The organism is Ectopseudomonas khazarica (genome assembly GCF_004521985.1).
GTDB lineage: Bacteria > Pseudomonadota > Gammaproteobacteria > Pseudomonadales > Pseudomonadaceae > Aquipseudomonas > Aquipseudomonas khazarica.
The window spans coordinates 111,459-221,671 of sequence record NZ_SBHZ01000005.1 but is presented as its reverse complement, the minus strand read 5'-3'; the positions used below and the strand labels follow the sequence as shown (position 1 = coordinate 221,671).

108 protein-coding genes and 1 pseudogene (2 of these 109 cut by a window edge) are annotated in these 110,213 nt (G+C 65.7%); 62 read left to right on the top strand and 47 right to left on the bottom strand.

Annotation, left to right across the window (positions count from 1 at the left end):
• On the bottom strand, positions 1-2,157 hold the 5' portion of the coding sequence (rapA, locus tag EPK82_RS08340) for an RNA polymerase-associated protein RapA (protein WP_037048911.1). The gene continues 687 nt to the left of window position 1, outside the view; 2,157 of the gene's 2,844 nt are visible here — the first part of the coding sequence; its start codon is at positions 2,155-2,157; its stop codon lies off the left edge, out of view.
• 324 nt (positions 2,158-2,481) lie between these two features.
• On the opposite strand from rapA, the gene EPK82_RS08335 reads away from it, so the two are divergent.
• From EPK82_RS08335 to EPK82_RS24750, 3 genes are read left to right on the top strand one after another with little or no spacing between them, the layout of a single operon-like run.
• Entirely contained in the window at positions 2,482-2,775 is a 294-nt protein-coding gene (locus EPK82_RS08335; protein ID WP_037048908.1) for a hypothetical protein, read from the top strand.
• 34 nt (positions 2,776-2,809) lie between these two features.
• Positions 2,810-3,409: an alpha-ketoglutarate-dependent dioxygenase AlkB family protein gene (locus EPK82_RS08330; RefSeq protein WP_037048905.1), complete on the top strand. Its 600-nt coding sequence runs from the start codon at positions 2,810-2,812 to the stop codon at positions 3,407-3,409.
• Positions 3,406-3,567: a hypothetical protein gene (locus EPK82_RS24750; protein ID WP_167494330.1), complete on the top strand. Its 162-nt coding sequence runs from the start codon at positions 3,406-3,408 to the stop codon at positions 3,565-3,567. Before EPK82_RS08330 ends, EPK82_RS24750 begins: the two co-directional genes overlap by 4 nt.
• A gap of 13 nt (positions 3,568-3,580) precedes the next feature.
• Here EPK82_RS24750 and EPK82_RS08325 read toward each other — a convergent pair whose 3' ends face one another.
• Genes EPK82_RS08325 through EPK82_RS08310 form a run of 4 tightly spaced genes read right to left on the bottom strand, consistent with a single transcriptional unit; the run spans position 3,581 to position 7,187 of the window.
• Positions 3,581-4,666, bottom strand: a complete 1,086-nt coding sequence (locus EPK82_RS08325; protein ID WP_037048902.1) for an ABC transporter permease — start codon at positions 4,664-4,666, stop codon at positions 3,581-3,583.
• Complete coding sequence (locus EPK82_RS08320) at positions 4,663-5,601, bottom strand: ABC transporter ATP-binding protein (protein WP_208651105.1); 939 nt, start codon at positions 5,599-5,601, stop codon at positions 4,663-4,665. The genes EPK82_RS08325 and EPK82_RS08320 overlap by 4 nt, the downstream gene beginning before the upstream one ends.
• Positions 5,594-6,556, bottom strand: coding sequence for an HlyD family secretion protein (locus EPK82_RS08315; RefSeq protein WP_134676299.1), 963 nt, complete (start codon positions 6,554-6,556; stop codon positions 5,594-5,596). Before EPK82_RS08315 ends, EPK82_RS08320 begins: the two co-directional genes overlap by 8 nt.
• Complete coding sequence (locus EPK82_RS08310; RefSeq protein ID WP_037048895.1) at positions 6,546-7,187, bottom strand: TetR/AcrR family transcriptional regulator; 642 nt, start codon at positions 7,185-7,187, stop codon at positions 6,546-6,548. Before EPK82_RS08310 ends, EPK82_RS08315 begins: the two co-directional genes overlap by 11 nt.
• Before the next feature lie 262 nt (positions 7,188-7,449).
• Between EPK82_RS08310 and ccoM the strand changes: the two genes are divergently transcribed.
• The 4 genes from ccoM (at position 7,450) to EPK82_RS08295 (ending at position 10,814) form a co-directional block, all read left to right on the top strand.
• Positions 7,450-7,566 carry a cytochrome c oxidase subunit CcoM gene (gene ccoM, locus EPK82_RS25115; protein ID WP_017361612.1) on the top strand — a complete coding sequence of 39 codons (117 nt, stop codon included), beginning with the start codon at positions 7,450-7,452 and terminating at the stop codon, positions 7,564-7,566.
• Positions 7,567-7,773: 207 nt separating this feature from the next.
• On the top strand, positions 7,774-9,762 hold the full coding sequence (locus tag EPK82_RS08305; protein WP_134676298.1) for an FUSC family protein: 1,989 nt from the start codon (positions 7,774-7,776) through the stop codon (positions 9,760-9,762).
• Positions 9,749-9,952, top strand: a complete 204-nt coding sequence (locus tag EPK82_RS08300; RefSeq protein ID WP_037048889.1) for a DUF1656 domain-containing protein — start codon at positions 9,749-9,751, stop codon at positions 9,950-9,952. The genes EPK82_RS08305 and EPK82_RS08300 overlap by 14 nt, the downstream gene beginning before the upstream one ends.
• Positions 9,953-9,962: 10 nt before the next feature.
• Complete coding sequence (locus tag EPK82_RS08295) at positions 9,963-10,814, top strand: efflux RND transporter periplasmic adaptor subunit (RefSeq protein ID WP_047587558.1); 852 nt, start codon at positions 9,963-9,965, stop codon at positions 10,812-10,814.
• 242 nt (positions 10,815-11,056) lie between these two features.
• On the opposite strand, the gene codA is transcribed toward EPK82_RS08295, so the two are convergent.
• The 5 genes from codA to EPK82_RS08270 form a co-directional block, all read right to left on the bottom strand.
• Entirely contained in the window at positions 11,057-12,292 is a 1,236-nt protein-coding gene (gene codA, locus EPK82_RS08290; RefSeq protein WP_134676297.1) for a cytosine deaminase, read from the bottom strand.
• Positions 12,293-12,304: 12 nt separating this feature from the next.
• Complete coding sequence (locus EPK82_RS08285; RefSeq protein WP_134676296.1) at positions 12,305-13,528, bottom strand: PucR family transcriptional regulator; 1,224 nt, start codon at positions 13,526-13,528, stop codon at positions 12,305-12,307.
• Positions 13,525-14,796 carry a cytosine permease gene (gene codB, locus EPK82_RS08280; protein ID WP_134676295.1) on the bottom strand — a complete coding sequence of 424 codons (1,272 nt, stop codon included), beginning with the start codon at positions 14,794-14,796 and terminating at the stop codon, positions 13,525-13,527. The genes EPK82_RS08285 and codB overlap by 4 nt, the downstream gene beginning before the upstream one ends.
• A gap of 207 nt (positions 14,797-15,003) precedes the next feature.
• Positions 15,004-15,474 (bottom strand): MaoC family dehydratase, encoded by a 471-nt coding sequence (locus EPK82_RS08275; protein WP_037048873.1) that lies wholly within the window; start codon positions 15,472-15,474, stop codon positions 15,004-15,006.
• Entirely contained in the window at positions 15,471-16,421 is a 951-nt protein-coding gene (locus EPK82_RS08270; RefSeq protein ID WP_134676294.1) for an alpha/beta hydrolase, read from the bottom strand. The genes EPK82_RS08275 and EPK82_RS08270 overlap by 4 nt, the downstream gene beginning before the upstream one ends.
• Before the next feature lie 217 nt (positions 16,422-16,638).
• Here EPK82_RS08270 and fadD2 point away from each other — a divergent pair, with 217 nt between their 5' ends.
• The 3 genes from fadD2 to EPK82_RS08255 all read left to right on the top strand — a co-directional run bounded on the left by fadD2 (position 16,639) and on the right by EPK82_RS08255 (position 22,419).
• Positions 16,639-18,327, top strand: coding sequence for a long-chain-fatty-acid--CoA ligase FadD2 (gene fadD2 / locus EPK82_RS08265; RefSeq protein WP_037048861.1), 1,689 nt, complete (start codon positions 16,639-16,641; stop codon positions 18,325-18,327).
• Between the two features lie 404 nt (positions 18,328-18,731).
• A complete protein-coding gene (gene fadD1 / locus EPK82_RS08260) occupies positions 18,732-20,420 on the top strand; it encodes a long-chain-fatty-acid--CoA ligase FadD1 (RefSeq protein ID WP_134676293.1) in 1,689 nt (562 codons plus the stop codon).
• Between the two features lie 313 nt (positions 20,421-20,733).
• Positions 20,734-22,419 (top strand): methyl-accepting chemotaxis protein, encoded by a 1,686-nt coding sequence (locus tag EPK82_RS08255; protein ID WP_134676292.1) that lies wholly within the window; start codon positions 20,734-20,736, stop codon positions 22,417-22,419.
• Between the two features lie 12 nt (positions 22,420-22,431).
• On the opposite strand, the gene EPK82_RS08250 is transcribed toward EPK82_RS08255, so the two are convergent.
• A complete protein-coding gene (locus EPK82_RS08250; RefSeq protein WP_134676291.1) occupies positions 22,432-23,604 on the bottom strand; it encodes a cyanate transporter in 1,173 nt (390 codons plus the stop codon).
• The gene (locus EPK82_RS08245; protein WP_134676290.1) at positions 23,601-24,503 is read right to left on the bottom strand and encodes a DMT family transporter; all 903 of its coding nucleotides are present in this window, start codon (positions 24,501-24,503) and stop codon (positions 23,601-23,603) included. Before EPK82_RS08245 ends, EPK82_RS08250 begins: the two co-directional genes overlap by 4 nt.
• 85 nt (positions 24,504-24,588) lie before the next feature.
• On the opposite strand from EPK82_RS08245, the gene EPK82_RS08240 reads away from it, so the two are divergent.
• The gene (locus EPK82_RS08240) at positions 24,589-25,101 is read left to right on the top strand and encodes a MarR family winged helix-turn-helix transcriptional regulator (protein ID WP_134676289.1); all 513 of its coding nucleotides are present in this window, start codon (positions 24,589-24,591) and stop codon (positions 25,099-25,101) included.
• Between the two features lie 465 nt (positions 25,102-25,566).
• Complete coding sequence (locus EPK82_RS08235; RefSeq protein WP_134676288.1) at positions 25,567-26,238, top strand: hypothetical protein; 672 nt, start codon at positions 25,567-25,569, stop codon at positions 26,236-26,238.
• 38 nt (positions 26,239-26,276) lie between these two features.
• On the opposite strand, the gene EPK82_RS08230 is transcribed toward EPK82_RS08235, so the two are convergent.
• Positions 26,277-27,170 (bottom strand): LysR family transcriptional regulator, encoded by an 894-nt coding sequence (locus tag EPK82_RS08230; RefSeq protein WP_134676287.1) that lies wholly within the window; start codon positions 27,168-27,170, stop codon positions 26,277-26,279.
• 95 nt (positions 27,171-27,265) lie between these two features.
• On the opposite strand from EPK82_RS08230, the gene EPK82_RS08225 reads away from it, so the two are divergent.
• On the top strand, positions 27,266-28,432 hold the full coding sequence (locus tag EPK82_RS08225) for an MFS transporter (RefSeq protein ID WP_134676286.1): 1,167 nt from the start codon (positions 27,266-27,268) through the stop codon (positions 28,430-28,432).
• A 163-nt stretch (positions 28,433-28,595) separates the two neighbouring features.
• On the opposite strand, the gene EPK82_RS08220 is transcribed toward EPK82_RS08225, so the two are convergent.
• Entirely contained in the window at positions 28,596-29,225 is a 630-nt protein-coding gene (locus EPK82_RS08220) for a LysE family translocator (protein ID WP_134676285.1), read from the bottom strand.
• Between the two features lie 143 nt (positions 29,226-29,368).
• On the opposite strand from EPK82_RS08220, the gene EPK82_RS08215 reads away from it, so the two are divergent.
• Positions 29,369-29,857, top strand: a complete 489-nt coding sequence (locus EPK82_RS08215) for an Lrp/AsnC family transcriptional regulator (protein WP_134676284.1) — start codon at positions 29,369-29,371, stop codon at positions 29,855-29,857.
• Between the two features lie 103 nt (positions 29,858-29,960).
• On the opposite strand, the gene EPK82_RS08210 is transcribed toward EPK82_RS08215, so the two are convergent.
• Both EPK82_RS08210 and EPK82_RS08205 read right to left on the bottom strand, forming a co-directional pair.
• Positions 29,961-30,251, bottom strand: coding sequence for an addiction module antidote protein (locus EPK82_RS08210; protein ID WP_037048838.1), 291 nt, complete (start codon positions 30,249-30,251; stop codon positions 29,961-29,963).
• On the bottom strand, positions 30,244-30,546 hold the full coding sequence (locus EPK82_RS08205; protein ID WP_134676283.1) for a type II toxin-antitoxin system RelE/ParE family toxin: 303 nt from the start codon (positions 30,544-30,546) through the stop codon (positions 30,244-30,246). The genes EPK82_RS08210 and EPK82_RS08205 overlap by 8 nt, the downstream gene beginning before the upstream one ends.
• Before the next feature lie 215 nt (positions 30,547-30,761).
• Between EPK82_RS08205 and hrpA the strand changes: the two genes are divergently transcribed.
• From hrpA to cyoE, 8 genes are all read left to right on the top strand, one after another.
• On the top strand, positions 30,762-34,805 hold the full coding sequence (gene hrpA, locus EPK82_RS08200) for an ATP-dependent RNA helicase HrpA (RefSeq protein WP_134676282.1): 4,044 nt from the start codon (positions 30,762-30,764) through the stop codon (positions 34,803-34,805).
• Between the two features lie 77 nt (positions 34,806-34,882).
• Positions 34,883-35,146, top strand: a complete 264-nt coding sequence (locus EPK82_RS08195) for a hypothetical protein (protein ID WP_134676281.1) — start codon at positions 34,883-34,885, stop codon at positions 35,144-35,146.
• Positions 35,143-35,718 (top strand): DUF6436 domain-containing protein, encoded by a 576-nt coding sequence (locus tag EPK82_RS08190; protein WP_037048830.1) that lies wholly within the window; start codon positions 35,143-35,145, stop codon positions 35,716-35,718. The genes EPK82_RS08195 and EPK82_RS08190 overlap by 4 nt, the downstream gene beginning before the upstream one ends.
• A 1,074-nt stretch (positions 35,719-36,792) precedes the next feature.
• On the top strand, positions 36,793-37,710 hold the full coding sequence (gene cyoA, locus EPK82_RS08185; protein WP_037048826.1) for a ubiquinol oxidase subunit II: 918 nt from the start codon (positions 36,793-36,795) through the stop codon (positions 37,708-37,710).
• Between the two features lie 2 nt (positions 37,711-37,712).
• A complete protein-coding gene (gene cyoB / locus EPK82_RS08180) occupies positions 37,713-39,701 on the top strand; it encodes a cytochrome o ubiquinol oxidase subunit I (protein WP_037048823.1) in 1,989 nt (662 codons plus the stop codon).
• 2 nt (positions 39,702-39,703) lie between these two features.
• The gene (gene cyoC / locus EPK82_RS08175; protein WP_037048821.1) at positions 39,704-40,330 is read left to right on the top strand and encodes a cytochrome o ubiquinol oxidase subunit III; all 627 of its coding nucleotides are present in this window, start codon (positions 39,704-39,706) and stop codon (positions 40,328-40,330) included.
• Positions 40,331-40,666: a cytochrome o ubiquinol oxidase subunit IV gene (gene cyoD, locus EPK82_RS08170; protein ID WP_134676280.1), complete on the top strand. Its 336-nt coding sequence runs from the start codon at positions 40,331-40,333 to the stop codon at positions 40,664-40,666.
• Positions 40,666-41,622 (top strand): heme o synthase, encoded by a 957-nt coding sequence (gene cyoE, locus EPK82_RS08165; RefSeq protein WP_047585551.1) that lies wholly within the window; start codon positions 40,666-40,668, stop codon positions 41,620-41,622. The genes cyoD and cyoE overlap by 1 nt, the downstream gene beginning before the upstream one ends.
• Before the next feature lie 373 nt (positions 41,623-41,995).
• Here cyoE and EPK82_RS08160 read toward each other — a convergent pair whose 3' ends face one another.
• From EPK82_RS08160 to EPK82_RS08140, 5 genes are all read right to left on the bottom strand, one after another.
• Positions 41,996-42,550, bottom strand: coding sequence for a nucleotidyltransferase family protein (locus tag EPK82_RS08160; protein WP_134676279.1), 555 nt, complete (start codon positions 42,548-42,550; stop codon positions 41,996-41,998).
• Between the two features lie 91 nt (positions 42,551-42,641).
• Entirely contained in the window at positions 42,642-43,331 is a 690-nt protein-coding gene (arsH, locus tag EPK82_RS08155; protein WP_134676278.1) for an arsenical resistance protein ArsH, read from the bottom strand.
• A 10-nt stretch (positions 43,332-43,341) separates the two neighbouring features.
• Complete coding sequence (locus tag EPK82_RS08150; protein ID WP_134676277.1) at positions 43,342-43,812, bottom strand: arsenate reductase ArsC; 471 nt, start codon at positions 43,810-43,812, stop codon at positions 43,342-43,344.
• A gap of 17 nt (positions 43,813-43,829) precedes the next feature.
• Complete coding sequence (locus EPK82_RS08145) at positions 43,830-45,113, bottom strand: arsenic transporter (protein WP_134676276.1); 1,284 nt, start codon at positions 45,111-45,113, stop codon at positions 43,830-43,832.
• A 9-nt stretch (positions 45,114-45,122) separates the two neighbouring features.
• Positions 45,123-45,479, bottom strand: a complete 357-nt coding sequence (locus EPK82_RS08140; RefSeq protein ID WP_134676275.1) for a metalloregulator ArsR/SmtB family transcription factor — start codon at positions 45,477-45,479, stop codon at positions 45,123-45,125.
• 155 nt (positions 45,480-45,634) lie between these two features.
• Here EPK82_RS08140 and EPK82_RS24995 point away from each other — a divergent pair.
• Positions 45,635-47,073: pseudogene (locus EPK82_RS24995) on the top strand (alpha/beta hydrolase).
• A 42-nt stretch (positions 47,074-47,115) separates the two neighbouring features.
• Here EPK82_RS24995 and EPK82_RS08130 read toward each other — a convergent pair.
• The 3 genes from EPK82_RS08130 to EPK82_RS08120 all read right to left on the bottom strand — a co-directional run bounded on the left by EPK82_RS08130 (position 47,116) and on the right by EPK82_RS08120 (position 49,837).
• Positions 47,116-48,762, bottom strand: coding sequence for a methyl-accepting chemotaxis protein (locus EPK82_RS08130; RefSeq protein ID WP_037048785.1), 1,647 nt, complete (start codon positions 48,760-48,762; stop codon positions 47,116-47,118).
• A gap of 284 nt (positions 48,763-49,046) precedes the next feature.
• Positions 49,047-49,301, bottom strand: coding sequence for a glutaredoxin 3 (gene grxC / locus EPK82_RS08125; RefSeq protein WP_037048783.1), 255 nt, complete (start codon positions 49,299-49,301; stop codon positions 49,047-49,049).
• 17 nt (positions 49,302-49,318) lie between these two features.
• Positions 49,319-49,837, bottom strand: coding sequence for a carboxymuconolactone decarboxylase family protein (locus tag EPK82_RS08120; RefSeq protein ID WP_037048781.1), 519 nt, complete (start codon positions 49,835-49,837; stop codon positions 49,319-49,321).
• 96 nt (positions 49,838-49,933) lie between these two features.
• Between EPK82_RS08120 and EPK82_RS08115 the strand changes: the two genes are divergently transcribed.
• Entirely contained in the window at positions 49,934-50,791 is an 858-nt protein-coding gene (locus EPK82_RS08115) for an AraC family transcriptional regulator (RefSeq protein ID WP_244229885.1), read from the top strand.
• Here the strand turns inward: EPK82_RS08115 and EPK82_RS08110 are convergent.
• On the bottom strand, positions 50,785-52,119 hold the full coding sequence (locus tag EPK82_RS08110; RefSeq protein ID WP_134676355.1) for an aminotransferase-like domain-containing protein: 1,335 nt from the start codon (positions 52,117-52,119) through the stop codon (positions 50,785-50,787). The genes EPK82_RS08115 and EPK82_RS08110 overlap by 7 nt on opposite strands.
• 86 nt (positions 52,120-52,205) lie before the next feature.
• Between EPK82_RS08110 and EPK82_RS08105 the strand changes: the two genes are divergently transcribed.
• The 5 genes from EPK82_RS08105 to EPK82_RS08085 all read left to right on the top strand — a co-directional run bounded on the left by EPK82_RS08105 (position 52,206) and on the right by EPK82_RS08085 (position 56,375).
• Entirely contained in the window at positions 52,206-52,814 is a 609-nt protein-coding gene (locus tag EPK82_RS08105) for a DJ-1/PfpI family protein (protein WP_134676274.1), read from the top strand.
• A gap of 86 nt (positions 52,815-52,900) precedes the next feature.
• Positions 52,901-53,431, top strand: a complete 531-nt coding sequence (locus EPK82_RS08100; RefSeq protein ID WP_134676273.1) for a DUF3087 domain-containing protein — start codon at positions 52,901-52,903, stop codon at positions 53,429-53,431.
• Positions 53,432-53,755: 324 nt separating this feature from the next.
• The gene (locus EPK82_RS08095) at positions 53,756-54,103 is read left to right on the top strand and encodes a hypothetical protein (RefSeq protein WP_047585030.1); all 348 of its coding nucleotides are present in this window, start codon (positions 53,756-53,758) and stop codon (positions 54,101-54,103) included.
• A 60-nt stretch (positions 54,104-54,163) separates the two neighbouring features.
• Positions 54,164-54,907, top strand: a complete 744-nt coding sequence (locus EPK82_RS08090; protein WP_134676272.1) for an SDR family NAD(P)-dependent oxidoreductase — start codon at positions 54,164-54,166, stop codon at positions 54,905-54,907.
• A gap of 157 nt (positions 54,908-55,064) precedes the next feature.
• Positions 55,065-56,375 carry a CitMHS family transporter gene (locus tag EPK82_RS08085; RefSeq protein WP_134676271.1) on the top strand — a complete coding sequence of 437 codons (1,311 nt, stop codon included), beginning with the start codon at positions 55,065-55,067 and terminating at the stop codon, positions 56,373-56,375.
• A gap of 68 nt (positions 56,376-56,443) precedes the next feature.
• Here EPK82_RS08085 and EPK82_RS08080 read toward each other — a convergent pair whose 3' ends face one another.
• Together EPK82_RS08080 and EPK82_RS08075 are read right to left on the bottom strand one after the other, a co-directional pair.
• Positions 56,444-56,575, bottom strand: a complete 132-nt coding sequence (locus tag EPK82_RS08080; protein WP_394346195.1) for a hypothetical protein — start codon at positions 56,573-56,575, stop codon at positions 56,444-56,446.
• A gap of 15 nt (positions 56,576-56,590) precedes the next feature.
• Positions 56,591-57,328, bottom strand: coding sequence for a GntR family transcriptional regulator (locus tag EPK82_RS08075; RefSeq protein WP_134676270.1), 738 nt, complete (start codon positions 57,326-57,328; stop codon positions 56,591-56,593).
• 179 nt (positions 57,329-57,507) lie between these two features.
• Between EPK82_RS08075 and EPK82_RS08070 the strand changes: the two genes are divergently transcribed.
• Together EPK82_RS08070 and EPK82_RS08065 are read left to right on the top strand one after the other, a co-directional pair.
• On the top strand, positions 57,508-58,329 hold the full coding sequence (locus tag EPK82_RS08070) for an amidohydrolase family protein (RefSeq protein WP_208651103.1): 822 nt from the start codon (positions 57,508-57,510) through the stop codon (positions 58,327-58,329).
• Positions 58,330-58,361: 32 nt separating this feature from the next.
• A complete protein-coding gene (locus tag EPK82_RS08065; protein ID WP_047585022.1) occupies positions 58,362-59,663 on the top strand; it encodes an SLC13 family permease in 1,302 nt (433 codons plus the stop codon).
• Positions 59,664-59,711: 48 nt separating this feature from the next.
• On the opposite strand, the gene EPK82_RS08060 is transcribed toward EPK82_RS08065, so the two are convergent.
• From EPK82_RS08060 to EPK82_RS08050, 3 genes are all read right to left on the bottom strand, one after another.
• Complete coding sequence (locus tag EPK82_RS08060; protein ID WP_037048753.1) at positions 59,712-60,269, bottom strand: COG3904 family protein; 558 nt, start codon at positions 60,267-60,269, stop codon at positions 59,712-59,714.
• 63 nt (positions 60,270-60,332) lie between these two features.
• Positions 60,333-61,532 (bottom strand): MFS transporter, encoded by a 1,200-nt coding sequence (locus EPK82_RS08055; protein WP_134676268.1) that lies wholly within the window; start codon positions 61,530-61,532, stop codon positions 60,333-60,335.
• Between the two features lie 224 nt (positions 61,533-61,756).
• Positions 61,757-62,458 (bottom strand): glutathione S-transferase N-terminal domain-containing protein, encoded by a 702-nt coding sequence (locus tag EPK82_RS08050; RefSeq protein ID WP_134676267.1) that lies wholly within the window; start codon positions 62,456-62,458, stop codon positions 61,757-61,759.
• A 173-nt stretch (positions 62,459-62,631) separates the two neighbouring features.
• Here EPK82_RS08050 and EPK82_RS08045 point away from each other — a divergent pair, with 173 nt between their 5' ends.
• On the top strand, positions 62,632-63,069 hold the full coding sequence (locus EPK82_RS08045) for an HIT family protein (protein ID WP_134676266.1): 438 nt from the start codon (positions 62,632-62,634) through the stop codon (positions 63,067-63,069).
• Between the two features lie 57 nt (positions 63,070-63,126).
• Here the strand turns inward: EPK82_RS08045 and EPK82_RS08040 are convergent, their stop codons facing one another.
• Entirely contained in the window at positions 63,127-63,393 is a 267-nt protein-coding gene (locus EPK82_RS08040; RefSeq protein ID WP_134676265.1) for a DUF2790 domain-containing protein, read from the bottom strand.
• Positions 63,394-63,577: 184 nt separating this feature from the next.
• On the opposite strand from EPK82_RS08040, the gene EPK82_RS08035 reads away from it, so the two are divergent.
• On the top strand, positions 63,578-64,003 hold the full coding sequence (locus tag EPK82_RS08035) for a hypothetical protein (protein WP_037048744.1): 426 nt from the start codon (positions 63,578-63,580) through the stop codon (positions 64,001-64,003).
• Between the two features lie 24 nt (positions 64,004-64,027).
• On the opposite strand, the gene EPK82_RS08030 is transcribed toward EPK82_RS08035, so the two are convergent.
• A complete protein-coding gene (locus EPK82_RS08030; protein ID WP_134676264.1) occupies positions 64,028-64,933 on the bottom strand; it encodes a LysR family transcriptional regulator in 906 nt (301 codons plus the stop codon).
• A 120-nt stretch (positions 64,934-65,053) separates the two neighbouring features.
• Here EPK82_RS08030 and EPK82_RS08025 point away from each other — a divergent pair, with 120 nt between their 5' ends.
• Positions 65,054-65,812 carry an SDR family NAD(P)-dependent oxidoreductase gene (locus EPK82_RS08025; protein ID WP_134676263.1) on the top strand — a complete coding sequence of 253 codons (759 nt, stop codon included), beginning with the start codon at positions 65,054-65,056 and terminating at the stop codon, positions 65,810-65,812.
• Positions 65,813-65,893: 81 nt separating this feature from the next.
• Entirely contained in the window at positions 65,894-67,177 is a 1,284-nt protein-coding gene (locus EPK82_RS08020; protein ID WP_134676262.1) for an FAD-dependent oxidoreductase, read from the top strand.
• A 35-nt stretch (positions 67,178-67,212) separates the two neighbouring features.
• On the opposite strand, the gene EPK82_RS08015 is transcribed toward EPK82_RS08020, so the two are convergent.
• The 4 genes from EPK82_RS08015 to EPK82_RS08000 all read right to left on the bottom strand — a co-directional run bounded on the left by EPK82_RS08015 (position 67,213) and on the right by EPK82_RS08000 (position 70,457).
• Positions 67,213-67,638, bottom strand: a complete 426-nt coding sequence (locus EPK82_RS08015) for a hypothetical protein (RefSeq protein WP_134676261.1) — start codon at positions 67,636-67,638, stop codon at positions 67,213-67,215.
• A gap of 41 nt (positions 67,639-67,679) precedes the next feature.
• Positions 67,680-68,084, bottom strand: coding sequence for a hypothetical protein (locus tag EPK82_RS08010; protein ID WP_134676260.1), 405 nt, complete (start codon positions 68,082-68,084; stop codon positions 67,680-67,682).
• Complete coding sequence (locus EPK82_RS08005) at positions 68,081-69,556, bottom strand: hypothetical protein (protein WP_244229883.1); 1,476 nt, start codon at positions 69,554-69,556, stop codon at positions 68,081-68,083. The genes EPK82_RS08010 and EPK82_RS08005 overlap by 4 nt, the downstream gene beginning before the upstream one ends.
• Before the next feature lie 148 nt (positions 69,557-69,704).
• Positions 69,705-70,457 (bottom strand): tetratricopeptide repeat protein, encoded by a 753-nt coding sequence (locus EPK82_RS08000; RefSeq protein WP_134676259.1) that lies wholly within the window; start codon positions 70,455-70,457, stop codon positions 69,705-69,707.
• A gap of 141 nt (positions 70,458-70,598) precedes the next feature.
• On the opposite strand from EPK82_RS08000, the gene pnuC reads away from it, so the two are divergent.
• Together pnuC and EPK82_RS07990 are read left to right on the top strand one after the other, a co-directional pair.
• A complete protein-coding gene (pnuC, locus tag EPK82_RS07995; RefSeq protein WP_134676258.1) occupies positions 70,599-71,171 on the top strand; it encodes a nicotinamide riboside transporter PnuC in 573 nt (190 codons plus the stop codon).
• A gap of 1 nt (position 71,172) precedes the next feature.
• Complete coding sequence (locus EPK82_RS07990) at positions 71,173-72,204, top strand: AAA family ATPase (RefSeq protein ID WP_134676257.1); 1,032 nt, start codon at positions 71,173-71,175, stop codon at positions 72,202-72,204.
• Here EPK82_RS07990 and EPK82_RS07985 read toward each other — a convergent pair.
• Positions 72,201-72,980 (bottom strand): substrate-binding periplasmic protein, encoded by a 780-nt coding sequence (locus EPK82_RS07985; protein ID WP_134676256.1) that lies wholly within the window; start codon positions 72,978-72,980, stop codon positions 72,201-72,203. The two genes, EPK82_RS07990 and EPK82_RS07985, sit on opposite strands and share 4 nt — an antisense overlap.
• An 8-nt stretch (positions 72,981-72,988) precedes the next feature.
• Positions 72,989-74,599 (bottom strand): FMN-binding glutamate synthase family protein, encoded by a 1,611-nt coding sequence (locus tag EPK82_RS07980; protein WP_134676255.1) that lies wholly within the window; start codon positions 74,597-74,599, stop codon positions 72,989-72,991.
• Positions 74,600-74,840: 241 nt separating this feature from the next.
• On the opposite strand from EPK82_RS07980, the gene EPK82_RS07975 reads away from it, so the two are divergent.
• From EPK82_RS07975 to EPK82_RS07945, 7 genes are all read left to right on the top strand, one after another.
• Positions 74,841-75,962, top strand: a complete 1,122-nt coding sequence (locus tag EPK82_RS07975) for a beta-ketoacyl-ACP synthase III (RefSeq protein WP_134676354.1) — start codon at positions 74,841-74,843, stop codon at positions 75,960-75,962.
• 71 nt (positions 75,963-76,033) lie between these two features.
• Positions 76,034-76,636 (top strand): RNA polymerase sigma factor, encoded by a 603-nt coding sequence (locus EPK82_RS07970; RefSeq protein WP_037048720.1) that lies wholly within the window; start codon positions 76,034-76,036, stop codon positions 76,634-76,636.
• Positions 76,630-76,863 (top strand): anti-sigma factor family protein, encoded by a 234-nt coding sequence (locus tag EPK82_RS07965; protein WP_037048717.1) that lies wholly within the window; start codon positions 76,630-76,632, stop codon positions 76,861-76,863. The genes EPK82_RS07970 and EPK82_RS07965 overlap by 7 nt, the downstream gene beginning before the upstream one ends.
• Before the next feature lie 246 nt (positions 76,864-77,109).
• Positions 77,110-77,403 carry an HvfA family oxazolone/thioamide-modified RiPP metallophore gene (locus tag EPK82_RS07960; protein ID WP_037048714.1) on the top strand — a complete coding sequence of 98 codons (294 nt, stop codon included), beginning with the start codon at positions 77,110-77,112 and terminating at the stop codon, positions 77,401-77,403.
• Between the two features lie 16 nt (positions 77,404-77,419).
• On the top strand, positions 77,420-78,262 hold the full coding sequence (locus EPK82_RS07955) for an HvfB family MNIO-type RiPP peptide maturase (RefSeq protein WP_134676254.1): 843 nt from the start codon (positions 77,420-77,422) through the stop codon (positions 78,260-78,262).
• Complete coding sequence (locus EPK82_RS07950; protein ID WP_134676253.1) at positions 78,259-78,969, top strand: HvfC family RiPP maturation protein; 711 nt, start codon at positions 78,259-78,261, stop codon at positions 78,967-78,969. Before EPK82_RS07955 ends, EPK82_RS07950 begins: the two co-directional genes overlap by 4 nt.
• A 5-nt stretch (positions 78,970-78,974) precedes the next feature.
• Positions 78,975-79,583 carry an HvfX family Cu-binding RiPP maturation protein gene (locus EPK82_RS07945; RefSeq protein WP_037048706.1) on the top strand — a complete coding sequence of 203 codons (609 nt, stop codon included), beginning with the start codon at positions 78,975-78,977 and terminating at the stop codon, positions 79,581-79,583.
• On the opposite strand, the gene gliR is transcribed toward EPK82_RS07945, so the two are convergent.
• The gene (gene gliR / locus EPK82_RS07940) at positions 79,580-80,614 is read right to left on the bottom strand and encodes an AraC family transcriptional regulator GliR (protein ID WP_134676252.1); all 1,035 of its coding nucleotides are present in this window, start codon (positions 80,612-80,614) and stop codon (positions 79,580-79,582) included. The two genes, EPK82_RS07945 and gliR, sit on opposite strands and share 4 nt — an antisense overlap.
• 137 nt (positions 80,615-80,751) lie before the next feature.
• Between gliR and EPK82_RS07935 the strand changes: the two genes are divergently transcribed.
• From EPK82_RS07935 to EPK82_RS07925, 3 genes are all read left to right on the top strand, one after another.
• Positions 80,752-82,347 (top strand): FAD-binding oxidoreductase, encoded by a 1,596-nt coding sequence (locus EPK82_RS07935; RefSeq protein ID WP_037048702.1) that lies wholly within the window; start codon positions 80,752-80,754, stop codon positions 82,345-82,347.
• Between the two features lie 2 nt (positions 82,348-82,349).
• Positions 82,350-83,927 (top strand): glycerol-3-phosphate dehydrogenase/oxidase, encoded by a 1,578-nt coding sequence (locus EPK82_RS07930; protein WP_134676251.1) that lies wholly within the window; start codon positions 82,350-82,352, stop codon positions 83,925-83,927.
• 77 nt (positions 83,928-84,004) lie between these two features.
• Positions 84,005-85,588, top strand: a complete 1,584-nt coding sequence (locus tag EPK82_RS07925) for an FGGY-family carbohydrate kinase (protein WP_394346194.1) — start codon at positions 84,005-84,007, stop codon at positions 85,586-85,588.
• Between the two features lie 37 nt (positions 85,589-85,625).
• Here EPK82_RS07925 and EPK82_RS07920 read toward each other — a convergent pair whose 3' ends face one another.
• A complete protein-coding gene (locus EPK82_RS07920) occupies positions 85,626-86,324 on the bottom strand; it encodes a pirin family protein (protein ID WP_134676249.1) in 699 nt (232 codons plus the stop codon).
• 175 nt (positions 86,325-86,499) lie between these two features.
• Between EPK82_RS07920 and yegS the strand changes: the two genes are divergently transcribed.
• The 3 genes from yegS (at position 86,500) to EPK82_RS07905 (ending at position 89,424) form a co-directional block, all read left to right on the top strand.
• Positions 86,500-87,414: a lipid kinase YegS gene (gene yegS, locus EPK82_RS07915; RefSeq protein ID WP_134676248.1), complete on the top strand. Its 915-nt coding sequence runs from the start codon at positions 86,500-86,502 to the stop codon at positions 87,412-87,414.
• A gap of 98 nt (positions 87,415-87,512) precedes the next feature.
• Positions 87,513-88,445: a chemotaxis protein CheV gene (locus tag EPK82_RS07910; RefSeq protein ID WP_134676247.1), complete on the top strand. Its 933-nt coding sequence runs from the start codon at positions 87,513-87,515 to the stop codon at positions 88,443-88,445.
• Positions 88,446-88,617: 172 nt separating this feature from the next.
• Positions 88,618-89,424: an MOSC domain-containing protein gene (locus tag EPK82_RS07905; protein WP_134676246.1), complete on the top strand. Its 807-nt coding sequence runs from the start codon at positions 88,618-88,620 to the stop codon at positions 89,422-89,424.
• A gap of 74 nt (positions 89,425-89,498) precedes the next feature.
• Here EPK82_RS07905 and EPK82_RS07900 read toward each other — a convergent pair whose 3' ends face one another.
• On the bottom strand, positions 89,499-91,427 hold the full coding sequence (locus tag EPK82_RS07900) for a transglycosylase SLT domain-containing protein (RefSeq protein WP_134676245.1): 1,929 nt from the start codon (positions 91,425-91,427) through the stop codon (positions 89,499-89,501).
• 234 nt (positions 91,428-91,661) lie between these two features.
• Here EPK82_RS07900 and EPK82_RS07895 point away from each other — a divergent pair, with 234 nt between their 5' ends.
• Both EPK82_RS07895 and EPK82_RS07890 read left to right on the top strand, forming a co-directional pair.
• Positions 91,662-93,587 carry an ATP-binding cassette domain-containing protein gene (locus tag EPK82_RS07895; RefSeq protein ID WP_037048676.1) on the top strand — a complete coding sequence of 642 codons (1,926 nt, stop codon included), beginning with the start codon at positions 91,662-91,664 and terminating at the stop codon, positions 93,585-93,587.
• Positions 93,588-93,604: 17 nt separating this feature from the next.
• Positions 93,605-94,291 (top strand): DUF6901 family protein, encoded by a 687-nt coding sequence (locus tag EPK82_RS07890; RefSeq protein WP_037048674.1) that lies wholly within the window; start codon positions 93,605-93,607, stop codon positions 94,289-94,291.
• 60 nt (positions 94,292-94,351) lie between these two features.
• Here EPK82_RS07890 and EPK82_RS07885 read toward each other — a convergent pair whose 3' ends face one another.
• On the bottom strand, positions 94,352-94,801 hold the full coding sequence (locus EPK82_RS07885) for a universal stress protein (protein ID WP_037048672.1): 450 nt from the start codon (positions 94,799-94,801) through the stop codon (positions 94,352-94,354).
• A gap of 144 nt (positions 94,802-94,945) precedes the next feature.
• The gene (locus tag EPK82_RS07880) at positions 94,946-95,767 is read right to left on the bottom strand and encodes a hypothetical protein (protein WP_134676244.1); all 822 of its coding nucleotides are present in this window, start codon (positions 95,765-95,767) and stop codon (positions 94,946-94,948) included.
• 467 nt (positions 95,768-96,234) lie between these two features.
• Here EPK82_RS07880 and fadB point away from each other — a divergent pair, with 467 nt between their 5' ends.
• The 6 genes from fadB (at position 96,235) to EPK82_RS07845 (ending at position 103,671) form a co-directional block, all read left to right on the top strand.
• Entirely contained in the window at positions 96,235-98,382 is a 2,148-nt protein-coding gene (gene fadB, locus EPK82_RS07870; protein ID WP_134676243.1) for a fatty acid oxidation complex subunit alpha FadB, read from the top strand.
• Between the two features lie 30 nt (positions 98,383-98,412).
• The gene (gene fadA / locus EPK82_RS07865) at positions 98,413-99,588 is read left to right on the top strand and encodes an acetyl-CoA C-acyltransferase FadA (protein ID WP_037048660.1); all 1,176 of its coding nucleotides are present in this window, start codon (positions 98,413-98,415) and stop codon (positions 99,586-99,588) included.
• Positions 99,589-99,664: 76 nt separating this feature from the next.
• On the top strand, positions 99,665-99,907 hold the full coding sequence (locus EPK82_RS07860; protein WP_037048657.1) for a DUF1653 domain-containing protein: 243 nt from the start codon (positions 99,665-99,667) through the stop codon (positions 99,905-99,907).
• 242 nt (positions 99,908-100,149) lie between these two features.
• On the top strand, positions 100,150-102,756 hold the full coding sequence (gene topA, locus EPK82_RS07855; protein ID WP_037048654.1) for a type I DNA topoisomerase: 2,607 nt from the start codon (positions 100,150-100,152) through the stop codon (positions 102,754-102,756).
• 79 nt (positions 102,757-102,835) lie between these two features.
• Positions 102,836-103,354: a DUF6586 family protein gene (locus EPK82_RS07850; RefSeq protein ID WP_037048653.1), complete on the top strand. Its 519-nt coding sequence runs from the start codon at positions 102,836-102,838 to the stop codon at positions 103,352-103,354.
• Between the two features lie 80 nt (positions 103,355-103,434).
• Complete coding sequence (locus EPK82_RS07845) at positions 103,435-103,671, top strand: hypothetical protein (RefSeq protein ID WP_037048652.1); 237 nt, start codon at positions 103,435-103,437, stop codon at positions 103,669-103,671.
• Between the two features lie 64 nt (positions 103,672-103,735).
• Here the strand turns inward: EPK82_RS07845 and sulA are convergent, their stop codons facing one another.
• Together sulA and lexA are read right to left on the bottom strand one after the other, a co-directional pair.
• Positions 103,736-104,197 carry an SOS-induced cell division inhibitor SulA gene (gene sulA, locus EPK82_RS07840; protein ID WP_134676242.1) on the bottom strand — a complete coding sequence of 154 codons (462 nt, stop codon included), beginning with the start codon at positions 104,195-104,197 and terminating at the stop codon, positions 103,736-103,738.
• Positions 104,198-104,206: 9 nt separating this feature from the next.
• Positions 104,207-104,821 carry a transcriptional repressor LexA gene (gene lexA / locus EPK82_RS07835; RefSeq protein ID WP_037048649.1) on the bottom strand — a complete coding sequence of 205 codons (615 nt, stop codon included), beginning with the start codon at positions 104,819-104,821 and terminating at the stop codon, positions 104,207-104,209.
• Between the two features lie 227 nt (positions 104,822-105,048).
• Between lexA and EPK82_RS07830 the strand changes: the two genes are divergently transcribed.
• Genes EPK82_RS07830 through EPK82_RS07815 form a run of 4 tightly spaced genes read left to right on the top strand, consistent with a single transcriptional unit; the run spans position 105,049 to position 108,091 of the window.
• Positions 105,049-105,756, top strand: a complete 708-nt coding sequence (locus EPK82_RS07830) for a TetR/AcrR family transcriptional regulator (RefSeq protein WP_134676241.1) — start codon at positions 105,049-105,051, stop codon at positions 105,754-105,756.
• A 49-nt stretch (positions 105,757-105,805) separates the two neighbouring features.
• Positions 105,806-106,333 carry a L,D-transpeptidase gene (locus EPK82_RS07825; protein ID WP_134676240.1) on the top strand — a complete coding sequence of 176 codons (528 nt, stop codon included), beginning with the start codon at positions 105,806-105,808 and terminating at the stop codon, positions 106,331-106,333.
• Positions 106,334-106,344: 11 nt separating this feature from the next.
• The gene (gene nagZ, locus EPK82_RS07820) at positions 106,345-107,343 is read left to right on the top strand and encodes a beta-N-acetylhexosaminidase (RefSeq protein ID WP_134676239.1); all 999 of its coding nucleotides are present in this window, start codon (positions 106,345-106,347) and stop codon (positions 107,341-107,343) included.
• Positions 107,344-107,353: 10 nt separating this feature from the next.
• Positions 107,354-108,091 (top strand): S-methyl-5'-thioinosine phosphorylase, encoded by a 738-nt coding sequence (locus EPK82_RS07815; RefSeq protein ID WP_134676238.1) that lies wholly within the window; start codon positions 107,354-107,356, stop codon positions 108,089-108,091.
• A gap of 61 nt (positions 108,092-108,152) precedes the next feature.
• Here EPK82_RS07815 and EPK82_RS07810 read toward each other — a convergent pair whose 3' ends face one another.
• Positions 108,153-108,674: a CsiV family protein gene (locus EPK82_RS07810; RefSeq protein ID WP_037048640.1), complete on the bottom strand. Its 522-nt coding sequence runs from the start codon at positions 108,672-108,674 to the stop codon at positions 108,153-108,155.
• Positions 108,675-108,685: 11 nt separating this feature from the next.
• On the bottom strand, positions 108,686-110,213 hold the end of the coding sequence (mfd, locus tag EPK82_RS07805; RefSeq protein WP_037048627.1) for a transcription-repair coupling factor. Its footprint extends 1,910 nt past the window's final position; 1,528 of the gene's 3,438 nt are visible here — the last part of the coding sequence; its start codon lies beyond the right edge, outside the window — the gene reads right to left on this strand; it ends in the stop codon at positions 108,686-108,688.

Here is a 110,213-nt window from a genome sequence, read left to right as displayed (position 1 = left end):
CAGGGCGTTGTCGGAGTGGTCTTCGCTGTCGATGCCGAAGGCGTTGAACAGCTCTTCCATGTAGATCGGCAGGGTGAACTGGTCGTCCTGTTCGAGGATCGCCTCTACCAGCGCCTCGCCTTCGCCGGCGCCGCCGGAGTTCAGTTCCAGCAGGCGGTCACGGCCGCTGTGCAGCTCACCTTCGAGGCGGATGCGCTCTGCGGTGGCCTCGTCGACCAGTTGCTGCCACTCGCCGTCGTCGGCGTTCTCCAGCATCGGCAGCAGGCGCGGGCCGAACTGATGCTGCAGGGCGTTGCCGGTCGGGCAGGTGGCGAGGAAGGCGTTGAGCGCCTGGTGATACCACTGGAACAGGCGCTCCTGCGGGCTGTTCTCCAGGTACGGCACGTGCACCTGGATGCGGTGCTTCTGGCCGATACGGTCGAGACGGCCGATGCGTTGCTCGAGCAGGTCCGGGTGGGCCGGCAGGTCGAACAGCACCAGGTGATGGGCGAACTGGAAGTTGCGGCCTTCGGAGCCGATCTCGGAACAGATCAGCACCTGCGCGCCGAACTCCTCATCAGCGAAGTAGGCGGCGGCGCGGTCACGCTCGAGGATGCTCATGCCCTCGTGGAACACCGTGGCCGGGATGCCGGAGCGCACGCGCAGGGCGTCTTCCAGGTCCAGCGCGGTCTCGGCGTGGGCGCAGATCACCAGCACCTTGAATTTCTTGAGCATCTTCAGGTTGTCGATCAGCCACTCGACGCGCGGGTCGATGCGCCACCAGCGCTGCTCGTCGTCGATCTCGTCCTGGGCCTGGTAGCTGACTTCGGGGTACAGCTCGGCATGCTCGCCCAGCGGCAGCTCGAGGTACTCGTCCGGGCTCGGCAGCGGGTAGGCGTGCAGCTCGCGCTCGGGGAACCCCTGTACCGCGGCGCGGGTGTTGCGGAACAGCAGGCGGCCGGTGCCGTGGCGGTCGAGCAGCTCGCGCACCAGGCGCGCACGGGCTTCGTCGTCGCCGCCGTCGATGGCATCGAGCAGCTCACGGCCTTCGTCGCCGAGGAAGCCGCCGATGGCATCGCGTGCCTGGGCGCTGAGGCTGTCCTGATCGAGCAGCTCCTGCACCGCTTCGGCAACCGGGCGGTACTGGCTGCTTTCGGCGCGGAAGGCCTCCAGGTCATGGAAGCGGTTGGGATCGAGCAGGCGCAGGCGGGCGAAGTGACTGTCCTGGCCGAGCTGTTCCGGGGTGGCGGTGAGCAGCAGCACGCCGGGAATGACCTCGGCCAGCTGCTCGACCAGGGCGTATTCGGGGCTGACGCGCTCCGGGTGCCAGACCAGGTGATGCGCCTCGTCGACCACCAGCAGGTCCCAGCCGGCGGCGAACAGCGCGTCCTGGGCCTTCTCGTCGTCCTTCAGCCACTCCAGGGCGACCAGCGCCAGCTGGCAATCCTCGAAGGGGTTGCTGGCATCGCTTTCCATGAAGCGCTCGGCGTCGAACAGGGCCACGTCGAGGTTGAAACGGCGGCGCATCTCCACCAGCCACTGGTGCTGCAGGTTTTCCGGCACCAGGATCAGCACGCGCCCTGCACGCCCGGAGAGCAGCTGGCGATGAATCACCAGGCCGGCCTCGATGGTCTTCCCCAGGCCCACTTCGTCGGCCAGCAGCACGCGCGGGGCGATACGGTCGGCCACTTCGCGGGCGATGTGCAGCTGGTGCGCGATCGGCTGGGCGCGGGCGCCACCGAGCCCCCAGAGGGACGACTGCAGCAGGCGGCTGTTGTGTTCCAGGCTGTGGTAGCGCAGGGCGAACCAGGACAGCGGATCGATCTGGCCGGCGAACAGGCGGTCGCTGGCCAGGCGGAACTGGATGAAGTTCGACAGCTGGGTTTCCGGCATGGTGACCGGCTGATGCTGGGCGTTGAGGCCGTGATAGACCAGCAGGCCGTCGATGTCCTCGACCTCCTGCACGGTCAGCTTCCAGCCCTCGAAATGGGTGATCTCGTCACCCGGTGCGAAGCGCACGCGGGTCAGCGGGGCATTGCGCGTGGCGTACTGGCGGGTTTCGCCGGTGGCCGGGTAGAGCACGGTGAGCAGGCGGCCTTCCTCGGTAAGGATGGTTCCCAGACCCAGTTCCGCTTCGCTGTCACTGATCCAGCGTTGCCCCGGTTGATATTGCGCCATGCCTGTCTGTCTCCCGCGTGAAAAAGCCGGCTATGGTAACGGATGCCGCGCCACGGCCAAAGCGCTCGTGGCACTATCGCGGTGCCCGTCAGTCGAAAGTGTAGTGAGCACCGGCTAACAGGCCGTCGAAAAACGCAGGCGAGGCAGCCAGCGTAAGGCAAGAACAGGCGAGAAGCGGAGTTTGCCCGCTGTAAATGAGCACTTTGATCGGACTCGCGCACGAGCCTGTTTTTAACGCAGCAATGGCAGCGTTGGTAGCTTTTCAACGGCCTGCTAAAGTCGCGGATGACGGGGCCGACAGCCTTACAAAGGAGGTGCTGTTGCATGCTGCCACCGATCCCCCACAGCCTGGTGCCGGTCACTGCCTCGCAGGACGTGATCAAGCCCAAGCCCGAGATTCCACCGGTGACCCCGGCCGAGGAGAGCGCCAAGGAGAGTGCGCTGAGCCTGGACAAGCGGCACCCGCAGGAAGCCGAGGAACTGCTGCGCGAAGAGCAGCGCCGCCGCCAGCGGCGAGGCTACACCCCGGAGCAACTGGCCGAGGCCGAGCCGGAGGAGATGCAGGAGGCGCTGGGTGATCTGCCACGGCAGGGGCTGTGGGTGGATGTGGAAGTCTGAGACACTCCTTTCAATTCTTGCCGTGTAGATCTTCATGCTGTTCGCCGACCCGTTACCCGCCATCGCCGATGCCGAGCTGGACTACCTGCCTGGCTGGGTGGACGCGGCGCTGGCCGAGCGCTGGCTGCAGGCGCTGGTCGAGCAGACGCCCTGGCAGCAGCCGGAGCTGTTCATCCATGGGCGTTACCACCGCACGCCGCGCCTGACCGCCTGGTATGGCGAGCCCGAGGCGCGTTATCGCTATTCCGGGAAGGTGCACGAGCCGCTGCCGTGGACGGCGCTGCTCGACGACATCCGCCAGCGGCTCATGGCCGAGGTGGGGCAGGCGCTCAACGCCGTGCTGCTCAACTACTACCGCGACGGCCAGGACTCCATGGGCTGGCACAGCGACGCCGAGCCCGAACTGGGGCGCGAGCCGCTGATCGCCTCGCTCAACCTGGGCGGCAGCCGGCGTTTCGACCTGCGCCGCGTGGGCGCCACGCGCATCGAGCATTCGCTGACCCTGGAGCATGGCTCGCTACTGGTCATGCGCGGGCCGACCCAGCATCATTGGCAACATCAAGTGGCGAAGACGCGCCAAGCCTGCGCGCCGCGCCTGAATCTGACCTTTCGCCTGATCCGGTTTCCGCTATGAGCAATGACGAAAAACTGATCGACTTCGCCGCCGAGCGCGACAAGCGTATCCACGACCTCAATGACAAGCGCCTCAACGACATGCGTCAGGTCTTCGAGCAGGTCCTGCCACTGGGCAAGGGCAAGAAGAAGTCGAAGAGCAAGCCGAAGAAACGCTGAGCCACCAGCCTGCTCAGTCCAGGCGCTTGCGCACGCGGGATACCGCGATCACCAGCATCGCCAGGGTGAAGACGCTCAGTGCCAGCACCTCCACCCAGAGTTCGGCCAGGGTCGCGTTGCGCAGCATGATGCCGCGCGCCAGGCGCAGGAAATGCGTCAGCGGCAGCACCTCGGCCAGCCACTGCGCGGCCTTGGGCATCCCGGCGAAGGGAAACATGAAGCCGGACAGCAATATCTGCGGCAGGAAGGTGAAGAAGGCCATCTGCATCGCCTGGAACTGACTGCGCGCCAGCGTCGAGATGAAGACGCCAAGGGTCAGGCTGGCGAAGATGAACAGCAGTGACGCCGCGTACAGCGCCAGCAGCGAGCCGCGCACCGGCACGGCGAAGAGCTGCCAGCCGACCAGCAGGACGACCGTCACCTGCACCAGGCCGATGCCGACGAACGGCAGCACCTTGCCCAGCGTCAGCTCCCAGGGCGAGACCGGCGTGGTGATGAGCATCTCCATGTTGCCGCGTTCGCGCTCGCGCACCAGGGCGATGGCGGTGAACAGCACCATGGTCATGGTCAGGATCACGCCGATCAGGCCGGGCACGGTGTTCAGGGGCGCCAGGCGTTCGGGGTTGTAGAAGTTCACCACCGTCATCGACGGCGTGGCGTGCCAGCCGGGAAGCGGGTAGCTCGCCAGTTGCCGCGCCGAGGCCTGGACCACCTGGTCGGAGCCGTCGACCACCAGTTGCAGGGGTGTGCGCTCGGGGTTGGGGCGGGCCAGGCGTGTCTCGAAATCGGCGGGGATAACCAGCGCGGCGCTGATCTCGCCCCGCCGCAGCAGCGTCTGCAGTTGCTGCTCGCTCGACAGCCGGTAGCGCAGGTCGAGCACCTGGCTGGCGCCGATCTCGGCCACCACTTCGCGCGAATGGGCCGTATTGGCCTGATCGAGCACGGCGCTGGGCAGGCCGCGCACGTCGAGATTGATGGCATAGCCGAACAGCACCAACTGCATGACGGGGATGCCGACGATCATGGCGAAGGTCAGGCGGTCGCGGCGCAGTTGGCGCAGTTCCTTGAGCACGATGGCGGCCAGTCGACGCAGGTTCATGGCTGCGCTCCCTGGATGTCGGGGCGGCGCGTCACGGCGACGAAGACATCCTCCAGATTCGCTTCGGTCGCGCGGACCCCTGCCTGCACGCCAGCCTCGGCCAGACGCCGTTCGACCTGCTCGCGGGCATCGTCGGTGGCGCTGAGCAGGCGCAGCGAGGCGCCGATCTGCGCGCTGGCGTAGATCGCCGGCAGGCCTTGCAGCGCCCGTTGCGCCTGGCGCGGCTGGACGCATTCCACCAGCAGCGGTTGTCCGGGCAGGCGCGCCATCAGCTCGGCGGGGCTGCCGTCGGCGACCAGTCGCCCGCTGTCGAGTATGCCCAGGCGCGTGCAGCGTTCGGCCTCGTCCATGTAATGGGTCGAGACCAGCAGGGCCGTACCGGCTTCGGCCAGCTCGAACAGCGAGTCCCAGAATTCCCGGCGTGACTGCGGGTCGACGGCGCTGGTCGGTTCGTCGAGCAGCAGCAGGTCGGGCTCGTGCAGCACGGCGCCGGCCAGGGCCAGGCGCTGTTTCTGGCCGCCGCTGAGGGTGCCGGACAGGCGGTCACGCAGGTCGCCCAGCCAGTAGCGCTCGAGCAGCTCCGCGACCCGCCTGCGTGCCTGCGCCCGCCCCAGGCCCTGGATGCTGGCGAGAAAATCGAGGTTCTCGGCCACCGTCAGGTCCTCGTACAGCGAGAATTTCTGCGTCATGTAGCCGATGCGTCGCTTGAGCGCTTCGGCATCCTGCGGAATCCGGTAGCCCAGCACCTCGATCTCTCCCGCGCTGGGCAGCAGCAGGCCGCAGAGCATGCGGATGGTGGTCGACTTGCCGCAGCCGTTGGGACCGAGGAAGCCGAATACCTCGGCGCGTTCGACGCGCAGGTCGAGGCCGTCGACGGCAGTCAGATCGCCGAAGCGCTTGCTCAGGCCGCTGGCGCGGATCACCGTCTCACTCATCGTCGCTACGCTCCGCCTGCAGCGGCAGGCCGGCTGGCAGATCGCGGGCCTCGTCACCCAGCAGCACGGCTTCGGCGCGGTAGGTCAGGCGGCTGGCGTCATCACCGTTGAGGGCGTAGTAGGGGGTGAAGCTGGCTTCGCTGGCGATGCTGCGGATGCGTGCCTGCAGGGGGCGTTCATGACCTTCGACCCGGACCCGCAGGGTAGCGCCGACGTCCAGCGTCGGGCGTACCGAGGCGGGTACGAACAGGCGCGCATAGGGCGCCTCGCCGACCAGCAGGCTGACCAGTTCCGCGTTCATCGGTGGCTGATCGCCGGGGTGGAACGGCAGGGCGTCGACGCGGCCGGCGCGCGGCGCGTGCAGGCTCAGGTGTTCGCGGTCCAGGCGCAGTCGCTCCAGCTGCGCGGTGGCGGCTTCGACGGCGGCGCTGGCCTGTTCGACCTGCTCCGGGCGGGTGCCGTTGGTCAGTTCGCGCAGGCGGGCGGCGCTGGCCTCACTGGCGGCCACCAGGCGGTCGCGGGTGGCGCGGGCGCGGTCACGCTCGGCCACGGCGACCTGGCCACGGGCATACAGGGCGCTGATGCGGCGTTCGTCGCGCACGGCTTCGTCACGTTCGGCCCTGGCCTGCTGGAGGCTGGCGCTGGCGGCCTGGATCTGTTCGATACGTGCGCCGTTGCTCAGCTCTTCCAGACGGGCGTTGGCCTGGTTCAGCTCGGCCTCGGCCTGACGGACGCGGGCGTCCAGCCGGCGAGGGTCGAGCTCCAGCAGTAACTGGCCGGACACGACCTGTTCGCCTTCGCTGACCTTCCACTCCAGCACGCGCTCCGAGACCTCGGCAGGCAGGCCGATGCGGTCCCACTCCAGGGTGCCCAGCAGCGGTTGCTGCGCCGGTTCGTTGCAGGCGGCCAGTGGCAGCACGAGCAGCAGGCAGAGCAGTCGTCGATCAATGGCCATCGGGCACCTCCAGTCCATGGGCGAACAGCGCCAGGGTGTGCTCGACCATCCTCTGGTCGGCGATCTCGGCGCTGGCGAAGATGCCGCGCCAGAGCGGAGCGGCGGCGTAGGGCAGCATGGTGGCGCCGATCAGCGAGACCACAAGCAGGCGAGGGTCGATGGCGTCGTGCAGCTCGCCGCGTTGCTGCGCCGCAGCGAAGCGCTGGGCCAGGCGCAGCGGCAGCAAGGGAGCGATGCGCTGGGTCAGCAGGCTGCGCAGGGCGCCCCCTTCGGTGAGCACTTCCCGCGCCCACAGCTGCGGGAGCCAGGGATGTTTCGCCACGATGGCCGCCAGTTCGGTGACCAGCGTGCGGACCTGTTCCAGCGGGGTATCGCCGGCTTGCTCCAGGCATCCGGCGAGGCGCTCGAACTCGGGCATCAGGCGCTCGTCGATCACTGCTTGGGTCAGCTTGGGCTTGTTGCCGAAGTAGTAGTGGATGAGTGCCGGTGTCACCTGCGCGGCCTCGGCGATGCCGCGCAGGCTGCTGGCCTGGATGCCCTGCTGGGCGAAGCGTTGGCAGGCGGCGTCGAGCAGGCGTTCACGCTGCTGCGCTTCACCGCTGGGACGACCTGGAGTGCGTGGGCGGGGCATGGCTGGAAGGTCCTGGAAAATTATTAATTAAACATTCAATTAATTTTTGTGCAAGCGCAAGCAGCGATGTCGACGAGCGGGGCGCCGGCCCTCTGCAAGGGGCACTGGCGCGCTGCGTCGGGGTGGTTTCGTTGACCTGGATCAGTTTCCCGGGCAACCGTCGGGCGAGGGGGTGGCGAGCATTGATCCAGATCAATGGTGCCGGGGCTGGCGCTGATAACGTGAAGCCATCCCAGACAGACAGGCACAACAGGAGGCAGCCATGTTCGTCGATACAGTGGTTCTCGCCGGAGTCGGCACCGTTCTTCTGATGGTCGCGTTCTTCGGGGGTGTTGGTTACTTCATCTGGAAGGATGCTCACAAGCGCAAGCAGAGCTGATCCTTCCGGTCAACTGGGCACGCAAGGCAATTCGGGCGACTTCGGTCGCCCATTTTTTTGCCTGTCGTTCCGGTTGACGGTCTCCTGGCAGGGAAAGTTGGGCAGGGGGCTGGACGAAATTAGATAGCTAGCTAATAATTGGCTTTGTTTGGCTGCTCGCTCGAGCCGTCGTCTATCTTCAAATCGTCACGTTCCGAATCCCTGTCCATGCGAGATTCCCTGCAGGCTTTCCTGGCGCCCAGTGCCCAGGCTGTTCAGTTCGCCGTCAAGACGCTGCTTGGCGGCGGGCTGGCGCTATGGCTCGCGCTGCGGCTCGGCCTCGAACAGCCGCAATGGGCGCTGATGACGGCCTTCATCGTCGCCCAGCCGCTGTCCGGCATGGTGGTGCAGAAGGGCCTGGCGCGGTTGCTCGGCACCATGGTCGGCACCTTCATGGCCGTGGTGATGATGGCCCTGTTCGCCCAGACACCCTGGCTGTTCCTGCTTGCCTTCGCCCTGTGGCTGGCGCTCTGTACCGCCGTTTCGACCATGCTGCGCAGCGCCTGGGCCTATTCCTTCGTCCTGGCCGGCTACACGGTGGCGATCATCGGCCTGCCGGCCATCGGCAAGCCCCATGTGATCTTCGACGAAGCCATCGCCCGCTCCACCGAGATCTGCCTGGGGCTGGTCTGCGCCACGCTGAGCAGCGCCCTGCTCTGGCCGCAGCGGGTCGAGCGGCAACTGGTGCAGCAGGCGCGCGACACCTGGCTGGCCGGCGTCAAGGCCGTGTGCCAGGCGCTGGCGGGGGAGGAGGGCGACTCGCGCCAGGGCCTGCTGGAAGTGCTGGCGCGTATCGTCGCCGTGGACGCCCAGCGCGAACATGCCTGGTTCGAGGGCGAGCGGGGGCGCCAGCGGGCCATCGCCCTGCGCGTGCTCAGTCGCGACCTGCTCGGCATGCTGCGCCTGGCCCGTGGCGTGGCACGGCAATGGCGACAGCTCGGTGCCGACGAGGCGCAGCGGGTCGCGCCCTGGCTGCAGGAGGTGCAGACGCAGTTGCAGGCACAGCCTGGGGAACTCTCCGAACTGCTCGCTCGCCTGCGCGAGGCGGCGCTGGACGAGGCCCTGAGCGCCACTCAGCAGCTGTGCCTGGAGCGCCTGGCCGTTCTCCTGCTGCGCGTCGCTGAGGCTCGTCGCGCGCTGCAGGCGGTGGAGCAGGGTCAGGCACCGGAGGATGCGCCGCGAGCGCTGTCCTGGCACTACGACTGGCAGACGGCGCTGGTCTATGGCGCGCGCAGCGGCCTGACCTTTCTGGCGCTGGCCGCATTCTGGATGGCCACCGGCTGGACCCACGCGATCGGTGCGATGCTGCTCGGCGCGGTGGTCTGCAGCCTGTTCGCCCGGCTGGAGGCGGCCCCGGCAATCGGCATGATGTTCCTGCGCGGCATTTTCTATGCGCTGCCGGTGGCCTTCTTCGTCGGGCAGATCCTGATGCCGCAGATCGACGGTTTCCCCATGCTCGCCCTGGTGCTCGGCGTGCCACTGTTCTTCGGCGTGCTGGGCATGGCCAAGCCAGCGCTGGCGGCGACCTCGACCTCGTTCTGCCTGCACCTGATCGTGCTCTGCCTGCCGCCGGCCGGTGTCGGCTATGACGTGGCCTACTTCCTCAACGAGGCCCCCGGCATGCTGCTGGGCGTGGGCTGTGCGGTGCTGGCTTTCAAGCTGATCGGCCTGCGTGACCCGGTGTGGCATGGCCGGCGCCTGATGCAGGCCATCCTGCTCGACCTCGGCCGCCTGACCCGGCGTGATCTGGGGCGTGCGGAGAACTGGTTCGGCGGGCGCATGGCCGATCGCCTGTTGCAGCTGGCGCGGCACTACCCGGCACGACCGGACCGTGCGCGCAGCCGCTGGGACGATGGTGTCGCCGGGCTCGATCTGGGGGACGAGCTGCTGCACCTGCGCGCCTGCCTGGCGCATGTCGACGCCGACCTGACGCAGGCGCAACAGCGTTTCCTGCAGCAGCTGGACGAGGTGCTGGAGTGGGGCCCGACGCCGGGCCGCCGGGATGCGCTGGATGCACCCGCGACCGAGCTGCGCCAGGCGCTGGCTGCCCTGGCGCCGAGTATCGAACGGCGCCTGGCCGATGCCGCCCTGTCGCAATTGCAGAACGGCTGGCGCCAGTGGTGTCACCTGAGAGGAGAAGCCCATGGGCTTGCATGAGTGGTCGCTGGGCGGCGTGTTGCTGAGCCCCATGGCGATCTACGCGGTATTGGCGCTGCTGCTGACCGGCGCGTTGCGCCTCGGCTTGCAGCGCATCGGGCTGACGCGCTGGATCTGGCACGAGGCCCTGTTCGACTGTGCCCTATATGTCTGCGTCCTGGCGGCCGTGATGGCCGTCCTGGCGCATTGAGGAGAGAAGCATGCATTCGACCATTCGTGTCGGTATCACCCTGGCCATGGTGGCGGCGGCGATCTTCGCCGGCTCGTGGATCTGGCAGCACTACATGTATTCGCCCTGGACGCGTGACGCCCGGGTGCGCGCGGATGTGGTGACCATCGCCCCGGACGTGTCCGGCTGGGTGCTCGAGCTCAAGGTGCGCGACAACCAGCAGGTCAAGGCCGGCGACCTGCTGATGACCATCGACCGCGATCGCTACCAGGCTGCAGTGGAGAAGGCCCAGGCCGTGGTGGACATCCGCCGCCAGCAGCTCAGCCTGCGTGAGCACGAGGCGTTGCGCCGCTCGCGTCTGGGCGCCAAGGCGATCAGCGCCGAACTGCTGGACAACGCCAAGATCAGCGCCGAGATGGCGCGTGGCGAGTACCGCGAGGCGCAGGCCGACCTGCGTATCGCCGAGCTGAACCTGGCGCGCAGCGAAGTGCGTGCACCGCGCGATGGCCAGGTGACCAACCTGGTCCTGGCGCAGGGCAACTACGTCAAGGCCGGGCAGGCGGTGATGGCTCTGGTCGACACCCAGTCGTTCTACGTGCAGGCCTATTTCGAGGAAACCAAGCTGCCGCGCATCCAGGTCGGCGCGCCGGTGGAGGTCTGGCTGATGGGCGGCACGGACGAGATTCGCGGCGAGGTGGAGAGCATCAGCCGTGGCATCACCGACCGCAACGCCAGCCCGGATGGGCAACTGCTGGCGGATGTCGAACCGACCTTCAACTGGGTGCGCCTGGCGCAGCGCATTCCGGTGCGCATCAGGCTGACCAGCCTGCCCGAAGACATCGCCCTGAGTGCCGGCATGACCGCCAGCGTACGGCTGGAGTAGGGCACTCTCGCAATTGTAGGAGCGGCTTCAGCCGCGAGCTCTTCATGGGGGCTCGCGGCTGAAGCCCCTCCCACGGTACCGCTGCTGCGTGCCTGGGTCCGTAGGGTGGACAACGCGAAGCTTGTCCACCGTCTGGGCGTGGTCGTTGTCGCCTGGGGATCGCTTCGTTCGACGGCCGGCTACGGGGTGATGCACTGGTGGATGGATGGAGCGTCATCCACCCTACGCGCCAAGGAACGTGATCAACTGCGTTCGATGCTGGCCGGGGTACGCCGCATCAGCACCTTGCCGTGGCGCACCGACACCAGGGCGTGGCCCTGGCTGCGCACCATCTCGTAGTCGTCCGGCGCCGAGAGAATCAGCAGGTTGGCCGGGCGGCCGATTTCCAGGCCATAGCGTTCGCCCAGGTTCAGCGCGCGCGCCGAGTTGTCGGTGATCAGGTCCAGGCTGCGCTTGAGGTCGTCGTAGCCGAGCATGTGGCAGATGTGCAGGCCAGCCTCGAGGATGCGCAGGATGTTGCCGTTGCCCAGCGGGTACCAGGGGTCGACGATGGAGTCCTGGCCGAAGCAGACGTTCATCCCGGCGCGGTCGATCTCGGCCACGCGGGTCAGGCCGCGGCGTTTCGGGTAGGTGTCGAAGCGGCCCTGCAGGTGGATGCTCTCGGTGGGGCAGGAGACGAAGCTGATGCCGCTCATCTTCAGCAGGCGGAACAGCTTGGAGCAGTAGGCATTGTCGTAGGAACCCATGGCCGTGGTGTGGCTGGCGGTGACGCGCGCGCCCATGCCACGCACGCGGGCTTCCTCGGCCAGCACCTCGAGAAAGCGCGACTGCGGGTCGTCGGTTTCGTCGCAGTGCACGTCCACCAGGCAGCCGCTGCGTTCGGCCAGCTCCATGAGGAACTTGATCGACGACACGCCCTGGTCGCGGGTGTTCTCGAAGTGCGGGATGCCACCGACCACGTCGGCGCCCAGTTCGATGGCCTGCTCCATCAGGGCGCGACCGTTCGCGTAGGACTCGATGCCTTCCTGGGGGAAGGCGACGATCTGCAGGTCGATCAGGTGGCGGGTTTCCTCGCGCACTTCGAGCATGGCCTTGAGCGCCGCCAGGGTCGGGTCGGTGACGTCGACGTGGGTGCGTACGTGCTGGATGCCGTGGTCGACCAGCATGTCGATGGTCTTCTTGGCGCGGGTCTTGGTGTCTTCATGGGTCACCAGCGCCTTGCGCTCGGCCCAGCGCTCGATGCCTTCGAACAGCGTGCCGCTCATGTTCCAGGCCGGCTCGCCGGCGGTCAGCGTGGCGTCGAGGTGGATGTGCGGTTCGACGAATGGCGGCACCACCAGGTTGCCGGCCGCGTCGAGGTCGTCCGCCGCCGGGGTGGCACTGGCGGTCTGGATGTCGATGGCGGCGATCTCGGCGCCGTTCAGGGTGATGCGGTACAGGCCGTCGCGGCCACGCAGGCGGGCGTTGTGGATGATCATGCTGGGTTCCTCTCAGGCAGGCGACGACAGGCGCCGGATCAGCAGCGCGACGCTGATGTTCAGGCGGTCGTGCGGGGTATCGAAGGAGCAGCCGGTCAGCGCTTCGATGCGCTGTAGACGGTAGCTCAGGGTATTGCGGTGAACGTTCAGGCGCTGCGCGGCCAGGGCCAGGTTGCCGTTCTCGGCGAACCAGGCCTCCAGCGTCGGCATCAGCACCGGCTGGTGGCGCGAGTCGTCGCCGATCAGCGGGCCGAGCACGCGCTCGACGAAGCGGTCGAGCAGGCTGCGATCACGGATCGCGCCCAGCAGCTCCAGCACGCCCAGCTCGTTGAAACTGCACAGCCCCAGGCGCTCCGGGAAACGCTGCGCCACGGCCAGTGCCTGGCGCGCTTCACCCAGGCCCTGGGCGAAGCGCGGGGCGTCGCAGCCGGCGCTGCCGAGGCCGAGAAACAGCCGCAGCGGGCCGAGTTGCGGGCGCAGTTCGTCGAGCAGTGCGGTCATCACCTGGCGGTTGCGCGCTTCATCCTGTGGCGTGGGGCAGGGCAGCAGGGCGATCCAGTGCCGGCCCTGGCTGACCAGTGGCAGCGCCTCGCCACGCTCGCTAAGGCTCTGCTCCAGGCGCCGTTGCAGCAGTTGCTGGCGGCTCTGCAACTGGCGCTCGGCGTCTTCGCCGGCCAGGTCGCCGAACAGCTGCTCGCTGCCGTCGAGGCGCAGCAGCGCCACCTGACGCGGCACGTGCAGCGCCAGACCGAGGCTGTCGCCGCGCTGCAGGAGCAGGTCCAGCGACTGGTAGTCGCCATCGAGCACCTGCTCCAGCACGTGCTGGCGCGAGCGGCCCAGTTGTTGCGCATGGACCAGCGCGGTGCCGATGGCCTGGGTGACCACCACCATCTTCAGGGCGTAGGGTTGCTCGATCAGCGGCAGGCCCAGGCGCTCGGCCTCTGCGATCACGCTGGGCGGGATCGCCTGGATGTATTCGGCGCCGGTGAGGATGACCATGCCGGCGACGATGCGCTCATGGCCCTCGCGCACCAGACGCAGCAGGTTGGCTTCGTCGCGCGGATGGTTGATGCCGGTGACGAAGATCAGTTCGCCGCCCATCACCCAGTCGGCAATGCCCTCGTTCTCGGCCACGTAGGGCCAGCGCACGGCATTGTCGCGTCCGGCCTGGCCGGCACGCAGGCGCATGCTGGCCAGGTCTGGCAGGGCGAGTACGTCGGCGACGGTCAGGCTCACGCGCCGGCGACCTGCTGACGGCCCGCCAGTGCCTTGTTCAGCTCGAACAGTGCGACATAGGCCAGCGCCGCCACCGCGATGCCGACCAGTGGCGCGACCCAGGGCGAGAAGTAGGCGCTCAGCGCACCGATCAGGTAGGCGCCGAGGCCGACCCAGTTGAAGGCCGGCAGGCGGGCGTCGGCCAGTTTCGGGTAGCGTGCGCGGTGAGCGTAGAAGTAGTCGGCCATGATCACGCCGCCAATCGGCGGGATGATCGAGCCGAGCAGGATCAGGAAGGGGATCAGCAGTTCGTACATGCCGCCGATGGCCAGCAGCGTGCCGATGCCGGCACCGGCCAGGGTCACGGTCTTGCGCTTGCCGGTGCGCAGCAGGTTGCAGCCGGCGGCGGCGAAGTTGTAGATGGTGTTGTCCTGGGTGGTCCACAGGTTGAGGAACAGCATGATCACGGCGGCCATGGACAGACCCTGCAGCACCAGCACCTCGACCACGTCCGGTTGCTGGTAGACGATGGCACCGTAGGCACCGGCGACGATCATCAGGCCATTGCCGATGAAGAAGCCGAGCAGGCTGGCCAGCACCGCGACGCGGCCGCTCCGGGCGAAACGGGTCCAGTTGGTCGCCTGGGTGGCGCCGCTGACGAAGGTGCCGAACACCAGGGTGATGGCCACGCTCAGGCTCATGCTCTCGGACGGCTCCACCGCCAGCAGCCCGGCGAGGCCGCCGATGTCACGGGTGGCGATCCACAGCGACGCCACCAGCAGTACCAGCATGGCCGGCACGGCGACGCGCGAGAGCAGGTCCAGGCCCTTGTAGCCGACGAAGGCGGTGAGGCAGAAACCGAAGCCGAACAACACCATCAGCGGGATGGTCAGGCCCTCCGGCAGGCCGAGGATCTTCACCAGGACGATGGCGACGGTCGCCGTGCCCCAGGCGTACCAGCCGATCTGGGTGAAACCCAGGAGCATGTCGGACAGCTTGCTGCCCACTTCGCCGAAGCAGAAACGCCCCATCAGCACCGAGTTCAAGCCGCTGCGGCAGGCGATGAAACCCAGTGCGGCCGCGTACAGGCCCAGCAGCAGGTTGCCGACCACCGCGGCCCAGAGCAGGGTGGTGAAATCGAAGGCCATGCCGATCTTGCCGCCAGCGAACATGGTGGCGGTGAAGAAGGTGAAACCGAACAGCAGGATGGCGGTGGAGAACAGCCCCTTGCGGGCGCCGCTGGGGACCTCGCTCAGAGGGTAGTCGCTATCGGGGGTGGCGTTGCTCATGGACCTGGCTCCGGTAGGGGGGTAGGCCTTGGCGATAGCAGGGGACGTGCCAGAGTCAGCGGGCATGGCCGCTTGGCAAGGTAGTCAAAGGGGTTTGTGCAAAGTGCACAAGGAATTGCACTTCTGGAGTGTCAGATCGCTCAAGGCTTGTGAGTGTAGAACAAAAGTGGTGCGCGGCGCTGCTGCCGCGCACCAGTGTGCAGCGGATCAGGCGACGGTCACCTGCGGCATCGGCGGCATGGTCACGGTCTGCTCGGCGCTCGGGGCGAGCACTTCGGCTTCGCCGTCGACCACTTGCTTGCCGTCCTGGTTGAACACGCGGGTGGCGATGCGCACGCGGTTCTTCGGCAGCTTCTCCAGCACTTCCAGCTTCACGGTCAGGGTGTCGCCGAGTTTCACCGGACGGGTGAACTTCAGCTGCTGGCCGAGGTAGATGGTGCCCGGGCCTGGCAGGTTGCAGGCGATGGCGGCGCTGATCAGCGCGCCGGTGAACATGCCATGGGCGATGCGCTCCTTGAACATCGTCTCGGCGGCGAAGGCGGCGTCCAGGTGTACCGGATTGTTGTCGCCGGACACGGCGGCGAACAGCTGCACGTCACGTTCTTCCACCTGCTTTTCGAAGCTGGCCTGCTGGCCGATTTCGAGCGCCTCGTAGGGGATGTTGGTTACCTGGGTCATGAACACTCCTGAGTGGGCTTGCGACCGTGGCTCAATGCCTGTTGCAGCCAGTCGATCAGATGGGCGGTGACCTCGTCGCGGTTGCTCTCGTTGAGCAGCTCGTGGCGGGCCTCGGGGTAAAGTTTCAGTTGTACGTCGCGCACGCCGGCCTCACGCAGGGCGCCAGCCAGGTCACCCAGGCGCTTGCCGTCGCTGACCGGATCACGCGAGCCGCCGATGACCAGCAGCGGCAGGTCGGCATCGATCTGCGCCAGGTTGGCGGGGGGCGTGATGTGCTGCAGGCCGTCGAGCAGGTCGCACCACAACTGCGTGGTGCAGACGAACCCGCACAGCGGATCGGTCACGTATTTGTCCACTTCCGCCGGGTCGCGGCTGAGCCAGTCGAAGGCGGTGCGGTTGGGCTTGAACGCCTTGTTGAACGAGCCGAAGGAGAGAAAATCGATGACCTTGCTGCGGCCTTTCGCGCCCAGGCGCCAGCGTTCGAAACCGGCGATCAGGCGTGCCGCCTTGTACAGCGCCACGGGCTGGTAGTTGGAGCCGGAAAGTACGGCGCCCTGCAGGCTGCAGCTGTGGCCCATGAGGTAGGCGATGCCGATGTAGCTACCCATGCTGTGGCCGAAGAGGAAGATCGGCGTGTGCGGATGCTGCTGGCGAATGTGGTGATTGAGGGTGGAGAGGTCGCCGACGACCTTGCTCCAGCCGTCCTCGTCGGCGTAATGCCCCAGGGTGCCGCGTTCGGCCGTGCGGCCGTGGCCGCGCTGGTCCAGGGCGTAGAGGGCGAAGCCCGCCGCCACCAGGGCTTCGGCCAGCCGTTCGTAGCGCAGGCTGTGCTCGGCCATGCCATGGGCAAGCATGACCATCGCACGGGGTGGCTCATCGCCGTACCAGTGGTTGACGTGCAGCGGCAGGCCGTCGCTGGCGTTGAGGGTGAAGGCGTCGTGGCGCATGGCGAATCCTTGTGCCGAAGGTTGGCGGCATTGTGCACCTTGCTCGTCATCAGGCAAAGCGTCGCGGTTTATTCGCGAATGCCAAAGATCGGTTACGAATCGCTACATTTATTGCGAAATTCAGCCCATCAATGACGCCTTCGAGCTATATGCGGTTCAGCTCTAAGCTGCTACTTTCCGGCCAGTCAGATCACTTCAGGGGAAGAGGACAAGAACAATGCAACCTGATTTCTGGAACGACAAACGCGCCCCTGGCGTGCCCAACGATATCGACCTGTCCAGCTACAAGTCGGTGATCGAAGTCTTCGAGCGCTCCTGCAAGCGTTTCGCTGACCGCCCTGCCTTCAGCAACCTCGGTGTCACGCTGACCTACGCCGAGCTGGACCGTCTCTCCGCTGCCTTCGCCGCCTACCTGCAGAAGCACACTGACCTCAAGCCGGGCGACCGCATCGCCGTGCAGATGCCCAACGTGCTGCAGTACCCGATCGCCGTGTTCGGTGCCATGCGCGCCGGCCTCATCGTGGTCAACACCAATCCGCTGTACACCGCGCGCGAGATGCGCCACCAGTTCAAGGATGCCGGCGTGCGTGCGCTGGTGTACCTGAACATGTTCGGCAAGCTGGTCCAGGAAGTGCTGCCGGACACCGAGATCGAGTACCTGATCGAAGCGCGGATGGGTGACCTGCTGCCGAGCCTCAAGGGCTGGCTGGTCAACACCGTGGTGAAGAAGGTCAAGAAGATGGTGCCCGACTACCACCTGCCGCAGGCCATCGCCTTCAAGCAGGTGCTCCGGCAGGGGCATGGCCAGGCGCTGGCGCCGGTCACCGCCAGCCACGAGGATGTCGCCGTGCTGCAGTACACCGGTGGCACCACCGGCGTAGCCAAGGGCGCGATGCTCACGCACGGCAACCTGGTGGCGAACATGCTGCAGGTCGATGCCTGCCTGTCGCAACTCGGCCCGGACGGCACGCCACTGATGAAGCAGGGCCAGGAGATCATGATCGCGCCGCTGCCGCTGTACCACATCTATGCCTTCACCGCGAACTGCATGTGCATGATGGTCAACGGCAACCATAACGTGCTGATCACCAACCCGCGCGACATCCCCGGTTTCGTCAAGGAACTGGGCAAATGGAAGTTCTCCGCCCTGTTGGGCCTGAATACCCTGTTCGTCGCGCTGATGGATCATCCCGAGTTCAAGAACCTCGATTTCTCCCACCTCAAGGTCACCAACTCCGGCGGTACCGCACTGGTCAAGGCCACCGCCGAGCGCTGGCAGCAGATGACCGGTTGCACCGTGGTGGAGGGCTACGGCCTGACCGAGACCTCGCCGGTCGCCAGTACCAACCCCTATGGCGACAAGGCGCGCCTGGGCACCGTTGGCATTCCGGTGCCGGGTACCGCGTTCAAGGTGATCGACGACGAGGGCAACGAGCAGCCCCTGGGCGATCGTGGCGAGCTGTGCATCCAGGGGCCGCAGGTGATGAAGGGCTACTGGCAGCGCGAGGAGGCCACGGCCGAGGTGCTGGATGCCGACGGCTGGTTCAAGACCGGCGATATCGCGGTGATCGACCCGGATGGCTTCGTGCGCATCGTCGACCGCAAGAAGGACATGATCATCGTCTCCGGCTTCAACGTGTATCCCAACGAGATCGAGGACGTGGTCATGGCGCACCCGAAGGTCGCCAGCTGCGCGGCCATCGGCGTGCCGGACGAGAAGTCCGGGGAAGTGGTCAAGCTGTTCGTGGTGCCGCGCGATGGCGGGGTGACCGTGGAAGAGCTCAAGGCCTACTGCAAGGAAAACTTCACCGGCTACAAGGTGCCCAAGCACATCGTGTTCAAGGACGCCCTGCCGATGACGCCGGTGGGCAAGATCCTGCGTCGCGAGCTGCGCGACATCGCCTGAGCCGAAACCTCTCCCCCGGCCCGGGGGAGAGGTTTTCCCGCGCCTGTCCGCCAGCACGGCGGAGCATTTGTTGTGATTTGGTAACCACCGGCAGGGTGGCATGCCTCGTTTCGTCGAGCCCAGCACTGTGCCTGACGCCTGTTCAGGTTAGGCTCTGCGCGCTGCATAAGCCGAGCTAGAGGCCTTTGTTCGATTCTCAGAGCGAAAGCCGGGTTGTGACTGGATGGTGTTTTCTGGTCATTTTTCTGACTCCGTAGGCCATGCTTGGTGCTGGTGAGCCTCCGGTAAAGCTGCTACTCTCGGCGCGCTTCCGGGCCCCTGGCCAGCGGGAAAGCGAGCTAAACACACAACAAACAACCGCCTGCGCGCGGTGAAGATCAGCTGTTGCTTAGGAGTGGGCTTCCATGACCGAAAACTTCTGGAAGGACAAGTATCCCGTTGGGGTCGCTGCCGAAATCAATCCCGACCAGTACCCGAACATCCTCGCGGTATTGAAAGAGTCCTGCCAACGCTTCGCCGACAAGCCTGCTTTCAGCAACCTGGGCAAGACGCTCACCTACGGCGAGGTCTACCAGCTCTCCGGTGATTTCGCGGCCTATCTGCAGCAGCATACCGACCTCAAGCCGGGCGATCGCATCGCCGTGCAGCTGCCCAACGTGCTGCAGTACCCCGTCGTGGTTTTCGGCGCCATGCGTGCCGGCCTGGTGGTGGTCAACACCAACCCGCTGTACACCGCGCGGGAAATGGAACATCAGTTCAACGACTCCGGCGCCAAGGCGCTGATCTGCCTGGCCAACATGGCGCACCTGGCCGAACAGGTGGTGCCGAAGACCGGGGTGAAGACCGTCCTGGTCACCGAAGTGGGCGACATGCTGCCGACGTTCAAGCGTCTGCTGGTCAACTTCGTGATCAAGCACGTGAAGAAAATGGTGCCGGCCTACAACCTGCCGCACGCCATCAAGCTCAATGACGCCCTGGCCAAGGGCCGTGGCCAGAGCTTCAACGAAGCCAAGCCGAGCAACGGCGATATCGCCGTGCTGCAGTACACCGGCGGTACCACCGGTGTGGCCAAGGGCGCGATGCTCACGCACCGCAACCTGGTCGCCAACATGCTGCAGGTCAAGGAGCTGATGGGCGCCAACCTCGATGAGGGGTGTGAGGTGCTGATCGCGCCGCTGCCGCTGTACCACATCTACGCCTTTACCTTCCATTGCATGGCGATGATGCTGATCGGTGGCCACAACGTCCTGCTGACCAACCCGCGCGACCTGCCGTCGGTGGTCAAGGACCTGGCCAAGTACCGCTTCACCGGGTTCGTCGGCCTCAACACCCTGTTCGTTGCCCTGTGCAACAACGAAGACTTCCGCAAGCTGGACTTCTCCAGCCTGAAGGCGACCTTCTCCGGCGGCATGGCCCTGCAACTGGCCACCGCCGAGCGCTGGAAGGAAGTCACCGGTTGCGCCATCTGCGAAGGCTTCGGCATGACCGAGACCAGCCCGGTGGCCACGGTCAACCCGTTCAGCGCCATCCAGCTGGGCACCATCGGCATTCCGCTGCCTTCGACCCAGTGCAAGACCATCAACGACGAAGGCCAGGACCTGGCCATCGGCGAGATCGGCGAGCTGTGCGTGAAAGGGCCGCAGGTGATGAAGGGCTACTGGCAGCGCCAGGAAGCGACCGACGAGATCCTCGATGCCGACGGCTGGCTGAAGACCGGTGACATCGGCCTGATCCAGGAAGACGGCTACCTGCGTATCGTCGACCGCAAGAAGGACATGATTCTGGTGTCCGGCTTCAACGTCTATCCGAACGAGCTGGAAGACGTCCTGGCGACCCTGCCGGGCGTGCTGCAGTGCGCGGCCATCGGCGTGCCGGACGAGAAGTCCGGCGAGGCGATCAAGGTGTTCGTGGTGGTCAAGCCGGGCGAGAGCCTGACCAAGGAACAGGTGATGGAGCACATGCGCGCCAACCTGACCGGCTACAAGGTGCCCAAGGCCGTGGAGTTCCGCGACGTGCTGCCCACCACCAACGTCGGCAAGATCCTGCGCCGCGAGCTGCGTGACGAAGAGCTGAAGAAACTGGGCAAGAAGTGACGCGACCGCGTTGAACGAAAAACCCGCCACGGCGGGTTTTTTATTGCCCGTCATTCCTGGCAGGCAATCCTGCCGGCCGTGCACGCGGCGGTGCTGGCCGCCCCGAGGGGATCGCAGGCACCAGCGAGGTGCGCTGCTGCCGGCATGACCATTGATCCTGATCAGGCACTCCGTGACCAGATACGGGATAGTCATTCCATTATGAGACGAGGCTGGTCATACCAGTTTTTGCTTTTCTCTGTTTTTTTGACGCCGTCATATTGGCAATATGCCGGCTCTATAACATCAAAGCGCCGGTAAAGGTGTACTGCCCATGATCTTCTCTCTGCGTCTGCGTTCCAAAGTGCTGCTGCTGGCGTTTGGTCCTATCTGCCTGTTGACCCTGCTGCTCAGCTCCATCGCGTTCGTCGTCCTCGGCAATCTGGCCGACCAGCAGGAGGCGCAGACCCGGGCCAAGCTGGTGGCGGACCGCAAGGCGGAGATCAAGCAGTACGTGGAACTGGCGGTCAACGCGATCGATCCGCTGTACCAGGCCTCCGCCGATGGCGACATGAACGCGCGCGCCCAGGCCGTCGAGGTACTCAAGCGCCTGTCCTACGGGGCGGATGGCTATTTCTGGGGCTACGACAGCAACGTCCATCGCGTGCTGCAGGGCAATACCAACGACCGCATCGGCGAGGACTTCAGCGGCTACCGCGACCCCAATGGCGTCTATGCCATTCGTGAGCTGGTGCGAGCCGGCATGGATAGCAGCCACTACGTCGACTACAGCTTCGTGCTGGGCGACGGCAAGGTGCTGGTGGCCAAGGTCGGTTACTCGCACTACCTGCCCAAGTGGAAGATGGTCTTCGGCACCTCGGTCAATCTCGACGGGGTCGAGCGGGATGTCCAGGCGGCGCGGGCGCAGTTCCAGCACAGCGTCGACCGCCTGCTGATGGTCATGGCCGGCTCCGCGATCGGCCTGCTGCTGGTGCTGGCCCTGCTGTCCCTGCCGCTGGCGGCGTCGATCACCAAGCCGGTGCAGCTAATCAAGAGCAAGCTCGATGACATGGCGGCCGGGGAGGGCGACCTGACCCAGCGCCTGCCGGTCACCAGCCAGGATGAGCTGGGCGAGCTGGCGAGTTCGTTCAACGCCTTCGTCGCCAAGATTCATGCGCTGGTGCAGCAGGTATCGGTGACCACCGATCAGCTCTTCGGTCTGGTCGGTGGCGTGTCCAGTCAGGCGCAGCGCTCCGAACAGGCGATGGCCGGGCAGCGTCAGGAGACCGATCAGGTCGCCACCGCCATCAACGAGATGTCCGCTGCGGCCCACGAGGTGGCGCAGAGTGCCCAGCGTGCTGCCGAGGCGGCGCGCGAGACCGATCAGCAGGGCCAGGATGCCAAGCGCGTGGTGGATGGCAGCATCGCCCACATCCACGACCTGGTCGGCGAGGTGCGCAGCAGCAGCGAGTCGCTGGACAGCCTGCGTCGTGACGTACAGGGCATCGTCAGCGTGCTGGAGGTGATTCGTGCGATCGCCGACCAGACCAACCTGCTGGCGCTCAATGCGGCCATCGAGGCTGCGCGAGCCGGTGAGGCGGGGCGAGGCTTCGCCGTGGTGGCCGATGAGGTCCGCGCCCTGGCCAGCCGTACCCAGCAGAGCACTGGGGAGATCCAGGGCATGATCGACCGTCTGCAGAATGCCACGGGCGAGGCCGTGGCGGCGATGCAGCGCGCCAGTCAGATGGGGGAGAGCACCCGCGAGCAGGCCAGCCATGCCGGCGAGGCGCTGGACAGCATCGCGGTGTTGATCGGCACCATCAACTCGATGAACGCGCAGATCGCCAGTGCCGCCGAGGAGCAGACCGCCGTGGCCGAGGAGATCAACCGCAGCGTGCATCAGATTGCCGTCGCGGTGGACGAGGTCGCCAGCGATGCGGAGCAGGGCGCGCAGGCCGCTCGTGATCTCGACGGCCTGGGCGGGCGCCTGCAGGGCCTGGTCGGCCAGTTCCGCGTCTGAGCGCCGGGCGCTTCAGTCCGTCAGCGCGTCCAGCGGACGCTGTTGCCGAGGCGGGCTGAAGCGCACGGCCATGACCATCAGCACCAGGGTGGCCAGCGCCATCAGCTGCCAGCTCAGGCTCAGGTCCGTGCTGTAGTGCCGTAGCAGACCCGCCAGCAGCGGTGCGCACGCCGCGATCAGATAGCCGCCGCCCTGGACGAAAGCCAGCAGATCCGCCGTCTGCCGCGGATCGTCCAGGTGATCCTGGGCCACCACCAGCGACAGCGGGAACAGACCGCCGATACCGACACCGAGGAGCAGGGCGACAGGCACCACCAGGGTTTCCGGCGCCAGCTGCAGGCCGATCAGGCCGGCCAGCAGCGACAGCAGCACCGTCGCCAGCAGCGGCCGGCGGTCAGGAAAGCGCGGCAGCAGGCTGGATAGCAGCAGACCGGCGACGACCTCGCACAGGGTCAGCGCGGCCAGCAGCAGGCCACTGGCCTGGGCGCTCCAGCCCAGGGCGGTGTAGTAGGGCGGCAGCCAGGCCAGCACCAGGGTGTAGCCGGCGGTGCCGATGCCGAAGAAGCTCATCAGCAGCCAGGCCCGGGGCCAGCGCCAGGTCACCAGCGGCGGGGCGCTGGCGACGGCGCTTGCGCCAGCGGAGGGCGCGGCGCGACGCCACACCGCTGCCGCCAGCAGGGCGGGCAGCGTCCAGCCTGCCAGGGCCCAGGCCCAGCCCAGCGACTGGGCCAGCCAGGGGGTGAAGGCCGCACCGAACGCAGCGCCGGCCATGATCGCGCAGCTGTAGAAGCCGATCAGGCGGCCACTGTCGGCGGCGAAGCGCGACTTGATCAGACCGGGTAGCAGGGCCTGGACGAAGGCGATGCCCGCGCCAGCCAGCACCGCACTGACGAGCAGCGTAGAGGCTTCGGGCAACAGACCACGCAGCAGCGAGGCGAAGGCGATCAGCAGCACACCGAGCAGAATCCCGCCGTTGTCGCCGAGGCGCCTGCGCAGAGGGCCGCAGGCCAGCGCCCCGAGCCCCATGATGACCACGGGCACGCTGGTCAGCAGGCTGGCGGCGACGTGATCCAGTCCGGTATCGCGCTGGATGCGGTCGAGCAGCGGGCCGATGGCGGCCAGCGCCGGCCGCAGGTTGAGGCCGAGCAGGACGATGGCGAGCAGTAACAGAGCCTGGCGTTTCATGCTTGGGCCTCCTTGGTACCGCGCGAGGCGACCAGCAGCACGCCGCCGACGATGCACACGGCGGCCAGCAGCATCGACAGGCTGCCGTTCTCACCGAACAGGCCGATGGCCATGGCCGCGCCGATGATCGCCGCCACCGAGCCTATCTGGCTGAGGAACACTGCGCCGGCGAGCTTCTGCAGCACGAAGAACAGCGCGTAGACCATGGCGAACAGGGCCATCTGTCCGGCCAGCAGAGCGATCGCGGTGGCATCGTGCAGACGGGGTTGCAGATCGAACCCCAGCCCGCTCAGGGGGAGCAGCAGCAAGGCGCCGCCGAGCAGCATGCCGGGCGCCAGAGACAGCGGGCTGGCGCCTTGTGGCCAGTAGCGGGAGCGGTAGATGTTGCCCAGGGCAAGGAACACCGGCACGCAGAGCGCCGCCAGCACCCACAGGTAGGGGCTGTCGCCGCTGTGCAGCTTGCCCAGCGCCAGCAGCACGCTGCCGAGCAGGCCGACGCAGATGCCCAGCAGGCGAATCCGGCTGGGGCCCTCCATGCGCAGGGCCAGGGCCAGCAGGTAGGTAACCAGGGGCGGAAAGGCCAGGCACATGGCCGCGAAGCCGGCGCCGACGTGCGGGATCGAGCTGAACATCAGGCCATTGGGCAGGGTGATGCTGAGCAGCCCGGAGGCCAGGTAGTAGCGCAGCGAGGTGACGCCCAGGCCGGGACGCTCACCGCGCAGCCAGCTCAGCGCCAGCAGCAGCAGGCCACTGCCGAGCAGGCTCCACAGCAGGTAGGCGAGAGGTGGCCAGCCCTGCGTGCCGGCGATCTTCACCAGATTGGTGGTCAGTCCCATCAGCGCGCCGATGGTGAACAGCAGTGACAGGGCCAGAAATGATCTGGAGCGTGAACCTGGCATGGGGATGCCTCCTTGGCGTGAATACGTTACGATGGCGACATTCTTTTTGAAAAGTATCTTGATGGCAAGATAAATCGAGGGCGACATGCAAGACCGCGCACAACTGGCTGCCGAGCAGTGGCAGCAGCAACGACCCGATCTCGATGCTTTCTCCATGGCCGTCATTGGCCGCCTGGGGGAGTTGAGCCTGCTGATCAGCCGCGATCACCTGCTGCCGTTCTTCGCCGAGCATGGCCTGCAGGCCGGTGAGTTCGACCTGCTCGCTACCCTGCGCCGTTCGGGTGAACCCTATGCGTTGATGCCGACTGCGCTGTACGAGAGCGCGATGATTTCCTCGGGGGGCATGACCAGCCGCATCGACCGCCTGGAAAAGGCCGGTCTGATCGAGCGGCGCAAGCATCCCAGCGACCGCCGCGGTGTCCTGGTGGCGCTGACGGCGGCGGGCTTCGAGCTGATCGACGGCATCATCACGGCGCACGTGGCCAACCTGCAGCGCGTGCTTGCAGGGTTGACCGCCGACGAGCAGCGAACGTTGCATGCGTTGCATGGCAAGTTGCTGGCGGGGGTGAAGGTGCGCGAGGAGGAGGCGCAGGGCTAGGTGGTGCGGCTGCGCTCCTGCCTGGGCCCGCGCCCATGATATTCCGCGTCGCCATGCACCGGGCAATTGCCCATGGGGACGCTGCCGCCGTTTCCTGGCGTTCCATCAGCCGAGCCGCTGATCCAGGCTCGTGACGGCATGGATAGAACCCCTGTGCGACGCAGGCGTCTCACCCCTCCTGAATATTGGCCCTATTCCAGGCTCAGGCCTGTCGTCCCCCATTTGGAGTATGTCGCCTGCTTGGGGCGCAATTATTGTCCAGGCATCGGTCGGTGACCTCTGGTCCATCCAGGAACCCTGCTGCGTTGCTGGTCACCGTACTGCGGCAATGGCCTGCGTGCTGCAGCGCGTAGGCCGCCACAAGAACAAGAACCGAGGGTAAGGACTGTGCGAAAGCCATCGCTGCTATTGCTGCTATGCTTGATCTGTCCGCTGGTCTGGGGGGACGCCCGCAGCGCGGGGACCTTGAGCGAGATCCTCAGTCGCAGCCAACTGATGTGCGCGAGTGCGATGCTCTACTTCAATCCGGCGGAGCGCAGACCCGACCCGCGAGGCCTGAGCGCCACCTACGAGCATCTGAACCTGATGGAGACCTACTGGGTGCAGCTCGGCCAGCCAGAAGCCTTTGCGCAGCCGCTGCGGGCCATCAAGGCGGTTTTCGACACCCTCGATCATCTGCCGGCAGCCGAGCGCGAACGCTACCCGGAGCTGATTCAGCAGCTGCTCGACCATCAGCAGCAACTGCATCAGGCTGTCTCAGTCGTCTATGCCGGTGCGGAGCCTGATCCGGCTGCCGCCGAGCTGCAGGTGCAGAGTCAGGCGCTGGCCGCGCTTCTGCTGGACTACCAGATTCGGCTGTATCCACTGCCACGAAAGAGCGGCCTGACACTCACGCCCGAGCGGGCACGGGACCTCGATCAGGCGATCGTCCGGCGTTTCGAGACGTTGCTTGCGCGTCACGTCGATCAGGCCGAGCTGTTGACGAAGATAAGGGCCAGCTACCTGTTCGTGCGTCCGCTATTGCAGCAGGCGGCCAACGGCCGCATCGCTGGCAGCGGCGGAGCCGAGTTCTATCTCAATCGTGCCTCCGTCGATCTGGACGAGCTGGCGGCAGCGCTGCTGCCCCGTGCTCCCTGAGTCGTCGTCGGTTCGCTGGTTCGCTACGCTTGCGTCGTTCACATGCTGTGCTGCTCAACCAGGAAATCCACGAATACCCGCACCCGCGCCGGCATGGCGGTGCCACCGACGAACACTGCGTGAATCGGCTCCCGGTCGCCGGGGTTGAAGGCCTGCAGCAGTGGCACGAGATCGCCGCGTTGCAGGTCCTCGGTCACGCTGAACTCGCCGATGCGCGTGATGCCCGCACCCTCGCGGGCGAGTTGCGCCAGCGCCTCGCCGCTGCTGCATGCGATGTTGCCGCAGACCTTCAGGGAAAACCCCTGGCCTTCGCGGATGAAGGGCCAGTTCGGCTCGGCGCGGCGGAAGTTGAAGCGCAGGCAGTTGTGCTGCAGCAGGTCTTCCGGTTGCTGCGGTGTGCCATGGCGTTCCAGGTAAGCGGGGGAGGCCACCACCACCTGGCCGGTTTCACCGATGCGGCGGGCAGTCAGCGGGCTGTCGGGCAGGTGGCCGAAGCGCACTGCCACGTCGGCCTGGCCGCCGAGAATGTCGACCACCTCGTCGCCCAGCGACAGGTCGACGGTGATGTTCGGATAGCGGGCAATGAAGGCCGCGACCAGCGGCACGATGGTCATCCGGCCATGGCCGAGGGCTGCACTCACACGCAGGCGGCCCCGTGGTACGCCCTGATCGGCAATGGCCTCTTCGACTTCCGCCAGGTCGGCGAGGATGCGCCGCGCGCCGCGCACGTAGGCTTCACCCTCGGCGGTGAAGGTGAGCGCGCGGGTGGTGCGCAGCAGCAGGCGGGTGCCGAGCCGTTGTTCGGTGCGCGCGATGATCCGGCTGACGGCCGAAGGTGTCAGCCCCAGTGCGCGAGCGGCGGCCGACAGGCTGCCTTGCTCCGCGACGGTGACGAACACGAGCATTTCGCCTGACCTGCCGTTGAAATCCATTTGTGCTCCGTAAGCAAAGGTGTTTGCCAGAAATGCCATCTACCGCGTTCAAGGTTTGGATCCTAGCATTCGCGGCATAGATGAGGAGCCTTTGCATGCGTATCAATCCACCCCTTGTTGCACTCGCCATCGGTGCCTTCGGCATCGGCGTCACCGAGTTCTCGCCCATGGGCATGTTGCCGGGTATCGCCGCCGATCTCGGCGTTTCCATTCCCGCCGCCGGGCTGCTGGTCAGCGCCTATGCGCTGGGCGTGCTGCTCGGCGCGCCGCTGATGACCCTGACCACCGGCAGGATTCCCCGGCGCTACCTGCTGATCGGCCTGATGGCCATCTTCACCCTGGGCAACCTGATGTCGGCCCTGGCCACCGACTACTACACCCTGCTGACTGCCCGGGTGGTGACCTCGCTGAACCACGGCGCCTTCTTCGGCGTCGGCTCCATCGTCGCCGCCAGCGTGGTGGCGCCGGACAAGCGCGCCGGCGCGGTGGCGGCGATGTTCATGGGCCTGACCCTGGCGACCATCGGCGGCGTGCCGTTGGCCGCCTGGTTTGGCGAAGTGTTCGGCTGGCGCACCGCGTTCTGGGGCATTACCGGCCTGGGCGTGCTGGCGATGCTGGCGCTGTGGTTCGCCCTGCCCAACGTGCCGCTGCCGAAGAGCGATGGCGTGCTGGCCGAAATCCGCGTGCTGGGCCGAGGCCCGGTGCTGGCCGCGCTGGCGCTGACGGTGGTCGGTTCGAGTGCCATGTTCACCGTATTCACCTATATCGCACCGATCCTCAGCAGCGAAACCCATGCCTCGACCGCCTTCATCACCGCCATGCTGGTGCTGTACGGCGTGGGCCTGACGCTGGGCAACATGTGGGGTGGCAAGGCGGCGGACCGTTCGGTCGACCGCACCCTGATCGTCTCGTTGAGTGCACTGATCCTGGTGCTGCTGGCGTTCACCGTGCTGATGCGCTGGCCGCTGCCGGCTGCCGTGGCCATCCTGATCTGGGGTATCGCCAGCTTCGCCATCGTGCCGCCGCTGCAGATGCGCGTGATGGAAGCGGCCAAGGATGCGCCCAACCTGGCTTCTGCGGTGAATATCGGTGCCTTCAACCTGGGTAACGCGATTGGCGCGGCGCTGGGCGGCGCGGTGATCAAGGTCGGGCTGGGCTACCCGGCGATTTCCCTGGCCGGCGCGGCGATGGCGGGGATTGGGCTGCTGATGGTGCTGGGGTTTGCCTGGCGCTCCAGGGCGGGAGCGGCTGCGGTGGCCTGAAAAGAGCGGCGATAGAAAAGGGGGCAGACTGAACCGGTCTGCCCCCTTTTCGTTGCACAGGAGCGGTGGACAAGCTTCGCGTTTTCCACCCTACCCGAGGGTGCCGTAGGGTGGATGACGCTGTTTTCATCCGCCGTTTGCCGATCTGAAGGCCAGGCGTTCATCAGAGCCGCGTCGCCATGGCCAGGCGCAGGCCGAACCCCATCAGCAAGGTGGTGAAAGTCCAGCGCTGCACCACCTCCAGCAATGGATAGCGGCGCATCCAATGCCCGAGCGCCGCGCCCAGCATGGCGTACAGCAGATCGAAAAGCAGGCCGGTCAGCACCAGCACGCTACCCAGCACGAGGAACTGGCCGGCCACATCGGCACCGGCATCGACGAACTGTGGCAGAAGCACCGAGCAGAACAGCAGCGCCTTGGGGTTGCTGATGTTGGTCAGCAGCCCGCGGCAGGCGGAAGCGCCATAGGCCCTGGTGGAGGATGCAGGCAACGGCGCGCAGGCCTCAGCGATCAGCGAGGGGGCACGAGCGATCTTCACGGCCAGCCAGATCAGGTACAGCGCACCTGCCAGCCTGACCGCGTCGAATGCCCAGGAGACGGTTTTCAACAGTACGGCCAGGCCGATCGCCGCCAGCAGGACATGCGCTGCCCTCGCCAGGGCGAGGCCGAGAGCCGTCGCCACGGCGTGCCAGCGGCCCTGCATGCTGGACGTCTGCAACACCAGCACCATGTCCGGACCGGGAACCACGTACACCACGACCAATGCACCGATGAACAACTCGAGGTTCGTCATATTCACACTCAACCCTGCGATGACCCAGGCGAAAAGCATACAGTCAGGGCGATTTCGTGGAGTTGCTAATTTGGCCTCTGGCGTCTTGATAATTGGCATATCATGCCAGTGATGTGTGTATAGAATTAATAGTATGCCAACTTATGAAACTGGATAATCTGGACAGACGAATACTGGCGGCCCTGCAGCGCGATGCCAGGCTGACCAATGTGCAGCTCGCCGAGGAAGTGGGGTTGTCGCCGTCGCCCTGTCTCCGACGGGTACGCCTGCTCGAGGAAGCCGGCATCATCCGGGGGTATCACGCCGATCTGGACCGCGACGGCATCGGCTTGGGGCTGACCGTATTTGTCGGCGTCAAGGTCGAGCGCCACCAGGACGAGACGTCCACGGCCTTTCGCCAGGCCGTCAGCGCGTTGCACGAGGTGGTGTCCTGCCATCTGGTGTCGGGGGAGTCGGACTTCCTGCTGCAGGTGGTCGTCCAGGACCTCAGGGCCTATGAGCGCTTCCTGCTGGAATCCCTGCTGAAGTTGCCAGGCGTCAGCGACATTCGCAGCAACTTCGCCATCGCGACGGTCAAGGATCAGACCGCATTGCCGCTCGGGCATCTGCCGCAGGCCAGCGGCGGGGCCTGACTGCAGGTCACGTCGTCAGCACGGCGCTTCGGCACCAATGGCGGCGGCAGCTGCCACGTGGCACGTGCCCTTGTGCGGGAAGGGGGACAAATTTGTTCTCCGGCTACCGCGCGTGCGGGCGCGCAGACATTTCAATCCCCAGCGCCTTCATCACCGCAAGCATGGTTTTCAGTGTCGGATTGCCGTGCTCGCTGAATGAGCGATAAAGCTGCTCGCGGGACAGGCCGGTTTCTCTGGCCAGCTCGGTCATGCCTTTGGCGCGTGCCACCACGCCCAGCGCCTTGGCGATATAGCCGGCATCGCCGGTTTCCAGGGCGTCGCTCATGAACTCGGCAATGGCTGCGGGGCTGGTGAGGTATTCGGCGGGGTCGAAGTCGCTAAAGGTTTCAGTCATCTCGTTTTCTCCACGTCTGCAGGATCTGTTGGGCGGCCTCGATGTTGCGGCGTTGGCTGCCCTTGTCGCCTGCGCAGAGCAAAATCACCAGCGTGTCGCCTTGCTGGTGGAAATACACCCTGTAGCCGGGACCATAGTGAATCCGCAGTTCGCTGACGCCGTGGCCGACCGGCGCCACGTCGCCTGGCAGGCCTTCCATCAGCCGGTTTATCCGGGCCACGATGCGTGCCTTGCCGGTGTCGTCCTTGAGCTTCTTCAGCCAATTTCTGAAGGTGGCGGATTCGATTTTTCGCATGGATCGAATGTAGTTTATAAAGCACGAAATGCCAAGGTGGAGGCTCTGGCCGCGTCGGGTCGTGCTGGCTGTAGGTTGTGGCGCCGTTTCAGCATGGGTCGATCGACTGTTCGTTGGCCCTACGGCGCCCCGATCCGCCCGCGTTAATCCTGCTCTCTGCGTCCAGGTGCGGAATCTGCGACAATCCCGCCTTTGCCCTGATTGCCCCGATCCAGATGACTGACATCGCCACCCTGCAGAACAATCTCGACCACGTCATGATCGCCGAGCGTCATCGCTTGCGCCGGCAGCTGCATGAGCTGCAGAAGCAGCCCGACGAGGCCAAGCTAGCGCAGTGGCTGGAGCGTTTTCAGGCGTCCAGCGACAAGGTCGCAGCGCGGCGCAGCAGCATCCCGGCGATGCGTTACGACGATGCGCTGCCGATTGCGGCCAAGCGCGACGAGATCAAGGCCGCGCTGGAAAAGAGTCAGGTGGTGGTGATCGCCGGCGAGACGGGGTCGGGCAAGACCACCCAGTTGCCGAAGATCTGCCTTGAGATCGGTCGGGGTGTGCATGGTCTGATCGGTCATACCCAGCCGCGTCGGCTGGCGGCGCGTAGTGTCTCTACTCGCGTGGCGGAAGAAATCGGCACGCCGCTGGGCGAGCTGGTCGGCTATCAGGTGCGCTTCGAGGATCAGAGCAAGGACGGCACGCTGATAAAGCTGATGACCGACGGCATCCTGCTCGCCGAAACCCAGCACGACCGCTTTCTGGAAAAGTACGACACCCTCATCGTCGACGAGGCGCACGAACGCAGCCTCAATATCGACTTCCTGCTCGGCTACCTGAAGACCCTGCTGCCGCGTCGCCCGGATCTCAAGCTGATCATCACCTCGGCGACCATCGATCTGGAGCGCTTCTCCAAACATTTCAACGATGCCCCGATCATCGAGGTGTCCGGTCGCACCTACCCGGTGGAAACCTGGTATCGGCCGCTGGCGGCCGAGGTGGACGAGGAGGGCGAGAGCCTGCTCGATGACCTCACCGTCGACCAGGGCATCCTCGCCGCGCTGGACGAGATCGCCGCGCACGAACAGAGCGTCGGCAAGCGCCCGGGTGACGTGCTGGTATTCCTGCCCGGCGAACGTGAGATTCGCGAGGCCGCCGAGGTGCTGCGCAAGGCCAATCTGCGTTTTACCGAGGTGCTGCCTTTGTATGCGCGGCTGACGCCGGCCGAGCAGCAGAAGATCTTCGCGCCCATGCCGGGGCGCAAGGTGGTGCTGGCCACCAACGTCGCGGAAACCTCGCTGACGGTGCCGGGCATCCGCTACGTGATCGACTCCGGTACGGCGCGCATCAGCCGCTACAGCTACCGCGCCAAGGTCCAGCGCCTGCCCATCGAGGCGGTGTCACAGGCCAGTGCCAACCAGCGCAAGGGGCGCTGCGGCCGGGTCGAACCGGGCATCTGCATCCGCCTGTACAGCGAGGAGGATTTCCTCGGCCGTCCCGAGTTCACCGACCCGGAGATCCTGCGTACCAACCTGGCGGCGGTGATCCTGCAGATGCTGCACCTGCGCCTGGGCAGCATCGAGGACTTCCCCTTCATCGAGCCGCCAGACGGCAAGGCCATCAGCGATGGCTTCAACCTGCTGCAGGAGCTGTCGGCGGTCAACCGCGAAAGCCAGCTGACCCCCATCGGCCGGCAACTGGCTCGCCTGCCCATCGACCCACGCCTGGGGCGCATGGTGCTGGAAGGCGCCAAACAGGGCAGCCTGGAGGAAATCCTCATTGTCGCTGCCGCGCTGTCGGTGCAGGACCCGCGTGAGCGGCCGATGGATCGCCAGCAGGCGGCCGATCAGGCGCACGCGCAATGGAAGGACGTGGATTCCGACTTCGCCGCGCTGATCAACCTGTGGCGCGGCTTCGAGGAAAAACGCCAGGAGCTGGGCAGCAACCCTCTACGCACCTGGTGCAAGAAGAACTTCCTCAATTACATGCGCCTGCGCGAATGGCGCGATGCGCACCGGCAACTGGTGCTGATCGCCCGTGATCTGCAGTTGAGCGGCAAAGGCGCACGCAAGGCGGATAACGCGTCCACCAAGGTGGATGGCTCCGGCCATCCACCCTACGAAAAGGCTCAAAGCCCGACGCCGACCAGGGACACCCGCGTCAATGCCATCGCCCGCCAGCAGGCCGAGGCCAGCGAGGCGGCGGTGCGGGCGAAGAACTACGCCGCCGTGCACAAGGCGATTCTCGCCGGCCTGCTCAGTCAGATCGGCCAGAAGACCGAAGAGGGCGACTACCTCGGTGCGCGTCAGCGGCGTTTCTGGATCCATCCGTCCAGCGTGATCGGGCGCAAGAAGCCCACCTGGGTGATGGCGGCCGAACTGGTGGAAACCACCAAGCTGTTCGCGCGCATGGTGGCGAAGATCGAGCCGGACTGGATCGAGCCGCTGGCGGCGCATCTGGTGAAGAAGAACCACCTGGAGCCGCACTGGGAGAAGAAGCGCGGCCAGGTGGTGGCTTACGAGCAGGTCACCCTCTACGGGCTGATCATCGTCGGTCGCCGGCCCGTGCACTACGGCCCGATCGATCCGTCGGTGGCACGCGAGATGTTCATTCGCGAGGGCCTGGTGCGTGGCGAGATCAACAGCCGCGTACGTTGCCTGACCGCCAACCGCCAGTTGCTCGAACGCCTCGACGAGCTGGAGGCGAAGTCGCGCCGCCGTGACATCCTCGCTGACGAGGAGACCCTGTTCGGTTACTACGAGGCGCGCATCCCGCAGGATATCTACCAGGCCGCCAGTTTCGAGAGCTGGTACAAGAAGGGCAGCGCCAGCGATGCGCAACTCCTGATCATGCGCGAGGAGGACGCCCTGGCCCGCGATGCCAGGGAGGTGACCGCCGCGCAGTACCCGGACACCTTGCACATCGGTGAGCTGCAGCTGCCGCTGTCCTATCACTTCGAGCCCAATCACCCGCGTGACGGCGTGACCCTGCGCGTGCCGGCGCCGCTGCTGCCGCAATTGCAGCCCGAGCGCCTGGGTTGGCTGGTGCCGGGCCTGCTGGAGGCCAAGTGCGTGGCGCTGGTGCGTGGCCTGCCCAAGGCGCTGCGCAAGAACTTCGTGCCGGTGCCGGACTTCGTCGGTGCGGCGCTGGACAAGCTGCACTTCGGCCAGGGTTCGCTGCCGCACGCGCTCGGCGCCGAGCTGCTGCGCATGACCGGCGCTCGGGTCTCCGACGAGGCCTGGGCGGAAGCGGCCGACAGTCTGGAGAGTCACCTGAAGATGAACATCGAGGTGGTCGACGCCCGTGGCAAGTTCCTCGGCGAGGGCCGTGACCTGGCCGAGCTGACCGCGCGTTTCGCCGAGGCCAGCCAGGCCGCGCTGGCCATCCCGCAGCAGGACAAGGCGCCGAAAACGGTGGAGGCCAAGGCCTTCGCCGAAGTCGCCGAGAAGGCTCAGCAGAAGATTGCCGGGCTTTCCATGACGGTTTATCCGGCGCTGGTGGAAGAGGCCGGGGTGGTCAAGGAAGGACGCTTCCCGACTCAGGCCGAGGCCGACTATCAGCATCGCCGTGCCCTGCAGCGTCTGTTGCTGCAACAGCTGAGCGAGCAGGCCAAGTTCCTGCGCGGCAAGCTGCCGGGGCTGACCGAGCTGGGCCTGCTGTATCGCGAGCTGGGGCGGGTCGAGGCGCTGGTCGAGGACATTCTGCTGGCCAGTCTGGATGCCTGCATTCTCGACGGCGAAACCAGCCTGCCGCGCGACGGTGCTGCGCTGGCGCAACTGGCCGAGCGCAAGCGTGGCGACTGGACGGTGCATGCCGAACGCATCGCCCGCCTGGCGCTGGAGATCCTCAAGCTGCACCACGGTCTGCTCAAGCGCTTCAAGGGCAAGATCGACCTGGCCCAGGCCATGGCGCTCAACGATATCAAGCAGCAACTGGGCAACCTGGTCTACGCCGGGTTCGTGCGTGAGACGCCGGGCGATTGGCTCAAGGAAGTACCGCGTTACCTCAAGGCCATCGAGCAGCGCCTGGACAAGGTCGGCGCGCAGGTGCAGCGCGACCGTGTGTGGACCGGTGAGCTGAGCAGCTACTGGGAGCAGTACCAGGCGCGCACCGCCAAGCACCTCCAGGAAGGCAAGCGCGACCCGCAGCTGGTGCTGTACCGCTGGATGCTGGAGGAGTACCGCGTGTCGCTGTTCGCCCAGCAGTTGGGGACGAAGATGGCGGTTTCGGACAAGCGCCTGAACAAGCAGTGGATGCTGGTCGAGGGTTGAAGGTCGGTGCCGTTCGGCGATGTCCGCATCGCCGAGCGGACAGGATGCATCCACTGTGAATTGGCAAAGAGAGAAGCATGAGCGTGAATGATGAAAACGTCGGGCTGGGGCGCCGTGGTTGTCTCGGCCTGTTCCTGGCGGGTCTGCTGTTCGTCGTGCTGGTGTTCGTCGGTCTCATCTACATCATGACGCGTCCGCAGGATGGCGAGGTCGAAGCCGCCGAGCGCGAGGCGATCGAAGCCTGCTGGAAGAGCGCCGATGCCACGGAGCGCAGCTTCACCGTGGAAAGCTGCCAGGAAATGGAAAAGCAGTTCCTGCGCAAGTTCGGCCATCAGCCATGAGCCTGCTGCAACGTCTGAGTTTCAAGCACTTCGTGGTGGGATTCTGCGTGTTGGCGCTGGGGCTCGTGGTGCTGATCTGGTGGCTCAGCGGCGCCGCCTACCTGCGTCCCTATGCGGAGCAGACGGTGATCTTCAGCCAGGACGGCCTGAAGCTTCCCGCCTCGCTGGCAGGCCCGGGGCCCATTCGCGTGGTGCACTTCTGGGACCCTGACTGCCCCTGCAACGCGGAGACCGATGCACACCTGCGCTACCTGATCGGTCTGCACCGCAATGCCGATGTCGAGTTCTACAGCGTGCAGAAACCCGGCAGCAAGGGTGAGATCGCGCCCTTCCTGCGTGGGCGGATGAAACCCTTGCCCGGCATCGAGGGCATGGAGTCGTTGCCGGCCAGCCCGGCCCTGGCGATCTGGGACCGCGATGGCAACCTGGCCTATGCCGGTCCCTACAGCGAGGGGCTGGTGTGCAATTCCAGCAACAGCTTCGTCGAGCCGGTGCTCGATGCGCTGACCCAGGGGCGCCATGTGTCGCTGGCCAGCGGTCTGGCCGTGGGCTGCTACTGCGCCTGGAAATAGTGGCGATGGCAGGCTGCGGGGGCCGGGAGTAGGGCGGTGGCTTGTGAACGGGCATCCTGAGGCTTGGGTGGCGTTCGGCTCCGGCCGTGAGGCTGGTCGCGGCTGAAGCCCCTCCCACAAAAGCCCCTCCCACAGGAGTCCCTCCTGCCAACTGCCGTTGCGTAGCCCGGATGCAATCCGGGGCGGGCATGGGGGGCGTCCTGCTTTGCATGTGGGCTGGGCAGATAGAGCTATCGCGGCTGAAGCCGCTCCTACAGGTGTGTGGTGGCGGCTGGGGCATTCGGCTACGTGTTCACCCAGTGCTGGGTGGCTGAGACATCTTCACAGAAGAGCCCTGGCTGGTTGCCATTGCGTAGCCCGGATGCAATCCGGGGCGGGCATGGGGCGTCCTGCTTTGCATGCGGGTTCGGCAGATAGAGCTATCGCGGCTGAAGCCGCTCCTACAGGTGTGTGGTGGCTGCTGGGGCATGCTCATGCGGTGGTTCGCGCCTGAAGCGGCGGCTGCAGGTGGTCAGCGGTCTCGTGGGAGCGGCTTTAGCCGCGATGCTGTTGGCCGACCGTGGTGGCCCCGGATTGCATCCGGGCTACGCGCCAGTCGTCCCCGTCCCTCGATGCGAGCCCTTTCCAGGCCTGCTTTCTGCAGGGCTGACGCACCTCGCGTGCGCATTCGAAAACTCCGAAATTTCCTCGATGTCAAGCGCTGTGGCGCCGTCGGCTGACGGCATCTTGCATGTCAATGATTCCTGTCAATTTGCTGACAAACAGCTCTAAAACGCGGGTGTGATCATTTGTCGCACCCCTGCGCGTCTTTGCTGCGTTCTCGCAGCAAGGTGTTTCAAAACATTGCGTATTTGTTGCGAAACATGTCGGCAAGAGGCTGTCAGTTTGCTCATGAGTAGGTTGCTAATGAATTGTGCGGGCGCGCCCCAGCCCTCAAGATCGCCCGTCCCACGGTTTTACCGTTTCGCTTGCACGGATGCTCAAGCTCAGAGTTTCCGCTGCCGGCCTTTTGCTCGATGGGCCGCACGGCGACTGAAGCCGAATGTGGGACATCACTCAGTTGAAGGTCGTGACATGAAAGAAGAGAAATACCATCGTTGTGTGCGCTGGTTGCTGATGGCGATCGCCTGCTCAGCGCTCGGTGGATGTGACTGGGCACTGTTCAACTCGAAAGGGCAGATCGGTGTCGAGCAGGGCAACCTGATCCTGATCTCCATCGGACTCATGCTGATCGTGGTCGTACCCGTGATCATCATGACCTTCCTGTTTGGCTGGCGTTATCGCGAGTCGAACGAGAAGGCCACCTACATGCCCGACTGGGCACATTCGCACAAGATCGAACTGGTCGTCTGGGGTGTTCCACTGATCATCGTCGCGGTACTGGCGGTCATCATCTGGAAAACCTCGCACTCGCTCGACCCCTACCGCCCGATCGAATCGGACAAGCCGGCACTCAACATCGAGGTGGTCTCGCTCGACTGGAAGTGGCTGTTCATCTACCCGGATCAGGGCGTTGCCGTGGTCAACGAGCTGGTGATCCCGGAGAAGACCCCGGTGACCTTCCACATCACCTCCGACACGGTGATGAACGCGCTGTCGATCCCGCAGCTCGGCGGGATGATCTATGCCATGGGCGGCCAGCGCACGCAGCTCAACCTGATCGCCAACGAACAGGGCGAGTTCTTCGGCCAGTCCGGCAACTTCAGTGGCGAGGGCTTCTCGGCCATGCGCTTCACCACCCACTCGGTCAGCGATGAAGGCTTCGCGCAGTGGGTCGACAAGGTCAGGCAGTCGCCCGAGGTCATGGACTTCGCGGCGTTCAAGCAGGTGGGCGAGCCCGGCGAGATGGTCAACCACCGCTACCCGATCTACCCGATCCGCTACTTCGGCCAGGTCGAGCCGAACCTGTTCAACAAGGTGATCGGCCAGTACGTGACCCTGAAGGATTCCCACAGCACGGCCATGCGCGAAGCAGCGGAGGTGCAGGAGTGAATATGTTTGGAAAACTGACTCTGGATGCGGTGCCGTATCACGAGCCGATCATCATGATCACCCTCGCCATCGTCGCGCTGGGTGGTCTGGCAGTGTTCGCCGCGGTGACCTACTTCAAGAAGTGGGGTTACCTGTGGAGCGAGTGGCTCACCTCGGTGGACCACAAGAAAATCGGCGTGATGTACATCCTCGTTGCGCTGGTCATGCTGGTGCGTGGCTTTGCCGACGCGATCATGATGCGTACCCACCTGGCCATGGCCCACGGTGACGGGCAGGGCTACCTGCCGCCCGAGCACTACGACCAGATCTTCACCGCGCACGGCATCATCATGCTGATCTTCGTGGCCATGCCACTGGTCACCGGCCTGATGAACATCGTCGTGCCGCTGCAGATCGGCGCACGTGACGTGGCCTTCCCCTACCTGAACTCGCTGAGCTTCTGGCTGTTCGTCGGTGGCGCGCTGCTGATCAACCTGTCGCTGGGCCTGGGCGAGTTCGCCAAGACCGGCTGGGTGGCTTATCCACCGTTGTCAGGCATCCAGTACAGTCCGGGCGTGGGCATGGACTATTACATCTGGAGCATGCAGCTATCGGGACTGGGGACGACCCTGACCGGGGTCAACTTCATCGCCACCATCCTCAAGATGCGTGCCCCGGGCATGAGCCTGATGAAGATGCCGATCTTCACCTGGACCATCCTGATCACCTGCATCCTGATCTGCGGCGCCTTCCCTCCGCTGACCGCGACCCTGGCGATGCTGTCGCTCGACCGCTACCTGGATTTCCACTTCTTCACCAATGAACTGGGTGGCAACCCGATGATGTACGCCAACCTGTTCTGGATCTGGGGTCACCCGGAGGTGTACATCCTCATCCTGCCGGCGTTCGGCGTGTTCTCCGAAGTGGTGGCGACCTTCTCGCGCAAGACCCTGTTCGGCTATGCCTCGATGGTCTGGGCGACTGCGGCGATCGGCGTGCTGTCGTTCGTGGTGTGGCTGCACCACTTCTTCACCATGGGCTCCGGTGCCAGCGTCAACGCCTTCTTCGGCATCATGACCTCGATCATCGCCATCCCCACCGGGGTGAAGATCTTCACCTGGCTGTTCACCATCTTCCGTGGCCGTCTGCAACTCAACGCCATGACCTGGATGACCCTGGGCTTCCTGGTGACCTTCTCCATCGGCGGCATGACCGGCGTTCTGATGGCGGTGCCGGCGGCGGACTTCGTGCTGCACAACAGCCTGTTCCTGATCGCCCACTTCCACAACGTGATCATCGGTGGCGCGGTGTTCGGCTACCTGGCCGGCATCATCTACTGGTTCCCGAAGGCCTTCGGCTTCAAGCTGCTCGATCGCTTCGGTCGCTACTCCTTCTGGTGCTGGCTGATCGGTTTCTACTTCGCCTTCATGCCGCTGTACGTGCTCGGCTTCATGGGCATGACCCGTCGCCTGAACCACTTCGACAACCCGGCCTGGGTGCCGTGGGTGCAGGTGGCCGTGGTCGGTGCGGTGCTGATCGGCATCGGTATCGTCTTCACCGTGGTGCAGTTCGTCACCAGCTACATCAAGCGCAAGGACAACGTCGACGTCACGGGCGATCCGTGGGATGGCCGTACCCTGGAATGGGCAACGTCCTCGCCACCGCCGTTCTACAACTTCGCGGTCATCCCGACGGCGGACAAGATCGACGCCTTCTATGAGGCGAAGAAGAACGGCGTCGAGCTGATGCCTGCGCCCGAGCACTACGAGCCGATCCACATGCCGAAGAACACCGGCAACGGCCTGGTCGTATCGGCGTTCGTCATCGCCTTCGGCTTCGCCATGATCTGGCACATCTGGTGGCTCGCCATCGTCGGTCTGGTCGGTGCCGTGGTCAGCTTCATCGTGCGTTCCTACGACGAGGACATCGACTACTACGTGCAGCCCGAAGAGATCGCGCGGATCGAGCAGGCGCACCATCAAACCAAAGCCAACGCAGTGGTACAGGCATAACCATGACCGCATACGAACCCCACTATCCACATGACGCTCATGGCCACGGCCATGAGCACCACCACGACAGCAGTGGCATCAAGCTGTTCGGCTTCTGGGTCTACCTGATGACCGACCTGCTGATCTTCGCCACGGTGTTCGCCACCTTCGCGGTGCTGAGCAACGCCTTCGCCGGTGGTCCCACCGCCAAGGAGATGCTCCGTCCGGGCCTGCACCTGGTGCTGGTGGAAACCTTCGCGCTGCTGTTCTCCAGCATCACCTACGGCATGGCCATGCTCGCCACCTACCGGGGCGACAAGGCCGCGGTGCTGCGCTGGCTGGGCATCACCTTCCTGTTCGGGGTGAGCTTCATCAGCATCGAGCTGTACGAGTTCCGTCACCTGATCCATGAAGGGGCCGGGCCGCAGACCAGCGCCTACTGGTCGGCCTTCTTCACCCTGGTCGGCACCCACGGTCTGCACGTCAGTGCCGGCCTGCTGTGGATGCTGGTGCTGATGCTGCAGGTCGGCAGCCGTGGCCTGACCGACACCAACAAGACGCGGGTCGGACTGCTCAGCCTGTTCTGGCACTTCCTCGACGTGGTGTGGATCTGCGTCTTCACCGTCGTCTACCTGATGGGAGTGCTGTAAATGGCTCATCAAGACAATCACGCGGCACACTCCGTGGGTTTCAAGGATTACCTGAGCGGTTTCATCCTCTCGGTGATCCTTACCGTGATCCCCTTCGCCCTGGTCATGCATCCTGAAGTGCTGGGCCTGAGCCGTGGTGCGACCCTGATCACCGTGGTGATCTTCGGCCTGGTGCAGGTTCTCGTCCACCTCGTGTACTTCCTGCACATGAAGACCGACGCGGAAGGCCGCTGGAACGTCGTATCGATGATCTTCACCGTGTTGATCATCGCGTTCGTCGTGGGCCTGTCGGTCTGGATCATGTGGAGCATGCACTATCACATGATGATCAACTGATGCTGGCGCTCCTGAAGCAGTACCTCAACCTCGCCAAGCCAGGCATCGTCTTCGGCAATCTGATTTCCGTGACGGGTGGGTTCTTCCTGGCTTCGCGTGGCGATGCCGACCTGACGCTGTTCCTCGCGACAGCGCTGGGGGTTGCGCTGGTGATCGCCTCAGGCTGCGTGTTCAACAACTACATCGACAGGGACATCGACCAGAAGATGGAGCGGACCCGCAACCGGGTCCTGGCGCAGGGGCTGGTGTCCCCTGCGCACGCCATCGTCTATGCCTGCGTGCTCGGCGTCGCCGGTGTGGCCGTGCTGTATGCCGCCAGCAACACCCTCGCGGTGATGCTGGTGCTGATGGGCTTCGTGGTCTACGTCGGCCTCTACAGCCTGTGGCTCAAGCGCGGCTCGGTGTACGGCACCCTGGTCGGCAGTCTGTCGGGGGCGGCTCCGCCCGTGGTGGGCTACTGCGCGGTCAGCAACGAGTTCGATGCTGGCGCGGCCATCCTGTTGTTGATCTTCAGCCTGTGGCAGATGCCGCATTCCTATGCCATCGCCATCTTCCGTTTCAATGACTACCAGGCCGCGAACATTCCGGTGCTGCCCGTCATCAAGGGGATCTCGGCTGCCAAGCGGCAGATCGTGCTGTACATCGCCGCCTTCGTGGTCGCGACCCTGATGCTGACGCTCAGCGGTTACGCCGGCTACAGCTACTTCGTGGTCGCCGCGCTGAGCGGTGCCTACTGGCTGTGGATGGGCGTATCGGGATACAAGGCCGTCGACGATACGGTGTGGGCGCGCAAGCTGTTCACCTTCTCCATCGTCACCATCACCATGCTCAGCGTGATGATGTCGGTGGACTTCATCTCCGCGCCGGAGCAGGTGCTGGTGACTTCCATCAACCACCTGTGCAGCCAGTTCGCCGCCAGCGCGCAGGGCATCTGCGCGGTGGTCGCCGGTATCTGATCGGGACGGGTAGGGCGGCATCTTCAGCTGCGGCCAGCCTGCAGGGTGGATGTCGCTCTTTGCATCCACCAACCGGTGGATCGATGCAGCGCGATCCACCCTACGGCGGCATCTTCAGCTGCGGCCACCCTGTAGGGTGGATGTCGCTCGTTGCATCCACCAGCCGGTGGATCGGTGAAGCGCGATCCACCCTACGGCAGTACCTTCGGCTTCGGCCAGCCTGTAGGGTGGATGTCGCTCTTTACATCCACCAGCCGGTGGATCAATGCAGCGTGATCCACCCTACGGCAGTACCTTCAGCTGCGGCCAGCCTGTAGGGTGGATGTCGCTCTTTACATCCACCAGCCGGTGGATCGGTGCAGCGTGATCCACCCTACGGCAGTACCTTCAGCTGCGGCCAGGTGGCCAGCCAGTTCTTGCTGCGCAGTCGCGCCTGGTAGATCGGCTGTTTCTCGTCCTTGAACCTTCCGGCCGGTCGCACGATGAGGCCGAACAGGTCCTCCAGGCCGAGTGGTGCGGCGACTTCAACCTCACCCTGCCCATCCAGTCGCACGGCCACCGCCGTCGCCGTCTCCGGCCAATAGCGCATCGCGTCGCTAGCCGAGGCGTACGGCGCGTCGCCATTGCGCAGGTGCATGCGCGCCTGATTCTTCACTGACCACTGCAGTCGTTCGTCCCTGTGGCGCAGGAGCCGCTCCAGTTCGATATCGCGCGCAGCGGAGGCCTGGCTGCGTTCGAACCAGATCACGTCGATGTCCGCTGGCAGCGGCGCGTCGCTGCGCTGGTGCAGGTGATCCCAGACCGCGCTGCGCACGAAGCCGGCGGCCACCCAGCAGTCCGGCAGGTCGAGTTCGCGTACCAGCTGGAGGATGCGCAGGCGCTGCGGGTCGGCGCAGATGATCGCCTGGAGTCGGGTGGTCAGGTTCATGCGCGCAGCCTAGCAGCGCGGCCTGTCGCTGCTCCACACCCTGGAGCCGGCTTCCGCCGCGATGGTCGCCGCAAGGTGCCTGCCATGCGCGTCAGATCTCGCGCTGGTTGACCCGCTGCATCAAGGCTTCGGCCGACTCCTTGCGCTCGGAGTAGCGGTCCACCAGTTCCGGGTGCTCGCGCAGCAGCAGGGTGAAGCGCATCAGCTCTTCCATCACGTCGACCAGGCGGTCGTAGTAGGGGGAGGGCTTCATGCGGTCGTCGTCGCCGAATTCGAGAAAGGCCTTGGGCACCGACGACTGGTTGGGGATGGTGAACATGCGCATCCAGCGGCCGAGCACGCGCAGCTGATTGACCACGTTGAACGACTGCGAGCCGCCGCAGACCTGCATCACCGCCAGGGTCTTGCCCTGGGTCGGGCGTAGGGCGCCGAGGGCCAGCGGCACCCAGTCGATCTGCGCCTTGAACACCGCCGACATGGCGCCATGGCGCTCCGGTGAACACCACACCTGGCTTTCCGACCACTGCATCAGATCGCGCAGCTCCTGCACCTTGGGGTGTTCCACCGGTGCGTCGTCGGGCAGTGGCAGGCCGGATGGGTCGAAGATGCGGGTCTCGGCGCCGAGGTGGCGCAGCAGGTGTGCGGCTTCCTGTACCAGCAGACGGCTGAACGAGCGCGGCCGGGTGGAACCGTACAGCAGCAGGATGCGCGGCGCCGGGGCTGAGTCGCTGCCTTGGGCCGGCAGCAGGTCGAGGTCGAGGTTGGGCAGGTCGTCGCTCATGCGTGCGTCTTCACTCTTGGCCAATGCGGTTGATCGCCTGTTGCAGCTCGTCGCGGCTCATGTCCGCCAGGGGCAGGGCGAGGAAGGCGCGGCAGCGCCGTTCGATATGCGCCAGGGTGGCCTGGAACGCGGCGTCGATGCTGGCCTCGTCGCCTTCCACGTGGGACGGATCTTCCAGCCCCCAGTGGGCCTTCAGCGCCGGGCCGAAGTACACCGGGCAGGCTTCGCCGGCGGCCTTGTCGCACACAGTGATGACGATGTCCGGTGGGCTGTCGACGAAGGCATCGTTGCCCTTGCTGCTCAGGCCCTCGGTGGCGATGCCGGCCGCGCGCAGGGTCAGCAGGGTGCGCGGCAGCACCTCGCCGCGCGGGAAGCTGCCGGAGCTCACCGCCAGCTGTCCGGCGGGCGCCAGGTGGTTGAACTGCGCCTCGGAAAGGATGCTGCGGCAGCTGTTGGCCGTGCACATGAAGAGGATTTTCATCGGAAGGCTCCGCGAGGTCAGAGGCTCAGGCGCACGGCCAGAGCGGCAAGGGTGAGCAGCAGGATCGGCAGGGTGAGGACAATGCCCACCCGGAAGTAGTAGCCCCAGGTCACGCGGATGCCCTTGCGCGCCAGGACGTGCAGCCAGAGCAGGGTGGCCAGGCTGCCGATGGGGGTGATCTTCGGGCCCAGGTCGCAGCCGATCACGTTGGCGTAGATCATCGCCTCGCGCACGGCCCCGCTGGCCTGGATGGCGTCGATGGCCAGGGCGCCGATCAGCACGCTGGGCATGTTGTTCATGATCGAGGAGAGCAGCGCGCTGAGCAGCCCGGTGCCCAGTGCCGCGCCCCACACGCCGTACTGCGCGAAGCGCTCGAGCAGCCCGGTGAGGCTGGCGGTCAGGCCGGCGTTGCTCAATCCGTAGACCACCAGGTACATGCCCAGGGAGAAGATCACCACCTGCCAGGGGGCCTCGCGCAGGACCTTGCCGGTGGCGATATGGCGGCCGCGCGCGGCGATGGCGAACAGCACCGCCGCGCACACGGCGGCGATGGCGCTGATGGGCACGCCCAGCGGTTCCAGGGCGAACAGACCGAGCAACAGCACCAGCAGGACGATCCAGCCGACGAAGAAGGTGCGTGGGTCGCGAATCGCCTCGCGGGGTGCCGGCAGGCTGGCCACCGCGTACTGCGCCGGGATGTCGCGGCGGAAGAACAGCCAGAGCATGCCCAGGGTGGCCGCCACGCTGACCAGGTTGACCGGCACCATCACCGCCGCATAGCGGGCGAAGCCCAGGTCGAAGTAGTCCGCCGAGACGATGTTGACCAGGTTCGACACCACCAGCGGCAGGCTGGCGGTGTCGGCGATGAAGCCGGCGGCCATGACGAACGCCAGGGTCGAGGCCGGCGAGAAGCGCAGGGCCAGCAGCATGGAGATGACGATGGGGGTGAGGATCAGCGCCGCGCCGTCGTTGGCGAACAATGCCGAGACGCCGGCGCCGAGGAGGATACTGAAGGCGAACAGGCGCGTGCCGCTGCCATTGGCCCAGCGCGCCACGTGCAACGCGGCCCAGGCGAAGAAGCCGGCCTCATCCAGCAGCAGGCTGATGATGATCACGGCAATGAAGGTGGCCGTGGCGTTCCAGACGATCTGCCACACGGTCGGGATGTCGCCCGGGCTGACCACCCCGGCGAGCAGCGCCAGCAGCGCGCCCAGCGAGGCGCTCCAGCCGACGCCGAGGCCGCGTGGTTGCCAGATGACCAGAATCAGGGTGAAGACGAAGATGGCGGCGGCGATCAGCATGCAGGTATCTCAGCAGCAGGTGGCAAGGCGGGCAGGGCGCTCGCCCATGTTGGCGAGGCGCGTGCAGTCCTGCTCCAGCCAGCTGCGGTTGGCTGTCAGGGTGGCGGCGAGCACCTCACCTATCCACTGGGGCAGGTCCGGGGCGAGGCGGTAGTACACCCACTGGCCCTGGCGGCGGTCCTGCAGCAGCCCGCAGCTGCGCAGCTGTGCCAGGTGGCGGGAGATCTTCGGCTGGCTGTCGCCCAGTGCACAGACCAGTTCGCAGACGCACAGCTCGCCCTGCTCGACGATCAGCAGCACGGCGCGCGCGCGGGTTTCGTCGGCCAGGGCCTTGAACAGTTCGGTTGGAGAGAGCGGGCCAGGCATGCGTGGTGTCTCGCATATATGGTTTTGCGAATATACGTAATTCCATATGTCGTGGGCAACCACGGTGGTGGCCGAGGCCGGCTTTGCTCTAAAGTCCGATGGGCCGGTCGCCGGGACGGATTTTTCCGGTTGGATACTTTCGAGGGAGGCGCCTCATGCGTTTACCGCGCATGCGTAACGTTATGGCCTGGACGCTGGTGGTGGTGCTGTTGATCGTGGTCGCTCTGCTCGGCGTGCGCATTGCCGGGTTGTCGTCATTGCCCGAGTTGCAACCCTGGCACCGTCTGGTGCCGCAGGAGCTGGATGTGGACCAGCTGGACGCCGCCGACTGGCAGGCCTATCTGGCCGCCGAGGCGGCGCTGTTCGAGCGCCTCGAGCGCGAGCTGGTCGAGCCGGTCACCCAGGCCGGGAACGCCCGCTACAGTCGTTATGCCAGTGACAGCCCGGTGTATCCCGGCAACCTGCCGCACGACTGGAACCGCTCCTTCATCCTGCAGCCGCAGGGCGAGGTGCGCGGTGTGGTGGTGCTGTTGCACGGTCTGACCGATTCGCCCTACAGCCTGCGCCATATCGCGCAGCACCTGAGCGAGCAGGGCCTGCTCGCCGTGGTGCCGCGCATGCCGGGCCACGGCAGCGTGCCGGCGGCGCTGACCGATGCCCGCTGGGAGCAGTGGCTGGCCGCCACACGGCTGGCGGTGCGCGAGGCGCGCCGTCAGGTGCCGGACGCGCCGCTGTACCTGCTCGGCTACTCCAATGGCGGTGCGCTGGCGCTGCGCTACAGCCTGGCGGCGCTGGAGGACGAGCGCCTGGCCATGCCCCGGCAACTGGTGCTGATCTCGCCGATGATCGGCGTCACCAGCTATGCCCGTTATGCCGGGCTGGCGGCCTTACCGGCGGTGCTGCCGGCGTTCGCCAAGTCGGCATGGATGAACGTGCTGCCGGAGTTCAACCCGTTCAAGTACAACTCCTTTCCGGTGCAGGCGGCGCGGCAGACCTATGAGCTGACCAGCGAGGTGCAGCACGCCTTCGACGCCGCCGAGACCTCCGGCCGCCTGCAGCGTCTGCCGCCGGTGCTGGCGTTCCAGTCGCTGGCCGACAGCACGGTGAGTACCCCGGCGGTGGTGCGTCAGCTGTTCGAGCGCCTGCCGGACAACGGCAGTGAGCTGGTGGTGTTCGATATCAACCGTTCGCGTGCGGCCAGTTCGTTGCTGCGTGCGGACATGAGCGACCTGCTCGAGGCGCTGCTGCCCTCGGCCAGGCGCAACTACGACCTGACGGTGGTCGGCGTGGCCGCCGATCAGGGGCGCGAGGTCGAGGCGCGGCGCGTGGCCAGCAGGTCGAGCACCAGGCGCTGGTGGGCGAGTACCCGAGCCAGCTGTTCTCGCTGTCGCACGTGGCCCTGCCATTCCCGCCTGGCGACCCGCTGTACGGCAGCGACCCGGTCGCGGGCGAGTCCTATGGTGTTTCGCTCGGTACCCTGGCGCCGCGCGGTGAGCACGGCGTGCTGGTGGTGGGGCTGGACAGCCTGCAGCGGGCGACATCCAACCCCTTCTACGACTACCTGCAGCAGCGCATCGAGCAGCGCCTGCGTTAGGCCGGGAGGTGGACAGCGCCGGCTGCCCACCCGGCCGCAGGGTTACAGGCGGAAGCGACCGACCAGGCCGTCCAGCTGCGTGGACAGCGCCTGCAGGTCGCTGCTGGCCTGGCTCAGCTGGTCGGCGATATGGGTCGTGCCGACGGTCAGCTCGTTGATGTCGACGATGTTGCGGTTGATGTCTTCCACCACGCTGGACTGTTCCTCGGTGGCCGTGGCCACCTGGATGTTCTGATCGCTGATCTGGCCGATATGGCTGTTGATCTGCTCCAGCGCCGCCGAGGCCTTGCTCGCGTACTCGACCACCAGGGCGCTCTGGCGTCGGCCCTTGGCCATGGCCTCGACCGCCGAGCGTGATTCGTTCTGCAGGCGGTCGATGACCTGCTGGATCTCCTCGGTGGAGGCACCCGAACGGCTGGCCAGGGTGCGCACCTCGTCGGCCACCACGGCGAAGCCTCGGCCCTGTTCGCCGGCGCGGGCGGCCTCGATGGCGGCGTTGAGGGCGAGCAGGTTGGTCTGTTCGGAAATGCTGCGGATGGTGTTGAGCGTGGTGCTGATGGCCTCGGTCTGCGCGGCCAGCGCTTCGATCACCTGGGCGGCCTGTTCCAGCTCGCCGTTGAGGGCGTCGACCTGCTGCTGCGCCTGGCCGACCACGGCACCGCCGTCGCTGGCATGCTGGGTGGCCTCGCGGGCGACTTCCGCCGCGTTCTCGGCGTTGCGGGCGATCTCGTTGACGGTCGAGCCCAGCTCGTTGATGGCGGTGGCCACCTGCACCGTGCGGTCGCTCTGCGCAGTGCAGTTGCTCTGGGTCAGGCTGGCGCGTTCGGCCACGTCGCGGGCCATGCTCGACAGCTGGCGCGAGTTGTCGGCGAGCTCGCGCATGGCGCCGTGGACCTTGTCGATGAACTGGTTGAAGCTGCGTGCGATCTCGCTCAGCTCGTCCTGGCCGGGCAGGTCGATGCGGGTGTTCAGGGCCAGGTTGTCGGCGGCCTGGCCGAGGCTGTTCTGCAGCACCGCCACGCGGCGGCGCAGCTGGATGACGATCAGCCAGGAGATGATCATCGAGACCAGCAGGCCGATGGCGATGATGGCGATCTGGCGAGTCAGGCCGCTGTCGTAGCTGCGGGCGCTGTGCTGGTTCTGCTGCTCGGCCTGCTGCAGCAGTACGTCGAGCAACTGGTTGGCGCCCTGGCGCATCACGCCGTAGGTCTTGGCGTACTGGTCGCGATAGATCTGCTGGGCCTTGGCCATGTCGCCGGCATCGAAGGCGGCGAGCATCGGGTTCAGCTCGTTGCTGACCATGCTCTCGAACTGGTCGAGCAGCTGCTGCGCCTGGGCCTTGCGCTCCGGGTTGACCTGTGCGGCCACCGCCTGACGCATGGCTTCGCGCATTTCCGGAATGTCTTCGTTGCGCGCATCCTGGACGCGTGACTTCACCCCGCGCTCGTCACGCAGCGGCGTGTCCTGCAGCAGCATCATGTCGAGGCCGACGCGCATGCGCGGGATGCGTGAGGCCACTTCGGCCATGGCACGCATCGGGGCGGCGGTGTTCAGGTAGAGCACTTCCGTATCGCGGTGCATGCTGGACATGCTGTTGAGACTGGTCAGCGCCACCAGCAGCAGGGCGATGCAGGGGATGGCCACCGCCACGATCAGGCGGGTTTTCAGTGAGAGGGCGTCGAGACGCATGGGAAGGCTCCGGTCCGAGAACATATGCAGCGCAGCAGCCGGTCACCATGACCGGCCAGTATTGCCGTTGTTGTATCGGCCGCGACGCCACAGAACATGAGGGCGGTTCGGGAGGTTTTGTTTGCCCGTTCGTGGCGGGCGACGGCAGGCGAGATCGGAACCTGCGCGGTGGCACGCGAGGGTGCACTTGCCGAGCCGGCGTGAGCGTGCGCCTGTGCAGCGGGGCAAGGCCGCGAGACGGAGATGCAGAATGCGCCGCAAGAGGGCTTGCGGCGCATTCCGGGTCAGGCCTGCAGCAGGGCATCCAGTTGGCCGGCGCGGTCCAGCGAGGCCAGGTCGTCGAAGCCGCCGACGTGGCGCTGGCCGATGAAGATCTGCGGCACGCTGCGCCGCTTGCTGCGTTGCAGCATCTCGGCCAGGCGCCCCGGGGAGCGGCCCACGTCGATCTCGTCGTAGCTCACCCCCTTGCGCTTCAGCAGCGCCTTGGCGTTGAGGCAGTAGGGGCAGTGATCGCTGGTATAGAGCGTTACGTTCTGCATGGTGCACCTCGGGGTGATCAGACCGCGACCGGAGGGAAGTCGACGTCGGTTTCGGCCAGGTTGTTGAGGTAGTTGGTCAGCGTCATCAGCGCGACGTTGGCCACCACTTCGACGATGGCCGCGTCGGCCAGTCCGGCCTGGCGTGCGGCCTGCAGCTGTGCGTCAGTGAGGCGGCCACGGTGGTCGATGACCTGCCGGGTGAGGCGCGCCACCGCATCCAGCTCGCCGTCGCGGGCACTGCGGATATCCGCGTCGCTGAGGCCGGCCTTGCTGCCGAACAGGGTGTGCGCCGCCAGGCAGTATTCGCAGCCGTTGACCTGCGAGCTGGCCAGCGCCACCACTTCGCGCGCCCTGGCATCGAGCGTGCCCTTGCCCAGGGCCTGCGACAGGGCGAGGTAGCCGCTCAGGGCGGCGGGCGCATGGGCCAGGGTGGCGAAGGTGTTGGGCACGAAGCCGAGCCCCTTGCGGATGCCTTCCAGTTGCGCCTGGGCGCTGGCGGCGGTCTGTTCGAACGGCAGTGCGGTGATGCGAGTCATGGTGATTCTCCAGTCTTGGTTGGGGGAGCCTGTGTTTCAAGCCTGGAGCCATGCTAGTGGAGCGTTCTGGCTTTTCGGATTCAGATCGTCGATCTTATGCGACAGATCGTCCAGAAGTGCGAGGTGCCCGTGGATCGCCTGTCCAGCCTGCTGCATCACTTCAACCTGCATGCCAGTACCTTTCACCGCGGGGGGTTCTGCGGCACCAACAGCTATGGCGCCAACGAGGCGCATGGCCACATCCATCTGCTGCGGGCGGGGCGCCTGAGCTTTCGCGACAGCGACGGCCATGAGCTGCGTCTCGAGGAGCCGAGCCTGATGCTGCTGGCGCGGCCTCGCCTGCATCGGATGAGTGCCAGCGAGGCCGATGGCGCCGAGCTGGTCTGCGCGACCCTGGCCTTCGATGGTGGTTTCGACAACCCGCTGGCGCGGGCGCTGCCCGGCGCCATCGTCAAACCCCTGCGCGAGCTGCCGAGCCTGAACGGTTGCCTGGACTGGCTGTTCGCCGAGGCGGCAGGCGACGACTGCGGGCGCGAGCTGGTGCTCAACCGTCTGTTCGAACTGATGGTGATCCAGCTGCTGCGTCATCTGATGAACAGCCGCGAGCTGGCGTCCGGGATGATGGCGGGGCTGGCCGAGCCGCGCCTGGCACGCGCGCTCAATCAACTGCACGAGCGGCCGCAGCATGGCTGGTCGGTGGCCGAACTGGCGACGCTGGCGGGTATGTCGCGGGCCAGCTTCGCCGCGCACTTCCATCAGGTGGTCGGCGCCACTCCGGCGGATTATCTGGTCGGCTGGCGCGTCAGCCTGGCGCAGAAACGCCTGCGCGAAGGCCGGCCCATGGCATTGATCGCCGACGAGGTCGGTTATGAAAGCCCCTCGGCGCTGGCCCGTGCCTTTCGCCGCAAGGTCGGTCTCAGCCCCAGCGAGTGGCTGCGCCAGGGCGTTCAGTAGGCGAAGTGAGCGATGGCCTGCCTGACCTTGTCCAGAGCCGTCTGCAACTGCTCCAGGGGCAGCGAACCGAGGGCCAGGCGCAGGGCGTGCGGTACCTGCTCCGAGGTGCTGAACTGCTCGGCGCTCGATACCGCGACGCGCGCCTGCAGCAGGCGCGCAACCACCTGATCGGCGCGCACATCCTCCGCTAGCGGCAGCCAGAGAAAGTAGCCTGCCTCATGCCCCACCAGGGGCACGCCGGCCAGCATGCGTCGAGCCAGTGCCTGGCGGCGTTGGGCGTCTCGGCGTTTCTCGCTTTCCAGGCGGGCCAGCGTGCCGTCTTCGATCCAGGCGCAGACCAGTGCACTCATCACGCCGGGCGTGTTCCAGGTGGTCGCACGGATGTTGCGCTCCAGCGCGGCGACCCAGGTTTCGGGCGCGCTCAGGTAGCCCACCCGCAGGCCCGTGGCGATGTTCTTCGAGAAACCGGACACATGCACCGTGCGTTCGGGCGCCAGCGCGGCCAGTGGCGGTGGCGCCGAGGTGGCCAGGAAGGCGTAGGCGGCGTCCTCGATGATCAGCAGGTCATGCTGCCGGGCAATCTTCACCAGGCGCTCGCGCTGCGCCAGGTCGAGCACCCAGCCCAGCGGGTTGTGCAGGGTCGGCATGCTGTAGATCGCCCGTACCCGACGCTTCTCGCAGAGCCGCGCCAGCGCCTCCAGGTCGGGGCCGCTGGCGCTGCAGGGAATGGCCAGCAGCTCCAGGCCGCGCGCTTCGGCCGCCGTCTTGAAACCGGGGTAGGTGAGGGCGTCCACCGCGACCACGTCGCCCGGCCTGAGCAGCGCCTGCACGGTCGTCGCCAGGCCATGCTGGGCACCACTGACGATCAGCACCTGCCGGGCGCTGACAGGCAGGCCCTGGCTGCTCAGGTGACGGGCCAGCAGCGCCCGCTCATGAGGACGGCCGGCATGCGGCTGATAGCGCAGCAGCGCGTCCAGGTCACCGCACAACGCCAGCTGGCGCAAGGCCTGGCGCAGCAGGTCGGCCTGGCCGGGCAGCGTCGGGTAGTTGAAGTTGAGGTCGAGCAGGTCGCTGGCGGTCGCCTGCTGATCGATGCCGTGTCCGGGCGCCAGGGTCGTCTCGCGGACGAAGGTGCCGCGTCCGGTTTCGCCGCTGACCAGGCCCATGGCATGCAGCTCGGCGTAGACCCGCGAGGCGGTGACCAGCGCGATGCCGTGGTCTGCGGCCAGCTCGCGATGGGTGGGCAGGCGCGTGCCGGGTGCCAGTACGCCACGGCGAATGTCGTCGGCCAGGCGATCGACGATCTGTTTGTAGCGTGCCAGCGGCATGGCGGTTGTATCCATGACAATAATTTGATTGTCATGATCCGTGCGCCGAAGCTGGCTGGCAACCCACCTGCACTGACGGAGTTGCCATGCACATCGCCATTCTCACCTTCGACGCGTTCAACGAACTCGACTCGCTGATCGCCTTCGCCATCCTCAAGCGCATTCGTCAGCCGGGCTGGCGTGTCAGCATCGCCAGCCCGGATGCGCGGGTGACATCGATGAACGGCCTGGTGATCGACGGCCAGATCGATCTGCAGCAGGCCAGCGCGGCCGACGCGGTGATCGTGGGCAGCGGCATGCGTACCCGCGATGTGGTCGCGGACCCGGCGCTGCTGGCCCAGCTGCGTCTCGATCCGACGCGGCAACTGCTGGCCGCGCAGTGTTCCGGCGCGCTGATCCTGGCCCGGCTCGGGCTGCTCGACGATGTGCCGGCCTGCACCGACCTGACCAGCAAGCCCTGGGTGCAGGAGGCGGGGGTAAGGGTGCTCGACCAGCCGTTCTTCGCCCGGGGGAACGTCGCCACGGCGGGCGGCTGCCTGGCGTCGGTCTATCTTGCGGCCTGGATCGCCGCGCGCCTGGCGGGTGTCGATCAGGCGCGCGAGGCGCTGCACTACATCGCGCCGGTGGGCGAGAAGGAGCAGTACCTGGCCACGGCCATGGCGGCCATCGGGCGCTACCTGCCGAACGCGACCTGAGGCGCCCGCGCTGCCTGCGGGATTCGTGTCGGCCGGGCAAGCTGTCGTACCATCGCGCCTCGCCCCAGTTTCATGAGCCCTCGCGCATGTTCGAAATCACCCCCATCAGTCCCGAGCACTACCGTCAGCAGACTCGCCGCAGTACCGCGCTGGTCGCGCTGATCTTCGTCGCGCTCGCCATGTTGCTGGCCACACTCAGCGTGCAACTGTTCGGCGAGCCGGGCGCTGCCGACAATTTCCGCTGGAACCTGCTTGGCGTCGCGCTCGGTTTCGTCCTCACGGTGGTGCTGGTGCGCCAGCAGTTCTGGCACCGCGAGTGGATGGCGGCGGCGGTCTATGGCTGGCGGCTCAAGCGCAGCCTGATGCGCATCACCAACGTCATGCATCACGTCAGGGCAGGGGTGGCGCAGGAGGACGAAACCGCGATGAAACTGCTGCGCTTCTACCACCTGGGCGTGACCCAGATGCATCAGCTCGACGGCAACAGCAGCGAGCTGAGCCAGATGGTGCACGAGATCGACGCACATCGGGACGTCATGCTGCAGCGCGGGCTGGAGCTGGAGCAGACACGACTCGATCCCGCATGGCTGGAGCAGGTGAAAGCCGTCAAGGCGTAGGGTGTGGCGCTGTTTCGACGGCGTTCGCCATGCGTTACCCATGATCTGGCCTTGCCAGTCACCCTGACGGTAGCGGGCGATTTTCAGGCAGTGCTCGCACACACCACTCGACGACGCCCCGCGCCGGCCTGATCGCCTCCCTCCAGTCTGTGCCAGTTCGGCTTCCGCTGCCGGGTCCGGATGACTCTTCTGCTGTCTCAATGACTCTTTTCGCTTGTTGTCATTGAGATATCTTTATTCATATCTATTTGTTTTTATTGATAAAAATAAATGGCACGCAATCTGACTGTCTCCAGGCGCAATGCCCATTACAGGAGAACACAGATGAAACACATTGCCTTGCTTGCACTTTCCCTTGGCCTGCTGGCCGTCAGTAGCGCGCAGGCCGCCGAGGTGCTGGCCGAGCGCGCAGACAACTCGGTGGGCGCCGGTTTCGGTGGCTTGTCCGGCCTGATGCTGGGCGCTGCGGCGGGCGGTCCGGTCGGCGCCGTGGTCGGTGCCCTGTTTGGCGGCTGGTCCGGCGCCCAGGTGCAGGATGCCACGGGACACAGCGGGACGGCCTATGTGGTGCGTCACGAGGATGGTCGCGAGCAGTGGGTGCGCTCACCGAACGCACGTTTCGACGTCGGCCAGCAGGTGGACATGCACGGCATCCGTTTGCTGGCGCAGTAAGTCGATTGCGCTGCGTCCGGCTGGCGCGGCGCTCACGCTCTTCTTTCTTCGGGGATCTTCATGAATACGAGTTTTCAGGGCCGCCTGGCGGTCGTCACGGGGGCGAGTTCGGGTATCGGGCTGGCGGTGTGTGAGTTGCTGTTGCAACGCGGCGCGCGGGTCATGGCGTTCTCGCGGAGCCTGGGAGGTCTGCCTGCATTGCAGGCGCAGTATCCCGAGCAGCTGCATTGGTGCGCGGGCGATGTCACCGACATCGAGGCGCTGCATGGCCTGGCCGAGCGCGCCGGGCGCCTGGGCCCGGTCGACTGCCTGGTACCCAATGCCGGTATTGCCCGCCTGGCGCCCGGTTGCGACATGCAGGCGTTCGAGCAGCAGTGGCAGGTCAACGGTGCCGGCGCGATCAACACCTTCCAGGTGCTCAGGCCTCACCTGGCCAGGCCCGCTTCGGTGGTGTTCATCAGTACCTTCCTGCGCCAGCTCGGCTTTGCCGGGCTGGGCGGCTACATCGCCAGCAAGGCGGCGCTGTCGGCGCTGGTCCGCAGCCTGGCGCTGGAGCACGCCAGCGAAGGGCTGCGGCTCAATCTGGTGTCGCCAGGGCCGACCGCCACGCCGATCTGGGGCAGCCTGGGCCTGGCCGAGGATGCACTGGCCGGAGTGGCCGGCGAGGTGAACCGGCGCCTGGTCGACGGCGAGTTCCTCACGCCACGGGCCATTGCCGAGGTGGTGCTGTTCCAGCTGGGCAACGGCGCCAGCGGCGTGCATGGCCAGGACTGGGTGGTGGACAAGGGCTACACCCTGCAGTGAGCCGGCTTCGGGGCGCCCGCTGTGGCGCCTCGTCAGACGACATATCCACTGACATTTCCTCCTCTTCCGAGACGGCGCTTAAAGGTTGCTGAAAGGTTGCCGCCTTAGCCTCCGCCCGCGCCTTTGTCGTGCCTACAAGAAAAAGAGGAGAAGTGGTTTGTTGACCCTGATTGGCCTGTTGACCATCTGCAGCCTGGTTGTGCTGCTGCTTATCGGGCGCATGTCGCCTGTCCTGCCCCTGATCGTCGTGCCGCTGCTGGGAGCACTGGCTGCCGGCTTCGGCCCGGAGGCCATCTCCGGTTTCTTCACCGATGGCATCGGCCGCGTGACGGCGATCGCCACCATGTTCGTGTTCGCCATCACCTTCTTCGGCGTGCTGCAGGACACCGGTCTGTTCCGCCCGCTGATCGGCGGCATGGTGCGGCTGACGCGTGGCAACGTCATCGCGGTGACCGTGGCCACGGCGGTGATCGGCATGCTGGCGCACCTCGATGGCGCCGGCGCGACGACCTTCCTGCTGACCGTTCCCGCGCTGTTGCCGCTGTACAAGCAGCTGCGCATGAGCCCCTACCTGATGCTGCTGTTGCTGGCGCTGGGCGCCGGTATCTTCAACATGCTGCCCTGGGCCGGGCCGCTGGGACGCGCTTCGGCGGTGACCGGCATCGAAGTCACCGAGCTGTGGCGTCCGTTGATCAGCATCCAGGCCATCGGCGTGGTGCTGCTGATCACCCTGGCCGCGCTGCTGGGCTGGCGCGAGCAGCGCCGTATCGCAGCCGGGCAGTCGGCCGACGAAGGCGTGCTGGTGGAAACCAGCAGTGACCTGCACGAGCCGACAGCCGAGGAGCGCGAGCTGGAGCGGCCCCGCCTGCTGTGGGCCAACTCGGCGCTGTTCCTCGCGGTGCTGGTCGCGCTGTTCTCCGGCGTGCTGCCGGCGGGCTACATCTTCATGATCGGCCTGTGCCTGGCGCTGCTGGTCAACTACCCCGGCGGCAAGGCGCAGATGCAACGCATCTCGGCGCACGCCCCGGCGGCGTTGAGCATGGGCATGATCATCCTGGCGGCGGGCTCGATGCTCGGCATCCTCACCGGCACCGGCATGCTCACCTCCATCGCCCAGGATCTGGCGCAGGTGCTGCCGGCACCCCTGGTGGGGCAGATGCATATCGTGCTCGGCCTGTTCGGCCTGCCGATGGAGCTGATGCTCAGTACCGATGCCTACTACTTCGGGTTGCTGCCGGTGACGCTGGAGGTGGTCGGCGGCCAGGGCGTCGAGCCGGCGAGCGTGGTCTATGCGCTGACCATCGGCAATATCATCGGCACCTTCATCAGCCCGTTCTCGCCGGCGCTGTGGCTGGCGCTGGGCCTGGCCGGACTGGATCTCGGCCGCCACATCCGCTACTCGCTGTGGTGGATGTGGGGCTTCTCGCTGGTGCTGTTCGGCGCGGCCTGGGCACTGGGGCTGTTCTAGCCTCGTCGGGTACGTGCGTCACTCACGCCCGGGCTGGCCTGGGCGTGTTGCATCGGTCAGCCCTGTCCTCAGCTGATGTCCACCTGGTAGCGGAAGTTCTCCGCCGCCGCGCGTGACAGGCGGTATTCCAGTGGCGTGCGGTCGTAGCCGAGCGCGGTTCGCTCGATGGCCACGCCCGGGCTGGCCTGGGCGTGTTGCATCGGTCAGCCCTGTCCTCAGCTGATGTCCACCTGGTAGCGGAAGTTCTCCGCCGCCGCGCGTGACAGGCGGTATTCCAGTGGCGTGCGGTCGTAGCCGAGCGCGGTTCGCTCGATGGCCACGGCGGGGCTGCCGCAGGTGACGTCCAGGGTCGCGGCGAGCTCGTCGTCGGCGGCGGACACCGTCAGGGTCTCCTGGGCGGAGGCGATGCGCTGGCCGCAGTGCTGTTCGTAGAAGGGGTAGAGCAGTTGCGGGAAGTCGGCCGGCGCGACATCCAGCAGCGCCTCGAAGCGGGAGGCGGGCAGCCAGATGCGCTCGTGGAAGAGCGGACGCCCGTCGATCAGGCGCAGACGCTGCAGGTGCACGCACTGTTCACCGGCGGCCAGCTTCAGGGCCTGGCCTGCGGCGGTATCGGCGGGGGCCAGCCGGCAGTCGAGAATGCGGCTCTCCGGTACCTGCGGCTGCCCGCTGGCGCTGACCTGGCGGAAGAAGCGAAACAGCGAGCCGTCGAAGTTCGGTCGACGCACGAAGGTACCGCGCCCCTGGGCGCGCAACAGCAAGCCCTCGGCAACCAGGGTTTCCACGGCCTTGCGCACCGTTCCCACCGCCACGCCGTACTGGCGGGTCAGCTCCGCTTCGGTGGGGATGGCTTCGCCTGGCAGCCATTCGCCTGCGGCGATCTTCGCCAGCATCTCGTCACGCAGCCGCTGATACAGCGGCAGGCGTTCGTCGTGTCCCAGAGCCGTGCTGCTCATAAACCTCAAATCCGAATTTCAACCGGTCGTCACTTTACCACTGGGCCGTGCGTTGACAGCAGTCGATCTGTACCTATACAGTCATCTATTCATATATATGACTGAATGTCTGTATAAAAAGAGCTGCTGCCAAGGTCGGCTCGAACAATAATCGACAGAGGTATCGCTTCGTGACGCCCATGCCCAATGCCGTCATCACCGGCATAGACACCCACGCGCACATCTTCCGGCGTGATCTGCCCATGGTTGCCGGTCGCCGCTACAGCCCCGACTACGACGCCACGGTGGAACAGTATCTGGCCCACCTGGATGCCTGCTGCCTGTCTCACGGGGTGCTGATCCAGCCGAGCTTTCTCGGCACCGACAATCACTACATGGTCGCGGCGCTGCAGCGCTTCCCCGAGCGCCTGCGCGGTGTCGCGGTGGTCGATGCGCAGATCAGCGACGGTGAACTGGATGAGCTGGCTGCCGCTGGCGTGGTCGGTATCCGCCTGAACCTGATCGGCAAGCTGCTGGAGGACTACACCGGCCCGGCCTGGAGCGGCCTGTTCCGGCGCCTGGCCCGGCGTGGCTGGCAGGTGGAGATCCAGCGCGGCTTCGCGGACCTGGCGCTGGTGGTACCGGCGATCCTGGAATCCGGGGTGACCGTGGTGATCGACCATTTCGGCCTGCCCGCCGCGAGTGTGCAGCTGGATGACCCGCAGCATGCGCCGTTCTTCGACCTGCTCGGCCAGGCGCCGGTCTGGATCAAGCTGTCGGCCGCCTACCGCAGCCAGTCCGACCTGGCCCGTGCGCGGGCCATCGAGGCGCGTCTGCGCGAGGCCTGCGGCGGCGTCGGCCGCTTCCTCTGGGGCAGCGACTGGCCGAATACCCAGTTCGAGTCGCAGACCCGCTACGATGAGCAGTTCGCGCTGCTCGAGGCCCTTCTGCCCGACCCCGAGGAGCGCCGTCGCGTTCTGGTGGACAACCCCGCAACGCTGTTCGGTTTCGCCCACGCGTAACCGCCTGCACCAGAACAACAAGGAGTCAAACCATGATGAGCCTGCTCGTCGTCGCCGCGATCGTTCTCGCTGTCGCGCTGGGTTACACCACCAAGATCAACATCGGCCTGTTCGCCATCGCCTTCGCTTACCTGCTGGGCTGTTTCGGCATGGGCATGAGCCCGGGCGAGATCATCGGCATGTGGCCGCTGAAGATCTTCTTCGTGATCTTCTCGGTCTGCCTGTTCTACAGCTTCGCCACGGTCAACGGCACCCTGGAGAAGCTCGCCGGGCATCTGCTCTATCGCTGCCGCGGCGTACCGCACCTGCTGCCGTATGCCATCTTCCTGACCTCGGGGCTGATCGCGGCCATGGGCGCGGGCTACTACACCGTGCTGGCCTTCATGGCACCGCTGACCCTGCTGCTGTGCCAGCGCACCGGCATGAGCCTGATCCTCGGCGGCATGGCGGTGAACTACGGTGCGCTGGGCGGGGCGAACTTCGTCTCCAGCCAGAGCGGCATCATCTTCCGTGGCCTGATGACCACCGCCGGCATGCCGGAGAGCGAGGCTTTCGTCAACGCACTGGCGATCTTCGCCAGCACGGCGGTGATCCCGCTGCTGGTGATCTCCGTGTTCGTCTTCCTCGGTGGCCATGGCCGCAACCTGAAGAATGCGGTGATCAATGCCGACCTGCCGGACGCCTTCAACCGCGAACAGAAACTGACCCTGCTGCTCACCGTGCTGATGATGGCGCTGGTGCTCGCCGCACCGCTGGCGCTGCTGGCCTTCCCGGACAACGCCACGGTCAGGTTCATCAACAGCAAGGTGGACATCGGCCTGATCGCCAGCGTGTTCTCGGTGATCGCGCTGCTGCTCAAGCTGGGTGACGAGCGCAAGGCCATCGCCTCGCTGCCCTGGGCCACGCTGATCATGATCTGCGGGGTGGGCATGCTGATCAGCGTGGCGATCAAGGCCGGCACCATCGATGCCCTGGCGTCCTGGATCGGCGGCAACATCCCACCGGTACTGGTGCCGCTGGCCTTCGGCGTGGTGGCCGCGCTGATGTCGATCTTCGCCAGTACCCTCGGTGTGGTGACGCCGGCGCTGTTCCCCATGGTGCTGCCGCTGTCGGCGTCGATGTCGATCGATCCGATGATCATCTTCATCGCCATCGTGGTCGGTGCTCAGGCCACCTCCATCTCGCCATTCTCCTCCGGCGGCAGCCTGCTGCTGGGCTCCTGCACCGACGAGAAGACGCGGGCCACGCTATTCTCGCAACTGCTGCTGCGCGCCGCGCCCATCGGTTTCGTCGCCGCGATGCTGTTCAACCTGGCGCTGACCTTCCTGTTCTGACGCCGCCCCAACGGCGCCTGACCTCGCTCAGGCGCCGCGCTCCGCAGGCTAGTTCAGGCGGTAGCGCTTCAGTTCATCCTGGCTCAGCAGGCGCAACTGGCCGGGGGCGACCTGGTAGATGTCCTCCGCCAGGCGCACGTCGATCCCCATGTCACGCAAGTACCGGGCCGGGCTGAGTGGCTGGTTGCCATGGGCGGCCTGCGCCTGCGCCGAGTCACCGGCCGGGAAGGGCGGGCGACGCAGGGCGACGTAACCGTTGATGGTGCGTTTGCGGCCTGCGGCAAGCAGGTAGACGCAACTGCCCTGGCACAGGCCGGATGACGGCACCAGCGCGTCGAAACCGGTTTCCCGCAGCAGGCGACCCATGCGGATGGCCTCCGGTGCGCTGCCGCCAACGCTGTCGAGCAGGACGACCTTGCGCTTGTACTGGCCCGGATTGGCGCGCAAGCCCTTGAGCAGCTTCTCGTAGTCGCCCGGAGCGATCTCTTCGGAAATCTTCGCCGCCAGCATCCCGGCATTGGCTTCGACCTGCACCTGGGCCTGAGCCGTCAGGGCGCTGAGCAGGGCGGTGCCGAACAGGGTGGAACGCAGCAGTGGGATCATCATCGGGTGGTACGGGATGGTGGGCGGGGGCTAGAAGATACCTGCCGGCTCAGCATCGTGCACCTCTCAGATGTGGCCGTCCTTCTGCTGTACCCGCCACGCCCAGACGAACAGTGCCAGGCCGCCGATGGCGGTGGCGGCGCCGATGTAGCCGGTGATGGTCCAGCCCATGCCGGCGCTGATGGCCAGGCCGCCGAGCCAGGGCCCGAGGGCATTGGCGACGTTGAACGCGGCATGGTTGGAGGCCGCGGCCAGTGTCTGTGCGCCGGTGGCGACATCCATCAGGTGGGTTTGCAGCGCCGGGCCGAGGGCGATCATGGTGCCGAGGGCGAAGATCGCCGGCAGTACCGTCCACAGGCTGTGCGCGGCGAAGGGGAAGACCAGCAGGACCAGGGTGCTCCAGGCCAGGATCCAGGCCACTGCGCGCAGGCGCAGGCGGTCGAACAGCCAGCCGCCGGCGCTGTTGCCGACGATGCAACCGGCACCGAACACCCCCATGGCCAGCGGAATCCAGCCGGGGCCGACGCCCGTCACGTGGAGCAGGGTCGGCGCCATGTAGCTGAACACGCAGAACATGCCGGCGAAGCCGATGGCGCCAATGCCCAGCGCCAGCCAGATCGGCGCGCGGTTGAAGGCGCGCAGTTCGCCCGAGGGGCTGCTGCGCTGCTCGTTCGGGTCGGTCGGCAGGAAGATCGCCAGCATGGCGATGGTGGTGATGGCGATCACCCCGACCAGGGCGAACGCGTAGCGCCAGCTCATGAACTGGCCGAGCCAGGTGGCCAGCGGGTTGCCGATCAGAATCGCCACGGTCAGGCCGGCCAGCACCCGGCTCACCGCCTTGGCGCGCTTGTGCGGCGGGGCCATGGACGCGGCCACCAGCATGGCCACGCCGAAGTAGGCACCGTGCGGCAGGCCGGCGATGAAGCGGAAGATCAGCAGCGGCTCGTAGGTCGGTGCCAGGGCGCTGGCGAAGTTGCCCAGGGCGAAGCAGCCCATCAGCAGCAGAAGCAGGATGCGTCGTGGCAGGCGAGCACCGAGCAGGGCCAGGACCGGCGCACCGACCACCACGCCGAGGGCATAGGCGCTGATCACGTGGCCGACCTGCGGCTCGCTGACCCCCAGGTCCTGGGCGACGTTGGGCATCAGGCCCATGATGGCGAACTCGCCCGTACCGATGGCGAAGCCGCCGAGGGCCAGGGCAAGTTGAATGAGAAGGATCGCGCCCGGCGACAGACTCGTCGCGGCGTCGGAGGAAGGCTTGTGCATGCGGAACCTGGGAGGGGAGGAAGCTGGGCCGGGATTATAATCTCCCAGCGCTCGACTTGGGTATTTGCAACCGCTCTATTTCGGGGCTCGGAGACGAGTGGTCGGGCATTTTTGCGGCTTTTGCCAGCGCGTGGCTCGTGCATCCCGCACGCGGGCGCTCACGCCGCTGGGCAATCTTCCACGTGCGCGTGCGACGGGAGCCGTGGGGCCGGCTCCCGCAACCCTCAGCCGCGTGCCGGGATGCTCAGGCCACGCTGCACGGCCGGACGCGCGAGGAAGGCATCGAGTACGCGGCGCACGTTGGCAAAACGCTCGAACTGCACCAGTTCGCCTGCCTCGTAGAACCCCACCAGATTGCGAATCCAGGGGAACACGGCGATGTCGGCGATGCTGTACTCGCCGACGATCCAGTCACGCCCTTGCAGGTGCTGGTCGAGCACGCCGAGCAGGCGCGCCGCTTCGGCGACGTAGCGCTCGAGCGGGCGCTTGTCTTCGTACTGGCTGCCAGCGAACTTGTGGAAGAAACCGAGCTGGCCGAACATCGGGCCCAGGCCGCCCATCTGCCACATCAGCCACTGGATCGCCTGGTAGCGGGCCGCGGGGTCCTGCGGCAGCAACTGGCCGGTCTTCTCGGCCAGGTAGAGCATGATCGCGCCGGACTCGAACAGCGGCAGCGGGTGGCCGTTCGGCCCGTCCGGATCGAGGATGGCGGGAATCTTGTTGTTCGGTGACAGCGAGAGGAACTCGGGGCTGAGCTGATCGTTGCTGTCGAAACTGACCAGATGCGGCTCGTAGGGCAGGCCGATCTCTTCCAGCATGATCGAGACCTTGACGCCGTTGGGCGTGGGCAGCGAATAGAGCTGCAAGCGCTCGGGATGCTGGGCGGGCCACTTGCGGGTGATGTGGAATGGGCTGAGATCGGTCATGTGGGTTCCATGTCGGATGGGCCTGAAGAGGGGGGCGATCAGAACACGAGTGGCGACAGCGACTGAAATCGATGCGCCTGCTAGTAGTCATCGACTCGAGCGATCCTGCCCGGTTCCCTGTGTGCGAGCAAGGCGGTATGGTGCGAGCTTTCCTTCACCCGGAGCCCATTGGCATGAGCCTGCACGGTACCTACGACTCGCAGAACATCTTCGCCCAGATCATTCGCGGCGACCTGCCTTGCTACACGCTGTACGAGGACGACGATGTGCTGGCCTTCCTCGACCTGTTCCCGCAGTCCAGAGGCCACAGCCTGGTGATTCCCAAGCGCGCGGCGGCGCGCAACATCCTGGAGATCGACGAGGCCAGCCTGGCCAAGGTCATGGCCGTGGTGAAGAAGCTCGCCCAGGCCATCGTCGACGAGCTGCAGCCGGCGGGCGTGCAGGTGGCGCAGTTCAATGGCGCGCCTGCCGGGCAGACGGTGTTCCATATCCACATGCATGTGATCCCGCGCTTCGACGGTGAAGGGCTGGGCATTCACGCGGCCAGCAAGGCCGATCCGGCCGAACTCGAGGCGTTGCAGGCCCGTCTGGTCAAGCGTCTGCAAGGCTGAAACGGCCGCTGCCCCGGACGAGCGACTCGGCCGGGGCAGCGTGCGTGCAACAGGGGATCAGCCGTTCTGGTTGGTCTGGCCGCCCCATTCCAGGAAGCGCACGGCGTGCACGTCGCCCTGGCTGTCACGGTAGACCATGACGCTGGGCACGACACCGCTCTCGCGGCTGTTGTCGGTGCGCTGCAGGACCTGGTCGATGTCCAGTTGCATGCCGTACTGGTATTGCTTCACGTCCACCCGGGCGCTGGACGGGGCCTTTTCGTTGGCGAAGGCGATGGGGGCGAATGCGGCGATAAGGGTGGCGGTGATGGCTGCGATTTTCATGCTGATGGTCTCCGGTCAGTGGCGCCGTCGAGGGTGGCGCTGGGGTCGGGAGCCATGAAAACACCGCGCCTTTCATTGCAGAAATCGATGCTTGTGCTACTGGACATCGTTGCCATCGATACCTTGCCCGCACGCGCGCCAACCCCAATACTCAGGCAGCACTCATTTGCCCATGGAGGGCTTCATGCGTTCGATGCTCATCGCTTTGCCGCTGCTGTTGCTGGCGGGTTGTTCGTCGTTTCGAGGTGACCCGGAAAACATTCGCCCGGTGCCGGAAGATCGTCTGCTGGCCTTTCAGGAGACGCAGGCCAGCGGTGGACAGATCGTGGTCACCCGCGATTTCGGGATGATGGGCGGTGGCTGCTACGTGGCCATCGAGGTCGATCGCCAGGTGGCCGCGCGTATCGGTGTCGGAGAGCGCGCGACCTTCCAGGTGCCGGCAGGTACGCGGGTGGTGGGTATCACCCCGGACCGGATGGACGACACGCTGTGCGGCATGGGCCGCCTGTTGCGCGAAGTGGCGGTGCCGGTGAAGGCCGGGGAAAGCCATGACCTGCGCATCCTCAGCGAAAACCGCGGTGGCTTCGATATCCGCACCGATACGCCCTGACTCGGCAGGCCTGATCCTGGCGGTTCAAGCCGCGTCGAGTTCCTCGGCCAGCAGCTGTTCCAGCCAGTTCATGAAGGCGCGCACCCGCCGTGGCAGATGACGCCCGTGCGGGTGCACCAGGTTCACCGGCATCGGCGCGGCGACCCAGTCATCCAGCAGGCGCAGCAGACGCCCCTCCCGCAGGTGCACGCGCATGCCGACCAGCGGCGCCTGGATGATGCCCAGGCCACCCAGGCAGGCCCCTTCGTAGGCATCGATGTTGTTCACCGTGACCCGGCCCGCCATGGCCAGCGAATGCAGCTTGCCGTCGCGCTGGAACTCGAAGCCGTCCGAGCGTGCGCCAAAGGCTGTCACGTAGTGAATCAGGCTGTGTCCGGCGAGGTCGTCCAGTTGCTCGGGCATGCCGTGCGTGGCCAGGTAGGCCGGGCTGGCGCAGTTGACCATGGACAGATGCCCCAGTGGCCGGGCGACCAGGCTGTCATCCTCGTTGACGCCGACGCGCAGCACGCAATCGAAGCCCTCGCGCAGCGGATCGACCCGCCTGTCGCTGCACCCCAGTTCGATCTCCAGCGCCGGGTGCCGGGCGAGAAACTCATCGAGGCGCGGTGCCACCAGGCGCCGGGCGATCGCCGTGGGCATGTCCACGCGCAGTCGTCCACTCAGGGCATGGGCGTCCTGGCGAAACAGGTTCTCCAGTTCGTCCATCTGCGCCAGCAGCTCGCGGGCGCGTTCGTACAGCATCTGGCCATCCTGCGTCGGGCGTACCCGGCGTGTGGTGCGGTGCAACAGGCGCGCATCGACCAGGCGTTCCAGGTCGCGGACCTGCTCCGATACCGTGGAGCGAGGCAGGCCCAGGCTGTCGGCGGCCTGGGTGAAACTGCTCAGTTCGGTGACGCGCTGAAAGGTGCGCAACAACTCCAGCTTGTTCATGGTGGTAATTCCAATTGTTCGCTGATGGCGATCAGTATTTCCTGTTTTTCTGGATTTATCAGTATTTGTACGAGCAATAACCTGTGATCAACCTTCACCACCTGTCACAGGAGATTCACCATGACGCGCAAGATCGCACTCATCACCGGCGCCAGCCGTGGTCTCGGCCGCAGTGCCGCCAAGCACCTGGCGGCGCAGGGCGTGGACATCATCGGCACCTACCGCAGCCAGGCCGAGGAAGCGCAGCAACTGGTCGGCGAGATCGAGGCGCAGGGCGGGCGGGCCCTGATGCTGCAACTGGATGTCAGTGACAGCAGCAGCTTCGCCGACTTCGCCCAGCGCGTGGCGCAGGGCCTGCACGAGACTTTCGCTGCCGAGCGTTTCGATTTTCTGGTCAACAACGCCGGTATCGGCATCCATGCCGCACTCGCTGAAATCAGCGAAGCGCAGTTCGACGAGTTGCTGAAGGTCCAGCTCAAGGGGCCGTTCTTTCTCACCCAGCGCCTGTTACCGCTGATGGCCGATGGCGGGCGGATTCTCAACGTATCCTCCGGCCTGGCCCGTTTCACCTTGCCTGGCTACGGCGCCTATGCGGCGATGAAGGGCGGCATCGAAGTGTGGACGCGCTACCTGGCCAAGGAGCTTGGCCCACGCGGCATCAGCGCCAACGTGCTGGCCCCCGGTGCCATCGAGACCGACTTCGGTCACGGCGCGGTGCGCGACAACTCCGAGCTCAATGCCTTCGTCGCCGGCAATACCGCACTGGGCCGGGCCGGCCTGCCCGATGACATCGGCGCCGCCGTCGCCGCGCTGCTCGGCGATGGTGGCCGCTGGATCAATGGTCAGCGCATCGAGGCATCGGGCGGCATGTTCCTCTGAACCATCTCGCGTGCGTGGCAGTTCCCGCCAGCAGGCGCTCGCGGCGGTTAGAATCTCCCGGCCAGAACAGGGAGAACAGCCTTGAAGGGACTACCGATCGCAATCGTGGGGGCCGGCACTGCCGGCCTCGCCACGGCCATTTTTCTCGCCCGCCAGGGCTTCGCCGTGCGCCTGCTGGAGCGGGTCGAGCACCTGCAGCCGGTGGGCGCCGGCATCCTGCTGCAGCCTTCCGGCCTGGCGGTGCTGCAGCGGCTCGGGCTGCTGGCCGAGTGCACCGCGCTGGGCGCGCCTGTCAGCCGTCTGTACGGCACCAGTTGCAAGGGGCGGGTGATACTCGATACCCGCTATGACGACTGGCAGCCAGGCAGCTTCGGCCTTGGCATTCACCGTGGCGTATTGATGACGGCCCTGCTCAAGGCCGCGCAGCGTGCCGGCGTGCAGATGGAAACCGGCGTGAGCGTCAGCCGCTTCGAGCAGGCGGCCGGGCATGTTCGACTCGTGCGGCAGGATGAGCAGGGCGCCGAGCAGCCCCTGGGCGATTGCGCTGCACTGATCCTCGCCGATGGCACGCGTTCGAGCCTGCGCGCGCAGATGCAGGTGCGCCAATGGGCGCGGCCTTATCCCTGGGGGGCGCTGTGGAGCATGCTGCCGACTGCTGCGTCCGGTGAGTCCGGGGAATTGCGTCAGTGGTACCGCGGTTGCCGCGAGATGTTCGGCCTGATGCCGACGGGGGCGACGCACCAGGCGCCTGGCAGCGCCCTGACCAGCCTGTTCTGGAGCCTGCCGCTGAGCGAGCACCAGGCCTGGCTTCAGCACGGCCTGGAGGCCTGGAAACGCCGCGTATGCAGCCTGGCCGGCGAGGCCGCGCACGGCTATTTGCAGCAGATCGACGATCCCGCGCAGCTGACGCTGGCCGCCTACGCGGACGTGCGCATGCAGCGCTGGCACGACGCTCGCGTGCTCGCCATCGGCGATTGTGCGCATGCCATGAGCCCGCAACTGGGGCAGGGCGCGAACATGGCGCTGGTCGATGCCGCCGCCCTGGCCGATGCCCTGGGTGACGCTGCCGATGCGGCCCAGGAGACGCTCGACTGGAACGCGCTGTTCGCCGGCTACGGCGATGCCCGTCGTGATCACCTGCGGTATTACCGTCAGGCCAGCCGCTTGCTGACGCCGCTGTTCCAGTCCAACAGCGGCACCTTGGCCGTGCTGCGCGATATCGCCCTGATGCTGGCGCGGCACAATCGCTTCGGTCGCCAGCACGCGGTCAGCACCCTGGTGGGCGCACGCAATGGCTGGCTGTGGCAGGGGACGCAGCAACGGGCGCTGCATGCCTGGAAGGGCGAGCGGGAGGCGTGGGAGTAGCCAGCAGCGCGGCGCCAGAGAAGCGCTTGCGCTGATCAGATATCGGGGTAGGTTTCCTGGAACCAGTCGATGGCGTCTTTTATGCGGTGGGCTTTTGCAGCGTCCAGATGCCGGATGGTTTCTTTCAGTATCTTTGCCGCTTCGAGAACTTCAGGGTGCTCCGCTGCGATGCCGGAGTCTACGGTCGTGCATTCGATCATCGCGCTCAGGGTGGCGCTGTTCAAATGCTCCGGCGGGTGCCTGATCAGTTCGATCCCTTTGTGAAGGTTCATTGAATACAGGGTCTCGAAAGCCGAAGCCTGGAGATGCTCGTCGCCCTTGTCATGGTGAACGATATCCAGTGCCATCTGCTCGGCGAGCTGTTTGTTCAGCCGCCCCAACTGACTCAGGGCCTCTGCGGCTTCGTCATAGTCACTGAGTTCGAGAACCGTCATCGACAGTGCGTTTTCGAGGGATGTCATGAGCCAGTCACGGGTGGTCCGGGCAGCAGGGGGAGCGTCTTTCAGACAGTGAGCAGAATCTTCCGGGCATACGGTTTCACAGCGATCCCATCTTCGACGTCGATGGTGTCGACTGCATACAGTTGCTTGTCCATCGTCGCCAGGCACCAGGTGTAGCCATCAGGCAGAGCCAGGTGTTCAGGTTCCAGCAGGACCTCTGTGGACAGGGCATTGGCCAGCTGGATGGCCAGTTGCACGTCGTCAAGGCTCAGCTCATCCGAGGCCCAGGAAAGCCCCAGACTCTGCTGGAACTCGGCCTCGTGGTCAGCGTATTGAAGGAAGATGGCCGCATGCTCCCTGGGATAGTCGAGCGACTCGACCCCATCGGGGATCCCTTGGTTGAGTAGTGTGATTATTTGCTGCTCGGGAACTGCGCTTCTAATGAATAAGTCAATCGACTTGCTCATTTGATACCTCGTGTTTGCATGATGTCGAGTAGTTGTGACGTGCGCGCCTTTTGTTCAGCGGTGAATATCCCTTTCTGAGTCATGATATCCAGCGTTTTTCTGGCGTTCTCCAAGCCTTTCTTCTTGGCGCTTATCAAGACGTTGTATTCGGCCGAGGTGATATTTACAGTGCCTGGCCCGCTAACTGGATGTATTGAGTTTTCATGCAGGCCGTACACCCTGCCTGAGGACGTATGAAAGAACTCTCCCTGGCGGATGGATTCACCGTTCATGTGAATCTCTCGTAAATCCTTCGCTACTTCCTCCGGCGAAACTGTATACATGGTATTTCCAGTTTTCTTGGGGATTGTCACCCTGTGAGGAAAGTGCCTCTCACTCAGCGTTAGATGTGCCCAGCTCCGTACGGTTGGTGCAGCGAGTGCTTCAGGTCGAATGGCTTGCGGGCGTTTCACCTCAACCGTTCGCGCCCCGGTCCCTGTCCCCCTTGTCTTGCCCCCGCGTCTGATTCTTGCGCGCTTCAACGCGGCGCTCAGGCGTTTCAGGGCGTTGCCCAGGCGGGTCAGCTTGTCCACATAGCTTACCGACGCTGCGCCGCGTGCGGCCAGGCCGACGCCGGCGGTGAAGACGATCAGCAGGGCGGAGAGGACGATTTCGAACAGCACGCCACCACTGAACTCGGCCACTTCCTCGGCGTTCTGCGCCTGTGCATAGTCCACGGCGAAGCGGCCCAGCATGGCTTTGCTGGGATCGTCCTCGTAGATGAAGCAGGCCAGCTCGTAGGCTTCGGCCAGCTGTTCGCGGGTGATGCTGCTGGGGTCGAAGCCCAGGGCTTCGACCAGCTCACGGTGCTGCTCCGCACTGAACTGACGGTTGTAGGCGGCCAGCCAGGATTCTCCCTCGCTGGCGCGTGCCTGCCAGGCACTGCGCAGGGTGTTGCTGAAGATGGTGAACGGGTTGACCAGGTCGGAGTATTCCTTGACGGTCTTCAGCAGTCCCCAGGCGCCAAGGAAGAATCCCTTTCCCGCTGCGAGTCGTCGATGCAGGTAGTTGGATACCGCGCTGCGCTGATCCTGAATGGCTTGCAGGCGAGCGGCTTCAGCGCGCTCCGCCGCGAGGATCTCGTCGAGCACGGCCTGCAGCTCGGCGCGAGCGCTGCTGATATCGCTGTCGACGTCGCTATCGGCCAGCAACTGGGCTTCGTATTCGCCGGCAGGCAGGCTCTGGACCAGGCCGCCTCGGGCATCCAGGCTGCCTCTTACGGCGCCGCCGCTGCTGGGCGTGAGGCTATAGGGCAGGTTGGCGCCGATGCACTCGCCGTTGTCCCAGACGAAACGCAGCCCGACCAGGCAGCGGTTGGCTTGGGCGGCAGCGCCTTCGAGCTGCCTCGCAGGCTGGCGGTCGAAGTCGCCGTTGTAGGGCTCCGGTGCCGGAGCCGGACGTTCGTTGCGATTATTGGGGACGTAGCCGCTCATCCTGTGGCATCCATGCTGCGGCCGGCATCTGCCGGCAGGTTCCTTCGTCAACGGCAGATGCTAACCAATGACCCATGCGCAAAGTCTTGCGCAACGGCGCGCGACGTCCGTTTTTTGTGAACGATGCACGCAAATAATGGCGAGCCGTTCAGTCGCGTTGCAGCTCGAGCAGTGCCTTGCGGCTGAGCTCCAGCCACTCCTGGTGCAGGGTCCGGTAGTGGCGGGCGGAACGGCGCGCGTGGGTCTGGATCTGCTCCAGCAGTTCGACGGCTTCGCGCTCGCGGCCGACCCGGCGCAGCAGCAGGGCGTAGCGGTAGTTCGCCTCGGGGCTGGTGCAGTAGCTGCCGAGCACCCGGTATTCCTCTTCGGCCTTGAGGTCGTTGCCCTGGGCCTCCAGGGCGCGGGCATACAGCAAGTGGCCGTCGGCCGAGCGGAAGTCGGGGTTCTGCGCGATCAGCTGGTCGAGACTGGCCTGGCAGCCGGCGAAATCGCCCAGGGCGAAGCGGGCCCTGGCCAGGCCGAGGAGGATGTCCGGGGCGTCGCTGTGAATGCCGCGCAAGGCTTGCTGATAGTGCTGGGCGGCCTCTTGCGCCTGCCCCATGCGCAGCAGTTCGTCGGCCAGGTTCACGCGGGTGTCGCGGGTGTCGCGAATCTCCAGTTCATCGCGCAGGGCCCGCAGGTGGCGCTGCGGATCGATGCTGTCGTGCAGTTTGCCGAGCGCGCGGCGGCCACGGCGGCTGCCGAGCAGCTCCGGCAGCATGATGCCGAGAAAGTAGATCAGGCAGCCGATGCCGGGCAGGGCGATGATCAGGTACAGCCAGTAGCGATCCTGGCCGCTGCGTACCACGTGGAGGCCGCAGGTGACTTGGCAGGCGATGATCAGCAGGGCGAGCAGGGGCATGGTGCGGTCCAGTCCTTTGGAGTGCGGAGGGGCGGCTATCAGAGCATGGATCGCCATGGTTGTCAGGTGATCCATGCACGGCTGTGGGGTACGTCACGTGATAGGCTGCGCGGCTGATTCGCTGCCGTTGAGGATGCGTGCATGCCGTCGTTGCTGGAGATCTTCGCCAACCTGTTCTACCTGCTCTCGGTGTTGCTGGCTGCACGCAATTCGGTGCACACCTGGGCCGTCGGGTTGGTCGGCTGCGTGCTCTTTGGCTGGCTGTTCTTCAGCGTGCAGCTGTACGCGGACGTCACCCTGCAGCTGTTCTTCATCGCCACCAGCCTGCTGGGCTGGTGGAGCTGGCTGTACGGGCGCAGCGGGACGGCGCTGCCCATCGTTCGCTCATCCTGGCGAGAACTGTGCCTGGCGCTGTCGCTCGCGGTGGTCGTCGCTCTGGCCTACGGCGCGCTGCTGCATCACTTCACCGATGCCTACGCGCCCTTCATCGACTCGCTGGTGCTGACCTTCAGCGTGTTGGCGCAACTGCTGCTGATGCGCCGCAAGCTGGAGACCTGGTACGGCTGGCTGCTGGTGAACACCCTGGCGGTGCCGCTGTTCGTCTCGCGTGAGCTGTACCTGACGGCCTTCATCTACGTGCTGTTCTGGTTCAACGCCTGGTACGGCCTGTACTGCTGGCGCCGTGAGCTGGCGGTCGAGGCGCAGGCGGCCTGACATGCGCCAGCGATTCGCCTGTGGCCTGGTGGTGGGCAAGTTCGCGCCGCTGCACCTGGGCCACGAGTGGCTGATCCGCCAGGCGCAGATGCAGTGCCAGCAGCTGGTGCTGCTCAGCTGGTCGAACCCGGAGTTGCCCGGCTGCGCGCCGCAGCGTCGCGCGCGCTGGTTGCAGGCGCGCTTTCCGCACCTGCGCAGCTGGGTGGTGACAGCCGACTGGGTTGATGAGCAGCGTGCCCGAGGCGTGGCGCTGGCGGAGCTTCCCCATGAATCGGCACCCGCTGCGGCGCAGCGCCAGTTCGTCGCCGATTTCTGCCTGGCCGTGCTCGGCCGGCCGGTGGATGCGGTGTTCACCAGCGAAGCCTATGGCGATGGTTTCGCTGCGCATCTGGCCAGGTGCTTCGGGCGGCCGGTGCAGCATGTCGAGATCGACCGTGCACGTGTCACGGTGCCGGTGTCCGGTACGCGTCTGCGCGCCGATGTCCATGGTTTGCGCGAGTACCTGGCGCCACAGGTCTACGCGGACTTCGTCGAGCGCATCGCCTTGCTCGGCGGCGAGTCCACCGGCAAGAGCAGCCTCGGCCTGGCGCTGGCCGAGGCGCTGGGTACGCGCCATGCTGCCGAGTACGGTCGAGAGTTGTGGGAGCAGCAGGGCGGTGTGCTGGGCTACGACGACCTGCTGCGGATCGGCCGCACCCAGGTCGCGCGGGAGCGGGAACTGGCCGGGCACTGTCAGCGCTACCTGGTCTGCGACACCACGCCACTGACCACGCTGTTCTATTGCCGTGAGCTGTTCGGGCGCGCCGAGGCCGAGCTGGAGCAGCTTGCCCGGCGGCATTATCACCACGTGTTCCTGTGCGCCGATGACTTCCCCTTCGTGCAGGACGGCACGCGCCAGGACGAGACGTTCCGGCGACGCCAGAACCAGTGGTACGAACAGGCGCTGCAGCAGCGCGGCTTGGCGTTCACGCGTCTTGCCGGCAGCCTGGCGCAGCGCGTCGAGCAGGTGCTGCAGGTGCTGGCCGACGCCTAGCGGTAGCGGGCGAGGATGGCGTCGAACTCGCCGTCCTGCTTCATCTGCACCAGGGCGCGCAGGAGTGCTTGCGTCGGTACGTCCGGCTCGTCACGAACGATGCAGGAGACCAGGTCGCTGCTGATTTCGCCGAGCACGTGCAACTGCTCGGCTTTGCTCCGATGGCGGTTGAACCAGGCCAGGGACAGGCTGTTGCTGAGCGCATAGCGGTAGCGACCGGCCTCGAGTTTCTCCAGCGCCAGGGCCTGGGTGCGGGCGTCCTCGCGGTGAATCCGGGCACTGTCGAACAGCGCCTGCAGGCTGGGGTAGCTGAAACCCAGGACCGTCCCCAGGCGCTGGCCGCTAAGCTTCTCCAGCGCGAAGTCGGGCTCGGCGCTGCGCCCCACGATCAGGTCGTGCTGGACCATGAAGGGCAGACTCCAGATGTACTGGTGATGTGACTCCTGGAGCCAGGACGGGTTGACGTAGCAGCGTACGTCGATTTCGCCTCGAACCAGCGTGCGTTGCACACGCAGGCGTGGCATCACCAGCAGCTCGGCGGTGCGGCCAACCTTCTGTGCCAGGCGCATCTGCAGGTCATAGAGAATGCCGGTGGTCGCCTGGCCGTCGACGATCTGCATCATCGGCATGGCCCAGCTCTCGGTGACGGCGAACCGCAGCGGGCGTTGCTCCTGCGCGAAGGCGGCAACGCCGACCGCCAGCAGCAGGGCGCCTAGCAGGCGCAGGGGCCTCAGTGCTGGGCAGCGTTGGTGTCGGCGCGGTAGCTGCTCGGGCATGCTGTCGCTCAGGCCAGCGCGGGTTCGAAGCTGTCCGCCCGCGCCATGTTCCACATGCGTTCGTAGAACTCGCCGCTGATCTTGCCGCTGACCAGCTCGCCCGGTGCGAGGAAGACGTGCTGCTGGGCGAACAGCTTGATCTCGGTGGCGGACATGCGCTGCACCAGATGCTTGGCATCGATCTGTGCGGGGTGGTCGAGGCCGGCGGCGGCGAGCATCTCGGCCAGCGCCTTGAGCGTGTTGCGGTGGAAGTTGTGCACACGCTGGGCCTTGTCCTCGACCACCAGGGCGCGCTGGCGCAGCGGGTCCTGGGTGGCGACGCCGGTCGGGCACTTGTTGGTGTGGCAGGACTGCGACTGGATGCAGCCGATGGCGAACATGAAGCCGCGCGCCGAGTTGGCCCAGTCGGCGCCGATGGCCAGCACGCGGGCGATGTCGAAGGCGCTGACGATCTTGCCGCTGGCGCCGAGCTTGATCTTGTCGCGCAGGTTGCTGCCAACCAGGGTGTTATGCACGAACAGCAGGCCTTCGCGCAGTGGCACGCCGAGGTGGTCGGTGAACTCCAGCGGCGCGGCACCGGTGCCGCCCTCCTTGCCGTCGACGACGATGAAGTCCGGCAGGATGCCGGTCTCCAGCATGGCCTTGACGATGCCCATGAATTCCCAGGGGTGGCCCAGGCAGAACTTGAAGCCCACCGGCTTGCCGCCCGACAGCTCGCGCAGCTGGGCAATGAACTGCAGCAGCTCGGTCGGCGTGGAGAATGCGCTGTGGCGCGACGGGGACACGCAATCCTCGCCCATCGGGATGCCGCGTGTGCTGGCGATTTCCGCAGTGATCTTGTGCTTGGGCAGGATGCCGCCATGGCCAGGCTTGGCGCCCTGGCTGAGCTTGATCTCGATCATCTTCACCTGCGGGGTGCAGGCCTGGGCAGCGAAGCGTTCGGCATCGAAGCGGCCGTCCGAGGCGCGGCAGCCGAAGTAGCCACTGCCCAGTTCCCACACCAGATCACCGCCATGCTCGCGATGATAGGGGCTGATGCTGCCTTCGCCGGTGTCGTGGTAGAAGTCGCCGAGCTTCGCACCCTCGTTGAGGGCACGAATGGCATTGGCGCTCAGCGAGCCGAAGCTCATTGCCGAGATGTTGAACAGGGAGGCCGAGTAAGGCTGGCGGCATTGCGGCCCGCCGATTTCCACGCGGAAGCTGCAGGGGTCGGTCAGCGGCGCCGGACGCATGGAGTGGCTGATGAACTCGAAGCCGCTCTGGTAGACGTCGCTGAGGGTGCCGAAGGGCTTGTCGGCGCCTTCGTTCTTCGCCCGGGAGTAGACCAGCGAGCGTTGCGAGCGCGAGAAGGGCAGCTGTTCGGCGTCGCCTTCGAGCAGGTACTGGCGAATTTCCGGGCGGATGCCCTCGACCAGGTAGCGGATATTGCCGAGGATCGGATAGTTGCGGCGCACCGCATGGCGCTTCTGCAGCAGGTCGCCGATACCGATCAGGCTGAGCACGGCGCCGAGCAGGGTGAAGGGCCACAGCCACTCGTGATCGAGGAAGGGCAGGCTGCCCAGGGTAAACAGCACGCAGAAGGCGAAGAAAGCGTAGCGGCTGAGCAAGGACAGGTTCATGCGGTCTCCCGTGACGTGGAACAAAACCAGACTTTAGACCAAATGGCTATATATGGTCATGTTTTGTCCGTATAGACACTCTCAAGGGCTGAGGACGAATGGCCACGCCCTGTGGCACACTCAGTGGCCCGGAGCCAACCATCGCCAGAGCTTGGCCCTTATCCCCCGTTTTTTTGGTCTGCGCAATCGTCGCAGTCCTACTGCCTGAGGCCGTCCTTGGCGGCCAAGAAGAGGAATGACCGTGCATAACGTCGTGATCAGTGGTACCGGCCTCTATACCCCGGCCAACAGCATTTCCAACGACGAACTGGTGGCATCCTTCAATGCCTACGTGCAGCAGTTCAACGCTGACAACGCCGAGGCCATCGCCCGTGGCGAGGTCGAGGCGCTGAGCGAGTCCAGCAGTGGTTTCATCGAGAAGGCGTCGGGCATCAAGAGCCGCTTCGTCATCGACAAGGACGGCATCCTCGACCCGCAGCGCATGGTGCCGCGCATCCCCGAGCGCTCCAACGAACAATGGGGCATCCTCTGCGAGATGGCCGTGGGCGCTGCCAAGCAGGCGCTGGAGCGTGCCGGCAAGACCGTCGCCGACATCGACGGGGTGATCGTCGCCTGTTCGAACCTGCAGCGCGCCTACCCGGCGGTGGCCATCGAAGTGCAGGCGGCCCTGGGCATCGAGGGCTGGGGGTATGACATGAACGTGGCCTGCTCGTCGGCCACCTTCGGCATCCAGGCCGCGACCACCGCGATCCAGACCGGCCAGGCCCGCGCCATTCTCATGGTCAACCCGGAAATCTGCACCGGCCACCTGAACTTCCGTGACCGGGACAGCCACTTCATCTTCGGTGATGCCGCCACGGCGGTGATCATCGAGCGCGCCGACCAGGCCACCTCCAGGCATCAGTTCGACGTGGTCGGCACCAAGCTGCTGACCCAGTTCTCCAACAACATCCGCAACAACTTCGGTTTCCTCAACCGTGCGGCGGAGGAGGGCGTGGGCACTCGCGACAAGCTGTTCGTGCAGGAAGGCCGCAAGGTGTTCAAGGACGTCTGCCCGATGGTCGCCGAGCTGATCGCCGCGCACCTGGCGGAAAACCAGCTCAACGTCAGCGACGTCAAGCGCTTCTGGTTGCACCAGGCCAACCTCAACATGAACCTGCTGATCGCTCGCAAGCTGCTGGGCCGTGATGCCGAGCCGCATGAGGCGCCGGTGATTCTCGACACCTACGCCAACACCAGTTCGGCCGGTTCGGTGATCGCCCTGCACAAGAACCAGGACGATCTGCCCGCGGGCAGCCTGGGTGTTCTAAGCTCCTTCGGTGCCGGTTATTCGATCGGCAGTGTAATTTTGCGCAAGCGTTGAACTCTCTTTAAGAATGCCTGACGCGCGCGGGGCGTTCATGCGTGCGCTCAGGCTTCATCCTAGGGAGTTCTATGTCCGATTCCGAACTGCTGGATCGTCTGCTCGCCGGTGAGCAGAAGGCTTATCGCGAGCTGGTCGCTCGCTATCAGGGCGCGATGCGGGCGGTGGCCTACGCCATCGTCGGCAGCCGCCACGCCGATGAGGTGGTGCAGGACGCGTGGCTCGCGGTGGTGCGCAGTCTCAGCGGCTTCGAGGGGCGTGCCAGCCTGAAGACCTGGCTGTTGACCATCACCGCCAATACCGCCAAGACCCGTCTCAAGCAGAATCGTCGCGAAGTGCTGCTCGACGACCTGCCAGCGCCCCACGGCACCATCGGCGAGGAGCGCTTCGCCGACGATGGCCACTGGCTGCTGGCGCCCCACGCCTGGCATCAGGACAGCCCCGAGGCGTTGCTGACCGAGGACGAGCTGCGCGAGTGCCTGGAGCATACGCTGACCAGCCTGTCAGAATTGCAGAGCAGCGTCCTGATATTGCGCGAGCGGCAGGGGCTGGAGTTGGAGGCGATCTGTAATCTTCTCGACATCTCGCTCTCCAATGCGCGTGTGCTGCTGCATCGAGCACGCCTGAAAGTCTTCGCCACTCTGGAACATTTCGAGGAGACAGGCCAATGCTGACCTGCAAGGAACTGGTCGCTCACTCAAGCGATTTTCTCGACGGCCAACTGACCCTGCGCCAGCGTATCGCGGTGCGCGCGCACCTGGCCATGTGCGGTAACTGCCGGCGTTTCATCCGGCAGATGAAGTTGACCCAGGCGGTGATCCGACAGATGCCGGAGGGCGAGCTGCCCGAACTCGAGGCTCTGTCCGAGCGTCTGGCGCAGACGCGCCGCGACGACGATTGAAGCGAACCCGGAGTGATCCGGGTTTTTCTTTTCTCCCGTTCACCACCATTCATCCCCCTGTGGGAGGGGCTTCAGCCGCGACCGCCTGGATAGCCGGTTATCGACAGTCGCGCACCTGCTCAATGCGCATTGCCTCCCGGCCAGGGAAAAGTTTTCACCCTCCGCTGTAACGTCCGCACCTGTGCCTCGTCCATTGCTGCGAGGGCGCCAATCCGGCCCCGTCAATCGAACCGATGGAGATGCACCATGAAACAACTCAATACCCTGACTGCCACCCTGGGCGCTGCACTGCTGACTTCCGTGGCGTTCACCGCGCACGCTGCGAGCAACCCGTTCGCCGCGCAGGAACTGGCCAGCGGCTACAGCCTGGCAGCTGCCGAGAAGGCCCAGGAAGGTTCCTGTGGCGAAGGCAAGTGCGGTGGCGAGATGAAGGCCGATCAGGAAGGCAAGTGCGGCGAGGGCAAGTGCGGTGCCGAGAAGAAGGCCGACGCCGAAGGCAAATGCGGCGAAGGCAAGTGCGGCGGCGAGAAGAGCGAGTAAGGGCGAGGGACGGATCATGCAACTCGCACCTCTCAGCGGCGCCGGGCTTGGCCTGCGCCGCGGCCTGTTGGCCGAGCTGAGCGCCGATGCCGCCAGCGGCGCCGACTTCCTGGAGGTCGCGCCGGAGAACTGGATCGGCGTCGGCGGTCGCCTGGGCAAGCAGTTGCGGGCCCTGAGCGAGCGCCGGCCGCTGTTGTGCCATGGTCTTTCCCTCAACCTGGGTGGCTTTGCACCGCTGGATCTGGACCTGCTGCACGCCATCAAGGGTTTTCTCGATGCGCACGGCGTGCTGGCCTACAGCGAGCACCTGTCGGCCTGTGCCGACGAGGGCCAGCTCTACGACCTGATGCCGCTGCCGTTCTCCGAGGAGTCGGTGCTGCGCATCGCCGAGCGCGTGCGCATCGTCCAGGACGTGCTGGAACGGCCGCTGATCATCGAGAACGTCTCGGCCTATGCACGCCTGCCGGGTGAGCTGGAGGAAGCAGAGTTCGTCTGCGCGGTGCTGGAGCGGGCCGACTGCCAGCTGCTGCTGGACGTCAACAACGTCTACGTCAACAGCCTGAATTTCGGCTTCGATGCCGATGCCTACATCGCGGCGATGCCCAGCGAGCGCATCGCCTACCTGCATGTGGCCGGTCACTACGACCAGGCCGACGACCTGAAGATCGATACCCACGGAGCCGCGGTGATCGACCCGGTCTGGGCCCTGCTGCGTGCCACCTACGCGCGGCATGGCGTGCGACCGACGCTGCTGGAGCGCGACTTCAACTTCCCGCCGCTGGCCGAACTCTATGCCGAGCTGGCGCATATCCGTGCGTTGCAGCAGGCCGCGGCACCTCTCGGCAGGTACGGCACATGAAGGGGATCGAGCTGCAGCGCGATTTCGCCGCGCGCATCCGTCAGCCCGATGCGCACAGGCTGCTGCCGGGGATCGCCGCCGAGCGCATGGCGATCTACGAGGAGCTGTTCTTCAACAATGTCGCCAGCCTGGTGAGCGGTGCCTTCCCGGTGCTGCGCGGCGTGCTCGGTGCCGAGCGCTGGCAACGCCTGGTGCGCGGCTTTCTCGCCGAACACCGTGCCGCTACCCCCTATTTCCTGGAAATCAGTCAGGAGTTCATCGCCTGGTTGCAACAGGGCTACCGCCCTGAGCCTGACGACCCGCCGTTCATGCTGGAGCTGGCGCACTACGAATGGGTGGAGCTGGCGCTGGATGTCAGCGAGGCGCAGCTGCCGCAACGCGGCTGGTCGCCGCTGGCCTGGCCGCTGGCCTATGTGTGGCCGGTCCAGCGCATCGGTGCTGAACATCGCCCTGCGCAGCCGCCTGACGAGCCGACCTGCCTGCTGGTCTGGCGGGATGGCAAGGATCAGGTGCGCTTCATGCAGCTGACGCCCTTCGCCTACCAGCTGGCGCTGCGCCTGCAGGCCGGCGAACCACCGCTGCAGGCGCAGCTGGCCCTGGCCACGGCTGCAGGCTTGGCCGCCGACCGCAGCTATTTCGCTAACGCCCGTGCGCTGCTGGAAGACTGGCAGGCGCGCGACATCTGGTTTCCCTATACCGAGGACTGACCGTCATGATCGCTTTGCTCAATCGTTTCCAGGATGCGCTGGAGTATTCCCGGCGCCTGGATTTCCTCGGCCCGCTGCTGCTGCGCCTGTACCTGGTGCCGGTGTTCTGGATGGCCGGTACGCAGAAACTGGCCGATATCGGCGCCACGGCGGCCTGGTTCGGCAACCCGGACTGGGGGCTTGGCCTGCCATTCCCCGAGCTGCTGGCCTGGGCCGCAGCGCTGAGCGAGGCCGGTGGCGCCATTCTGCTGCTGTTCGGCCTGGCGGTGCGCTGGATCAGCATTCCGCTGATCGTCACCATGCTGGTGGCGATCTGTGCGGTGCACTGGCCCTACGGCTGGCAGGCGATCGCCGACCCGTCCGCGCCCTTCGCCAACGAACGCGTGCTGGCGGCTGCGCAGAAGCTGGAACGGGCACGCGCCATCCTGCGCGAACACGGCAACTATGACTGGCTGACGAGCAGCGGCAAGTTCGTGGTGCTGAACAACGGCATCGAGTTCGCCGTCACTTACCTGGTGATGCTGGTCGCGCTGTTCTTCAGTGGGGCAGGGCGCTGGTTCAGTCTGGATTACTGGCTGGCGCGGCAGTGGCGCACGCCGCGTGCGTCCGCCTAGGCGAGCGGGTTGTCACGGCGCCGGTTCTCGCGAAACTCCCCCGGCGTCTGTCCGGTCCAGCTCTTGAAACTGCGGTGGAAGGAGCGTGACTCGGTGAAACCCAGGTAGCAGGCAATGTCCTGGATCGCCAGGTCACTGCGCAGCAGGTAGTGCTCGGCCAGCTCCTGACGCAGCTCGTCGAGTATCTGCTGGTAGCTGGTGCCGGCCTGCTGCAGATGGCGCTGCAGGGTGCGCACCGTCATGTCGAACTTCTCGGCCACCCGCTCCTTGCGTGGCAGACCATCCTTGAGCAGCAGGCGCAGGGCATTCTTCACCCGTCGCGGTAGCGGCTCGTCATCGTCCAGGCCGGCCATCAGGGTCAGCGCGTGCTCTTCCAGCGTGCGCAGCAGGTTGGCGTCGGCCTGGCGCAACGCGACGCCCAGGTAGTCCAGCGGCACCAGCAGCGCATTGCATGGCTGCTCGAACAGCACCGGGCAGCCGAACAGCTGCTGGTAGTCGTCGAGCGTGGTGCCGGCCGGTTGCGCGTGCTCGAACCACACCTCGCGTGGCGAGTGCTCGGAGTCGGCGATCCAGCGTGCGTACAGCAGCCAGGAGGCGAGCACGTTCTCCACCATGTGTCGCCGCACCTCGGGGCCCTGATGACGGCAGCTCCAGATCAGACGTACATGGTCCTCGGCCGCTTCGATACGGCTGGTGCCCATGTCACCCACCAGTTTCTCGTAGGGCACGATGCGGCTCATGGCTTCGCCCAGGGTGGCGCAGTTCATGGCGATGTAACCGAGCACGCTCCAGGAACCCGGCTGCACGAAGCGCGCCGCGTGCAGGCCGAACAGCGGGTCGGCGGAAACGCTCATCAGGTATTCCAGCAGGCGTTCATGCACCTCGCTGGGCATGCGCTTGCCGTTGTCGGCCAGGTCGCGCGCATCGATGCCGGCCGCCGCCAGCGCGCGATCGATGTCCAGGCCGAGGTGCTCGGCCTGGCGCAGGTACTTGAGCAGGGCGGGAACCGAGGTGTAGCCGAGGTTTTCCATGGGTTCTTCTTGTTCTGGGTGAAAGGGTGCTCTGCCTGTCTTGATTGGCGACAGCGCCTGTCACAATCCGACAGTGACGGCGGACGACGGCTGGCTAGTATAGGCAGCCATCAGTGCTGATCGGAATGGGGAACGCAATGCGACGCTGGAACGGATGGGGTGACGAGTCGACCGAAGTGGAACTGCCGGCACATGGCGAGGCGTTTCTCGCCGAGCTGATCGGGCCAGGGCAGCGTCTGGCCGATGCCAGCCTGGCGCAGGTGCTGACCAGCGTGCCGCCGTCGCGCCTGGCGCCGCACCCGTCGATCAGCCAGGACGCCGAGATGCGCGTGCGCCACGCCCGTGGGCAGAGCCTGCCGGACTGGCTGGCCATGCGCTCCGGGGATTTCGGCCTGTTTCCCGATGGCGTTGCCTGCCCGGAAAGCGCCGAGCAGATCCGCGAGCTGCTGGCCTGGGCGCAGCAGCACGACGTCACGCTGATTCCCTATGGCGGCGGTACCTCGGTGGCCGGGCACATCAATCCGCAAGCCGGCGAGCGCCCCGTGCTGACCCTGTCGCTGGAGCGCATGACGCGTCTGCTCGACATCGACGAAGACAGCCTCATCGCCACCTTCGGCCCCGGCGCCAATGGCCCGCAGGTCGAGAGCCAGTTGCGCGCACGCGGCTACACCCTGGGGCACTTCCCGCAGTCCTGGGAGCTGTCGACCCTCGGCGGCTGGGTGGCCAGTCGCTCCAGCGGTCAGCAGTCCCTGCGCTATGGGCGCATCGAGCAACTGTTCGCCGGCGGCAAGCTGGAAACCTTCGCCGGCACCCTGGAGATTCCCACCTTCCCGGCCTCGGCCGCCGGCCCCGACCTGCGCGAGCTGGTGCTGGGCTCGGAAGGGCGCTTCGGGGTGATTTCCGAAGTTCGCGTGCGCATCAGCCGCCTGGCCGAGCAGGAGCGCTTCTATAGCGTCTTCCTGCCCGACTGGCAGCAGGCACTGAGCGCCGTGCGCCAACTGGCCCAGGCGCGCGTACCCCTGTCCATGCTGCGCCTGTCCAATGCCATCGAGTCGCGAACCCAGCTGGCGCTGGCCGGGCATCCGCAGCAGATCGCCCTGCTGGAAAAGTACCTGGCGTTGCGCGGCGCCCGTGACGGCAAGTGCATGCTGACCTTCGGCGTCACCGGCAGCCGCGTGCAGAACGCCGCCTCGCTGAAACAGGCGCGGCGCCTGCTGAAGGGCTTCGGCGGAGTGTTCACCGGCACCCTGCTGGGCAAGAAGTGGGAGCAGAATCGCTTCCGCTTCCCGTACCTGCGCCACGGTCTGTGGGAGGGCGGCTATCTGGTCGACACCCTGGAAACCGCCACCGACTGGTCGAACGTCGACAACCTGCTGAACAAGGTCGAAGCCAGCCTGCGCGAAGAGCTGGTCGGCGACGGTGAGCGCGTGCATGTGTTCACCCACCTGTCGCACGTCTATGGCGAGGGCTCCAGCATCTACACCACCTATGTGTTCCGGCCGGGCAGCGACTACGCCGAGGCCCTGTCGCGCTGGCAGCGCCTGAAGGCTGCGGCCAGCCGCACCATCGCCGAGAACCGCGGCACCATCAGCCACCAGCATGGCGTCGGGCGTGACCATGCGCCGTACCTGGTGGAGGAGAAGGGCGAACTGGGCATGGCCACGTTGCGCAAGCTGTCCGCGCATTTCGATCCTGAACAGCGCCTGGCTCCCGGCGTGCTCCTGCAGGACTGATCATGGAAGCCTGGAACGCCGCCTGGCGCGAACGTGCCCTGCCCGAGCTGGCGGCGCGCGACTGGGACTTGCTGGTGATCGGCGGCGGCATCTGCGGCGCCGGCATCCTGCGCGAGGCCGCCCGGCGTGGCTGGCGTTGCCTGCTGCTGGAGCAGCGTGATTTCGCCTGGGGCACCTCCAGTCGCTCGTCGAAAATGGTCCACGGCGGGTTGCGCTATGTCGCCAAGGGGCAACTGGCGCTGACCCGTGACTCGGTACGCGAGCGCCAGCGCCTGCTGGGCGAGGCGCCGGGGCTGGTGCAGCCGCTGAGCTTCGTCATGCCGCACTATCGTGGCGGCTTTCCCGGCCCCAGGGTCTTCGGCGGTTTGCTGAGCCTGTATGACGCCCTGGCCGGCAAGCGCAATCACCTGTTCTACCCGCTGCAGCAACTGCGCTACCTGGCGCCGGGCCTGCGCGAGGATGGCCTGCTGGGTGGCACGCGTTTCTTCGACGCGGTGACCGACGATGCGCGCCTGGTGCAACGTGTGCTGGGTGAGGCGCGCAGCGACGGTGGCGAGGCGCTCAACGGCATGCGCGTGGTCGAGCTGCTGCGCGAGGCGGACCAGGTCGTCGGTGTGCTCGCCGAAGATACGCAGACGGGCGCGCGCTACCCGCTGCGCAGTCGCGCCGTGGCGCAGGCCACCGGGGCCTGGGCCGACCGCCTGCGGACGCCGGGCAATGGGCGGATCCGCCCGCTGCGCGGCAGCCATCTGCTGCTGCCGGGCTGGCGCCTGCCGGTGGCCCACGCCTTCAGTTTCATGCATGCGGAGGATGGTCGGCCGGTGTTCGTCTTCCCCTGGGAAGGGGCGACGGTGATCGGCACCACCGACCTGGATCATGATGGGGCGCTGGATGACGAGGCGGCCATCAGCAACGCGGAGGTCGACTACCTGCTGGCGGCCTGTGCCCAGCAGTTTCCCCAGGCCCTGGTCGGCCGCGCCGACGTGCTGGCGACCTGGGCCGGCGTGCGTCCGGTGGTAAGTGACGGCGCCGTCGGCCTGAAGCCCTCGGACGAGAAGCGCGAGCATGCGCTGTGGGTCGAGCCGGGGTGCGTGACCCTGGCCGGCGGCAAGCTGACGACCTTCCGGCTGCTGGCGCTGGAGGTGCTGCGGGCCTGCGCCGGCTTCGTCGGCAAGACGGTCGACGACCGCGGTTGTGCGGTGTTCCGCGCTGAAGCGTTGCCGTCCATGGCGTCGCTGAGCCCGGCGCAGCAACGGCGTCTGGCCGGTCGCCATGGTCGCCAGCTGGGCGAGGTGCTGCGCCGGATCGAAGCCCTGGGTGAGGCGTGCGTCGCCGGCACCGACACCCTGTGGGCCGAGCTGGCCTGGGCCGTCGACGGCGAACTGGTGCTGCACCTGGACGACCTGCTGCTGCGCCGTACCCGTCTGGGCCTGTTGCTGGCCGAAGGCGGGCGTGCCGAGCTGCCGCGCATTCGTGCGCTGTGCCAGCCACGCCTGGGCTGGAGCGACGAGCGCTGGCTGCAGGAACAAGCGAACTACCTGGCGCTCTGGCAACGCTGCTACAGCTTGCCGCCAGCCTGATCATCCAGCGGCGGCCTGGACGCGAACCGGGACAAACGAAGAAGCCGCGCCCGGTATGCAGCCGGCCACGCAGCCACATGCCTGACAAGAAGGATCACACCTTGAGCGAACCAAGCTACCTGCTGAGCATCGACAACGGCACCCAGAGCGTGCGTGCGCTGCTGTTCGATACCGCCGGCAACCTGCTCGCCAAGGGCAAGGTGGAGCTCGACCCGTACTTCTCCAGCCAGCCGGGCTGGGCCGAGCAGGACCCGGAGTATTACTGGGCCAGCCTGGGTGAGGCCTGTCGGCTGCTCTGGCAGCAGGCGGACATCGACCGCAGCCTGATCAGGGGCGTGGCGGTGACCACGCAGCGTGGCAGCGTCATTCATGTCGATGAGCAGGGCACGCCGCTGCGCCCGGCGATCCTCTGGCTCGACCAGCGTCGCGCCGAGGTCCGCGAGCGCATCAAGGGGCCGTGGGGCTGGCTGTTCAAACTGGCCCGTGCCGAGGAGGCGGTCGATCACTTCCGTGGCCAGGCCGAGGTCAACTGGGTCGCCCAGCAGCAACCGGAGATCGCCGCCCGCACGCACAAGGTGCTGCTGCTCTCGGGCTTTCTCACCCATCGTCTGTGTGGTCGTTTCGTCGACTCGACCAGCAGTTGCGTGGCCTACCTGCCGTTCGACTACAAGCGCCTGTGCTGGGCTGCGCCGCGGGACTGGAAATGGCAGGCGCTGGCGGTACGCCGGGAACAGCTGCCCGAGCTGTTCAAGCCGGGGGAGCGCCTGGGCAGCATCTCGGCGCAGGCGAGTCGTCACACCGGTATTCCCGAGGGGCTGCCGCTGATCGCCGCTGGTGCCGACAAGGCCTGCGAGGTGCTCGGCTCCGGCGCACTGGACGCGAGCACCGCGTGCCTCTCCTACGGCACCACGGCGACCATCAACACCACCCGCAGTCGTTATCTGGAGACCATCGCGCTGATTCCGCCGTACCCGGCAGCGCTGCCGGATCACTTCAACACCGAGGTGATGATCTATCGCGGTTTCTGGATGGTCAGCTGGTTCAAGCGCGAGTTCGGCCTGCGCGAGATGCAGCGCGCCGAGGCTCTGGGCGTGGCGCCCGAGGCCCTGTTCGACGAACTGGTCAACGCCGTGCCCCCCGGCTCCATGGGGCTGATGCTGCAACCCTACTGGACCCCCGGTATCCGGGAGCCCGGACTGGAGGCCAAGGGCTCGATCATCGGCTTCGGTGACGTGCACACGCGCGCCCACCTGTATCGCGCCATCCTCGAAGGGCTGGCGTATGCCCTGCGCCAGGGCAAGGAGCGCATCGAGAAACGTGCCGGCACGCCGATCCGGCGCCTGCGCGTGTCCGGCGGTGGTTCGCAGAGCGATGCGGCGATGCAGCTGACCGCCGACATCTTCGGCCTGCCGGCAGAGCGCCCGCATCTGTACGAAACCAGCGGCCTCGGGGCGGCGATCAACTGCGCCGTGGGCCTTGGCCTGCATGCCGACTATGCGGCCGCCATCGCCGCGATGACCCGCGTCGGCCAGGTCTTCGAGCCCGACCCGGCGGCGCAGCGCACCTACGAGCAGCTCTACACGCAGGTCTACCAGCGCATGTATCGCCAGCTCAGGCCGCTGTACCAGCGCATCCGCAAGATCACCGGCTATCCGGCCTAGGGCTGCAAGCCGGGAGGTGCGTCGCCCCCGAATAGCCTCAGGCGACGTCCACCAGCACGATCTCGCTGTCTTCCTGCGCTTCGACGCGCAGCTGGGTTTCCTTGGCGATGGCCACCCCGTCACGTGCCTTGGCGGCCACGCCGTTGACGCTGAAGGCGCCGCTGGCCGCGACCAGATAGGCCTTGCGGCCCGGCTGTAGGCTGTACTCGGCGGTCTGTCCGGCCTTGATCGTGGCGGCTAGCAGTCGCGCATCGGTGCGGATGCGCAGGGCGTCGACATCTTCCTCGTAGCCACTGGCCAGGGTGACGAAGGCTCCGGAGCGATCTCCCTTGGGAAACGGCCTGGCGCCCCAGGACGGCGGCAGGCCCGCCTGGGTCGGCTGGATCCAGATCTGGAAGATCTTGGTGGTCTCATCCTCCAGGTTGTACTCGCTGTGGGCGATCCCGGTGCCGGCGCTCATCACCTGCACATCGCCGGCCTCGGTACGGCCCTTGTTGCCCAGGTTGTCCTCGTGGCTGATAGCCCCTTCGCGGACATAGGTGATGATCTCCATGTCACGATGCGGATGGGGCGGGAAGCCCGAGTGCGGCGCGATCTCGTCGTCGTTCCAGACACGCAGGTTGCCCCAGCTCATGCGCTGCGGATCGTAGTATTCGGCGAAGGAAAAATGGTGGCGGGCATTGAGCCAGCCGTGGTGGGCGCCACCGAGTTGTTCGAACGGACGTACGTCAATCATGGTCAATCCTCCTGTCACGCCAGGGCTGAGTCCCGGGCAGTGTCGATGGCGGCATGATCCATTTGGTTTAATCGATTTTAAAGCGCAATATTTTTGGTATTAACATCGATTCATTCGATTATTTTCGCGAAGGCCAAGCACTAGGCTTTCGCTGAACCCTTCAAGGAGGAGTGCGATGGGCGAGCGCAAGGCCTGGCTGATCCTGCATGGCAAACAGGCACTGAACGAAGAGGTGAGGGCGGCGGTGAACGGCCTGCGCGAGCGTGGCTGGGACCTGGCGGTGCGCCTGACCTGGGAAGGCGGTGACGCCGAACGACTGGTCGAGGAAGGGCTGGCGGCCGGCTATCGGACGCTGATCGCCGGCGGTGGCGATGGCACCCTGCGCGATGTGGTGGAGGCGCTGGTCAGGGCGCGGAGCGAGGCGAGCCTGGCGCTGCTGCCACTGGGCACCGCCAATGACTTTGCCCACGCCGCCGGTATCGCCCTGGCCCCCGCCGCCGCGCTGGCGCTGCTGGAGGTCGAGCCGGTGAGCGTGGATATCGGCATGGCGGGCGAACGTGCCTTCCTCAACATGGCCACGGGCGGCTTCGGCTCCAACGTCACCGCCAACACGCCGGAAGAACTGAAGAAGGTGCTGGGTGGCGCCGCCTATCTGCTCACCGGGCTCAGCCGCTTTTCCGAGGTGCGCGCCGCCACGGGGCGCTTTCACGGGCCTGACTTCGACTGGCAGGGGGAGTTTCTCGCGCTGGGCATCGGCAACGGCCGCCAGGCCGGCGGCGGCCATGTGCTGTGCCCGCAGGCCAGGGTCGACGACGGCCTGCTGGACGTCTGCATCGTACCGGCCGCGCAGGATGTGGTGACGACCCTGGGCACCCTGCTGTCGGGCGGCATGCGCGGCCTGCAGAGCGTGGCGATCAACGCCCGCCTGCCCTGGGTCGAGGTCGAGGCCAGCGAGGGGCTCGACCTCAACCTCGATGGCGAGCCGATGACGAGCGAGCGCCTGCGTTTCGACGCGGTGCCTGCTGCCCTGCGTCTGCACCTGCCGGAGCATTCCCCGCTACTCGGTCGCTGGTCAGGTGAGGAGGGCTGAGGCATGATGGCTGAGCGCCAGCAATGCTACAGTCTGCCGGCCGCTCGCCGATAACCCTAATGGCAGGCTAGACTCACTAAACACCACGGGAGCGCATGATGGCCGGCATTCTTGATTCAGTAGATCAACGCACGCAACTGGTCGGCGAAAACCGCCTGGAAATCCTCATGTTCCGCCTGGGCGGCCGGCAGCTGTTCGCGATCAACGTGTTCAAGGTGCAGGAAGTCCTGCAGATGCCCAAGCTGACGCTGATGCCCCAGCGCCATCGCTTCGTCTGTGGCGTGGTCAACCTGCGTGGTCAGACCCTGCCGGTGATCGACCTGTCTCAGTCCATCGGCATGCGCCCGCTGGTGCCGGATGAGCGCAGCACCATCATCGTCACCGAATACAACCGCTCCGTGCAGGCATTTCTGGTCGGCAGCGTCGACCGCATCCTCAACCTCAACTGGGAGTCGATCCAGCCGCCCCCTGGCGGTGCCGGCCGGCAGCACTACCTGACCGCCATCACCAAGGTCGACGAGCAGATCGTCGAGGTGATCGACGTGGAGAAGGTGCTGGCCGAGATCGTGCCGATGAGCACCAAGGTATCGGCCGAGAAGCTGGCCGACCCGCTGCTGGAGAAGGCGCGTGGTCGTGAGGTCCTGCTGGTCGACGACTCCAGCGTGGCGCTCAGCCAGCTGCGTGACACCCTGACCCAGCTGGGCATTCGCCTGCACATGGCCAGCGACGGCCTCAAGGCCTTCAACCTGCTGAAGAAGTGGGCCGACAGCGGTGAGGTGATGACCGACAAGCTGCTGATGGTCTTCACCGATGCCGAGATGCCGGAAATGGACGGCTACCGGCTGACCAGCGAGATTCGCAGCGACCCGCGCCTCAAGGACCTCTACGTGGTGTTGCACACCTCGCTGTCCGGCAGTTTCAACGAGGCCATGGTGAAGAAGGTCGGCTGCGACGGTTTCCTCTCCAAGTTCCAGCCGGACAAGCTGGTGGACGTGATCCGCACGCGCCTGGAGCTCGACGAGCCCCGCTAGGGCTGCACGCCAGGCTTCGTCCTTGCGTCGCAGCGTGGGCGGGCGACCGTCCGGCGCTGACGCTGCCCATCCCTAACCCGCTACCCGGGTTTACCCTGTTTCCTGCAGCCTGGTGCTTGTGAGCATCGGCGTCAGCTCGTATAACGGCGTTTTGCCAACAGGGAGCTGACCCATGCCGAGTCTTTCGGAGCTGTACCGCTATCCGCTCAAGTCCGGGCGCGGCGAGGCGCTGCAGCGCAGCGCGGTCGATGGCCTGGGGCTCAATGGCGACCGCCGCTGGATGGTGGTCGATTCCGACAGCGGTCGCTTCATCACGCAACGCCTGCTGCCGCAGATGAGCCAGCTGAGCGCCCTGTACGACGGGCGTGGCGGCCTGACGCTCAGCGCGGCCGGGGTCGAGGATCTGTGCGTCGCGCTTCCCGAGCCGGATCAGGCGTTGCGCGGTGTGACCGTCTGGCGTGACAGCCTGCGCGTGCCGGATGCCGGCGACGAAGCGGCCGCCTGGCTCAGTGCGCTGCTGGGCAAGTCCTGTCGCCTGGTACAGGTGCCGGACGAGCGTACCCGCCAGGTCGATACCGCCTATGCGCAGCCAGGGGACCGGGTGGCCTTCGCCGATGGTTTCCCGCTGCTGCTGATCGGCCAGGCGTCGCTGGACGACTTGTCGCGGCGTGTCGGCCAGCCGCTGTCGATGCTGCGCTTCCGTCCCAACCTGGTGGTCACCGGCAGCGAGGCCTACGCGGAAGACAGCTGGAAGCGCATTCGCATTGGCGAGGTGGAGTTCGACGTGGCCAAGGGCTGTTCGCGCTGCATCCTCACCACCGTCGATCCGCAGACCGGCGAGCGCCATGCCCAGCGTGAACCGTTGGCCACGCTGAAGACCTACCGTGAGCGCGATGGCGATGTGTACTTCGGTCAGAACCTGCTACCGCGCGGCGTAGGCGAGCTGCAGGTGGGCATGCCGGTCGAGGTGCTGGAATAAGCCGCAGGCCATGAGCCTCGGGCTGCAAGCCGGAGCGCTGTGTTCAGCGTTCATGGCTTGCAGCGCACGCGGTTTCACTGGTCGTCGAAGAAGCGCTCGTTCCAGGCCACCAGCGGGTGGGGGGCATTGAGCTTCTGGCCGTAGATGACCGAGTAGGACAGCACGTTCTGCACGTACTGGCGGGTCTCGTCGAACGGGATGTTCTCCACCCAGACGTCATAGCTCAGGTGATTGGCGCCGCGCAGCCACTGGCGCACGCGGCCTGGACCGGCGTTGTAGGCCGCCGAGGCGAGCACGCGGTTGCCGTTGAACTGCCCATACACCTGGCTCAGGTAGGCGGCGCCCAGCTGGATGTTGGTCTCCGGGTTGATCGCCTGCTTCGCCGAGGACAGCGGAATGCCGAACTTGCGTGCGGTTTCCCGGGCGGTGGCCGGCATCAGCTGCATCAGGCCCATCGCGCCGGCATGGGAGCGGGCGTCGGCCATGAACGCGCTCTCCTGGCGGGTGATGGCGAATACCCAGCTCGAATGGATGTCACGGCGTCGCGCTTCACGCACCAGGTCATCCCGGTGCGCCATGGGGAAGCGCACTTCCAGGTCGTCCCAGTACTGGGCCTGGCTGATGGTGCGGATGGCGGGGAAGTACCACTCCATGTCGTAGGCCAGGCGTGCCTGGGCCACCAGTTCATCGCGACTGAACAGGCGGCTGACGTGGTACCACTCGCGCCGGCCGTCGACGATCTGCCCCAGGGCGTGGAACTCCATGGCGCGGCGGATGCCGGCCGTGTTGCGCACCTTCTGGATGACCTTGGGGTCGATGTGCAGCGGCTGGTTGTTCAGCTGGTAGGGGGCCTTGACCTGGTCGGCGGCCATGAAACCGTAGAAGTCACGCTCCTTGGCCAGTGCCTGGAACAGCACGGCCGGTTGCTGGCTGTTGGGCTGGGCCAGTTGCAGGCTGCGGGCGTTCCAGTAGCGCCAGCGGTTGCTGCTGGCCAGCTCGGCCGGCATGCGCTGGGTCAGCTGGTAGGCCTCATCCCAGCGAGCGTTGCGCAGCAGCAGCCGTGCGCGCCACTCGCTGACGCTGTTGTCGCGCAGTTCCGGGTCGTACTTGGCCATCACCTGCAGCCCGCGCATGTCGAAGCGCTTGGCCAGGGTCAGGCCGATCTGCCGGGCGATGGCGACCTTCTCCTGTTCGGAGAACTTCATGCGCTGCGCGTAGCTGTCCAGCAGCGGCAGGGCGTCTTCCGGGCTCTGCCGGGCCAGGCGACGCAGGCCGAGACCGACCACGTCGCCCATTGCCTCGTCGGCCGGAGCGAAGCGTGCGGTCTGCTTCAGGGTTTGCGGTTTCTGCGCCACTTCGAGCAACAGCTTGCCGTGGGTGCCGAGGGTGGACAGCCCCTTGACCAGGTAGTTGGCCAAACCGTAGTTGCCGGCCTCGACGGCCAGCTTGGTGCGCTGCCAGCGGCGGCTCTCCGTGAGCTGGCCGTTGGCCGTCCAGCGCTCGAACAGCGGGTCGCAGGCATTGGGTTGCGACTTGCCCACCAGCCAGAGCTTCTCGGCCGTGGCATTGCCTTCCGCGACCTGGCCATGGGTCATCTGGTACTGGCCGTAGAGGCAGTCCAGTTCGGTGAAGTTCATCGCCGGATCGTAGTGCGCGAGAAAGGGTTTCCAGTCGCCGCGCTCGGCCAGCATGCGCAACCAGCGCAGCTTCATCCAGCTGGCTTGCGGCAGGTCGCCATGCTCGGCGAGAAACTTCTCGATCTCGGCATTGCTGGCGGACTTGAGCCGGCTGGTCAGGTCGTCGTAGGTCAGGTAGGGCGTCAGCGGGTAGTCACGCAGCGCTGTCTGGTAGGTGCGGTAGGGACCGCTGTCGCCCTTGGCCAGTGCGCGCTTGGCTTCGTCGTAGTACTGGCGCTGCTGGGCAAGGCTGGCGGCTTCGGCGCTGGCGACGCCGGCGGAGGTGAGGATCAGGCAGGAAATTACGGAGAGAAAGCGACTGCGCATGGTATATCCAGGGGCAAGCAGGTGATTGGGCAACACGGTCCGTGTTGTTGCATACGTCTAGCTTAGCGCTTCATTGAGGCAGGGTGAATGGCGCAGCGCCGGACGGACATATGCGGCAAAAAAGCGGCACCGGGGCTCCAGATCGTCATTCTGGTGGATGCCGTTGCCGGCGCGAAACGGCAACAGCCCGGTTGCATCTCGGGTAGAATGCGCCCCCTGTTTCTGGAGATGCCCATGACCCTGCTCAAGTTCGCTGACGTATCCCTCGCCTATGGCGCCATGCCCCTGCTCGACGGGGTGTCGTGGCAGATCGCACGGGGCGAACGGGTGTGCATCATCGGCCGCAACGGTACCGGCAAGTCGAGCATGCTGCGCCTGGTCAAGGGCGACCAGATGCCGGATGACGGCGAAATCTGGCGGGCGCCCGGGCTGAAGATCGGCGAGTTGCCGCAGGAGCTGCCGCGTGCCGACGAGCGCACGGTGTTCGACGTGGTCGCCGAAGGCCTGGCCGGAGTCGGCGAGCTGCTGGCGCGTTATCACCACCTGGCGCAGCACATCTCGGGCGATGACGATCTCGAGCAACTGATGCACGTCCAGCAGGAGCTGGAAGCCAAGGACGGTTGGCGTTTGCAGCAACTGGTCGACAGCACCCTGAGCCGCCTGCAGCTGCCTGCCGACAAGACTCTCGCCGAGCTGTCCGGTGGCTGGCGCCGCCGCGTGCTGCTGGCGCAGGCGCTGGTTTCCGAGCCGGATCTGCTGCTGCTCGACGAACCGACCAACCACCTGGATATCGGCGCCATCGCCTGGCTCGAAGAAGCGCTGAAGGACTTCGGCGGCGCCGTGCTGTTCATTACCCACGACCGCTCCTTCCTGCAGAACCTGGCCACGCGCATCCTCGAACTGGATCGTGGCGGGCTGATCGACTGGAACGGTGACTACGCCAGCTTCCTCGTGCACAAGGAGCAGCAGCTCGCCGCCGAGGAAACCGCCAACGCGCTGTTCGACAAGCGCCTGGCCCAGGAGGAGGTGTGGATTCGCCAGGGCATCAAGGCACGCCGTACGCGCAACGAAGGCCGGGTGCGTGCGCTCAAGGCGATGCGTGCCGAGCGCGCAGAGCGTCGCGAGCGCCAGGGCAAGGCCACCATCCAGCTGGAGACGGCGGACAAGTCCGGCAAGCAGGTCATGGTGGCGGAGAACGTCAGTTTCGCTCATGCCGGCGGTCCGTTCCTGGTCAGGGATTTCTCCATGGTGCTGCAGCGTGGCGACCGCATCGGCCTGCTGGGCGCCAACGGCACCGGCAAGACCACCTTGCTCAAGCTGCTGCTGGGTGACCTGCAGCCGAGCAGTGGCGGCATCGAAGTGGGCACCAAGCTGGAAGTGGCATATTTCGACCAATTGCGTCACCAGCTCGAGCCGGAGAAGACGGTGATCGACAACGTCGCCGAAGGGCGCGACTTCATCAGCATCGATGGGCAAAACCGCCACGTGCTGAGCTACCTGGGCGACTTCCTGTTCAGTCCGCAGCGGGCGCGCACCCCGGTGAAGGCGCTCTCCGGGGGGGAACGGGCACGACTGTTGCTGGCGAAGCTGTTCAGCAAGCCGGCCAACCTGCTGGTGCTCGATGAACCGACCAACGACCTGGATGTAGAAACTCTGGAACTGCTCGAAGAAGTCCTGCTTAACTTCCCTGGTACGGTGCTGATGGTCAGCCATGATCGTGCCTTCCTCGACAATGTCGTGACCAGCACCCTGGTGTTCGAGGGCGAGGGCAAGGTGCGCGAGTACGTGGGTGGCTACCAGGACTGGCTGCGCCAGGGTGGTTCGCCGCGCCTGCTCGGCGTCGGCGAGAGCAAGTCGGGCAAGGCCGAGCTGGCCAGCGCGGTCGTCGAGGCGCCGGTGGCAGAGGCGCCACAACCGGTTCAGGAAAGCAGCGAGCCGGCGAAGAAGAAACTCAGCTACAAGCTGCAGCGCGAACTCGAAGCGATCCCCGGGCAGATCGATGCCCTGGAGCAGGAGATGGCCGCGCTGCAGGAACGGATTGCGGATCCCGGCTTCTATCAGCAGCCGGTGCAGACCACCACGGACGTATTGGCGCGTCTCGATGACCTGCAGAAGGAGTTGGACAGGTTGATCGAGCGCTGGGCAGAGCTGGAAGGCTGACGAAGGAACGAACAGGCATGGCCATCGAGTACCGCATCACCCTGGATGACAATCATCAGTTCAGCTATCGGATCGAGCTGAACCGGGAGTACGACCCCGAGGAGGCTCAGCAGGCACCTGCCTGGACGCGTCTCGGGCACCAGCAGTGCAGCAACTGCCCGCTCAGCCGCGAGCAGTTCAGCAACTGCCCGGCGGCGGTCGACCTGCATCGGGTGATCGAGGATTTCCGTGGCTTGCCGGCGTTCAAGAAAGCCAGTGTCTGGGTTCGCACGCCGGAGCGCGAGTACACCAAGCACCTGGGCCTGGAGGAGGGGCTGCGTGCGCTGCTGGGGGTGATCATGGCCACCAGCGCCTGCCCGCTGCTGGGGCGCCTGCGGCCCATGGCGCAGCATCACCTGCCGTTCGCCAATAACCAGGAGTTCATCCTGCGCGCGGTGTCGCTCTACCTGACGCGGCAGTACTTCAACATGCGTGAAGGGCGTCTGGCCGACTGGGAGCTCAAGGGGCTGGTGCGCCTGTTCCAGCAACTGAAGCTGGTCAATCAGGCGTTCTGGCAGCGCATCCACGACACCTGCGAGGGTGATTCGAACCTCAAGGCCTTCCTCACCTTCTTCTCCCTGTCGTCGAGCATGACGGTATCGCTGGAGACTCAGCTGCAGAAGATCCGTCCGCTGGTCATGAGTGCCGGCGATTCCTTCGACTGAGCAACGAAGCGCCGCCAGTTGTGATCTCCCGCGGCTCAGCGATGCGCGCGGGAGACAGGATCAGGCGTGTTTTTCCGGCTTCTTCAGGCGCACCGCGAGCACGTCGCAGGGCGCACCATGCAGCACGTCGTTGGCGGTCGAGCCGAGCAGCAGTGCCAGGCCGTGGCGGCCATGGCTGCCGACCACGATCAGGTCGCAGCCCTGTTCTTCGGCGAGACGGTGGATTTCCTGGCGCGGCTGGCCGTAGGCAAGGTGGCGCTGGTCCGCGGCGAGCTCGGGGTATTTGCCGGAGAAGCTGTCCAGGCGCTCGCGGGCCTGTTCGAACTGCTGTTGCTGCAGCATCGACAGGTCCATCGGCACGTCACCACCGAAGGCCATGGCCATGGGCTCGACGATGTGCACCAAGGACATCTTCGCTCCGCTGGCCTGCGCCAGTTTCTGTGCGCGAACCACCACGGGGTCGCATTCGTCGGTCAGGTCTACGGCGACCAGAATATGCTGGTAGGGCATGGTGAACTCCTCGTGAAAGGCAAATAGCGCTGTATCAAGTATGGCCCCATTGCATGCGATAGGGCGACCGATCATGGCAGGGAAAAGAAAAAGCCCAGTGCGAGCACCGGGCGGAGGTGGCCAGGCAGGCCGGAATGCAGGGCATCAATGCTGGCTGGCGGCATATTGCGCCGATACGCCTTCGAGGCCTTCGATGATGCTGTCGGAATACTTGCTGATCAGGAAAGGTACGGTATTTTCGTTGTAGTTGCGCAGCGATTTCTCGATGTAACGCCATTTGGTCTCGATGCTGTTCAGCGCAGCGCTGATTTCCGGCGTGTTCTGCTGCGCGCTGCTGAGACTGTCCAGCTTGCTGGCGAACTCACCCGCCAGCTCATCGATTGCCCGCTCCTCGCCACCGCCGAAGAAGCTGGCGCCGACCGAGGCGCTGCGCGAGGCATAGTCCAGGGCGATGTTCTGCATCAGCAGGCTCTGCTCGCGGCTTTTCTGGGTGAGCGGCGGAACGCTGTGGCCGCTTTCCTGTTGAATCTTCTGATACAGCTCCTGACTGATGGCCATCAGGCGCTGATTGCTGTCGGCGAGGTCGGCAACCGGCTGCAGGTCGGTGTAGCCCTTGGTGCGCATGGCCTCCATCAATGCCTGGAGCGAGGTGTGGTAGCTCTGCCAGTTGCTCAGCAGCTGCGCGCGCAGGGCCTTGCTGGCGTCGCCGGGCATGTCGCCCAGGGCACTGAGGTGCGACTGCACGTCCTGCAGTGATTCGCCGATCATCCGCGCATAGCGCTGGTCGCCTTCCATGCCGTTGTACATGTAGAAGTCGCCCAGGCTCTTCTGCATCGCCAGGCGCAGCTGGTGCAGGCGCAGCAGGTCATCGGCCGGCGCGGCATTGAGCAAGGGAGAGGAAAGCAACGTGAACAGCAGAACGAGCAGGGCGCTCAGGGGGAATGCAAGCGAACGGCGGCTCGACATTGGCGACTCCGTGTGGCCCATCGTGGGGCTCGATTTGTTGTTGTAGTGCTCACGGATGGCGCTGTGCCAGCCGAAAGTGAGACGACTGTACCCGGAGCGTCGGCGTTTGGCTAGGGACTCGGGCTTGCCTGCAACAAACGCGAAAACACCGGCAATGGCGCGATATTGACGCTATTTATCGAGACCCGCTGGAGGCCGCGCGTGACCAGGCTTGCGCAAATCGTCGGGAAAACGTCGAAACGAGGCCAATTGACAAGCGCGGGCTTTTCCCCGAAGGTGTGCACACCCAAATCAAACGGGCGTATGAATTGAGCGTTTGCCTGGTCAGGCGCGCCAACACAGCCCGAATATCGCGTCGGCGGGTGTGTCGTACCGATTGGGGCTATGCTCGACGGCTGTGCCGCGGGCAGGCCTGCCGGTTGGCTCCGATGTGTACTGTTCAGCTTCCATACCGTGGAGATCAGTTGATGATTTACGAAGGTAAAGCCATCACGGTTAAGGCTCTTGAGAGCGGCATCGTCGAATTGAATTTCGACCTCAAGGGTGAGTCCGTCAACAAATTCAACCGTCTTACCCTCAACGAGCTGCGCGCCTCCGTCGACGCGATCAAGGCTGACGGTTCGATCAAGGGCGTGATTGTCACCAGTGGCAAGGACGTATTCATCGTCGGCGCCGATATCACCGAGTTCGTCGACAACTTCAAGCTGCCCGACGAAGAGCTGGTGGCTGGCAACCTGGAAGCCAACAAGATCTTCAGTGATTTCGAAGACCTCGCCGTGCCGACCGTCGTCGCCATCAACGGCATCGCCCTGGGTGGCGGTTTCGAGATGTGCCTGGCCGGTGACTACCGTGTGATGAGCGAGACCGCCAAGATCGGTCTGCCGGAAGTCAAACTGGGCATCTACCCGGGCTTCGGCGGCACCGTGCGCCTGCCGCGCGTGATCGGTACCGACAACGCGGTCGAGTGGATCGCTTCGGGCAAGGAAAACAAGGCTGCCGACGCCCTGAAGGTTGGCGCCGTCGACGCCGTCGTCGCCCCTGCCAAGCTCAAGGACGCCGCGCTGGACCTGGTCAAGCGCGCCATCTCCGGCGAGCTGGACTACAAGGCCAAGCGTCAGCCCAAGCTGGAAAAGCTCAAGCTCAACGCCATCGAGCAGATGATGTGCTTCGAGACCGCCAAGGGCTTCGTCGCTGGCCAGGCCGGCCCGAACTACCCGGCACCGGTCGAGGCGATCAAGTCGATCCAGAAAGCCGCCAACTTCGGCCGTGACAAGGCGCTGGAAGTCGAGGCCGCCGGCTTCGTCAAACTGGCCAAGACCTCGGTTGCCGAGAGCCTGATCGGTCTGTTCCTGAACGACCAGGAACTGAAGAAGAAGGCCAAGCACCACGACGAAATCGCGCGTGACGTGAAACTGGCTGCCGTACTCGGCGCCGGCATCATGGGCGGCGGTATCGCCTACCAGTCGGCTTCCAAGGGCACGCCGATCCTGATGAAGGATATCCGTGAAGAGGGTATCCAGATGGGCCTGAACGAGGCCTCCAAGCTGCTCGGCAAGCGCGTCGAGAAGGGCCGTATGACCCCTGCGAAGATGGCCGAGGCGCTCAACGCCATCCGTCCGACCATGTCCTACGGTGATTTCGGCAACGTCGACATCGTCGTCGAAGCCGTGGTCGAGAACCCCAAGGTCAAGCAGATCGTGCTGGCCGAAGTGGAAGGTGTCGTACGTGAGGACGCCATCCTGGCTTCCAACACCTCGACCATCTCCATCAGCCTGCTGGCCCAGGCGCTCAAGCGCCCGGAAAACTTCGTCGGCATGCACTTCTTCAACCCGGTGCACATGATGCCGCTGGTCGAAGTCATCCGTGGCGAGAAGTCCAGCGAAGTGGCCGTGGCCACCACCGTTGCCTACGCCAAGAAGATGGGCAAGAACCCGATCGTGGTCAACGACTGCCCCGGCTTCCTGGTCAACCGCGTGCTGTTCCCGTACTTCGGCGGCTTCTCCAAGCTGCTGGGCTTCGGTGTCGACTTCGTGCGCATCGACAAGGTGATGGAGAAGTTCGGCTGGCCCATGGGCCCGGCCTACCTGTCCGACGTGGTCGGCATCGACACCGGTCACCACGGCCGTGACGTGATGGCTGAAGGCTTCCCGGACCGCATGGCCGTGGAAGGCAAGACCGCCGTCGACGTGATGTACGAAGCCGACCGCCTGGGCCAGAAGAATGGCAAGGGCTTCTACGCCTACGAGACCGACAAGCGCGGCAAGCCGAAGAAGGTCTCCGACCCGGTTGCCTACGAGCTGCTGAAGTCGATCGTGGTCGAAGAGCGTGAAGTCACCGACGAGGACATCATCAACTTCATGATGATCCCGCTGTGCATGGAAACCGTTCGTTGCCTGGAAGACGGCATCGTCGACACCGCAGCCGAGGCCGACATGGGCCTGATCTACGGCATCGGCTTCCCTCCCTTCCGTGGCGGTGCGCTGCGCTACATCGACTCCATCGGTGTCGCCGAGTTCGTCGCCCTGGCCGACAAGTACGCCGACCTGGGCGCGCTGTACCACCCGACCGCCAAGCTTCGCGAAATGGCCGCCAACGGCCAGAAGTTCTTCGGTTAAGCGCGCAACGACTAGAGCGAGAGTGAATTTATGAGCCTGAATCCTAGAGATGCAGTGATCGTCGACTTCGGTCGTACCCCGATGGGTCGTTCCAAGGGCGGCATGCACCGCAACACCCGCGCCGAGACCATGTCCGCGCACCTGATCAGCAAGCTGCTGGAGCGTAACGCCAAGGTCGATCCGGCCGAGGTCGAGGACGTGATCTGGGGCTGCGTCAACCAGACCCTGGAGCAGGGCTGGAACATCGCGCGCATGGCGTCGCTGATGACCCAGATCCCGCACACCAGCGCCGGCCAGACCGTCAGCCGTCTGTGCGGTTCGTCCATGAGCGCGCTGCACACTGCCGTGCAGGCGATCCAGACCGGCAACGGCGACGTGTTCGTCGTCGGTGGTGTGGAGCACATGGGCCACGTCGGCATGATGCACGGTGTCGACCCGAACCCGCACCTGTCGCTGTACGCCGCCAAGGCGTCCGGCATGATGGGCCTGACCGCCGAGATGCTGGGCAAGATGCACGGCATCGGCCGCGAGCAGCAGGACGCCTTCGGTGAGCGTTCGCACCGTCTGGCGCACAAGGCCACCGTCGAAGGCAAGTTCAAGGATGAAATCATCCCGATGCAAGGCTACGACGAGAACGGCTTCCTCAAGATGTACGATTTCGACGAAACCATTCGTCCGGAAACTACCCTCGAGAGCCTGGCTGCGCTGAAGCCTGCCTTCAACCCGAAAGGCGGCACCGTGACTGCCGGTACCTCCTCGCAGATCACCGACGGTGCCTCCTGCATGATCGTCATGAGCGCCCAGCGTGCTCAGGATCTGGGCATCCAGCCGATGGCCGTGGTGCGTGCCATGGCCGTTGCCGGTGTCGATCCGGCGATCATGGGTTACGGCCCGGTGCCGTCCACTCAGAAGGCGCTCAAGCGCGCGGGTCTGAGCATGGCCGACATCGATTTCGTCGAACTCAACGAGGCCTTCGCCGCACAGGCCCTGCCGGTGCTGAAGGACCTGAAACTGCTCGACAAGATGGAAGAGAAGGTCAACCTGCATGGCGGCGCGATCGCCTTGGGTCACCCCTTCGGTTGTTCCGGGGCCCGTATCTCCGGTACCCTGCTCAACGTCATGAAGCAGAACGGCGGCACCCTGGGTGTCTCCACCATGTGCGTGGGCCTTGGCCAAGGCATCACCACCGTCTTCGAGCGCGTTTAAGCGCTAGCGGACACGAAACCGGGGCCCAGTGCCCCGGTTTTGCTTTTTACGGCTTTTCACTTCGGGAACCCCTTCAATGCAGTTGCAGTCAGGACTCTATCGCCATTACAAAGGCCCGCAGTACCGTGTATTCGGTGTGGCGCGGCATTCCGAGAGCGAGGAAGAGGTCGTGGTCTACCAGGCGCTGTACGGCGAGTTCGGCCTCTGGGTGCGACCGCTGAGCATGTTCTGCGAGGAGGTCGAGGTGGACGGCAAGCGCGTTCCACGCTTTGCTTTGATTCAGGCTGAAGTCAGCCCGATTGGGGCGCATCAAGTCTGACTGCGCAGACCCTGCGCTTGACCTTCGCTTGGTCGCCACTATATATAGCGGGGCCTTAGAGGGCGTCTGCAAATTGCTGCACTCGGCCATGCTGCGTTGAAACCAGCCTCAAAATGCTCATGTACAGCTCGTACACAGCACTTTCTCGACTGTTTTCGCCTTGCCTGACCTTCGCTCGCTGCTTTGTAAACACCCTCGGCTCCGTGCCTTCTATATTTCGCAATTCAGGAATTTTCTGATCCATGGGCAAATCGCTGGTCATCGTGGAATCCCCGGCCAAGGCCAAGACCATCAACAAGTACCTGGGCAACCAGTACGTGGTGAAGTCGAGCATCGGCCACATCCGTGACCTGCCTACCAGTGGCTCGGCAAGCGCCAACAAGGAGCCTGCCAAGCGCGGCAAGGCGGCCGGCGAAGCCCCGGCGCTGTCGCCCAAGGAAAAGGCCAAACGTCAGCTGTTCGCGCGCATGGGGGTCGACCCCGAGCATGGCTGGAAGGCCAAGTACGAGATCCTGCCCGGCAAGGAAAAGGTGATCGACGAACTGCGTCGTCTGGCCAAGGATGCCGACACCATCTATCTCGCGACCGACTTGGACCGTGAAGGGGAAGCCATCGCCTGGCACCTGCGCGAGTCCATCGGCGGCGATGACGCCCGTTACAAGCGCGTGGTGTTCAACGAGATCACCAAGAAGGCGATTCAGGAAGCCTTCTCCAGGCCCGGCGACCTGGATATCAACCGCGTCAACGCGCAACAGGCCCGACGCTTCCTCGATCGCGTGGTGGGCTACATGGTCTCGCCGCTGCTGTGGGCGAAGATCGCGCGTGGTCTGTCTGCCGGTCGCGTGCAATCGGTCGCCGTGAAGCTGGTGGTGGCGCGCGAGAAAGAGATCCGCGCCTTCGTGCCGGAAGAGTACTGGGAAGTACACGCCGACCTCGGTACCGCAAAGAACGCCAAGGTGCGTTTCGAGGTGGTGCGCGAGAAGGGCGCGGCCTTCAAACCGGTCAACGAGGCCCAGGCCATGGCCGCGCTGGAGAAGCTCAAGGCTTCCAGCTACAGCGTGGCCAAGCGTGAGGACCGTCCGACCAGCAGCAAGCCTTCGGCGCCCTTCATCACCTCCACCCTGCAGCAGGCGGCGAGCAACCGCCTGGGCTTCGGTGTGAAGAAGACCATGATGATGGCCCAGCGTCTGTACGAGGCCGGCTACATCACCTACATGCGTACCGACTCGACCAACCTGTCCGCCGACGCCGTGGAGATGGTGCGTGGCTTCATCGGCAGCGAGTACGGCGACAAGTACCTGCCGGGCAAGCCCAACCTCTACTCGAGCAAGGAAGGCGCTCAGGAGGCGCACGAAGCGATTCGTCCGTCCGACGTCAACCTGCGCCCGACCCAGCTGTCCGGCATGGAGCGCGATGCCGAGCGCCTGTATGACCTGATCTGGCGCCAGTTCGTGGCCTGCCAGATGCCGCCGGCCGAATACCTGTCCACCAGCGTCACCGTGGCGGCTGGCGATTTCGAGCTGCGGGCCAAGGGCCGCATCCTCAAGTTCGACGGTTACACCCGTGTGCTGCCGCAGCAGAGCAAGCCCGGTGAAGACGACGTACTGCCGGAAATGAAGGAAGGCGAGGGCCTCAAGCTGATCCAGCTCGACCCCAGCCAGCACTTCACCAAGCCGCCGGCGCGCTACTCCGAAGCGAGCCTGGTCAAGGAGCTGGAGAAGCGTGGCATCGGCCGTCCGTCCACCTATGCGGCGATCATTTCCACCATTCAGGATCGTGGCTACGTGACGGTGCACAACCGTCGCTTCTACGCCGAGAAGATGGGCGACATCGTCACCGAGCGTCTCGACGAGAGCTTCGCCAACCTCATGGACTACGGCTTTACCGCCACCATGGAAGAGCATCTGGATGACGTCGCCCAGGGCGAGCGCGAGTGGAAACATCTGCTCGACGAGTTCTACGCCGACTTCAAGAAGAAGCTCGAAGTGGCGGAAGCGGGCGAGGGTGGCATGCGTGCCAACCAGCCGACCCTGACCGACATCCCCTGCCGCGAGTGCGGCCGGCCGATGATGATTCGTACCGCCTCCACGGGGGTGTTCCTCGGCTGCTCCGGCTATGCGCTGCCGCCGAAGGAGCGCTGCAAGGCCACCATCAACCTGGTGCCGGGCGACGAGATCGCCGCGGACGACGAGGGCGAGTCCGAATCCCGCGTGCTGCTGGGCAAGCATCGCTGCCCGATCTGTTCCACGGCGATGGATGCCTACCTGCTGGATGAAACCCGCAAGCTGCATATCTGCGGGAACAACCCCGATTGCACCGGCTACGAGATCGAGCAGGGCCAGTATCGCATCAAGGGCTACGAAGGCCCGAGCCTGGAGTGCGACAAGTGCGGCAGCGAGATGCAACTCAAGACCGGCCGTTTCGGCAAGTTCTTCGGCTGTACCAATGCCAGTTGCAAGAACACCCGCAAGCTGCTGAAGAACGGCGAGGCGGCACCGCCGAAGATGGACAAGGTGGAGATGCCGGAACTCAGGTGCGAGAAGGTGGATGACACCTACGTGCTGCGCGACGGCGCCTCGGGCCTCTTCCTCGCCGCCAGCCAGTTCCCGAAGAACCGCGAGACCCGCGCTCCGCTGGTGCTGGAAATCGTGCCGCACAAGCAGGAGATCGATCCCAAGTACCACTTCCTCTGCGACGCCCCGCAGAAGGACCCGGACGGTCGCCCGGCGGTGATTCGCTACAGCCGCAAGACCAAGGAGCAGTACGTGCAGTCCGAGGTCGACGGCAAGCCGACCGGCTGGCGCGCCTTCTTCGATGGCGGCAAGTGGAAGGTCGAGGACAAGCGCTGAGTTCAGCGTCCTGACGAAATGCGCGCCGGCAATGGCCGGCGCGCGTACCATGGCTCGATCTGCAGTGGAGGTCGCCGCAATGGCCAAAGAAATCTACACCCGCACCAACCAGAAGATCTTCTTCGCCGGCATCGCCCTGGATAACTGGCGCAAGGCCGAAGGCTCCGCCGCGTTCAACGTGCAGGCGCTGGTGCAGGCCGAGCGCGAGGCGGCGCTGTTCCACCTGTATGGCGCGCTTCTCGGCGTGTGCCACGAGATCGCCGGTTACTACCGCATGAGCGACGCGGCCCCTTCGCGTGTCGAGGCCTTCGTCCAGCAGGCGGTGCTCGATGGCGCGCCCAGCCCCGAGCTGGCCGAGCTGGTCGAGCTGGCGCAGCAGCGTGAAACCTGGCTGGCGCAGCTGCTGGCCGCCTATGCGGCGTTGTTCCAGCCGCCGCGTGAGGAGCGCAAGGCCAAGGTCGACCCAGCGATGCCGCTGATCACGGCGGTCAGTGTCGGTGAGGAGCCGGTGGAGCTGAGCGTCGACGACATCGACGCCTGGCGTCAGCAGCTCAAGACCCTGGTGCTGCGTTTCCGCGAAGGCCTCAGTGAGTGCTGATCGGGTTTAACTGGACCAGTGGGCTGGGGGTGACCCCGACTGACTGTTACAATGTCGTGTTTTTGCACAGAGACTGAGCCATGCCTACATCCTTCCTGGAAATCGTCGAACTGCCCGATGGGCGTATCGCCCTGCGCCGCGCAGAAGATGAAGAGGCCCTGGTCACTCTGGACTTCTCCGCTGATGCCAAGGCCTTTCTGCAGGGGCAGCACATCGAAGTGGCCAAGGCCATGCTGAACGTGGGTGTGCAGATGGCCGGGCGCATGGCCGAGGGCGACTTCGTCGGCGAAGAAGATGAGCCTCGCGTCCTGCACTGATCGGCGGCGATGAATCAACGAAAACGGGGCTCCAGTGGAGCCCCGTTTGCGTTTCTGCGAAGCGTCAGCCCAGGCTGATGTTCAGGCTCTGCGCGCTGCCGGTCTGCGCGGCCTGCGCCAGGCGCTGGCGGGTGCTGCGCTCGACAGGGTGCAGCCAGCTGATGACGGTATGGCTGCGGCCCAGCTTGAGCGCTTCCTCGGCCAGCTCGAGGGCGTCCTGCCCCTGGCGTGGCTGCAGCAGCAGGATGCGTTCGCGATTCAGGCCGGCGTCACGCAGCCAGGCCTGGGTCAGGCTGGCAGGCGGCGCGACCAGCGTCAGCCAGCGCGCATCCTGGTTCTGGCTCAGTTCACGGAGGATCGGTGCCAGCAAATGCAGGCAGTGGCCGGCCGTGCCGCGAAGGGCGAGCTCGCTGAATGCCTGATCGTCGACCACACCGGCTTCCGCAGGTGCCTCGTGTGGGGTGTCGGCGAGAAAGGCGTTGAACAGGGGGAGCTGTGAACGTTCGAACGACTGCTGCATGTGCATGGCGTCTCCTTAGCGGCGAATCACGCCGACACTCAAACCTTCGATGACCAGGTCCTGGTGTTCCAGGTCGACCTCGATCGGTGCGAACTCGGGGTTCTCGGCAATCAGCCAGACCTTGTTGCCTTCGCGCTTGAAGCGCTTGACCGTGACTTCGTCGTCGATGCGGGCGACGACGATCTGGCCGTTGCGCGCCTCACGAGTGGTGTGCACGGCGAGCAGGTCACCATCGAAGATGCCGATGTCCTTCATGCTCATGCCGCGTACGCGCAGCAGGTAGTCGGCCTTGGGCTGAAAGAAGGTCGGGTTGATCTGGCAGGATTCCTCGACGTGCTGCTGGGCGAGAATCGGCGCACCAGCGGCCACCCGGCCGATGACCGGCAGGCCCTCGTCTTCGTTCGCTGCGCCGGCCTCGAAGCCGGGGATGCGAATGCCACGGGAGGCGCCCGGGGTCATCTCGATCGCCCCCTTGCGGGCCAGGGCCTTGAGGTGCTCCTCGGCGGCATTGGGCGACTTGAAGCCCAGTTCCTGGGCGATCTCCGCACGGGTGGGCGGGTAGCCGTTGTCTTCCAGGCAGCGTTTGATGAAGGCGAGAATCTCGGCTTGGCGGGGCGTCAGTTTCAGCATGGCTGGGCTCTGTCTTTTTATACAGTGACTGGGATTATATACAGTAAGGCGGGCTTGGCAACGGCCAATTTTCATGCGCCGGTCGCGCCGCGTGTTACCCGCACGGGTCAATTGACGTCTGTGCTGTTATAAGCTGTGACCAGCCGGCCAAAAGACGGCTCATGCGGCTTGACATTTCGATGCGCTGAAACGTATGTTTCAAACAAGTGTTTGTCAGGTGATAGCTCATGGCCCAGTCGGAAACCGTTGAACGCATTCTCGATGCTGCAGAACAGCTGTTCGCGGAGAAAGGTTTCGCCGAGACCTCGCTTCGTCTGATCACCAGCAAGGCGGGGGTCAACCTGGCAGCCGTCAACTATCACTTCGGCTCCAAGAAGGCGCTGATCCAGGCGGTGTTCTCGCGTTTCCTCGGGCCGTTCTGTACCAGCCTGGAGAAGGAACTCGATCGTCGCCAGGCGAAGACGGAAAACCAGGCCACGCTCGAGGAGCTGCTGGAACTGCTCGTCGAGCAGGCACTGGCGGTCAAGCCGCGCAGCGGCAACGACCTCTCCATCTTCATGCGTCTGCTCGGCCTGGCCTTCAGCCAGAGCCAGGGGCACCTGCGCAAGTACCTGGAAGAGGTCTACGGCAAGGTGTTCCGTCGCTACATGCTGCTGGTGCATGAAACCGCGCCGCGCATCCCGCCGCTGGAGCTGTTCTGGCGCGTGCACTTCATGCTCGGCGCGGCGGCGTTCAGCATGTCCGGGATCAAGGCGCTGCGCGCCATGGCCGAGACCGATTTCGGCGTCAATACCTCCATCGAGCAGGTGATGAGGATGATGGTGCCGTTCCTGGCCGCCGGCATGCGCTCGGACTCCGGTGTGGAGGATCCCGCGCTGGCGGGGGCTCAGCTCAAGCCCCGCAGCAAGACGCCCAGCGCTACGCCCAAGGTTTGATGCCGGGGCAGGTGGGCTTGGCTTGGCCCTTCGGCTAAGCTAGCGGCCCATGTCCGATCTCGATCTGCTGCATATCTCTCTCGCTGACCAGACCCTCTATGGCCTTGGCGCCGGCCAGCTGCTGCTGCGCCTGCCTGTCTCCACGGCGCTGAACGGCCCCGGTGAGCGCAACGGCTCCGGCTGCACGCCACGTGGCCTGCACCAGGTGCGGGCGAAGATCGGCGCTGGCCTGCCGCTGGCCGCCGTGCTGCGCGGCAGACGCTGGACCGGTGAGGTCTGGTCCGCGCAGCTGCATCAGCAGTTTCCCGACCGCGACTGGATTCTCACCCGCATTCTCTGGCTCAGCGGCCTGGAGCCCGGGCGCAACCGTTTGGGTGAGGTGGACAGCTTTCGCCGCTATATCTATCTGCATGGCACGCCGGATACGGAACCCATGGGCACGCCGCTGTCTCATGGCTGCGTCCGGCTGCGCAATACCGACATGCTGGCGCTGTTCGAGCGCGTGCCCGTGCATTGCCGGGTGCGTATCGACGAGGCGCCATGCCCGCAGTGGGCTGCGGACCACGATTTTCAGTAAGGAATACCTGCATGCAAGGCTCATTGATGATGGATGTCGCTGGCACCTGGCTGACCGCCGAGGATCGCCAGATGCTGCGCCAGCCCGAGGTGGGTGGCCTGATCATTTTTGCCCGCAATATCGAGTCGCCGCGCCAGGTGCGCGAGCTGTGCCAGAGCATTCGTGCCGTGCGCCCGGACCTGCTGCTGGCTGTGGATCAGGAAGGCGGACGGGTGCAGCGCCTGCGCCAGGGCTTCCTGCGTCTGCCGGCGATGCGCGCCATCGCCGACAATCACAACGCCGAGGAGCTGGCCGAGCACTGCGGCTGGCTGATGGCGGCCGAGGTACTGGCCGTCGGCCTGGATCTCAGCTTCGCGCCGGTACTCGACCTCGATCATCAGCGCAGCGCTGTGGTCGGCAGTCGTGCCTTCGAGGGTGACCCGCAGCGTGCCACGCAGCTGGCTGCGGCGTTCATCCGTGGCATGCAGCAGGCGGGCATGGCGGCGACCGGCAAGCACTTCCCCGGACATGGCTGGGCCGAGGCCGACTCCCACGTGGCTATCCCCGTCGACGAGCGCAGCCTGGAGGACATTCGTGCCTGTGACATGCAGCCGTTCCGGCAGTTGTCCGGCCAGCTCGATGCGGTGATGCCGGCGCATGTGATCTACCCTCAGGTGGACGAGCAGCCGGCCGGCTTCTCCCGCCGCTGGCTGCAGGACATCCTGCGCGGTGAGCTGGGTTTCGACGGGGTGATCTTCAGCGACGACCTGTCCATGGCCGGGGCGCATGCCGCCGGGGATGCGGGCAAGCGTATCGAGGCGGCGCTCAGCGCCGGTTGCGACATGGGCCTGGTGTGCAACGATCGTGGCTCGGCCGAGCTGGCCCTCGCCGCGCTGCAGCGTCTGCAGGTGCAGCCGGCCGAACGGCTGCAGCGGATGCGCGGGCGTGCTCATGCGTGCACCGACTATCGCCAGGCGCCGCGCTGGTCGCAGGCGGTGGCCGCACTCAGAACCGCCCAGTTGCTGGATTGAGGAGGGCATCATGAGCGTTCTTGCCATCATCGGCGGCACTGGCCTGACCCAGTTGCCGGGCCTCGAGATCCGTCAGGCGGTCTCCGTGGAGACGCCTTACGGGGCACCTTCGGCCGATATCCTGCGGGGCGAGTATGCCGGGCGCGACGTGCTGTTTCTCGCCCGTCATGGCCAGCCACACCGCATTGCGCCGCACCAGATCAACTACCGCGCCAATCTCTGGGCGCTGAAGCAGGTCGGCGCCAGTGCCATCGTCGCGGTCAACGCGGTCGGCGGCATTCACGCGGCGATGGGCGCCGGGCATTTCTGCGTGCCGCACCAGATCATCGATTACACCGCCGGGCGCGCGCACACCTTCTTCGAGGGTGAGCTGGAGCATGTGACTCACGTGGATTTCAGTCATCCCTATGACGAGCCCTTGCGTGAGCGCCTGATCGCGGCGCTGCGCAGCGAGGGGGCGGCCTGCAGCAGTCAGGGCGTCTACGGTTGCACCCAGGGGCCACGCCTGGAGACTGCGGCGGAAATCGTCAGGATGGAGCGCGATGGCTGCGACCTGGTCGGCATGACCGGCATGCCCGAGGCGGCCCTGGCGCGTGAGCTGGCGCTGCCCTATGCCTGCCTGGCGCTGGTGGTCAATCCGGCTGCGGGCAAGGCGCCGGGGCTGATCACCATGGCCGAAATCGAGCGCGTGCTGGGGCAGGGGATGGGCACGGTCAAGGGCGTGCTGGCGCGTGTGCTGAGCGCCTAGCTGCTGCCTCGATCGCTGCAATGAAAAAAGGGCCGCTCAGCGGCCCTCTTGCGTCATGCCCTCAAAGCGGGCTGATACGTACCAGCGCGCCGAGGCTGCCGTGGTCCAGGTAGGTCAGGCTGTTGTCCTTCAGGCGCTGGGCGACTTTCATGTGTTCGCTGCTGTCGAGCAGGCCGTCGGCGCTGAAGTGGTTGATCCACAGCTCCAGGTCCAGGTCGGCGAAGCGTTCCTGGGTGAAGGTCAGCGTGCCTTCGACCGGGTAGTGGCCGAAGTGGCCGTCGCCAGTGCTGACGGCGACGCGGCTCGGGGTGCCGCCCAGCGTCTGGCTCCAGGCTTTATGCAGCAGGACCTGATAACCGTTGCCGGGGTTGAGCTTGGCGGCCTCGTTGTTGAGGGCGGTGGCGCGTTCGTTGCCGTCGATCGGCAGGGCGGTGCCGGCCCAGTCGTCGGGGGCGATCTTCGGCGCGATCACGGGTTCGCCGGCCTGGCGAAACACCAGCAGCTCGACCTGGTAGAGGCGTTCGGCGAAAGCGCTCGGTGCCAACAGGCAGAGCAACAGGGCGATCAGGTGCAGTGGGCGCATGGTCAGGTCCTTCAGGTGGTGGGCGCGAGGCGCTCGAACAGGGCTTCCAGGGTGTTGAAGCGCTCTTCCGCGCGCTCCATCGGCACCTGGATCTTGAAGACGGTGGCGCCTTCGAACTTGTAGCGTTTGGGCTGGGCCTGGATCAGCTTGATCAGCGTCAGCGGGTCGACGCAGGTCTCTGCGGCGAACTCGATGCGGCCGCCCTGCGGTCCGGCGTCGACCTTGGTGATGCCCAGCTTCTCGGCCTGCAGCTTGAGCAGGGTCAGGCGCATCAGGTGCTTGGTCGGCTCGGGCAGCAGGCCGAAGCGGTCGATCATCTCGACCTGCAGTTCCTTCAGGCCGTCTTCGTCGGAGGCCGAGGAAATGCGCTTGTACAGGATCAGGCGCGCGTGCACGTCGGGCAGGTAGTCCTCGGGGATAAGCGCGGGCACGCGCAGGTTGATCTCCGGGCCGCCGCCCAGCGGCTGGTCGAGGTTGGGTTGTTCGCCTTTCTGGATGGCCTTGACCGCACGCTCGAGCATTTCCATGTACAGGGTGAAGCCCACTGCCTGGATCTGCCCGCTCTGGCCGTCGCCGAGCAGCTCGCCGGCGCCACGGATTTCCAGGTCGTGGGTGGCGAGGATGAAGCCGGCGCCGAGGTCCTGGGCGCCGGCAATGGCTTCCAGGCGCTTCTGCGCGTCTTCGGTCATGCTCTTGCGCGGCGGCGTCAGCAGGTAGGCATAGGCCTGGTGGTGGCTGCGGCCGACGCGGCCACGCAGCTGGTGCAGCTGGGCCAGGCCGAACTTGTCGGCGCGCTCGATGATGATGGTGTTGGCGCTGGGCACGTCGATGCCGGTCTCGATGATGGTCGAGGCCACCAGCACGTTGAAGCGCTTGTGGTAGAAGTCACTCATTACCTGTTCCAGATCGCGCTCGCGCATCTGCCCGTGGCCGATGCCGATGCGCGCTTCCGGCACCAGCTCGGCGAGGTCGGCGGCGCACTTCTCGATGCTCTTCACGTCGTTGTGCAGGTAGTACACCTGGCCGCCGCGCAACAGTTCGCGCAGCAGCGCTTCCTTGATGGTCGGCTTGTTCTCCTCCATGACGAAGGTGCGCACCGACAGGCGCCGCGCCGGCGGGGTGGCGATGATCGACAGGTCGCGCATGCCGGCCACGGCCATGTTCAGGGTGCGCGGGATCGGGGTGGCGGTGAGGGTGAGGATGTCCACCTCGCTGCGCAGGGCCTTGAGCTGTTCCTTCTGGCGCACGCCGAAACGGTGTTCCTCGTCGATGATGACCAGGCCCAGGTTGTGGAACTTCACGTCGTCCTGCAGCAGCTTGTGGGTGCCGATGACGATATCCACCTTGCCTTCGGCCAGTTGCTGCACGGCGCCTTCGACTTCCTTGGCGCTCTTGAAGCGGCTCATCACCTCGACCTTCACCGGCCAGTCGGCGAAGCGGTCGCGGAAGCTGTTGTAGTGCTGCTGGGCGAGCAGGGTGGTGGGCACCAGCACCGCCACCTGCTTGCCGCTGTGCACGGCGATGAAGGCGGCGCGCATG

Excerpts from the sequence above, each read along its gene's own strand:
- EPK82_RS08335 (WP_037048908.1), top strand. The coding sequence starts at position 2,482 with ATGCTGCCACCGATCCCCCACAGCCTGGTGCCGGTCACTGCCTCGCAG.
- EPK82_RS08330 (WP_037048905.1), top strand. The coding sequence starts at position 2,810 with ATGCTGTTCGCCGACCCGTTACCCGCCATCGCCGATGCCGAGCTGGAC.
- EPK82_RS24750 (WP_167494330.1), top strand. The coding sequence starts at position 3,406 with ATGAGCAATGACGAAAAACTGATCGACTTCGCCGCCGAGCGCGACAAG.
- EPK82_RS08325 (WP_037048902.1), bottom strand. The coding sequence starts at position 4,666 with ATGAACCTGCGTCGACTGGCCGCCATCGTGCTCAAGGAACTGCGCCAA.
- EPK82_RS08320 (WP_208651105.1), bottom strand. The coding sequence starts at position 5,601 with ATGAGTGAGACGGTGATCCGCGCCAGCGGCCTGAGCAAGCGCTTCGGC.
- EPK82_RS08315 (WP_134676299.1), bottom strand. The coding sequence starts at position 6,556 with ATGGCCATTGATCGACGACTGCTCTGCCTGCTGCTCGTGCTGCCACTG.
- EPK82_RS08310 (WP_037048895.1), bottom strand. The coding sequence starts at position 7,187 with ATGCCCCGCCCACGCACTCCAGGTCGTCCCAGCGGTGAAGCGCAGCAG.
- ccoM (WP_017361612.1), top strand. The coding sequence starts at position 7,450 with ATGTTCGTCGATACAGTGGTTCTCGCCGGAGTCGGCACCGTTCTTCTG.
- EPK82_RS08305 (WP_134676298.1), top strand. The coding sequence starts at position 7,774 with ATGCGAGATTCCCTGCAGGCTTTCCTGGCGCCCAGTGCCCAGGCTGTT.
- EPK82_RS08300 (WP_037048889.1), top strand. The coding sequence starts at position 9,749 with ATGGGCTTGCATGAGTGGTCGCTGGGCGGCGTGTTGCTGAGCCCCATG.
- EPK82_RS08295 (WP_047587558.1), top strand. The coding sequence starts at position 9,963 with ATGCATTCGACCATTCGTGTCGGTATCACCCTGGCCATGGTGGCGGCG.
- codA (WP_134676297.1), bottom strand. The coding sequence starts at position 12,292 with ATGATCATCCACAACGCCCGCCTGCGTGGCCGCGACGGCCTGTACCGC.
- codB (WP_134676295.1), bottom strand. The coding sequence starts at position 14,796 with ATGAGCAACGCCACCCCCGATAGCGACTACCCTCTGAGCGAGGTCCCC.
- EPK82_RS08275 (WP_037048873.1), bottom strand. The coding sequence starts at position 15,474 with ATGACCCAGGTAACCAACATCCCCTACGAGGCGCTCGAAATCGGCCAG.
- EPK82_RS08270 (WP_134676294.1), bottom strand. The coding sequence starts at position 16,421 with ATGCGCCACGACGCCTTCACCCTCAACGCCAGCGACGGCCTGCCGCTG.
- fadD2 (WP_037048861.1), top strand. The coding sequence starts at position 16,639 with ATGCAACCTGATTTCTGGAACGACAAACGCGCCCCTGGCGTGCCCAAC.
- fadD1 (WP_134676293.1), top strand. The coding sequence starts at position 18,732 with ATGACCGAAAACTTCTGGAAGGACAAGTATCCCGTTGGGGTCGCTGCC.
- EPK82_RS08255 (WP_134676292.1), top strand. The coding sequence starts at position 20,734 with ATGATCTTCTCTCTGCGTCTGCGTTCCAAAGTGCTGCTGCTGGCGTTT.
- EPK82_RS08250 (WP_134676291.1), bottom strand. The coding sequence starts at position 23,604 with ATGAAACGCCAGGCTCTGTTACTGCTCGCCATCGTCCTGCTCGGCCTC.
- EPK82_RS08245 (WP_134676290.1), bottom strand. The coding sequence starts at position 24,503 with ATGCCAGGTTCACGCTCCAGATCATTTCTGGCCCTGTCACTGCTGTTC.
- EPK82_RS08240 (WP_134676289.1), top strand. The coding sequence starts at position 24,589 with ATGCAAGACCGCGCACAACTGGCTGCCGAGCAGTGGCAGCAGCAACGA.
- EPK82_RS08230 (WP_134676287.1), bottom strand. The coding sequence starts at position 27,170 with ATGGATTTCAACGGCAGGTCAGGCGAAATGCTCGTGTTCGTCACCGTC.
- EPK82_RS08225 (WP_134676286.1), top strand. The coding sequence starts at position 27,266 with ATGCGTATCAATCCACCCCTTGTTGCACTCGCCATCGGTGCCTTCGGC.
- EPK82_RS08220 (WP_134676285.1), bottom strand. The coding sequence starts at position 29,225 with ATGACGAACCTCGAGTTGTTCATCGGTGCATTGGTCGTGGTGTACGTG.
- EPK82_RS08215 (WP_134676284.1), top strand. The coding sequence starts at position 29,369 with ATGAAACTGGATAATCTGGACAGACGAATACTGGCGGCCCTGCAGCGC.
- EPK82_RS08210 (WP_037048838.1), bottom strand. The coding sequence starts at position 30,251 with ATGACTGAAACCTTTAGCGACTTCGACCCCGCCGAATACCTCACCAGC.
- EPK82_RS08205 (WP_134676283.1), bottom strand. The coding sequence starts at position 30,546 with ATGCGAAAAATCGAATCCGCCACCTTCAGAAATTGGCTGAAGAAGCTC.
- hrpA (WP_134676282.1), top strand. The coding sequence starts at position 30,762 with ATGACTGACATCGCCACCCTGCAGAACAATCTCGACCACGTCATGATC.
- EPK82_RS08195 (WP_134676281.1), top strand. The coding sequence starts at position 34,883 with ATGAGCGTGAATGATGAAAACGTCGGGCTGGGGCGCCGTGGTTGTCTC.
- EPK82_RS08190 (WP_037048830.1), top strand. The coding sequence starts at position 35,143 with ATGAGCCTGCTGCAACGTCTGAGTTTCAAGCACTTCGTGGTGGGATTC.
- cyoA (WP_037048826.1), top strand. The coding sequence starts at position 36,793 with ATGAAAGAAGAGAAATACCATCGTTGTGTGCGCTGGTTGCTGATGGCG.
- cyoB (WP_037048823.1), top strand. The coding sequence starts at position 37,713 with ATGTTTGGAAAACTGACTCTGGATGCGGTGCCGTATCACGAGCCGATC.
- cyoC (WP_037048821.1), top strand. The coding sequence starts at position 39,704 with ATGACCGCATACGAACCCCACTATCCACATGACGCTCATGGCCACGGC.
- cyoD (WP_134676280.1), top strand. The coding sequence starts at position 40,331 with ATGGCTCATCAAGACAATCACGCGGCACACTCCGTGGGTTTCAAGGAT.
- cyoE (WP_047585551.1), top strand. The coding sequence starts at position 40,666 with ATGCTGGCGCTCCTGAAGCAGTACCTCAACCTCGCCAAGCCAGGCATC.
- EPK82_RS08160 (WP_134676279.1), bottom strand. The coding sequence starts at position 42,550 with ATGAACCTGACCACCCGACTCCAGGCGATCATCTGCGCCGACCCGCAG.
- arsH (WP_134676278.1), bottom strand. The coding sequence starts at position 43,331 with ATGAGCGACGACCTGCCCAACCTCGACCTCGACCTGCTGCCGGCCCAA.
- EPK82_RS08150 (WP_134676277.1), bottom strand. The coding sequence starts at position 43,812 with ATGAAAATCCTCTTCATGTGCACGGCCAACAGCTGCCGCAGCATCCTT.
- EPK82_RS08145 (WP_134676276.1), bottom strand. The coding sequence starts at position 45,113 with ATGCTGATCGCCGCCGCCATCTTCGTCTTCACCCTGATTCTGGTCATC.
- EPK82_RS08140 (WP_134676275.1), bottom strand. The coding sequence starts at position 45,479 with ATGCCTGGCCCGCTCTCTCCAACCGAACTGTTCAAGGCCCTGGCCGAC.
- EPK82_RS08130 (WP_037048785.1), bottom strand. The coding sequence starts at position 48,762 with ATGCGTCTCGACGCCCTCTCACTGAAAACCCGCCTGATCGTGGCGGTG.
- grxC (WP_037048783.1), bottom strand. The coding sequence starts at position 49,301 with ATGCAGAACGTAACGCTCTATACCAGCGATCACTGCCCCTACTGCCTC.
- EPK82_RS08120 (WP_037048781.1), bottom strand. The coding sequence starts at position 49,837 with ATGACTCGCATCACCGCACTGCCGTTCGAACAGACCGCCGCCAGCGCC.
- EPK82_RS08115 (WP_244229885.1), top strand. The coding sequence starts at position 49,934 with ATGCGACAGATCGTCCAGAAGTGCGAGGTGCCCGTGGATCGCCTGTCC.
- EPK82_RS08110 (WP_134676355.1), bottom strand. The coding sequence starts at position 52,119 with ATGCCGCTGGCACGCTACAAACAGATCGTCGATCGCCTGGCCGACGAC.
- EPK82_RS08105 (WP_134676274.1), top strand. The coding sequence starts at position 52,206 with ATGCACATCGCCATTCTCACCTTCGACGCGTTCAACGAACTCGACTCG.
- EPK82_RS08100 (WP_134676273.1), top strand. The coding sequence starts at position 52,901 with ATGTTCGAAATCACCCCCATCAGTCCCGAGCACTACCGTCAGCAGACT.
- EPK82_RS08095 (WP_047585030.1), top strand. The coding sequence starts at position 53,756 with ATGAAACACATTGCCTTGCTTGCACTTTCCCTTGGCCTGCTGGCCGTC.
- EPK82_RS08090 (WP_134676272.1), top strand. The coding sequence starts at position 54,164 with ATGAATACGAGTTTTCAGGGCCGCCTGGCGGTCGTCACGGGGGCGAGT.
- EPK82_RS08080 (WP_394346195.1), bottom strand. The coding sequence starts at position 56,575 with ATGCAACACGCCCAGGCCAGCCCGGGCGTGGCCATCGAGCGAACCGCG.
- EPK82_RS08075 (WP_134676270.1), bottom strand. The coding sequence starts at position 57,328 with ATGAGCAGCACGGCTCTGGGACACGACGAACGCCTGCCGCTGTATCAG.
- EPK82_RS08070 (WP_208651103.1), top strand. The coding sequence starts at position 57,508 with ATGCCCAATGCCGTCATCACCGGCATAGACACCCACGCGCACATCTTC.
- EPK82_RS08065 (WP_047585022.1), top strand. The coding sequence starts at position 58,362 with ATGATGAGCCTGCTCGTCGTCGCCGCGATCGTTCTCGCTGTCGCGCTG.
- EPK82_RS08060 (WP_037048753.1), bottom strand. The coding sequence starts at position 60,269 with ATGATGATCCCACTGCTGCGTTCCACCCTGTTCGGCACCGCCCTGCTC.
- EPK82_RS08055 (WP_134676268.1), bottom strand. The coding sequence starts at position 61,532 with ATGCACAAGCCTTCCTCCGACGCCGCGACGAGTCTGTCGCCGGGCGCG.
- EPK82_RS08050 (WP_134676267.1), bottom strand. The coding sequence starts at position 62,458 with ATGACCGATCTCAGCCCATTCCACATCACCCGCAAGTGGCCCGCCCAG.
- EPK82_RS08045 (WP_134676266.1), top strand. The coding sequence starts at position 62,632 with ATGAGCCTGCACGGTACCTACGACTCGCAGAACATCTTCGCCCAGATC.
- EPK82_RS08040 (WP_134676265.1), bottom strand. The coding sequence starts at position 63,393 with ATGAAAATCGCAGCCATCACCGCCACCCTTATCGCCGCATTCGCCCCC.
- EPK82_RS08035 (WP_037048744.1), top strand. The coding sequence starts at position 63,578 with ATGCGTTCGATGCTCATCGCTTTGCCGCTGCTGTTGCTGGCGGGTTGT.
- EPK82_RS08030 (WP_134676264.1), bottom strand. The coding sequence starts at position 64,933 with ATGAACAAGCTGGAGTTGTTGCGCACCTTTCAGCGCGTCACCGAACTG.
- EPK82_RS08025 (WP_134676263.1), top strand. The coding sequence starts at position 65,054 with ATGACGCGCAAGATCGCACTCATCACCGGCGCCAGCCGTGGTCTCGGC.
- EPK82_RS08015 (WP_134676261.1), bottom strand. The coding sequence starts at position 67,638 with ATGACATCCCTCGAAAACGCACTGTCGATGACGGTTCTCGAACTCAGT.
- EPK82_RS08010 (WP_134676260.1), bottom strand. The coding sequence starts at position 68,084 with ATGAGCAAGTCGATTGACTTATTCATTAGAAGCGCAGTTCCCGAGCAG.
- EPK82_RS08005 (WP_244229883.1), bottom strand. The coding sequence starts at position 69,556 with ATGAGCGGCTACGTCCCCAATAATCGCAACGAACGTCCGGCTCCGGCA.
- EPK82_RS08000 (WP_134676259.1), bottom strand. The coding sequence starts at position 70,457 with ATGCCCCTGCTCGCCCTGCTGATCATCGCCTGCCAAGTCACCTGCGGC.
- pnuC (WP_134676258.1), top strand. The coding sequence starts at position 70,599 with ATGCCGTCGTTGCTGGAGATCTTCGCCAACCTGTTCTACCTGCTCTCG.
- EPK82_RS07990 (WP_134676257.1), top strand. The coding sequence starts at position 71,173 with ATGCGCCAGCGATTCGCCTGTGGCCTGGTGGTGGGCAAGTTCGCGCCG.
- EPK82_RS07985 (WP_134676256.1), bottom strand. The coding sequence starts at position 72,980 with ATGCCCGAGCAGCTACCGCGCCGACACCAACGCTGCCCAGCACTGAGG.
- EPK82_RS07980 (WP_134676255.1), bottom strand. The coding sequence starts at position 74,599 with ATGAACCTGTCCTTGCTCAGCCGCTACGCTTTCTTCGCCTTCTGCGTG.
- EPK82_RS07970 (WP_037048720.1), top strand. The coding sequence starts at position 76,034 with ATGTCCGATTCCGAACTGCTGGATCGTCTGCTCGCCGGTGAGCAGAAG.
- EPK82_RS07965 (WP_037048717.1), top strand. The coding sequence starts at position 76,630 with ATGCTGACCTGCAAGGAACTGGTCGCTCACTCAAGCGATTTTCTCGAC.
- EPK82_RS07960 (WP_037048714.1), top strand. The coding sequence starts at position 77,110 with ATGAAACAACTCAATACCCTGACTGCCACCCTGGGCGCTGCACTGCTG.
- EPK82_RS07955 (WP_134676254.1), top strand. The coding sequence starts at position 77,420 with ATGCAACTCGCACCTCTCAGCGGCGCCGGGCTTGGCCTGCGCCGCGGC.
- EPK82_RS07950 (WP_134676253.1), top strand. The coding sequence starts at position 78,259 with ATGAAGGGGATCGAGCTGCAGCGCGATTTCGCCGCGCGCATCCGTCAG.
- EPK82_RS07945 (WP_037048706.1), top strand. The coding sequence starts at position 78,975 with ATGATCGCTTTGCTCAATCGTTTCCAGGATGCGCTGGAGTATTCCCGG.
- gliR (WP_134676252.1), bottom strand. The coding sequence starts at position 80,614 with ATGGAAAACCTCGGCTACACCTCGGTTCCCGCCCTGCTCAAGTACCTG.
- EPK82_RS07935 (WP_037048702.1), top strand. The coding sequence starts at position 80,752 with ATGCGACGCTGGAACGGATGGGGTGACGAGTCGACCGAAGTGGAACTG.
- EPK82_RS07930 (WP_134676251.1), top strand. The coding sequence starts at position 82,350 with ATGGAAGCCTGGAACGCCGCCTGGCGCGAACGTGCCCTGCCCGAGCTG.
- EPK82_RS07925 (WP_394346194.1), top strand. The coding sequence starts at position 84,005 with ATGCCTGACAAGAAGGATCACACCTTGAGCGAACCAAGCTACCTGCTG.
- EPK82_RS07920 (WP_134676249.1), bottom strand. The coding sequence starts at position 86,324 with ATGATTGACGTACGTCCGTTCGAACAACTCGGTGGCGCCCACCACGGC.
- yegS (WP_134676248.1), top strand. The coding sequence starts at position 86,500 with ATGGGCGAGCGCAAGGCCTGGCTGATCCTGCATGGCAAACAGGCACTG.
- EPK82_RS07910 (WP_134676247.1), top strand. The coding sequence starts at position 87,513 with ATGGCCGGCATTCTTGATTCAGTAGATCAACGCACGCAACTGGTCGGC.
- EPK82_RS07905 (WP_134676246.1), top strand. The coding sequence starts at position 88,618 with ATGCCGAGTCTTTCGGAGCTGTACCGCTATCCGCTCAAGTCCGGGCGC.
- EPK82_RS07900 (WP_134676245.1), bottom strand. The coding sequence starts at position 91,427 with ATGCGCAGTCGCTTTCTCTCCGTAATTTCCTGCCTGATCCTCACCTCC.
- EPK82_RS07895 (WP_037048676.1), top strand. The coding sequence starts at position 91,662 with ATGACCCTGCTCAAGTTCGCTGACGTATCCCTCGCCTATGGCGCCATG.
- EPK82_RS07890 (WP_037048674.1), top strand. The coding sequence starts at position 93,605 with ATGGCCATCGAGTACCGCATCACCCTGGATGACAATCATCAGTTCAGC.
- EPK82_RS07885 (WP_037048672.1), bottom strand. The coding sequence starts at position 94,801 with ATGCCCTACCAGCATATTCTGGTCGCCGTAGACCTGACCGACGAATGC.
- EPK82_RS07880 (WP_134676244.1), bottom strand. The coding sequence starts at position 95,767 with ATGTCGAGCCGCCGTTCGCTTGCATTCCCCCTGAGCGCCCTGCTCGTT.
- fadB (WP_134676243.1), top strand. The coding sequence starts at position 96,235 with ATGATTTACGAAGGTAAAGCCATCACGGTTAAGGCTCTTGAGAGCGGC.
- fadA (WP_037048660.1), top strand. The coding sequence starts at position 98,413 with ATGAGCCTGAATCCTAGAGATGCAGTGATCGTCGACTTCGGTCGTACC.
- EPK82_RS07860 (WP_037048657.1), top strand. The coding sequence starts at position 99,665 with ATGCAGTTGCAGTCAGGACTCTATCGCCATTACAAAGGCCCGCAGTAC.
- topA (WP_037048654.1), top strand. The coding sequence starts at position 100,150 with ATGGGCAAATCGCTGGTCATCGTGGAATCCCCGGCCAAGGCCAAGACC.
- EPK82_RS07850 (WP_037048653.1), top strand. The coding sequence starts at position 102,836 with ATGGCCAAAGAAATCTACACCCGCACCAACCAGAAGATCTTCTTCGCC.
- EPK82_RS07845 (WP_037048652.1), top strand. The coding sequence starts at position 103,435 with ATGCCTACATCCTTCCTGGAAATCGTCGAACTGCCCGATGGGCGTATC.
- sulA (WP_134676242.1), bottom strand. The coding sequence starts at position 104,197 with ATGCACATGCAGCAGTCGTTCGAACGTTCACAGCTCCCCCTGTTCAAC.
- lexA (WP_037048649.1), bottom strand. The coding sequence starts at position 104,821 with ATGCTGAAACTGACGCCCCGCCAAGCCGAGATTCTCGCCTTCATCAAA.
- EPK82_RS07830 (WP_134676241.1), top strand. The coding sequence starts at position 105,049 with ATGGCCCAGTCGGAAACCGTTGAACGCATTCTCGATGCTGCAGAACAG.
- EPK82_RS07825 (WP_134676240.1), top strand. The coding sequence starts at position 105,806 with ATGTCCGATCTCGATCTGCTGCATATCTCTCTCGCTGACCAGACCCTC.
- nagZ (WP_134676239.1), top strand. The coding sequence starts at position 106,345 with ATGCAAGGCTCATTGATGATGGATGTCGCTGGCACCTGGCTGACCGCC.
- EPK82_RS07815 (WP_134676238.1), top strand. The coding sequence starts at position 107,354 with ATGAGCGTTCTTGCCATCATCGGCGGCACTGGCCTGACCCAGTTGCCG.
- EPK82_RS07810 (WP_037048640.1), bottom strand. The coding sequence starts at position 108,674 with ATGCGCCCACTGCACCTGATCGCCCTGTTGCTCTGCCTGTTGGCACCG.